The sequence below is a fragment of the Collinsella aerofaciens genome (assembly GCF_041537385.1).
In the GTDB taxonomy this organism is placed as follows: domain Bacteria; phylum Actinomycetota; class Coriobacteriia; order Coriobacteriales; family Coriobacteriaceae; genus Collinsella; species Collinsella aerofaciens_BV.
The window spans coordinates 288,357-403,699 of sequence record NZ_JBGORS010000002.1; the positions used below are offsets into that span (position 1 = coordinate 288,357).

Consider the following 115,343-nt stretch of genomic DNA (forward strand, 5'->3'; position numbering starts at 1 on the left):
CGATCCCCAAGGACACCTTCATCCGCGGCGATGCCGAGCAGTTTGGCTCCTTCCTCAAGGCGCGCATCAACAAAAAACTCCGCATCGAGACCAAACGCAAGAAGATGAAGGCCGAGAAGGCCGCCGCCGAGGCCAAGCAGGGCGACAAGCCCCAGGAGACCAAAGGCAAGCAGCGCAAGCAGAAGAAGAACAGGAAGAAGCGCTAAGGCCAAACCAGACAGGCAGCCTCGCATCCCGCCATCCTCCCCATGCACCCGAGCGTGCTACACTAGCAGCATCTATGCCACCGCGAACGGCTCGGCTCCGCGCCCGCCACTCGCAAACGAACTTTAAACGCACGAGGGTTGGCCATGCCGCTTTTCTCGCAACATACCGCCCGGTTCTCGCCGGACGTTCCTTTGGAGGGCACCAGCTCTCGAGAGCTGCTCAAGCGGTACCAGCCACTCGAGACACTTGCGACCGGCGGTTTTGGCTCCATCGAGATTTGCCGCGACACGCACCTGCGCCGCCGCGTCGCCATTAAGCGCATCCCCCTTATCAACGGCGCCGGCATGCCCGCCAGCGACATCATGGATGTCCTGCGCGAGGCGCACACTGCCGCCATGCTTCAACATCCCAATATCGTGCAGGTCATCGACTTTACGCATGACACCGCCTATGCCTACCTGGTCATGGAGTATGTCGACGGTATGTCGCTGGCCGAGTTTTTGCATCGCGTGGACGGCCACTCGCTCACCTTTGACGAGGCCGCGGCCATTGCCGATGCCCTGGGCCAGGCGCTCACCTTCGCCCATAGCAATGGCGTACTCCACCTGGACATTAAGCCCGCCAACGTGCTCATCGACCACTCGGGCAATGTAAAGCTCACCGACTTTGGCATGGCGCGACTGTCGTCCGCCGGTGGCTTTGGCGGCTCGCGCGGCGGCACCATCGGCTACATGCCGCCCGAGCAGCTCGATATCGAGACCGGCACGGTCGACGAACGCGCCGATGTCTTTGCCCTTGCCTGCGTTATCTATGAGGGCTTGTGCGGCAGCGCTCCCTTTATGGCGGCCACGCCCGCCGACTCGCTCGACCGCATCATCGGTGGCGCCACCTATCCCAGCGAGCTGATACCACACTTTCCCCCGGGAGCCGAGGCCGCGCTCATGAGCGCGCTCTCCCCCATGCCGCAAGACCGCCCCAACAGCATCGAGGCATTTTGCGACCAGCTCCTTGCCGGTCTGGGCAGCGTGCGCGAGGGCCGTCGCAGCCTGGAGCAAATGGTTGGCGAGCTTTCGGATGACGAGCAGGAGCTCGACGATATCGAGCCGTCGCACTACGAGGACGATGCCATCGAGGTCGACCCCACACTCGGCTGGGCGGGCACGCGCTGGAGCCATGCGCGCGACTACACCATGCGCGCTATCTCGGCGCTAACGTGCGGCACCTTTAGCTTTTTGCTGATGCAAACGGCCGGGGTCGCGGCGCTTCCCGGGTTGGTCGTCGCGGCTATCGCTATTGGCGCGGCAGCCGGCTTGGCACCGCAGATTGGCTCGGCCATCTCGGCCGTGGGCTTTTTGGTGCTCATGGCAAACGCCACCATGCAGGCGCAGGGCATCCTGTCGATGTTGCCCGTCGCGGTGATCTTTGCCGCTGCCATGTCCGGTTGGTGGATCGCCTGGGGTCGCACCGAGGCTGCCGCGAGCGCCGCGCTCACCTGTGCACTCGCGCTTGGCTGTCTGACTGGCAATACCTTCCTGGCAGCTGGGGTCGCCGCCGGCGTCGCGTCATTTTGGCTCGGCCCGGCAAGCGCCGCCGCGGCAACGGGCATGGGCGTGCTTTTTGCCCGTCTGGCCACGGTCGCGCTTTCAGCCGGAGGCGTGCTGGGGCTCGGTAACGTTGCCGCAGCGCTGGAAGACCCGCTCCTTTGGGCTGCCTTTGTGCTGGTCGCGACAACTGCCGCGGCGTCATCTGCGCTGCTCAATGCCCATGCCAAGCGTGCTGACCAGGGCTCAAACCTTGCCGCAATCGCCGCCATCGCCGTCACCGGCATCGGCTGCGCAGCGGCATCCTGTCTTGCACACCATATGGAAATTGCCAGCCTTGCAGCCGCGGTCGCCGCCAAGGCGGCAGTTGCGGGAACCCTATCCTCTATAATTGTTGGGATATGCCTATATTTGCTCGGATACCAAAGAACCTATACGGAGAGTGATCTTTCGTGAACTTCCTGAACATCTTCGAGGACCACGTGGCCGGCATCTTCGGTGCCACCCGTGCCCCGTTCTCCTTTAAGAAGCTTGCCAAGCAGGCCGCTCGCGACATGGAGGATCAGACTCTGGTGATTAACGGCGTCAACACGGCGCCGGCACTCTATACCATCCTGATCGCCGCCGACGACGATCCCATGCTCGCCCCGTTCTACCCCGAGCTTTCGCGCGAGGTCCGCGAGTTTGTGAAAGCGCAGGCCGAAAAGCGCCGCTATGTCTTTGTCGGCGAGCCCCTCGTGCGCTTTATGATCGATCCGCAGCTGCGCGCCGGCAAGTTCTCGGTCTTTGCCGAGAACGTCGATGCCCCCACGCTCGGCCGCCTGTACGAAGAAGAGCGCGCCTATCAAAACGGCCTGGGCCAGAACAACTCCGCGGCAAGCCGTGCCGCCAGCGCCCCGCGCGCCGGCCAGCAGCAGTTTGCTGCCCCGCAGCAGCAGCGCCCCGCCGCCATGCCCCAGCAGCAGCCGACGCCTCGCGCCGCCGCTCCCGACCCGCTTGCCGTGGCAGACCCCTTCGCGCCTAGCGTCCCCGACCCCGCCGCCGCACCCATCCCGGTGCCGCAGACCGTCTCGCGCGACGCGCTTGCCGGCATGGGCGGAGCCGCCGCGACCGGTGCCGCCGTGGGCCTAGGTGCCGCAGCCGGCATCGCCTCCAACATGGCGAGCACTCGCGCCCCGCAGCGCCCGCTCGCCCAGCTCGTCGACGTCGTGAGCGGCGAGAGCCATAGCATCACCTCCGCACAGGTGACCATCGGTCGCGAGCGCTCAGTTTCCGACATTGCCCTGCGCGACCCCAACGTGTCGCGCCGCCACGCCCAGCTCACCTTTACGGGCTCGGATTGGTCGATCGAGGACCTCAATTCCACCAACGGCACACTCGTCAACAACCGCCGCATTACGCGCTGCCCGCTGCGCAACGGCGATCTGCTGACGTTTGGCCTGAGCACCTTTGAATTTAGGGGATAGTCGCTTATGAACATCGATATCGTCCTTTTTGCAGGCCGCATCGTCCTGGTCGCCCTGCTCTATATCTTCCTGTTCGCCGTCATGAAGACCGGCGTGGGACTTGTGCGTGGACAGCGCCGCGACTCGGCTATCTGGACGATCGATGTGGACAAGGGCCCGCGCGGTATCCGCGGCATCCACGTAGACATGCTCGGCCCCGTCATCGTCGGTCGCTCGCCATCTTCGGACATCTGCATCAACGAACCATTCGTCTCGGCCTCGCATGCGCGCTTTTCGCTGCAGGGCCCGGCGCTCATCATCGAGGACCTCAACTCGCTTAACGGCACGCTCGTCAACGGCCGCCAGCTTGTGGAGCCCGCAACGCTGCGCGAGGGCGACGAAGTCCAGATCGGCGATGTGGTCATGAAGGTGAACCGTCGATGATCGACGAGGAGAACAAGTCCGCGACTATGACCGAGGCACCGGCTGCCGCCACAGCTGCGCCGGCCCACGCCGCTCCGGCGGGCTCCGCACCCGTGGAACCCGAGGACACCGTGTTCTCCCTGCCTCTTTCGCATGTAACGCATGATATTTCGGATCTCGCCGATAACGAGGACGAAGAGGATGCCGTAGCGGCGCCCATCGGCGCACATGCTGCGGAACAGCCCACAGCGCCCGAAGCAACCTCGGCGCCAGCTCACTTTGCAGAGCCCGTCGCCGCGGCAATCAACGAGAGCGCTGCGGTGTTTGCGGCACCCGAGCCCGCCGCGCCGGCGTTTCCCATAGCCCCGGCATCCGAGGTTGCGCCCGTGTCTACGCCGGCGCCCGAAGCGGGGCCATCCCCCGAGGACGGCCCCGCACCCAAGGCCCCGCAGCCTGCGCCCGCAAGCGAGTCCGATACCGTGGCCGAGCCCGCCGCCCAGTCGCAAAGCACGCCCGCGCCGTCGCACTTTGCGACACCCGAGCCTATAGACGTCAGCCCGCAAGACGACGAGTCGACCGCCCGCGCGTCCGAGGAGCCCGGCTCCCCGGACACCGGCGATTCCGAATCAAACGCCGAGACCGACACCGTCTCTCCCGGTGACACAGCCGAGATCGACGTTGCCGCCGTTGAAGCCAAGCTCAAAGACCCCGGCTCGACCATGAGCTTTGAGCCCCTGACCGAGGAGCGCATCGAGACCGACTCGACCTATGATGCCGGCACCACCACGCAACTCATGTGGGGCGCCCGCTCTGACGTTGGCTGCGTACGCCCGCACAATGAGGATTCCTACCTGGTGCAGTCGCCGCTCTTTTGCGTATGCGACGGCATGGGCGGTCACGCCGCCGGCGAGGTAGCCTCTTCCATCGCCGTCGAGACTATTGCCAAGACGGCCCCGCAGTCCGCCGACGCAGCACGCCTGGCCGCAGCCGTCGAGGCAGCCAACGCCGCCGTAATCGAGGCGGCCCTGAACGGCCTGGGCAAGCCCGGCATGGGCTGCACAGCCACCTGCGCCTATATCGAAAACGACACGCTCGCCATCGCCCACGTGGGTGACTCTCGCGCCTACCTGCTCCACGAGGGCACGCTCATCCGCGTGACCCGCGACCACTCCTACGTGGAGGAGCTCGTGGACGCCGGCGAGATTACGGCAGACGAGGCTCGCGTCCACCCCAACCGTTCGGTCATCACCCGTGCGCTGGGCTCGGACCCTGCCATGTATGCCGACCACTTCACCCTGCATATCGAGGAAGGCGACCGTCTGATCCTGTGCTCTGACGGCCTTTCGAGCATGATTCCCGATAGCGATATCGAGAACATCGCCACGCAGTCCTCAACCGCGCAAATCTGCGTCGACAACCTAGTGGACGCGGCGCTTGCCGCCGGCGGCCACGACAACGTGACCGTAGTAGTCGTTGACCTGGTTGACGATGGCGTTATGCGCGAGGCGCAGCGCGTGCGTCGCCGCAACATTACTATCGCCGCCATCCTGGCCCTCGTCTTTGTGCTGGCAGCTGGCATCTGGGCCTACACGGGTGTCACCGGCTCGTACTACCTGGGTACCTACCAGGGCAATGTCGCCGTCTGGCGCGGCATACCCGGCAAGCCGCTTGGACTCAAGCTCCACTGGCTCGAGAGCGAAACCAGCATTAAGCTGTCCGACCTGCCCGAAGACACGCAAAACCGCCTCAAGGCGGGCATTCCGCAAACAAGTGTCGACGATGCGCAGGACACGATATCCAAGTACCGCCACCAGATCGATGAAGAGCAGACCCGCCAGGTGATCGACGCGCAAACGATTCGCGACAACACCAATCAGGGATCGACCTCCGAATCAGATTCCGAGAAAACCGCCGAACAGTCCGCCGAGGCCGAAGCCTCCGATAAGAATTAGAAAGGGAGTGCCGCTTATGAGTCGCCGCAACACCGAGCTGCTCTTGCTCATCGCCTCGGCGTTCCCCGTCATCCTGCTGTATGCGATGTACGTGCTCACCGCGGGCGCTGCCATCTCCTTTGAGACGCTCGCCGTACCGATCGGCCTCTTTGCCGCCTTTGCTGCGGCCCACATTGCCGTGCGCATCTTGGCGCCCGGTGCCGACCCCGCCATCCTGCCCATTGTCTTTGTGCTTTCGGGCATCGGTATCACGTTCGTGACGCGTCTCGCACCCGCTCTCGCGATCTCACAGCTCATCATCCTGTTTGTCTCGGTGGCCCTGATGGTGGGAACGCTCGCGTTGGTTAAGAACCTCGACGTAGTCATGCGCTACAAGTACACCTTTGGCATTATCGGCATCATTCTGCTGATGCTGCCTATCTTTATCGGCACCACGATCTCGGGCTCCAAGCTGTGGATTCGCATCGCGGGCTTTACCATCCAGCCCGGCGAGTTCGCCAAAGTCTTTATCGTGCTGTTCCTGGCCGGGTACCTGGCCGAGAACCGCGAGCTGCTCTCCATCTCCAACCGCAAGATCCTAGGCTTTAAGATCCCTCGCCTGCGACTGCTGCTGCCGCTGTTTGCCGTGTGGGGCGTGTGCCTACTCGTTGTCGTCTTCGAACGCGACCTGGGTTCGGCCGTTCTGTTCTACACCATCTTCTTGCTGATGCTCTACGTTGCCACGGGGCGCTTTTCGTATGTCGTTATCGGCCTTGCGCTCTTAGCCGTCGGAGCCGTGGGCGCCTACAAGTTCCTATCGCACGTTCAGGTGCGTTTCCAGGTTTGGGTCGATCCGTTTAAGGACGCCCAGGGCCAGGGCTACCAGATCGTCCAGTCGCTCTTCTCGCTTGCCGATGGCGGCCTGGTCGGTGTTGGCATCGGCAACGGCATGGCCAACAACATCCCTGTCGTCGAGTCCGACTTTATCTTCTCGGCTATCGGCGAGGAGATGGGCCTTTTGGGCGGCGGCGCCGTGCTCATCCTGTTTATGCTCTTTGCCGTGCGTGGCCTCACCACGGCTGCCCGCGCTAAATCCGACCTCGCTGCCTTTAGCGCCACGGGCCTTACGGCCGCCATCAGCTTCCAGGCCTTTTTGATCGTTGGCGGCGTAACCCGCCTGATCCCGCTGACCGGCGTCACCCTGCCCTTTATGAGCCAGGGCGGCTCCTCGCTGCTGGCGAGCTTTATCATCGTCGCTCTCCTGCTGCGCGCCGGTGACGAGGCGACCGGACGCGAGGCCGAGCTCACCGGCACCGGCACCATGACCGCCATCACCGATGATCAGGTCGCATCTGCCGCCGCCCCGACGGGCACGCGCTTTGCCGCCTCGTCTTCCTACGGCAGCGGCAGCCATTCCGTCGGCTCGCGCATGCGCCGTCGCCTGCTCGACACGCCTGAATCCGGCGTGCTCGGCCGCGTTGCGCTCGCCAACCGTCTAACCCGTGCGGTGCTCGCCTTTACGGCGCTGTTCGCCATCCTTATCGGCAACCTCACCTATGTCCAGGTCATTAAGGCCAAGGACTATCAGGACATGCCGACCAACAACCACACCATCGCCCGCTCCAAGTACATCCAGCGCGGCTCCATCATCACGTCCGACGGCGTGACGCTGGCCGAGTCGCTGCAGCAGGAGGACGGCACCTACGTACGCTCCTACCCCAACGGTAACCTGGCAGCGCACGTGGTTGGCTACGTGAGCCAGCAGTATGGCACCACCGCCATCGAGAGCGTCATGAACGACACGCTCACCGGCTCTAAGGATTACTCCAGCTGGAACAACGCCATCGCGTCGCTCGCGGGCCAGACCCAGCCGGGCAACACCGCCAAGCTCACCATTGACTCGCGTATCCAGACGGCGGCCGAGCAGGCGCTCAAGGGCTTTAAGGGCGCTGTAGTGGTCATCGACCCGCGTACCGGCGCGGTTCTCGCATGTGCCAGCTCGCCCACCTACGACAACACCAACATCGATGCCCTGCTGCAGACGGGCGGCGGCGAGGACGGCTCCATGTACAATCGCGCCATGGACGCGCTGTACACGCCGGGCTCAACGTTTAAGGTCGTTACGCTTTCCGCGGCACTCGAGACCGGTACCGCCAGCCTTACCAGCACCTACCAGGCGCCCGGCTCCATGGACATCGGCAACGCACCGGTCACCAACTATGCCAACGAGAGCTACGGCACCATCAGCCTGCAGCAGGCCTTTGCCGTGTCCTCCAACGTCGTCTTTGGCCAGGTGGCAAACGAAGTTGGCGCAAACACGCTCGTGCAGTTTGCCAACGCCTTTGGCTACGGCCAAAAGCTCGGCCAGGACCTGACCTCCGCGGCTTCCATCATGGCCGACCCGTCGCTCATGACCGAGTGGGAGACCGCCTGGGCCGGCGCCGGCCAGCCTGTCGGCATGGACCACACGCCCGGCCCGCAGACCACCGTCATGCAAAACGCCGTGATTGCCGCCGCCATCGCTAACAGCGGCGTGGTCATGGACCCGTACTTTGTAGCCCAGGTACTCGCCCCGGACGGAACCGTGGTCAAGACCACGCAGTCCCGCTCGCTGGGTCAGGCCGTCAGCTCCGCCACGGCCGACCAGGTCAAGCAGGCCATGCTCGCCGTCGTCCAGTCCGGTACCGGCACCGATGCCCAGGTCCCCGGCGTCAAGGTCGCCGGCAAGACCGGCTCGGCCGAGACCGGCGGCACCAACGTCAACTCGATGTTCGTTGGCTTTGCACCTTACGATTCACCCACGGTCGCCATCTCGGTGGCCTTGGAGGATTACGACAAGCATGACGTCAAGGCCGCCAAGATCGCCGGTATCGTCCTGACCGCGGCGCTTGCCGCACAGGGAGCGTGATGCCCATGATCGAATCGGACACCCGAGGCGCGCCGCGGCCGAAGAGTTAGCGGCAACGCGCCACACGGCCCCAGCGGCCACATCGTAGGTACTACACACATCGTTGAGCGAATAGTTATGTTAGGAGCAGGAATGGAACAGAGGGTCCTCGGGGGAAGATACCTCCTCAAGGATAAGGTGGGAACAGGCGGCATGGCGACCGTCTACCGTGCACAGGACCAGGTCCTCGACCGCACGGTAGCCGTCAAGATCATGCTGCCACAGTATGCTGGCGACGCAACCTTCGCCGCACGCTTTAAGCAGGAGGCCCAGGCAGCAGCCGGTCTCTCCTCCCCCTATATCGTGGGCGTCTACGATTGGGGCAAGGACGGCGACACCTATTACATCGTCATGGAGTACCTGCGCGGCACCGACCTTAAGAGCGGCATCAAGAGCCACGGCGCCCTCGACCCCAAGAAGGTCGCCCAGATCGGCTCGCAGATCAGCTCTGCGCTTTCGGTCGCCCACAAGCACGAGATCATCCACCGCGACATTAAGCCGCAGAACATCATGGTGCTGCCCGACGGCAACATCAAGGTGATGGACTTTGGCATCGCGCGTGCCAAGAACAGCCACCTCACGCAAGACAACAACGTGCTGGGAACTGCCCACTACGTCAGCCCCGAGCAGACCCGCGGTCAGGACCTCGGCCCCACCTCGGATATCTACTCGCTGGGCGTCGTGATGTACGAGTGCGCCACCGGCCGCGTTCCCTTTGACGGTGACGACGCCATCTCGGTCGCACTCAAGCAGGTCAACGAGCTGCCTATTCCGCCGAGCCAGATCAACTCCGGTGTCGACGCCGACCTTGAGCGCATCATCCTCAAGTGCATGGAGAAGGACCCGGCAAACCGCTTCCAGACCGCCGACGAGCTGCGTCAGGTGCTCAACAGCTACCTGTCCGGTCGTGCCGTCAACATTTCGGAGCCCACGCGCATCATCGGTGCCCCCGGCGAGCTGGGCGCCACCAAGACCCGCGAGCTTTCCGACCAGACGCGCGCCATGGTGCGTCCCGTCTCGGGCGTGAGCGGCCAGAACACCGCCCGTAGCTCGGTTTCGGGCTCCACCGGCTCCTACGAGGTCGAAAAGCCCAAATCCAACAAGAACAAGATCATCGCCGCCGTGGTGGCAGCCGTTGCCGTCATCGGCATCGTGGTGGCCTTTGCCACAGGACTCTTTGGCGGCGAGCAGGTCACCGTGCCCGATGTGCTGGGCAAGGACCAGCAGACTGCCGTCGAGCTGATCAAGGAAGCCGGCCTCGAAGTCGGCACCATCGACCAAAGCTACAACGACGATGTCGACGAGGGCAAGGTCGCCGAGCAGACGCCCAACGGCAACACCAAGAAGGCCAAGGGCACCAAGGTGAACCTGGTAATCTCCAAGGGCCCCAAGCCCTCCGAGAAGGTTGAGGTTCCCCGGCTTGTCGGCCTGACCAAGGACCAGGCAGAAGCAGCGCTGGCAAGCGTTGGCCTGAAGGGCAACGCCTCCGAGGAGGCCAACGAGGCCGATGAGGGCCAGGTCTTTGAGCAGGGCACCGAAGCCGGTAAGGAAGTCGAGAAAGGCACGACCATCTCGTACAAGGTCTCGGGCGGCCCGGATACCACGTCCGTCCCCGACCTGACCGACATGACCGAGGCCCAGGCGCGCAACGCCCTCGATATGGCAGGCTTTGGCGTCGACGTGAGCTACCAGGAGAACGACTCAGTTACCGAGGGAACCGTGATCAGCTGGAACCCCAGCGGCAAGCAGAAGCCCGGCGCCACGATTACCGTCGTCATCGCCAAGAAGTCCGGCAAGGCCAGCGTTCCGGGCAACCTGTACGGCAAAAGCATTTCCGCTGCCGTTACCGCACTCAACAACGCCGGTTTCTATAACATCGGCTTCTGTGACCAGAATGGCAATCCCGTGAGCGGCAACGAGGATGCCACCGTTACGGGCGTCTCCCCCACCGGCAAGCAGTCCACCGACAGCACGATTACGCTGACGGTCGCACTTTCGGGCTCGGGCTCGGGCTCGGGCACGGGCGACGATTCTGGTACGACCAACTAGTCGCCACCCCACCGCTCATTACGGCTCTCGCCGCAAACATATTCGCTCACAGGCGCCCGCTTGCTCCCCCAGCAAGTGGGCGCTTCGTTTTTGACATGGCATGAACCAGAAGAACCCGGCACCGTGGTGGTACCGGGCTCGGCAAATCTCTGGTGCCCCCGGGCGGATTCGAAAACTCCCCCCGCGGGAAAAATGGTAACGCAGGTGTCGACGGCCCGAATCCGGCCCTTAGACCAGAAGAGCCCGGCACCGTGGTGGTACCGGGCTCGGCAAATCTCTGGTGCCCCCGGGCGGATTCGAACCGTCGACACCCGCTTTAGGAGAGCGGTGCTCTATCCCCTGAGCTACGGAGGCATGTTGTATTAGTGTAGCAGATTTGCGCCACTACCATGCAGCGCATAGCCGCTCTTCGAGATAGTCGTCTGCGACGTTCTTTAATGACTGGTCGTTTAAGAGCGTCGCAGACGACTACCCAACGACTAGTTGCCTTTGTGGAAGAGGTTTTTGATAACGGAGGGGATGCTCTTGGCGCCCTTGGCCGTCACATCGATAAAGTCAGGCGAACGCACGAGCTTATCCTCGTCAACGTACTTGCGGACCGCACGAAGCGTCTCTTTGTCGTCGCGCGTCGAAAACGTAAAGTGACCATTGTCCTTGGTGAAGATGGCAAAACGCGTAATCTTCTTGGTGCCGCGCAAAACCTCAGCGGCAATATAGTCGACCTCATCCCACGGGATCTGAATAAAATCCTCGGGATTGCGCTCGTTATAGTACTCAAACGCCTTATTGCCCACCATTACGTTACCGTGACTGGTAAGCCCCATCAGGCAGGTTGCCGGCGTTGCCAGATCGACCGTGCTGTTCTGAGATTGCGCCATGCGCGCCTCGCCCTCCAAATAAAACAATCGGACCGCATCCAGTGTACCCACCGGGTGCGGTCCGTTTCAATGGCTCAAAAGCCCTTGCCTAGCAATTCTCGGTCTTAAGCCGAAATGTGCTTACATGAAGCCGCAGACGCGACCGATGATGCCGATGGCGAAGAGGGCCAAGATGATGACGATCGGGCTGACCTTCTTCTTGAGGAGCTTGCAGACCAGCAGGGTCAGGCACACGGCGGCAAGGCCGGGGATGAGCTGATCGAGGTTAGCCTGAAGCGTGGTGACCTTCACCTGATCAAGGGCGTTAGCACCGATGGAGTTATACATCGTCAGTGCTTCCTTGACACCCTCAGAACCGGAGGGCAGATTAGCCCAGTCGATAAAGGCGCCAGCAGACTGCGTGACCTTGGAGACGACCGGGGTGAAGGAGATGGACACCCAGCGCTCGACCAGGGCGCCGATGATGAACATACCCAGGATAGAAGCGCCCTCGGTGACCTTGCCCATCAGACCGCCGGAGAGGTCCTTGGCGATGGAGGAGCCGACCTTGTAGCCAAACTCCTGCGTGTACCACAGGAAGGCGTAACGGATGATGTTCCACGCGAAGAAGAACAGCAGCGGACCGGCGATGCTGCCGGACAGGGCCAGGGAAGCGCCCAGAGCGCCCAGAATCGGGCGAAGGGTGAACCAGAAAGCGGGGTCGCCGACGCCGGCGAGCGGGCCCATCATACCGACCTTGACGCCCTGAATGGCGACGTCGTCAATCGGAGCACCGTTGGCACGCTCCTCCTCGAGAGCGAGGGTAACGCCAATGACGGGGGCGGAAACATAAGGGTGGGTGTTATAGAACTCCAGGTGGCGCTTAAGAGCGGCAATCTGGTCATCCTTGCTGGTGTAGAGCTTCTTGATCGCAGGGATCATTGCGAAGCACCAGCCGCCGTTCTGCATACGCTCGTAGTTCCACGAGCCCTGAAGGAACTGATGACGGAAGCAAACCTTCTTGCGGTCAGCCTTGGTGAGCTGAATCTTGTTCTCTGCCATATGTATCACTCCCCTCCTACTCGTAATCGTTCAGAATGTCGCCGAGCGGGTCGCCGGAGCCACCGCCCATGCCGCCACCCTGCTTGGCCAGATCCTTAAGGCCAAGGTAGATGAGGGCAAGGGAGATGCCGATGAGGCCAAGGGCGATCAGCGTGAGCTGAGGGATGGCAGCAAGGACAAAGCCGAGGACGAAGAACGGCCAGGTCTCCTTGGTGGCCATCATGTTGATGACCATGGCGTAACCGACGGAAGCGACCATGCCGCCGCCGACAGCCATGCCGCCGGACAGCCAGTCGGGCATAGCGTTAAGCGCGTTGGTAACAGCCTCGGCCGGGATGATGCACAGAAGTACTGCCGGGATGGCGATACGAAGGCCCTGCATGAGGATGGCAGCGTACTGCCAGCGCTCGATGCCGGCGAAGTCGCCCTTCTCGGCGCAACCGTCCATGGCGTGAGCGATAGCGGTTGCCAGGGTACGGCAGATCATGGTCAGGAACAGGCCAGCGACCGACAGCGGAACGGCGACGGCGATGGCGGCGGTAACGGCCTTGGCCGAATCGGTGGCGCCGCCGTTGAGGGCGAGCACCATGATGATCGAAGAAGCGACCGAGGCCAGAGCGGCGTCAGGCGCGACGGCGGCGCCGACGTTAGCCCAGCCAAGGGCCATCATCTGGAGCGAACCGCCCAGGAGGATGCCCTCCTGAAGGTGACCGGTTACGAGACCGATAAGCGTGCATGCCACGAGCGGCTGATGGAACTGGAACTCATCCAGAATGCCTTCCATACCGGCAAGCAACGCGACAATCGCAACAAGCAGAATAGTGATTGCAGACATGTATCGGACCCTCCTTTACTATGCTTGAGCGGCCAGTTCGGCCTTAGCTTTCTTCAACATGGCGTCGAGATCCTCGGAGGAATCCGAAGGAACCTTGCGGACCTCGAACTTGACGCCCTTGGCCTTGAGGGCCTCGAGAGTCTTAACGTCGTCATCGCCCATAGCGACGGCGTTGGTGACGACGACCTTACCCTTGGAGTGAGCCATAGAACCGATGTTGACTTCCTTGATGTCGACGCCGGCCTCGATGGCCCTGAGCAGATCCTGCGGGTTCTCGAAGAGCAGCATGGCCTTGGTGTCACCAAAGCGCGTGTCCTTGACGACCTCGGCCATCTTCTTGATGGGCACGACGTTGGCATGGACTCCCGGAGGGGCAGCCTGCTCGATCATGGTCTTGCGGAGCTCGTCGTGAGCAACGCCGTCGGAAACCACGATGATGCGGTTGGGGTTGATCTGCTTGGTCCACGTGGTGGCCACCTGACCATGAAGCAGACGGGTGTCGATACGGACGTGGGCGATCTTGATGTGCCCGTCGCCGATGACCGTTCCCGGAGGGATGGCGCCTGCAGGAGCAGCGGCGGCCGCAGCCGGCTTCTTCTCCTCGGGCTCCAGAGACTCGGGCTTGACGCGCACGCCAGCCTTAGCCTCAGTCACGAGATGTTTTGCGATCGCATGTGCAGTGTTCTTTGCGTCAAAGCGCTGCGAATATGCCTCGATGAGCATAGGCAGGTTGACACCGGTGACGATAGCCCAGGAATCGTGGCCCTCGATGAGCCCGCTGATCTGGTTGAACGGCGTACCGCCCCACAGATCAACGAGGAAGAGCACCTGCTCCTGGTCCTCGAAGGAAGCGACTGCTTCCTCGACCTTGGCACGGAAGTCGTCGGGGCCCATGCTCGGCTCGAGCGAGGCCACGGCTACAGACGGCTGATCGCCAAAGACCATCGAGCCCGTCTGCTTGATTCCAGCCGCCAAGTCACCATGGCTAGCAAGAACAATACTTACCATCACATAACCTCCTTTTTGTCTACGTATTTCCTACACGACATGAACGAAGTATACCTGTTTGGATTGTGGAATTATAGCTGAATCCGCAAAAGGTTAGATTATTTGTTTAAACGTCTAGGTTTGTTACAAGTTGATTACGTTGCTATTTTTCGACTCATTTCCCACTAAAGCGTCGCTCATCAAGTCATGTATTTTACAGATACAAGCATGCTGTTCATTGATACCGATTTTAAGCAAGTGCGAATGCGCTTGTACTGCCGCTATTTTGTTTAAACAGACATACCTTGACTATTAGCGTGACTTATGCTCTAGCGCAAGTAGTCATTGGGGACATCCCCAACGACTAGGGGCTAGGCGATGTGGAGGGGGTTGGCGGCGTCGACGGCATCGGGGGCGTCGGAGAGGCCGTCGGGGGCAGCGCCTGCCGGGTTCTCGTCGGGGGTCTCGATCTGCTTGATCATGACCTCCTGGCCCTGCAGCAGGTATGTCTCGCCGCTGCCGCAATAAGGGCAGGTCTTGCCGTGCTCGACCGTCGCGTAGTCGCGGCCGCACGCCTCGCAATGCGTCACGGCCTTGACAGGCTCCACAATAAGCTCCGCACCCTCGGTGATGGACTTTTTATCTGCCGCCCAGCGCCAAGCGTCGAGCAGCAAGTCGGGAACGACGCCCGAGACCTCGCCCAACAGCAACGTCACGCTCGAAACGCGACGCACGCCATTGGCGCGCGCCACGTTCTCAACATCGCGAATGATGTGATACACGATTCCGAGCTCGTGCACTTTTGATTCCTTCCGCCGTTCTAACGAACGGCGGTCGGCTTGACGCTGCGCGAGCCCCAGACGGACGATCTGCCTTTCAATCGTCGGGCATGGGCAAAAGCCCTATGCCCTCCTCTTTCAAGGCACCTCGCCACGCCTGGAACTCGCTCGCTGTCCAACCGCTCTCTGCGCCGTTCTCCTACTTGTTGCGTTTCTTACTTCCTACCAAATTTGATCTTGATGGCACGCTTGAGTGCGTACTTGCCCAGGCTGGGGAGCTTTTGCTCGTATTTGACCATCGTTGAGCACTCGGGGCGGTCGCGATCCAGATGGATGGCGTCGAACGCGCACTTGGTGGTGCACAGGCCGCAGCCGATGCACTTGTTGGGGTCGACGATCGAGGCACCGCAACCCAGGCAACGGGCGGTCTCGGCGCGCACCTGCTCTTCGGTAAAGGTCTCGACGTACTCGCTAAACGGCGCGGCCTTCTCGCGCTCGCGGTCCACGTGGGCAACCTCACGGCTCGCGTTGTCGTAGCTCTCAATCACGACATCGTCGCGGTCGAGCGCGGTGTAGCGGCGCTGGTTGCGGCCGATGGTGAGCGTGGACCCCGGCTGCACATAGCGATGGATGGACACGGCGGCCTCGTGGCCGGCGGCGATGGCATCGATGGCAAAACTCGGACCGGTGTAGACGTCGCCGCCCACAAAGATGTCTGGCTCGGCGGTCTGGTAGGTCTGAGGGTCGGCAAGGGCACCCTGACCGCGGCCAAGCTCCACCTTGGAGCCAGCCAGTAGGTCGCCCCACACAATGGACTGGCCAATCGACATGACGACACGGTCGGCATCGACACGACGCAGATCGTTCTCATCGTACTCGGGCGCAAAACGACCCTCGTCGTCATAAACACGCGTGCAGCGCTTAAAGGTGATGCCGCACACACGGCCGGCCTCGTCCAGGTGAACCTCCTTGGGGCCCCAACCGCAGCTGATGTGCGCACCGTCCTCGATGGCCTCGCGACGCTCCTCCTCGCTGGCGGGCATCTGGGCCTCGCTCTCCAGGCAGAACATCTCAACGTGCTCAGAGCCCAGACGGCAGGCGTTGCGGGCAACGTCGATGGCCACGTTGCCGCCGCCCACCACAATGGTGCGGCCGAACAGGGTATCGATCTTGCCGCTGTTAACCTCGCGAAGGAAGTCGACGGCCACGGTCACGTCCTCGGCATCCTCGCCCGAAATGCCGGCAAGGCGGCCGCCCTGGCAGCCAATGGCAACGTAGAAGGCCTTAAAGCCCTGCGCGCGCAGCTCGTCGAGCGTCACGTCGCGACCGACTTCCACGCCATAGCGGAACTCGGCACCCATCAGGCGAATAACCTCGACCTCGGCCTCGATAACATCCTTCTGCAGCTTAAAGCTGGGAATGCCGTAGGTGAGCATGCCGCCCGGACGCTCGTTCTTCTCGAACACGACGGGCTTGTAGCCCTTCTCGGCCAGATAGAAGGCACAAGACAGGCCGGCCGGACCGGCACCGATGATAGCGATCTTCTGATCGAAGCCGCCGGCACGCGTCGGAGTCACCACGGGCGGGACATAGCGGGTCGCTGCGTCCAGATCGCGCTGGGCGATAAACTTCTTGACTTCGTCGATTGCCACGGCGGCGTCCACACGGCCGCGGGTGCAGGCATCCTCACAGCGGCGGTTGCACACGCGGCCGCAGATAGCGGGCAGCGGGTTCTCGCGCTTGATGAGCGCCAGCGCCTCGTCATAGCGGCCCTGCGCCGCAAGCTTTAAGTAGCCCTGAACGGCAACATGCGCAGGGCAGGCCGTCTTGCAGGGAGCGGTGCCGGACTCATGCGTCTCGATGCGGTTGTCGTTGCGGTAGTTGGGCGCCCACTTGGTGTGGTCCCACTTGGTGGCATCGGGCAACTCCTGGCGCGGATACTCGGGCACCTGTCCGCCGGCCTTTTTGCTGCAGAGCTTCTGGCCCAGCTTAGCGGCGCCGGCCGGACACACCTCAACGCAGCGACCGCAGGCCACGCACTTGTCCTTCTCGACCTTGGCGACATAGGCCGAGCGCGACAGATTGGGCGTGTTGAACAGCTGCGAGGTGCGCAGGGCGTAGCACACGTTGACGTTGCAGTTGCAGATGGCGAAGATCTTGTTCTCGCCGTCAATGTTGGTGATCTGGTGCACAAAGCCGTTGTCCTCGGCCTGGCGCAAGATGTCGTAAACCTCGTCGCGCGTCACATAGTGGCCACGATCGGTCTCGACCACGTAGTCGGCCATATCGCCCACGGCGATGCACCAATCGGCCGGGTCGTCGGCGCAGCCCTCACCCATCACGCGACGGCTCGCGCGGCAGCTGCAGGTGCTGGCGGCATACTTACCCTCGTATTTGTCGAGCCAATGTTCGATATGCTCGATCGGCACCGAGGTGCTTGCGGCGTCGATGGCCTTCTCGACCGGAATGACGTGCATGCCGATACCGGCGCCTCCGGGCGGCACCATCGGCGTAGCCTTGGACAGCGGCCCCTTGGACGCCTGCTCAAAGAACTTGGCATAGACCGGATGCTCCTCGAGCTGGCTCACGCGCATGTTGAGGAACTCGGCGGAACCCGGCACCAGCATGGGCAGCACCCACTGCTTGGCGCGCTCGGGGTTTTCCCAGTTGTACTCGAGCAGACCCGTGTAGCTCATGTCGTCGAGCATCTTCTCGATATCGGCCTCGGGCATGCCGGTGAGCTTGACCATCTCGGGCAGCGTATAGGGACGACGCATCTTCATCTTGCAGAGCACTTCGGCCTGCTCGTCGGTTGCGGCCTCGGCAAACGACCAGTACTCGTAGCCCAGCAGCTCGTCGCGATGCAGCAGACGGTTGGTGCAGTGCTCGCACAGCTTGACGATTGCCTCGCGCGGATGCTCCGGCAGCGGCGGCACAAACTCCGCGCCGATATCGGGCTCGGTGTAACTAATCCCCGGTCCGTTGAGAATCATGGTTGTCCCTTCTCTTGCCGCAGCCCGACGAGGCCGCAGCGCCCCTCTTTTTTTGCAGGCCGGGCATGCCCCCATGCCGTTCACCCGCCATTGTTGACATTGTGTCAAAAATAGTATTGACGAACCGTCAACAATATTCAAGACTGTTAGGCGAACGGTCAGGCAAAAGAGGATGAAAGGCGGCAAAACATGGGCGACACGTACGCAGACATCCCTGTGGCCGACGCCACTCTTGCGTCCGATAGCGCGGCAAAGCGCCTGACGGGCGACGAACGCCGTCGCGAGATCCTCGATGCCGTGCGCACCGTAAGCTCCGAGCTGGGCGTGTCCCACCTATCGGTATCGGCCGTGACCAAACGAGCCGGCTGCACGCGTTCATTGTTCTACCACTACTTCGCCGACATGGACGCCGCCGTCACCGCCGTCATGGACGAGGCAATCGACGGTTTTATCTCCGAGCTCGAGCAGTGGAACGCCGGCCGCACCGTCGGCGATATCGAGGGCGCGCTCGACACCGTCGCCCCGCTCTTTAAGCGTCTGGTCGCCAGCGGCCACGAACTGCCGAGTACGCTCACCTCAAGCAGTGGCGCGCTCTACGGCGGCTTTTTGCACAACGTGGTCCAGCGTGTGGCGCAGTATATCTGCGACACCACCGTGGTGGATTTTGTCGCCCATCATGAGCTACGCATCGACCATGTCTACGAGACGTTCTACACCCTCATCATGGGTCTTTTGATGTATATCCGCACGCACCCCGATGTGCCCGACGAGACGGTCAAGGAAATCATCGCCTCGACACTCCACATCGAGGGCTATACCGCCAAGTATCCGGAGCGCAAGCCCCAGAACTGACGACATTTGGCCAAACTGCCCGCGATCAGAAGAGGGGCCGCGGGCGTGTGAAAGGAGAGCAGCATGCTGTTCGATGTTTGGGGTAGCGATACCCTTATCCACTGGGCCGGCTGGGCCATGGTCTTTATCGGCCTGATCGTGCTCAACGAGGTCGGCCGCCGCACCAAGCTCGGCGCGGCCATCATCTTTGGCGTGGCTCCGCTGGCCATGACCATCTACTGCGTCGCCATCGCCGTCGGCGTTTCGCAGGGTGCCGAGTGGGCGCTCACCAACCCCACCCATGTGTACCAGAACAGCTGGTTCCACTACGCCAAGGTCTACGCGGCGTTGGCCGGTTGCTGGGGCTTCATCGCCATTAAGTATCAGTGGGGCAAGATCGGCAAGGCGCACTGGTTCCGCGCGTGGCCGTTTGTGATCGTCGCCATCAACATCATGATCGCCGTCGTGTCCGACTTCGAGAGCGCCTATCATTTCTTTGTCCTGGGCGAGTCCACCTGGGTCACCTCCGAAGGTGCTACGCAGTTGGCCGGCTGGAACAACGTGTTCAACGGCATCGCCGGTATCATCAACATCTTCTGCATGACCGGTTGGTGGAGCGTCTACGCCTCCGAGGACAAGACCGACATGCTGTGGCCCGACATGACCTGGGTCTACATCATCGCCTACGACATCTGGAACTTCTGCTACACCTACAACTGCCTGCCCACCCACTCCTGGTTCTGCGGCTTTGCGCTGCTTCTGGCGCCCACTGTCGCCGCCTTTATCTGGAACAAGGGCGGCTGGATCCAGAACCGCGCCTTTACGCTGGCCATTTGGTGCATGTTTGCCCAGGTGTTCCCGTACTTCCAGGAGGAGTCCATCTTTGTGACCCACTCCACGCTCGACCCCGCCGCCGCCACCGCGGTCTCCATCGCCGCGCTGGTCGCCAACATCGCCGCGATCATCTATGTCGCCTACCGCGCCAAGAAGCTCGGCCGCAACCCCTACAAGCAGGATGTCTTTGAGGGCACCAGCGACTGGGAGAAGGCTACCGCCCGCCGCGCCAAGGTGGATTACGCTCACGCCGAGTAACATGCCCAGCACGAACGCCGCTTGAATGTGAAGCCGCCTGGCCGACTCCGCGCAATGCAACGTATTGCATGCCCCCGGAAAGCGATTTGTCCGCTTTCCGGGGGCTTTTTGTTGTTGCGCGCATCCACACACATTCAAAACCTCTCGCACAGATAAAATCAGATTTCCGATCGCCTGACAGCTCTATATGACCCTGTTTTTGGGTACATTGTTGTCCCGATATTGAGCTTGGGGGATGTATGAATGATGAGACGATGGGCCAAGAGGATGCGGCCCAAGATGCAGAAGCTTGCGCTGAGGCCTTAGAGAGCTTAGACCGGATTTCACTCGATGAGATTGCGTTTGACGATTCGGGCGTTGATGTGCAGGATGAGCCGGAAGCCGAGGCGCAGTCCGATGATCAGGATGCAGACGACGTTGAGCCTGCCGAAGATGAAGCAGGTCGCGAAGACACCGAAAGCGAGGCCGGCAATCAGCCCGAATCCGACACGGGCGAGGAAACCGTCTTGCTCGACAGCTTGCCGGCCGAGGATTCGCTGACCCGCGAGCTCCCCGGCCTAGGTTCTGCTCCTGTCGTCGATGAGACCATCGCCATGGGCGATATTCCCCTGCCGTCCGTTCCCTCGGCACGCGAAGCCGAGGTCCGCCATCGCAAGATGTCGCCCAAGCGCCGCAATCTAATGGTCGCCGGCGCTGTGGCCGTTGCGCTTGTCGCCGGCGGCGCAGGCTACGCAGCCTGGAACGGATACCGGCAAGAGCAGGCTGCCGCTGTCGCCGCCAATGCCCACACGATGATGTCGGTGCAGATTGGCGTGCATGCCGCGGGGCTCGACTGTTCCGCCGGCTCCAAGATTCCCGTACAGGTAAGTGGCCAGGATTCTGACGGATCCTCCGTGAGCGAAACACTCTATGTTGACGAGCACGGCCGCGGCATCAAACTGCTACCCGGTAACTACACGCTCTCCATTGCCGCCTCCCCCATCGCGTCCGACGGCACCGTCTATACCGTGCCGACCACCAAGGCGCAGGTCACGATCAAAAGCGACGGACAGGACCTAAGCAGCCAGGCCGCCTTTAGGCTCAAGGTGCCTTCGGCCGACACGGTGACTGACGACCAGATCGATGCCGCCGCCAAGTATGCCGAGGAGGGAGGCACGAGCTCCGCCGCGGCTGCCAAAGTGCTCCAGCAGGCGGCAACCGCGCGGCGCGACGCCGCCGTCAATGCCGTGAGCGCGCAAAAGGCACAGGCAGCCCGCGATGCCGACGCCCGCCACAAGGCAACCGACCTCTACCAACTCGATATCCCCGTCGAGTGGTACGGCAAGGTCGAGACTTGGCAAAATGGCAGCACGCTATGCATCTATCTTGCCGGCGACAGCGATACGCCGATTGTGACGCTCGTCGCGGTGCGCGAGGGCGAGAGCTTTACGCCCGATGAGGGCGATACGGTTTTGGGTGCGGCCAATCTAGGCAACGGTTATACCGTCTACGCCAGCGGCCCCGTCTATCCGTACGTGGTGCTCCAGACCATCAACGGACGGACGCAGAATCCCGTGTCAACCTACCCCATGGACACGGCCATTGAGCTTGTCGAGCTCACGACCGGTAACCGCTACACCTATAGCCAGATCAAGAACGTACTGGTCGGCAAAGACGGCAAGGCAGACGCCGCGACCAAACTTGAGACCGACTACCTCGCCCAGATTCTCCTGCCGAGCATCAAGGCCCAGGACTAGCCGACCCAAAGACAGCCGCCCAACACCCACATCCCTAACGCAGTTGCGGTGAAATAGGGACTGTTTTTGCTGGTCAAACCGCAAAACAGTCCCTATTTCACCGCAACTTATTAGTGGCCTTTTGGGTGGCACTCAGCGCCAGGGGTCGGCTTCGAACATCGGTTCGCGCTCGGGGCGTCGGTCGCTGTAGGGGTCGTAGCCGTCATCGTCCTCGTTCTCGGCACGGATGTAGGGGTCGCGCGGCTTGGGTGCCGGCTTAGGCGCAGGCTTGGGTGCGGCGGGTGCGGCATCGGTCGCCGGCGCGCTTGTCTTGTTCTCGTCTTTCATCTGCATAGCTCCTTGCATCGCATCCGTTCAACATCATCGATTGTCGCACGAAAAAGGGCGGCGGACCCGATTGGATCCGCCGCCCTTGGCGTTTTGCGATGAAAGGCGGTTTTAAAGCTGGCCCAAAATCTACTCGGCGTCGGGGACTTCGTAGGTGGCCGCCGGCGTGTTGTCGCACACGACGGTAAAGCCGCCGTCCTTGTCGACATCGACCGTCACCTGATCGCCCTCGCGCACCGTGCCGTCGATGATAGCGGCCGCGATGGCATCCACGACCTCGCGCTGGACCAGACGCTTGAGCGGACGAGCGCCAAAGACCGGGTCCAGGCCGCCCACGGCGAGCATCTGCTTGGCCGCCGGGGTGATGGCAAGCGTCATGCGCTCCTTGGCCAGGCGTGCGCGGACATCGGCGAGCTGGATGTCGACGATCTTCTCGATCTGCGCCATGCCGAGCGGATGGAACACCACGATATCGTCGATACGGTTGAGGAACTCGGGGCGGAAGGTCTGAGCCATGGCCGCATCGACCTGATGGCGCATCTCTTCCTCGTCCTTGCCCGAAAGCTCGGCAATAGCCTTGGAGCCCACGTTAGACGTCATGATGATGATCGTGTTCTTGAAGGACACCTGACGACCCTGGCCGTCGGTCAGGCGGCCGTCGTCGAGCACCTGCAGCAGCACGTTAAAGACATCCGGATGGGCCTTCTCCATCTCGTCGAGCAAGATCACGGAGTACGGACGACGGCGCACGGCCTCGGTGAACTGTCCGCCCTCGTCGTAACCCACGTATCCCGGGGGCGCACCGATCAGACGCTGGACGCTGAACTTCTCCATGTACTCGGACATGTCGATACGCACGAGCGCACGCTCGTCGTCGAACAGGCACTCGGCAAGCGCCTTGGCGAGCTCGGTCTTGCCTACACCGGTGGGGCCCAGGAAGAAGAAGCTGCCGATGGGCTTGTCCGGATCGGAGAGGCCCGCGCGGCTGCGGCGCACGGCCGCGGCCACAGCGGAGACCGCCTCATCCTGACCGATAACGCGCTTATGCAGCTCGCCCTCCAGGCCCTTGAGCTTGTCGAGCTCGCCCTGCATCATCTTGGACACGGGCACGCCGGTCCAGGCGCTCACGACCTCGGCGATCTCATCGGAGGTCACCTGCTCGTTGAGGCCCTCGCCGTCGGCCTCCTTTTGCGCCTCGAGCGCGGCCTCGGAATCCTGAATCTGCTGCTGCAAACCCGGAATCACGGAGTAGCGCAGCTCGGACGCACGGCCCAAATCTCCGTTGCGCGTCGCGCGCTCCTCTTCGCTTCTGGCCTCGTCGAGCTGGCCTTTGAGCTCCTGCACGTGGTCGATGGCGTTCTTTTGGTTGAGCCAGCCGGCCTTTTGCACGTTGAGCTTTTCCTGGACCTCGGCGATCTCCTGGCGCAGGGCCTCCAGACGCTCCTTGGAGGCGTCGTCGGTCTCCTTCATGAGCGCCTGTTCCTCGATCTGCAGCTGGGTGAGCTGACGCGTGGTGGCGTCAATCTCGACCGGCATGCTGTCGAGCTCCATGCGCAAGCGACTTGCCGCCTCATCGACCAGGTCGATGGCCTTGTCGGGCAGGAAGCGGTCGGCGATATAGCGATCGGAGAGGTCGGCAGCTGCCACGAGCGCACTATCGGTGATATGCACGCCGTGGAAGATCTCGTACTTCTCCTTGAGGCCACGCAGGATGGAGATGGTGTCCTCGACGGTGGGCTCGCTCACCATCACCGTCTGGAAACGACGGGCGAGCGCCGCGTCCTTCTCGATGTACTTGCGGTACTCGTCGAGCGTGGTCGCGCCAATCGCGTGCAGGTCGCCGCGAGCAAGCGCCGGCTTGAGGATGTTACCGGCGTCCATGGAGCCCTCGGTAGCGCCCGCGCCCACGATGGTGTGGAGCTCATCGATGAACAGGATGACCTTACCCTCGGATTTTTGTACTTCCTTGAGCACGGCCTTTAAGCGATCCTCGAACTCACCGCGATACTTGGCGCCGGCGACCAGCGCGCTCATGTCGAGCTCGATGAGGTCGCGATCGCGCAGGGTGCTCGGCACGTCGCCGGCCACGATACGCTGGGCGATACCCTCGACGATGGCCGTCTTGCCGACGCCCGGCTCGCCAATGAGCACGGGGTTGTTCTTGGTGCGGCGGGACAGGACCTGAATAGTACGACGGATCTCGTCGGTACGGCCGATGACCGGGTCGAGCTTGCCGGCGCGGGCCAGATCGCAGATGTTGCGACCGTACTGCTCCAACGCCTCAAACTGAGTCTTGTCCTCGGCAGACGTCACGCGGTCATCGCCACGCAGCTCCTCGTAGACCTGCTCGATGCGCTCCTTGGTGACGCCGGCGTCGCGCAGCACGCGACCCGCCTCGCCCTTGTCCTCGGCAAGCGCCATCAGCAGATGCTCAGTCACCACAAAGCTGTCGCCCATCTTAGTGGCCTTCTTCTCGGCCTTCTCGATGACGCGGACGAGCTCGTTGGACAGGCCCATCTGCTGGCCCTCGCCCGAAACCTTGGGCGCGCGGTCGATGGCATCCTGTGTGGAGCGCGCAAGCTGAGCCGGGTCGGCACCGATGCGCTCGATGATCACGGAGATATTGCGCTCGCCGGCGCCGAGCAGGGCGGACAGCAGGTGAATCGGTTCCACCGCGCCGGCCTGAGCGTCAGCGGCCGTGCTCATGGCGGTCTGCAACGCCTCGCGCGACGTCATTGCTAGCTTATCGATTCTCATGGAATCACCTCTCTTGGGGCGGCCGCCCTACGGGGCGGCTTCACGTTGTTCGAGAAGTATTGTTGCCAGCTTTGCGCGATCTTATACACAAATCTAAGTCTCTATATATAAGATTTTCTGAGTGATTGATGGATAGGGTACTGAGATGTCAGCCCGCCGCTGCCCAGGCGCACTACCGTCTCGATCTGTAACATCTAGCAGCCATTTTTGATCCTAGATGTTACAGATCGAGATGAAATGACCAGCAGCAACCGTTTGTCTCAATCTGTAACATCTACTCGGCAAATTAGGGTCTAACTGTTACAGATCGAGACAAACCGAAGACACCCGAATCGAAAATCTAAATCTGTAACACCAGGCCCACTTTTAGCGGCCAAGATGTTACAGATCGAGACAAACCAAGAACCACCACAAAGGTGCCCGTCCCCTTTGTGGTGGTCCAGAGAAGAATCAACCCCGATTAAAAGAGGCGACATCAAGCCCAGTCTACGTTTGGCGATCCCAAGACCCAGCGAGAACGCGGCGATGGAATCGAGAACCGACAATAGCCCGTTCGCACAGATAGAGGCGGAGGTTCAAGGTCAGAGTCCGGCTTAAACAGCTTGGCTATCGTACGCCACAACTTTCTCGTCATCGTCCCTGTCGTTTTTATAGTGCTTATAGTGAAAATAGCAAGTTTAGTGAGAATAGTATTGCGCAAAACTCGTGAACTCAATTTTTGACCCCTCGCCCAGAATGAGGGGAGGCAAATATTCCTATTAGAGATCAAATCGAAGCCCAATAGGGCCTTTTAGCCCTCTCATTCCGGGCGGTCGCTTTCTTTTGAATATTGTCGTAAGCTGGTATCATTTATCTTAATGATTGCATATTGCATGAGAGGTGCCCCACCGTGAAACGCTCCACCTATATCGGCCTGCTCGTCTTAGCGTTTGCAATTACCGCAGTCGGCGTAGGCATTATCTATCTCGCATTTCTCCCTGCCTCGGCAACACAGGCGGCGGTTGAAACTGTAAGCTACCCCATCGAAATCCTCACCGATATCGTCAAACCCGATTCAATCAACGTCGATTTCGACGGTACGCCCGCAGCGCTTGGGGTCAGTAACTATCCCCGAATCGAACTTGGAGCCACGCGCTATACCCAAGATGAGCAGCTTATCGGCAAGGCAACCAGTTTGCTCAAAGGCAAGACGTTTAAGCGATGGTACGGCGCCGCAATATATCGAGCCAAGAAAGGCCAAATGAATGGCGGGTATTATTCGACCCTTGAACTCGATGCGGCAAACGGGAGCAGACTGTGCAACGTTTCATACGACCCCGGCTACGTGGACAACGAAGGGCCGGGAGTCTATATCTCGGATGGCAACGTGATCTACGTCATGGAAGGCGACCAGACGGCAGTCGTCGATTTTATGGATCGGTGTACCGAGGATGCCTACGAACAAACTTGCGAGCCCGATCCACAGACAGCGCGCGACAGTGGCTCAGCACGCACTTGGCTATTTGACGATGAAATAACCTGGACCCCATCGAAATAAGAACCCGCCGGACAGGCACCTTTGTGGTGGTCCAAAAAGAAGCCGCCCCAATAAAAAGAAGTGGCATCAAGCAAGTCTATTTATTAGCGTCCCTCAAGACCCAACGAGAACGCAGAAATGTAGTCCGGGGCTTACCCTTTCCCGAACGCGACCCTCGCGAAGCGCGTGAGCGGGCGGGAAAGGGTAAGCCCCGGGCGGACAATTAAGTGCGTTACTCGGCAGCGGCCTTGAACTTGTTGTAGTTGATCAGGCAGCCGGCCTTGACGATGGCACGCTCCTCGGCCGTCATATCGGCGATGTAGAGCTCAATCTGCTCGACCGTACCGTCGGCGCGCACCACGTAGGCGGCGATGTCCTTTAGGTCACCATCGAGCGCGGCGCGAATACCCGGCACAAAGACGTAGTCGCCCACCTCAAAGTTGGGCTCCGCCTCCATCTGGAAGGGCACCATGCCCCAGTTCATCACGTTGGAGCGATAGCGCTTGGTGGCGTACTCGTGGACGATGTTGGCCAGGCCGCCAATTACGCGCTGGCAGCTCGCGGCCTGCTCGCGGGCAGAACCGTCACCGGGCTTCTTGGCATAGAGCATAGAGCCATACTCGGCCGCCTTGGCATCGGCCGCGACACCCGCGCCGGCCAGCGCCTCAAACACGCCGGCAAGCTCGGCATCGAGCGCCGCCAGGTCGCCTGCGGCCTCGCCGGCAACGCGGCGCTTCTCCACGGCATCGACTTCCTTGGAGCGGCCCACGTATGCCGGGTCGCGGCGGCTCAGCGTAAACTCGGCCAGGCCCAGCGGGTTGGAGCGGAAGGAGCTCGTCTCGCCCGAGGGAATGAGCTCGTCGGTCGTGGTGACCGGGTCCATGATCTTGGAGCATACCTTGAGCAGGATGTCGTCGCCGAGGGGCTCCATCGCGGGCCACGGCTTAATGTTGGGGCCTTCGACCAGCTCGTCGGCAGGCTCCGCCTTGCCAAAGCCCCAGTACACGCGCTTTTTGTACGGCGCATCGTCAAAGGTGTACTCGCAGGCCTCGTCCCAGGTGTCCTCGGGCAGGTCGGTCGCCGGCGTCAGGACGCCGCCGTTGGCAGCCGTCGCCGCAATGGAGCGGGCGTCCATCAGGGCCACGGCGCTCAGCTGACCGTTGCCCGGCTTAGAGCCCTCGCGGTTGGGGAAGTTGCGCGTAGTGTGGCGGATCGAAAGGCCGTTGTTGGCAGGCGTGTCGCCGGCGCCAAAGCACGGACCACAGAACGCCGTGCGCACGATCGCGCCGGCCTCCATAAGGTCGTAGATATAGCCGCGGCGTGTAAGCTCGAGTGCCACGGGCTGGCTCGTGGGATAGACCGACAGCGAGAACTCGCCGCAGCCGGTGTTGGCGCCCTTGAGCACGCGGGCGGCCTGGACCACGGAGTCGTAGTTGCCGCCCGAGCAGCCGGCGATAACGCCCTGCTGCACGTGCAGCTTGCCGTCGACGATCTTGTCGAGCAGACTAAAGTGCGTCTTGCCCTCGCCGATCTTGGCGGCCTCAAGCTCCACCTCATGCAGGATGTCCTCGAGGTTCTCGTTGAGCTCGTCAATCTCAAAGCCGTTGGAAGGATGGAACGGCAGCGCGATCATGGGCTTGATGCTCGACAGATCGACCTCGACGCAGCCGTCGTAGTAGGCAACATCGGCGGGCTTGAGCTCGCGGTAGTCGTCGCCGCGGCCGTGCATGACCAAAAACGCGCGCGTGTCCTCGTCGGTGGCCCAGATGCTCGACAGGCAGGTGGTCTCGGTGGTCATGACGTCGACGCCGTTGCGGTAGTCGGTCGTCATGCTCGCGATGCCGGGGCCCACGAACTCCATGACCTTGTTCTTGACGTAGCCCTTGGCAAAGACGGCGCGGATGATGGCGAGCGCCACGTCGTGCGGGCCGACGCCGGGGCGCGGGGCGCCCGTGAGGTAGATGGCGACGACGCCGGGATAGGCGACATCGTAGGTGTCGCGCAGCAGCTGCTTGGCCAGCTCGCCGCCGCCCTCGCCCACGGCCATGGTGCCCAGGGCGCCGTAGCGGGTGTGCGAGTCGGAGCCCAGAATCATCTTGCCGCAGCCGGCGAAGTTCTCACGCATAAAGGAGTGGATGACGGCGATGTGCGGCGGGACGAAGATGCCGCCGTACTTCTTGGCAGCCGAGAGGCCAAAGACGTGGTCGTCCTCGTTGATGGTGCCGCCCACGGCGCACAGGGAGTTATGGCAGTTGGTGAGCACGTAGGGCAGCGGGAACTGCTCCATGCCCGAGGCGCGCGCCGTCTGGATGATGCCGACAAAGGTGATGTCGTGGCTCGCCATGGCGTCGAAGCGAATCTTGAGTGCCTCGGGGTCGCCGGACGTATTGTGTGCCTGGAGGATCGAATACGCGATGGTGCCGCGCTTGGCATCCTCGGGCGTCTGCGTAATGCCGCGTTCGGCAGCCTCGGCCGCAGGCACAACCTCGGTGCCACCGCGCAGGTAGATGCCGTCCTCGTACAGCTTGACCATACTGTCTCCCACTCTGCCCAAAAGATTTGGGCGCATAGCATACATTCGTTTAATATCGTGCCATAGAACGGTTGCGAGTGGGTTACGAATCTGCACGTTCACTTTATCTAGGTAAAGTACAGGACGAACCCCTTGCATCGCTCTCTTGACAAGGCGTGTCCCAAAGTGCCGGCACAAAAGGAACGTCCCCAAGTGCCAACCAAAGCAACGCCGCAGGTAGAGGACGGACAGCGAGCGGGCCGCATTTGAGACAAGGTGACGTGAAACGAAAGGGCGCTGACCTTCTGGTCGCGCCCTTGAAGTTGAACGTCAGATTGTCCAAATGCGGCCCGCGCAGCGTCGAGCCGTTACGCGGTTTGGAAAAACCGCGTAACTATAGGTCTCCGCCGGCGCCCAGCAGCTTGCGCATGACTTGCTCGGGGTTAACCGAGCCGTCACGCGGAGCAAGGGCGGTGATCTTCTTCTGCATCTTGTACTCGTGCAGCTCATCCTCGAGTTGGCGTACGCGGGCGCGGAGCTTCTCGTTCTCGCGCTCGCGTTCCTCGGCGCGCTCCTTCATATCGAGGATACGCACCACACCGGCAAGGTTGATGCCCTCGTCGGTCAGTTGATTGATGAGTTCCAGACGCTCGATATCGGCACGCGAATACAGGCGCGTGTTACCGCCCGAGCGCTGAGGATTCACCAGGCCCTTGGACTCGTAGACGCGCAGAGTCTGCGGATGCATGCCGGTCAGCTCGGCCGCCACGCTGATCATGTACAGCGGTTTGTTCCTATTGTCCTCGGCCATGCTACCTGACCCCTTTCCGTCTCGTTATCGTCCATCATAAGCCCGCGGGCGCGGGCGTGCGCCACGACCGCCCTAGTACGTCGCCTTGTAACGGTTAACCTTCTCGCGATAGTCGCGCGTGTCGGCCTCGCGCAGCTTGGTCATGGCATCGCGCTCGTCATCGGATAGGTTCGTGGGGACCTGCACCTTGATCTCGACGAGCAGCGCGCCCGTACGGCCACGGTGCTTAACGTCGGGCGCTCCCATCTCCTTAAAGCGGAACTTCTTGCCCGTCTGGGTACCCGCGGGCACTTTCAAACGGACCGTCGCACCGCCGGGCGTGGGCACGTCCACCGTGCAGCCGAGCGCCGCCTCGTAGACCGAGACCGGTACCTCCATGGTCACGTCGGCGCCTTTGCGCTTAAACAGCGGGTGCTCCTCCACATGCGTGGTCACGACCAGGTCGCCGCGCTCACCACCCGCAACGCCATACTCGCCGCGACGCTTGTAGCGCAGCTTGCCGCCGTCGACCGCGCCCGCGGGCACCGAGACCGTAATGGTCTGCTGCTCGCCTGTCGAGGGAATGCGATAGGTGACCTTGTGCGTAACGCCGCGAAACGCATCCTCGGCAGTTACGTCGACAGTCAGCGACAGGTCGCCGCCCTTGCGCGCGCGGTTGCGGCCCGCGCCCGTACCGGCAGCGCCCGCAGCCCCGGCAAAGCCCGAGCCCCAATCGCTGCCCCAAGCGCCGTTGCCGCTAAAGATGCTGTCGAAGATATCGCCCCAGCCGCTGGCGCCCGCGCCGGCACCGTAGCCGCCGCCATACGCGCCGCCCGCGCCCGGCATGCCGCCAAACATGAGCATCTGGTCGTACTCTTTGCGCTTCTTCTCGTCCGAAAGCGTCTCGTAGGCCTCGCTGATCTCCTTGAACTTGGCCTCGTCGCCGCCGGCATCGGGGTGATATTTTTGCGCGAGCTTACGAAACGCGCTCTTGATCTCTTTGTCGGAGGCGCTCTTGGATACGCCCAGGATGTCATAGAAGGTTTTGCCTGCAGCCATCGTAGCTCCTCTCCTGTTACGTCCGCCGCCCATGCAGACGACGGCTCATGCTTTCATATGGCACTAGGCCAGAAAGGGCCCCGGGTGTTGCCCCGGGGCCCTTCTCAATTACTCCTCGGTGCTCTCGGCCGTATCGGCCGAAGCATCCTCGGGCGCCGCTTCGGGCTCCGGTGCGGGGCGCTTCTCGCCACCGTAGGTCACCGTCACCATCGCGGAACGCAGGATGCGATCCGCCATGCGGTAGCCCTTCTGGTACACATCGTTGACGGTCTCGTCGTACTGCGATGCGTCCTCGACGCGACCCACAGCCTGATGCTCGAGCGGATCGAACGCCTCGCCCTTGGGGTCGATGGGCTCAACGCCCTCATGCGCAAACACGTCGAGCAGCTTGGCATGCACCGCATCGACGCCATCGACGAACTGCTTAAAGTCGTCGGAAAGCTCTTGACTGCGGGCATGGTCGATCGCGCGCTCGATATCGTCAATCACCGGCAACAGCGCGGTGACAAGCTTCTCGGTCGCGCGCTCGCGCTCGGCGATACGCTCATTGGCGGTGCGGCGACGGAAGTTCTCCCAGTCGGCCTGCAGACGGGCGGTACGCTCGGTGGCGTCCTTTGCCTTGTCCTCGGCGGCCTTCTGAGCCTCTGCCGCAGCATCGAGCTCATTGCGCACGTCGGCGAGCTCTTTCTGAGCCTGCTCGAACTTGAGCTTAAAGTCGTTGTCGGCGGCTTCTTCACCGGCGCGGATAGCGGCTTCCACCATCTCGTCCTCGGTCATCGTCGCCTCCTTGTTGGAATCCTCTACCTGGTTCTCGGCAGCCTCGGCGGCCGGGGCCTCGTTGGCCTCGGTATCGTCAACGGCCTCTACGGGAATCTTCACGTCCTTCTCCTCAGAGTCAACGGGGGCGGCGCCAGCGGCGGCCGCCTCCGTGCGAGCTTTACGGGCGGACATGATTACTTGTCCTCGTCGTCCACAACCTCGTAGTCGGCGTCGACGACGTCATCGTCGGCAGGCTGGGCACCGGCGGCACCGTCGGTCTGCTGCTGAGCGTCGGCGTAGACAACCTGGGCCAGCTCGTAGGCCACAGACTGCAGGGACTCGCCGGCGGCCTTGATGGCCTCGACGTCAGAGCCCTCGAGCGCCTTCTTGGCGTCGGCAATAGCGGCCTCGGCCTTGGACTTCACGTCGGCGGAAACCTTGTCGCCCAGCTCGTTGAGGGTCTGCTCGGTGGAGTAGCACAGGCTGTCGGTCTGGTTGCGGACCTCGACCTCTTCCTTCTGCTTCTTGTCCTCCTCGGCATGAGCCTCGGCGTCCTTGACCATGCGATCGACTTCGTCGTCGGACAGAGCGGTGGAGCCGGAAATGGTGATCTGCTGCTCCTTGCCGGTGCCCTTGTCCTTAGCGGAGACCTTGACGATGCCGTTGGCGTCGATGTCGAAGGTAACCTCGATCTGCGGCACGCCGCGGCGGGCAGCCGGGATACCGGTCAGCTGGAACTTACCGAGCGACTTGTTGTCGCGGGCAAGCTCGCGCTCGCCCTGGAGCACGTTGATCTCGACGCTGGTCTGGTTGTCGGCAGCGGTGGAGTAAACCTCGGTCTTGGAGGTCGGGATCGTGGTGTTGCGGTCGATCATCTTGGTCATGATGCCGCCCATGGTCTCGACGCCCAGCGACAGCGGGGTAACGTCGAGCAGCAGGATGCCTTCGACGTCGCCGGTGAGCACGCCGCCCTGGACGGCAGCGCCGTCGGCAACGACCTCGTCGGGGTTCACGGACATGTTGGGCTGCTTGCCGGTCATGGTCTTGACGAGCTCCTGGACGGCGGGCATACGAGTGGAGCCGCCGACGAGGATGACCTCGGTCAGATCAGAGAGCTTAAGCTTGGCGTCGCGCAGGGCGTTGGTGACAGGCTGCTTGCAGCGCTCGAGCAGGTCGCGGGTGATCTTCTCGAACTCGGCGCGGGTCAGCGTGTAGTTGAGGTGCAGCGGGCCGGACTGGTTCATGGTAATGAACGGCAGGTTGATGGTGGTCTGCTGGGCGGCGGAGAGCTCCTTCTTGGCGTTCTCGGCGGCCTCCTTCAGACGCTGCAGGGCCATGGGGTCCTGGCGCAGGTCGACACCGTTCTCCTGTTGGAACTTATCGGCCATCCAGTCGATGACGCGCTGATCCCAGTCGTCGCCGCCCAGGTGGTTGTCGCCCGAGGTGGACAGAACCTCAAACACGCCGTCGGCGAGGTCGAGGATGGAGACGTCGAAGGTGCCGCCGCCCAGGTCGAAGACCAGAATGCGCTGGTCGGTGCCCTGCTTGTCCAGGCCATAGGCCAAAGCGGCAGCGGTCGGCTCGTTGACGATACGCTTGACGTTGAGGCCGGCGATCTTACCGGCATCCTTGGTGGCCTGACGCTGGGCGTCGTTGAAGTAGGCCGGGACGGTGATGACGGCGTCGGTGACGGTCTCGCCCAGATACTTCTCGGCGTCAGCCTTCATCTTGGCGAGCGTCATGGCGCTCACCTGCTCGGCGGTGTAATCCTTGCCCTCGATATCGACGACGGCACGACCACCCTGGCCCTCCTTGACCTCATACGGCACGGTCTTGATCTCGGAGGTGCACTCGGAGTACTTGCGGCCCATAAAGCGCTTGATGGAGAACACGGTGTTCTTGGGGTTGGTGACAGCCTGGTTCTTAGCGGCCTTACCCACGACGCGGTCGCCGTCAGCACGGAAGCCAACAACGGACGGGGTGGTGCGGTCGCCCTCGGCGTTCACGATAATGGTCGGAGAACCGCCCTCGAGGACGGCCATAGCGGAGTTAGTAGTACCAAGGTCGATACCAAGAATCTTGCCCATTAGAAATTCCCTCTCTCTTGTGCGTTTGCACCGACCCGGCGGTCTGCCGCGCGGCGCTTCGGCTTGTCTTTCAGGATGTAGTGTATCCCCTTATGGGCCGGAATATACAAAATCTAAGTCAATTCATATAAGATTTCTTATCTCTAAGAGTTTAGGTTCTCAAATGCGCAGGTAGATGCACTGTTTGAGTTCTCGGCAGATCTATTGAGATCTATGTAGAGATGGCTGAGGTTTGGGTCCGGAGGTGCCTGGGGCTGCCTTACGGAAAGCTCGTCCCGGTTTGAGCGTGGATTCCGGGTCGCAGTTTCCATCTGAAGGCTCAACCGGAAACTGCGACCCGGTTTTCGGCTAAATAACGGGATGCCCTTTTCGCAGGCGCGCGCAATAGCTCAATATTATGAGTCACCTTTAGCTAACATTTGTGCAGCTCAACGGCCCCACCTGCGCGTTTTTTAGTAAACCTTGGCATACTCGGCGAACGGTATGAAGATGCCGGCCAGAGGGTATTGCAAACGGTCGCTCCCGTGGTATGTTTTTGCCCGAATCAAACCGGCGCGCATCGTCTGTAGCGTCGGTCAACAGAGAGGAAACTACCATGGCTCATCCCGTAATTGATGCCGACGAGTGCATCGCTTGTGGCGTTTGCGTCGACTCCTGCCCCGCTGGCGTTCTGGAGCTCCAGGACGTCGCCACCGTCGCTGACGAGGACTCCTGCGTCGCCTGTGGCGCTTGCCAGGACGCTTGCCCCGCTGGCGCGATCACCGAGATCGTCGAGGAGTAACAACTCCCCACTTGCACACTCAAAAGTACACCGTGCACAAAAAGGAGGCCTCCGCATCGCCGCGGAGGCCTCCTTTTGCATTCGTCGTTACTAGGACAAATCGTCTTCGTAGGGCATCAGGTCTGCCAAGTAGCCTTTCTCTTTGAGCATGGTCTCGATCTCGTCGAGGGTCTGCTCGTCCTCCGCCGCGATGCGATGGAAGTGGTAACCACTCGTCACCGTCAGTAGCGGAAAGCTCTTGCCGCTCTCGATATCGTGCAGGTAGCGCTCAACATCGCGACGATTGCGAATGTCCAGGTCGGCCGTGATCTTACCGTACACGCGGTGATTGACGATCACGTTGAGCACGGCGCCTCCGGCGTCGACGATACTCGTGAGCTCATCCCCTGCCTGCTCCACGCTGTGGCGAACCTTGACCAAGCGCGTGGGCACGGCGGGGCTGCTGGGGGCCTCCTGCAGCACATAACCACGGTTGGTCGCCACGACATCATGCCCATCGGCACGTAACAGGGCAATATCCTGAACCACGACCTGACGGCTCACGCCAACTTCGCGGGCAAGTGCGCTGCCCGAAACGGGCTCCTTGGCTCCCTCGAGCACGCCCATGATGGCACGGCGACGCTCGCGGGCGTCCATTATTTACCGTCCAGCAGACGCAGGTGCTTGAGCGAAAGGTCGAGAATCGGCGCAGAGTGCGTCAATGCCCCCGAGCTAATAAAGTCAACGCCCAGGTCGGCGAGCGCGCGGATATTGTTAGCGTCCACGTTGCCCGAGCACTCGGTCTTGGCGCGGCCGGCGATAAGCTCAATCGCGGCAGCCATGTCGTCGTGGGTCATGTTGTCGAACATGATGATGTCGGCGCCGGCTTCCACGGCCTCGCGCACCATGTCCAGGTTCTCGCACTCGATCTCGACCGTCGTGGTAAACGATGCATGGGCGCGCGCCATCTCGATCGCACGCGCCACACCACCGGCGGCGTCGATATGGTTGTCCTTGAGCATGACGGCCGTCGACAGATTGTAGCGGTGGTTGCTGCCGCCACCGATCTCGACTGCGGCCTTCTCAAAGACGCGCATGCCCGGCGTGGTCTTGCGCGTGTCGACGAGCACGGTCTTGGTGCCCTCGAGCACCGCAGCCATTCTGTGCGTATAGGTAGCGATACCGCTCATGCGCTGCAGGTAGTTGAGCGCCACGCGCTCGCCCGAAAGCAGCACGCGTGCATCGCCGCGCACCTGGCCCACGTGGTCGCCGGCGTGCACCTCGTCACCGTCGGCAACATCAAACAGCACCGAACTCTGCGGATCCAGCAGCTCAAAGGTGCGGGCAAACACGTCCAAGCCGGCGATGATGCCATCGGCCTTGGCGATAAGCTCCACCGTGGCGGGGCGCGCCGCGGGGCACACGCTCGCCGTGCTCACGTCCTCAAATGTAATGTCCTCGCGCAGAGCCTGCAGAATCAGATCATCGACGACGAGTTTCATGGTAATGGGATTCATGGTCTACTCCTCCACGGCCTGCGTGCCGGCGGCACGGGCCAAATCATCGATTGCCAGGGTGTCGACGCTCAGGGCGCGATGACGGCCATCGAGCGCGGGATCGCCCGCCTGCTCCACGGCCAGCGACTCGCCGGTACGCATGTACCACGCGGCGCGACGACCCCAGACCAGCGCCTCGAGCAGGCTGTTTGATGCAAGGCGGTTCTTGCCGTGAACGCCGTTGCAAGCCGTCTCGCCCGCGGCGTAGAGCTCGGGCATCGAGGTGCGGCCGTCCTTGTCGACCCACACGCCGCCCATAAAGTAGTGCTGTGTGGGCGTAACGGGGATGGGCTCGTCCAAGATATCGCGGCCGTCCTCCAGGCAGCGTGCGCGAATGTTGGCAAAGTGCCCGGTCACCACATCGCGCTCGACGGGGGCAAAGCTCAGCCACTCGTGCTCGGTGCCGTCCTGCTTCATCTGCTCGCGAATAGCGGCGGCGACCACATCGCGCGGCTGAAGCTCGTCGGTAAAGCGCTCGCCGGCGGCGTTGAGCAAAATCGCGCCCTCGCCGCGGCAGCTCTCGCTGATCAGGAAGGTGCGGCCCGGCTGCGGCGAGAACAGTCCCGTGGGGTGGATCTGCACGTAGTCCAAGTGCTCCATCTTAATGCCATGCTCCTGAGCGATGTAGCAGGCGTCACCCGTGAGCTGCGGGTAGTTGGTCGAGTGGTCGTATACGCCGCCGATGCCGCCCGTCGCCCATAGCGTGTGACGGGCATGGATCTTAAACGGCTCGCCGGCATGCACGCCCTCGGCGGCATTTGCCAGCTCGTCGGCGGGACGAACCGAGTTGTCCTCGTCCACGGAAACGGCGACGATACCGGCACACACCGTGGCGCCGTCACGCTCGCCCGTCAGGATGTCGGTCATGGCCACGTGCTCCAAAATCTGCACGTTATCCAGCTTGCGAACGGCCTGGAGCAGCTTGGTCGTAATCTCCTTGCCGGTGATATCGGCATGGAAGGCAATGCGCGGACGGCTGTGTGCGCCCTCGCGGGTAAAGTCGAGGCTGCCATCCGCCTTGCGCTCAAAATCCACGCCCATCGCTAGCAGGTCGTTGATGACCGAACGGCTCGAACGGATCATGATGTCGACGCTCTCACGGCGGTTCTCATAATGACCGGCGTGCATGGTGTCCTCAAAGAAGGCATCGTAGTCCGAGCCTTCGGGCAGCACGCAGATGCCGCCCTGCGCGAGCATCGAATCGCACTCGTCGACAGCGCCCTTGGAGAGCATGATCACGCGCGTGCTCGTCGGCAGATTGAGAGCCGCGTACAGGCCCGCTACGCCGCAGCCGGCAATGACGACGTCGCACTCCATGTCGGGGTATTGCTTGGTTTCCACAGGAATCCTCTCCCTTGAATGTGACATAAGGGACCACCCCTCATGCCACATTGTTCTAGCGTGCTGCGTACTCGAGCATACGATCGAGCGTGAGCTTGGCCTGGTCGGCAGCCTCGTCCGACACGCCGATCTGCACTTCGCCCTCGCCCGTCTCCAGGCAGCGCACGAGCTTTTCGAGCGTGATGAGGTCCATGTTGACGCAGGTGGGCTGCACCGCGGGGAAGTAGAACCTCTTGCCGGTGCCCTGGCAGCGGCGCTCGAGCTCGTAGAGCACGCCGCGGACCGTCACGATAATGAACTCGCTCGCGTCGGACTCCTCGGCATACTTGATGATGCCGGCGGTGGAGCCGATGTAGTCGGCCTCGGCCAAGACGTCGGCCTTGCACTCAGGATGCGCCAGCACGAGCGCGTCGGGGTGGGCCTCCGTCGCGTCGACGATCTGCTCGACGGTGATGATGTGATGGCGCGGGCAGTAGCCGTTGTTGAGGATGACGTGCTTTTGCGGCACCTGCTCGGCTACAAAGCGGCCGAGATTTTGGTCGGGAATGAACAGGACATGCTGCTGCGGCAGCTCGGACACGATCTTGACGGCGTTAGAGCTGGTAACGCACACGTCGCTCCAGCTCTTGATCTCGACCGTGGAATTGACGTAGCAGACCACGGCAAGGTCGTCACCGTACTCGGCGCGGGCGGCGTCGACCGTCTCGCGCTTGACCATGTGAGCCATGGGGCAGTCCGCGCCCGGCTCGGGCAGCAGCACGGTCTTAGTGGGATTGAGCAGCTTGGCGCTCTCGCCCATAAACTCCACGCCGCACAGCACGATGGTCTGCTGCGGCAGGCTCTTGGCGAGCTTTGCCAGGTAGAAGCTGTCGCCGACGTAATCGGCTACGGCTTGGACCTCGGGCGCCACATAGTAGTGCGCCAAGATCACCGCATCACGTTGGGTTTTTAGTTGCTGAATGGCCTCGACGAGCTCTGCGGGCACCAATGCCGCGCGCTCCGTTGCCGTCGTTGCCGATGCTAGGCCGGCCGCGATATCGCGTGCAAGCTCCGATGCATCCATGTTCGCGCTCTGTGCCATCAAGGCCCCTCTCTTTTGGCGAATCTTGGGGCTTTAGTATGACACCTAGGTTTACAGCTGACAAGACAGCTGTAAACCTAGGTGTAAAGTTGAAATAAAGATTCAATCATGCGGCAGATCCATTTTCGAACTGGCAAGCTGAGGATAGCCGAGCTCTCGATAGCGCAGGAGGCATCTTTCGCCACCGCAATACCACTCGGCGCGAGTTGCGCACCATGAGGCACGAACGGGCGCTCCCCCGCGAGCGGCACGCGCCCAATGTGGCAAAATCGAACTACTAAGGGGGCCCGAATGCTCAAGATTATTGCCTGCGACGATGACGTCGCTTTTCTAGATAGACTGCACCGGATGATCGACCGTTGGTCGACTGAGACGGGCACGGCGGTCGATGTTGCGCTCGTTACGTGCGGCGAGGACCTGCTGGCGCGCCATGCCGCGTCGCGCGCCGACATCATCCTGCTCGACATGATCATGCCGCTCGTCAACGGCATGGACACCGCACGCGAATTGCGCCAGGCCGACACCGCCGTGCGCCTGGTGTTCCTTACCTCGTCGCCCGAGTTTGCACTGGAGTCCTACGAGGTCCGCGCCTTCGACTATCTGCTCAAGCCCGTGACTTACGAACGCCTGGCGCAGTTACTCGACGAACTTTCGAGCATGCGCCCGGCGGCAACCGACGAGCTCGTGATCAAAACGTCCTTTGGCTACCACGCCCTGCGCCTGTCCGACATCGAATATGCCGAGGCGCGCAATAAGCACGTGGTCTTCCATCTGCGCGACGGACGCGATATCGAGGCACTCGAGTCGTTCCGCAGCGTCGAGGACCGTTTGGCGCAAAATGCCACCTTCTTTAAATGCCACCGTAGCTACCAGGTCAACTTGCGCAACATCGACCACTTCGATCGCACGGACATCGTCATGCGCTCCGGCGTGTGCATTCCGCTGTCGCGCAGCAGCAAGCAGGGGTTCCAAGACGCCTACTTTGCGGTGCGCTTTGAGGGCGGGAGGCGCTGATGATCTCCTCGGTCGAAATGGCCCTTTGGGCAATCCACCACGCCACAACGCTACTCTTTGGCGTCTTTGCTTCGGCGGCGCTGTGCGGTATCGAAATCAATCGACGCCATGCACTCGAGTTGGTGGGGGTCGGAGCCGCAACCGGCGCTGCCTTTTCGATCGCCAATGTCGTTGGCGGAGAGCTTTTTGCCCGTCAGGTCTATCCGCTCGTCGTGCACCTGCCGCTTACCGTCTACCTGTGTGCGCGCTACCGCCTGAGCCCGCTGCTCGCGGCATTGGGCGTCACCAGCGCCTATCTGAGCTGTCAGTTCAGCAACTGGATGGGCATCGCCGCATTTGCCGCAACCGATTCGCAGATCGCGTACTATCTGGCACGCATCGCGACCACGCTCGGCGTCTTTGCCGTCCTGCTGCATTGGGCCGGCGACATTGGACCCCGCCTGGCAATTAAAAGCACCACCGAGTTGGGCATCCTTTTAATCCTGCCGCTCGTCTATTACGTCTTTGACTATGCCACCAACGTCTACACCACGCTGTTCCACTCGGGCTCGGTGGTGACGGTTGAGTTTTTGGCATTTGCGCTCTGTGCCTTCTATCTTATGTTTCTTGCCGTTTACCTGCGCGAATACGAAGAAAAGGAAACCGCCGAGCGAGAGCGCTGGATGCTCGAAACCCGCGACAGCGCCGCCATCAAAGAGCTCGAGGCTTGGCGTCAATCTGGGCGCGAGCTGTCGATTCTTCGCCACGATATGCGCCACTTCCTACGCGGCCTGGCCGCTTTAATTGAGGAGGGCCACACCGACGAGGCGCTCAAACGCATCGACGAACTCTGCGAAGCCGGCGACCGCACCGCCGTACGCCGCTTCTGCGCCAACGAGACCGTAAACATTGCGCTTTCGTCATTCAACTCGGATATCAATAGAAACGGCATTACCGCCAACCTGCGCGCCGCCGTACCCGAAACCATCCACGTAGGTGACGCCGACCTGTTTAGCGTGCTCTCAAATGCCTTGGAAAACGCTATCACCGCCGCAAGCGCCGCACCCCAAGGAAAGCGATTCGTCGACCTTGACCTGCGACTTGAGGACGGCCAGCTGTTGCTGTTAGTCTCCAACACGTTTGACCGCGCGCCGCGCATGGTCGACGGCATGCCCGTGACCCAGCATGCAGGCCACGGCTTTGGCACCAAGAGCATCAAACTTGCCGTCGAGCGCATGAACGGCAATTGCCAGTTCCGCATTAACGACGATCGGTTTGAGCTGCGCGCTGTGATGTAAGGGCGCGGGCGCGACGGATTTGCGTTCCGCGGGCGCGGCTCGCCCGCTCGGGGTCGTTTGTCGACGCGGGCTCGCTACAGCGGCGCGGCCGCCGGAGTCAGCTGCTTGATGTAGGCCCACATGCGCTGCTTAGCGGCCTTGTCGGTCAGCGCCGCCTCAAAGCCGTCGAGCGCGAGCACGCGGCGGCCCTGCACATGGGCGACCAGGCCGGGCTTGAGCATGGCGGTGTCGAAGTCATCGATCGCCACGAGCATATCGGCGTAGGTCTCGCGCATGACATCGGCCGCGCTGTTATCGAGCAACAGCACCGCCTCGGGGTCCAGAGCCTCAAGCGCCTCGCGGAACAGCTCGCACGGCAGAGTCTCGCCCACCGTGACCGCTCCGTCACCTGTGCCGGCGACGCTTGCCAGCACGCAAAAATCCTCGGGCGCGTAGCCGATGGCCCCAAGCGCCTTGCGCAACGCCGCGCCATCCGGGCCGGCGGCAAGCTCGCCACCCGAACGCTCGGCCTCGTCCAAATCGCCTTTGACCAGCACGATCGGCGAGCACGCGTTGCCCACGATGCGCACGCCACGGACCGCAAGCGATGTGAGCTCCTGCTCGGCCGCCTGGGCGATGGCTTCTTTTTTCTGGCTTTGTGACGTGGACATGCGCTCTCCAATCGTTTGCGTGCCCACCATTATATAAAAGAGCTGCCCGCGAGTGGTTGCTTTACGGGCGGCTGGGTATAAGCACGGTCGTACTGAGTTTTACGCGGCCGAGCCGCGTCGCATTATGGAGGTCACCATGGCTGACATTAATCAGATTACCCCCGAGAACTTCGATTCCATCGTTAACGACAGCCTGCCCGTGCTGGTCGATTTTTGGGCACCGTGGTGCGGGCCCTGTCGATCCCTCTCGCCCATCGTTGACGAGGTTGCCGATGAGCTGGCGGGCAAGCTTGCCGTTGCCAAATGCAACGTCGACGACAACCAGGACCTGGCCATGAAGTATGGCGTCATGAGCATCCCCACGCTGATTGTGTTTAAGAACGGCGAGGAGATTGACCGCTCAGTTGGCGCTCTGCCCAAGGCGAGGCTGCAGGCGCTGCTGGAGAAGCATCTGTAATACGCTTGTTACTTACCCGCCGTCCATGAGCGCTTTTGCACCGCTCGCCGGACTGCCGGGCGCGGCGCGTGCGACCACGGATAGTATGGTAGTTACAAACAGCCCCCAGTGAACGGGTGCGAGTCACACAGACTCGTACCCGTTTTCTTATGCAGCTGCGCATAGAGCGAGCGTAGTAAAATCTGAACCACTGAACTGCCCCATACAAAAGGAGATTTCCCATGCATGACGTTGGAATGAACATGAGCCAGCTTGCCATGAGCGTCAAGCAGGTCGACGACACCATCGAGCTCGCTCACGAGTGGAGCCATCAGCTGCTGCATGCGACCGAGAATTTTGACATGGAGCGCATCGGCGCCAAGCTCGAGGCAGCCATGGCTGCGCTGCACGAGGCCCACGACGCACTCGAGGGCTACGAAGAGGCCATCGAGGCCGACCACAACTCCGTCGGCTCCGTGAAGCTGGTGTAACGTGGCCGAACACGAGCACGGCTGCGGGTACGAGCACGAGCATCCGCACGGGGCGGACGGTGACGCGGGCTGCCACTGTAGTGGCTCCGGCTCCGAGCTGGTCCGTTTTTCGGTTACCGCACCGGACGACCTGCTGCGCCGTTTTGACGAACAGATCGCGCGCCGCGGCGACGTGGCCAACCGCTCCGAGGCCGTGCGCGACCTGATTCGCGCCTCGATCGCCAAGGAGCAGATGCGCACGCCCGACGAGCATGTTATCGGGTCGCTCACCATGATCTACGACCACCATACCGGCGACCTGACGCGCCGTCTGGACGAAGTGCAGCACGACTACACCGACGAGATCGTATCGACCATGCACGTGCATCTGGATCACCACAACTGCTTGGAGATTCTGGCGCTCAAGGGTCGCGGCGAGCGCGTCTACGAACTAGCCGACCGCCTGCTGGGCCTGCGCGGCGTTAAGCACGGCGAGCTCACGTGCGCCGCCACCAAGCAGAGCCTGGGGCTGTAGCGCACCTGTCCCTATTTGGTCGGTTTTGATGAGGGGGGTCGCATGCGACATGTGCATATTCATGTAACGGGCATTGTGCAGGGCGTTGGTATGCGGCCGTTTGTGTATCGCGAGGCCATGGCGCATGGCATTTGCGGATGGGTGCTCAACGCGGGCGACGGCGTGCATATCGAGGCGCATGCTCTGGCCGGTGCGCTCGATGCTTTTGTTGCCGCGCTTTCTGAGCATGCGCCTGCGGCAGCCCGCGTAGAGCATGTCGAGGTTGTGGACCTGGCAGCCAACGGTTGGGATGCCGCCAATGAAGAGGGTTTTCGCATCGTAGCATCGCAGGACCAGACCGCGCACACGACGCTCGTCTCGCCCGATATCGCCACCTGCGACGATTGCCTGCGCGAGCTGTTCGATCCCGCCGACCGACGCTATCACTACCCCTTTATCAACTGCACTAACTGCGGCCCACGCTTTACCATCATCCGATCGCTGCCTTATGACCGAGCGGCTACCTCGATGGACCGTTTTCCCATGTGCCCTGAGTGTGCCGCGGAGTATGCCAATCCGCTCGATCGTCGCTTTCACGCGCAGCCCGATGCCTGCTTTGATTGCGGGCCGCACATTACGTGGCGCGAAGCGAGCGTGGGCGATGAGCCGGGCGAAGCCGCCGCGCCGCTGGCCGTCGGCACCACGCGCGAGACCAGCGACGCCATTATCGACCGCTGCGTTGAGCTGCTGGCCGTTGGTGGCATCGTCGCCATCAAGGGCCTGGGCGGATTCCATCTATCCTGTGACGCCTCCAACGAGCAGGCGGTAGCCGAGCTTCGCCGCCGTAAACGCCGCAGCAACAAGCCACTTGCCGTTATGGTGCGCAGCCTTGCCGACGTTGAACGCCTGTGCCATATCAGCGACGTTGAGCGCGGCTTGCTGGCCGGCAGCATTCGCCCCATTGTGCTGCTGCGCCGACGTGCTGTTTGCGAGAGCGGCGATTCCCCCAACGCCCTCGCGCTCGCGCCGTCCGTCGCGCACGACCTTCCCGAGCTCGGTGTTATGCTCCCCTACACCCCGCTTCAACATCTGTTGCTTGCCGCGGCAGAAGCCTGCGGTATGCACGCGCTCGTCATGACCAGCGGAAACCTGAGCGAAGAGCCCATCGAGACCGACGACGACCTTGCCTGGGAACACCTCGTTGCCGCCGGCATCGCCGATGCGTTGCTCGGCAACGACCGCTCAATCCTCTCGCGCTACGACGACTCTGTAGTGCGCGTGGTCGACGGCGCCGTTATGCCCGTGCGCCGCGCTCGCGGATATGCACCCCAGCCGCTGCCGTTGCCGGCGCTCGACGGCGCTCCGTCCTGCGTGCTCGCCTGCGGGCCGCAACAAAAGGCCACGATTGCGCTCACGCGTGAAGGGGCGAACGGCGAGGCAACCTGTTTTGTGTCGCAGCATATCGGCGATGTCGAAAACGGTGGGACCTTCGATGCCTGGAACGCCGCGCGCACGCGCCTGGAAGATCTCTTTGACTTGGCGCCCGCCGCCTTGGCCTGCGATGTACACCCCAGCTATCTATCGAGCCAGTGGGCGCGCGAGCAGGCGCGAAAATGCAATCTGCCGCTCGTCGAGGTGCAGCACCATCATGCGCATATCGCGAGCGTAATGGCCGAGGCTATCGCCGCGGGCCAGCATACAACCGACGCGCGTGTCCTTGGCATCGCCTTTGACGGCACCGGCGCCGGCACCGATGGGACCATTTGGGGCGGCGAGTTTCTTGTTGCCAGCCTTGGCAGCTTTGAGCGCGCCGCGCATTTGCGCACCTGGGCGCTCCCCGGCGGGGCGGCCTCCGTGCGCGACGCCCGCCGCAACGCCTTTGCCCTGCTCAGTGAGCTCGGCCTGCTCGAGCACCCGGGGGCTGAGCGGCTCTTGGGCGGCCTAGACGAGCAAACGCGTAGCGTGACGGCAACGATGATCGAGCGCGGCATCAACAGCCCGCGCACCAGCAGCATGGGTCGCTTGTTTGATGCCGCAGCCGCGATCCTGGGCATTTGCGGCCAGGCAACCTACGAGGGCGAACCCGCCATCGAGCTCGAAGCCGCCGCCTGGCGCGCGCTCGGCAGCGAAAGCACCTGCCCCACCGGCAATATGGCCAGCTTTTCCGTAACCGAATCATCCCGTCCGGACAACTGCCATGTTCTGAACTCCAGATCGCTTTTTGAGGCGCTTTTGGAGGGAATCAGGGCCGGCGTGCCCGCCGGCAAGCTCGCGCTCGACTTCCATGTCGCCGTCGCACGCGCGTCGGCCCGCATCGCAAACGAGATCTGCGCCCGTGAAGGCCTCGACACCGTCGCGCTCTCGGGCGGCGTGTTCATGAACCGACTTTTGCTCCAGCTCCTCACCCGCGAGCTCAAAAGCATGGGTCTCACCGTCTTGGTTCCCCACTCCGTGCCCGTCAACGACGGCTGCATCGCCTACGGTCAGGCGGCGATCGCACGCGCCCACCTCGCGCAGATCGCATCGCGATAGGCTGTTTTGCCAGCCTGCGCGCCGCCGTCTCACAGGTGTAACGCGTTTGCTCGTGACTCCCACGAGCGCTACCATCAACTGATGGATAATTAGGCGCCTATCCAGCGCAAAACGTATAAAAGGGGAACATTATGTGCCTTGCCGTTCCCGGTAAAGTGGTCAAACGCGACGACGACCTCAAGGCCACCGTCGACATGATGGGCATCGAGCGCCCGGTGTCGCTGCGACTCGTGCCGACGGCACAAGTAGGCGACTATATTCTGGTGCACGCTGGATTTGGCATCCAGATCGTCGACGAGCAGGAGGCGCAGGATACGCTCGACCTGGTCAACACCATGACCGAACTGGTCGAAGAAGACCAACTGGCCAGCAACCCGGCCGAGGCGTACTAGTGGTGGCCGGACAGCCGGCTCGCTCCGGTATCGACTTTTCGGCATTTCGCGATTCCAAGCTGGCCCGCGAGCTCATCGAACGCATCCGTGAACTTGTCGGCGACCGCACCATCAACCTTATGGAAGTCTGCGGCACGCACACCGTGAGCATCGGTCGCTATGGCTTTCGCTCCATTATGCCAGCGGGACTCAAGCTGCTGAGCGGCCCAGGTTGCCCCGTCTGCGTTACCGCCAACCGCGATATCGACCATGCAATCGCGCTCGCCAACATAGACGGCGCCATCATCACCACCTTTGGCGACATGATGCGCGTGCCCGGATCGTCCACCTCGCTCGCCGCGCAAAAGGCAGCCGGACGAGACATCCGCATTGTGTATTCCCCACTCGACGCACTCGACATCGCTGAGCAAAACCCCGACCGCCCGGTCATCTTTATGGGCGTGGGCTTTGAGACCACCACTCCCACCATCGCCGCCGCCATCCTGGAGGCAGATGCACGCGGGCTGCAGAACTTCTCGGTCTACTGCGCCCATAAAACCACGCCGCCGGCGCTGCGCGCCATCGCCAACGATCCCGAGACCACTATCGACGGCTTTATCCTGCCGGGCCACGTCGCCACTATCACGGGTTTGGCGCCCTTTAACTTTTTGGTCGACGAGTTCAATACCCCGGGCGTGGTTACGGGATTTGAACCGGTCGACATCTTGCAGGGCATCTACATGCTGGTCCAGATGGTTGTTGAGGGGCGGCCCGCAATTGACAACGCCTACCGTCGTGGCGTCAATACCGACGGCAATCCCGTAGCGCGCCAGCTGGTCGAGCAGGTATTTGAGCCATGCGACGCCACGTGGCGCGGGCTGGGACCGATTGCCAATTCGGGTCTTTCCATCCGACCCGAATTCGCGCGCTTTGATGCCGGCGCCCGCTTTGACGTGCCCGTTGAGGCGACGGTCGAGCCGCGCGGGTGCCGCTGCGGCGACGTGCTGCGCGGCGCCATCACGCCGAGCGACTGCCCGCTGTTCGGCCACGCATGTACGCCCGAACACCCCGTCGGCCCCTGCATGGTGAGCTCCGAAGGTAGCTGCGCGGCGTACTACCGCTACCGCGACTATTAGGTTCCACCGTTCTAACGAATGGCGGACCGGTCGACGCTGCGCCTCACCCATATAATTCCACTCACGATTGGAGTTTTCGATATGTCCCATAGCGTTACCGATAGCACCGTCCTGCTGGGTCACGGCTCTGGCGGCCAGATGATGAAACGCATCATCGACGAGGTCTTTTTGGATGCCTTTGGGTCGCCCGAGCTGCTCGAGGGCAACGATGCCGGCGTCGCCGCGCTGCCCACGAGCGGGCGTATTGCCATGTCGACCGACAGCTTTGTGGTGACGCCGCAGTTCTTCCCCGGCGGCAATATCGGCCGACTCGCCGTGTGCGGAACCGTCAACGATGTCGCGACCTCGGGTGCCAACGTGCGCTACCTGTCGTGCGGCTTTATCCTCGAAGAGGGTTATCCCATGGACAAGCTGCGTCAGATCGTGCAAACCATGGCCGAGACGGCGCGCGAGGCGGGCGTGGCGATCATCACCGGCGACACCAAAGTGGTTGAGCGCGGCGGGGCCGACGGCGTCTACATCAATACCGCCGGCGTGGGCGAAGTGCCCGCGGGTGTGGCGCTCAGTGGCGCAAACTGCCAGCCTGGCGATGTCATCCTGGTGTCGGGCACACTCGGCGACCACGGCATCGCCATCATGAGCCAACGCGAGGGCTTGGCGTTTTCGAGCAACATCGAAAGCGATGCCGCGCCGCTCAACCACCTGATAGCCGACGTTCTGGCCGCCGCCCCCGACACGCGCTGTTTCCGCGACCCCACGCGCGGCGGCCTTGCATCCACACTCAATGAGTTTGCGCAGGCCAGCGACGTTGCGATGGAGGTCGATGAGGACGCCGTGCCCGTACGCCCCGACGTGCAGGCGGCGTGCGAGATGCTCGGATACGATGTGCTGCAGGTGGCAAACGAGGGCAAGATGGTCGCCGTGGTGCCGGCCGAGCAGGCCGATGCGGCTCTAGCCGCCATGCGTTCCGCACGCTACGGCGAGAATGCCGCGATCATCGGCCGCGTACTGCCGCTTGGATCGGACGCTCGGCCCGCCGTGCGCGTACGCACCGGCTGGGGCTCGACCCGCATCCTCGACATGCTCGTGGGAGAGCAGCTGCCCAGGATTTGCTAACGGCAACGGCTCGCGGCTGGCGCAACGCGGTTCAAGGCCGGCAAAGATATTCAGATTCCAAACGTGTCCGATACGCAGGCCCAGTATCATGGAGTGCGTTTTGTTACTCAAACGACAGGAGCACCCATGGCGGCAGCGTTTTCCCATGTGATTTTTGACCTCGACGGCACTCTCCTCAACACGCTCGAGGACCTGGCAGCCGCCGGTAACCATACCTGTGAGACGCACGGCTGGCCCACGTTTGCCGTTGACGAGTACCGCTATAAGGTGGGAAACGGCATGCTCAAGCTGGTCGAGCGCTTTATGCCCGCCGAGTATGCGGGCGACGGGCGCGCCTTTGAGCAGACGCTTGCCGAGTTTAGGGCCTATTACGGCGAGCATAAGGAGGATCACACCGCCCCCTACACCGGCACGATCGAGATGCTCGACCGCCTGCGCGCCGCGGGCATCCAGCTTGCCGTGCTCACCAACAAGGACCATGTCTCGGCCGCTCCGCTTATCGAGAAGTATTTTGGTTCCGAGCGCTTTGCGCTGGTGCAGGGCCGCGTCGATGCGTTTCCTCCCAAGCCCGAGGCGCCTGTTACGCTGCATGTGATGGAAGAGCTAGGCGCCGACCCGGCAACCACACTCTATGTGGGCGATTCCAATGTCGATGTTTTGACCGGCCACAACGCTGGCCTTAAGAGTGCGGGCGTCAGCTGGGGCTTCCGCGGCCGCGCGGAGCTGGAAGCCGCCGGCGCCGACTACGTGGTGGACACGCAGGAAGAGCTCACGGCGCTGATTCTGGGCGAGTAACGCTGGTGCTGCTCAACCCAACCGCCGCAATACCGTTGCGCGGAAAGTAGTCGTTGGGGACGTTCTTAAACGACTAGTCAAACAAGAACGTCCCCAACGACTAGTCATTTAAGAACGTCCCCAATGACTGCCATGGCAACGCCGATGTTTCGGCAATGACAGCGAGCGGGCACCAGAGCGAACAAATTGGCATGAAAAGAGGACGGCATAGACCTTCTGGTCATGCCGTCCTCTTTGAATGACAAGTTGTCGCTCTGGTGCCCGCGCAGCGTCGAGCAGTTACGGCGTTTGGTAAAACGCCGTAACAAACTACCGCGTAACTCCCCTAGCTCAGCATTGCATCCATCATCTCGGAGTTGACGGAGTCGTCGGCAGACCACTCGCCGTCGTCGTTGCAGGTGTACTTGAAGATAACCGTGGTCTTCCTGGGCTCGGTGGCCTTGGTCACATCGACCATAACCTGACCGGCCATCTTGTACAGCTCGTCATCGGAAGGAACCGTATCAAGCGCGGCGACCTTCTCCTGATACTGGGTGGAGAAGTCCTCGACGATCTTGTTCATGGACTTGCAGGTGATGGAGACCTCGGCGGTCGCGACACCCTTGTCCTCGTCGACCGTCACGTCGCCGATCTCGTAGTCAAAGCCTTCGAGATAGGTCTTGGCATACTCCTTGGGATCGATACCCAGCTGCTCGAACTCGTCGCCCGAAGCCTCCTCCAGACCAGAAAGGAACTCGTCGCCACCGTTCTTGACCTCGTCAAACTGAGTCGTGAGATCCTCGGTGATGAGTTCCTCGATCGAAGGGCCTCCACAACCGGAAAGCACGACCACGCATGCAACCAAGACGGCCATGAGGGGCGCAAGCAGCAGCTTCTTTTTCATGTTGTTCCTCCCAATGAGCGGCACTGCGCTTCCCAGACGCAGCGCACGTTGTAATAAGTAAGCCCATACTATCCACTTATTAACACCCTCGACGGCACGAAGGCGCGGTCGGTTCGTTTTAGCGTCCGAACGGTTTGCAAGCCCGCCCAACGTGCAATAAAACGCTTCCCCGCGGTGCAATAAAAAAGGTGGCCGGAAAACCCGACCACCTTTGCACATCCTTTGGATGTCGCAGTTTACTTGCGAACGACCTTAACGATGGCGTCACCGGCGGCGACAGCGGAGTCGGCCTCGACGGCGAGCTCGACATCGGCAAACTCGGCGGTGTTGGACACGGCCACGACGACACAGTCCTTGTAACCGGCGGCAGCGATCTTGGCACGGTCGATCTTGAGCATGGGCTGGCCGGCCTTCACGACGTCGTCGGCCTTGACGAAGCCCTCGAAGCCGTCGCCGTTCATGTTGACGGTATCGACGCCAACGTGCACCAGAACCTCGATGCCGCTATCGGACTGCAGGCCCACGGCGTGACCCATGGTGACGGTCACCTTGCCGTCGCAGGGAGCGTAGACCAGATCGTCCTCGGGCCACACGGCGCAGCCCTTGCCCAGGACCTCGCCGCCAAAGACGGGATCGGGCACGTCGGCCATCTTGATGACCTTGCCCTTGACGGGTGAGCACAGCACGTCGGCGCCGGCAGAAGCAGAGATGGAGGACGGAGCAGCGGCAGCCGCGGGCTCAGCCTTCTTCTTGAACATGTCAAACAGACCCATACGTTTTCTCCTCTTGATTAAGCGCAACGTTATGCGCATACCTATGGTGATTATAGTGCCAAATGGTTCAAATGCTAAGGTGGGGACTCGAATCGCGAGCCCATCCCAACGCTTTTCCCCGGTGGCACTCATATTGTCGATTAATCCTCGATAAGCCCCAGATGCACAAAGGCGTTCCAGATGCCGTCATCATCGACGTCGGTGGTCACGTAATCGGCCGCCGCCTTGCACTCGTCGCCGCCCGATCCCATGGCCACGCTCGTCGCGCACGCTTCCAACATGGGAATATCGATCTTGGCGTCACCGAAGGCCACGGTATCGGCACGGTCGGCGCCCAGGTGCTCGAGCAGCGTGTTGACGGCGTGCGCCTTGGTGATGCCGCGCACACCCATGTCACCAAAGAGCGCCGTCTCGCCCGCACCGCCCCAGGTGTGACACTCAAGATCGGGGAACTCCTCGATGCTATCCAGATGGTCCTGATAGCTCGACAGGATAAAGCTCACCTTATTGAGGTCATCGCGGTAGAGCGGCGCGCCGTAGACCATCCCGTGCATGACGTCGTCGGTCTCGAGCTCGTCGGCGCCCTCCACGCCCTTGCGACCGGCATAGGTCCTAAGCACCGGACGCGCGGCCTCGCGGAAGTTCTCACTTGCAAACAGGCCGTTGTTGCTCTCGAGATAAAACTCGAGGCCACGACCGTGCAGCCAGTCGACGATATGGCGGCACTGGTCAGCCGTGATGAGCTGGTGCATCACCACCTCGCCCGCCGACTCGACATAGGAGCCGTTGCCGCCGAGCATGCCGTCGAAGCCAATGGCCTCAAGCTCGGGCGGTACCTCGGCTTTGCTGCGACCCGTGCACATATAGGCCAGATGCCCGTTAGCGCGGGCGGTCTGGATGGCCGCCACGCAAGACGCGGGGATATTGCCCTCATAGTCGGTGATCGTGCCATCGACATCAAGGAACAAGATCTTACGAGAAGACATGGTGGGAACCCCTTATTCCAGGCCCTCGGCACCGTTGGACTTGATGATCTTCTGGTAGGCGTAGAAGCTGTCCTTGCGGCGTCGCTCGTAGGTACCGGTGCCGTCGTCGTACTTATCGACGTGAATGAAGCCGTAGCGCTTGCGCATCTCGCCCGTGCCGGCGGAAACCAGGTCGATGGGGCCCCACCAGGTGTAGGCGATCAGGTCGACGCCGTCGGCAATGGCCTCGCCCATGGCCTTGACGTGGCTGCGCAAGTAAGCGATACGATACGGGTCGTGGATGGAGCCGTCCTCCTCGACCTCATCGTAGGCGCCCATGCCATTCTCGACCACCATCAGCGGAATCTCGTAGCGGGCGTAAATCTCGTTGAGGGCGATGCGCAGACCCAGCGGATCGATCTGCCAGCCCCAGTCGGTGGACTCCAGATAGGGATTCTTGCCGCCAAAGGTCATGTTGCCCTCGGTCATCTCGTGATCCTTGTGGGTGCCCACGGTGCCGGACATGTAGTAGCTAAAGGTGTAGAAATCGACCTTGCCGTCGGCGATATCCTGCAGGTCACCGTCCTCCATCACAAGCTCGACATCGTTCTCGGCCCAGAAGCGCTTGGCATAGAACGGATACTTGCCGCGCACCTGCACGTCGGAGCAGTACCAGTTCATGGTATTCATCTCCTGCTGCGCGGCGAACACGTCGGCCGGATCGCACGTGGCGGCATAGGAGAGGATGAAGCAGTCCATGTTGCCCATCTTAAACTGCGGGTAATGCTCGTGGGCATAACGCACGACGCGGCCGCTGGCGACAAACTGGTGATGCAGCGCCTGCATACGAGCCTGCGGCGTAGTATGGACCGCCGAAGCCGGGCCCTCAAAGCCCTGAATCATGCTGGTCTCAAAGAGGTTGCCCATGTCCTGAGTGCCGCAGTTGATCTCGTTGAAGGTGAGCCAGAACTTGACCTTGTCCTGATAGCGGTCGAAGACGGTCTGGCAGTACTTCTCAAAGAAGCCGATGAGCTCGCGGCTCGCCCAGCCGTTGTATTTCTCGACCAGGTGATAGGGCATCTCGTAGTGCGACAGGGTCACGAGCGGCTCGATATTGTGAGCGCGCAGGCAGTCGAAGACGCGGTCGTAGAAGGCGAGGCCGGCCTCGTTGGGCTCGGCGTCGTCACCGTTGGGGAAGATGCGGCTCCAAGAGATGGACATGCGGAACATGGTAAAGCCCATCTCGGCGAACAGCGCGATGTCCTCCTCGTAGTGATGGTAAAAGTCGATACCGTCATGGTTGGGGTAGAAGCGGTTGGGGTCGATGTCGATCGTAATCTGGCGCGGCTCCTTGTAGCTGCCACCCAAGAAATGGTCGTCGACGGAAGGACCGCGGCCGTCCACGTTCCAAGCGCCCTCAAACTGATTGGCGGCCGTGGCGCCGCCCCAATAGAAACCCTCGGGGAATCCCATAAGTGCCTCCTCGCTCATGCGTGTTGCTGATGAAACGAGTATGCCGCCGAGTCGCTCCAGGCCAGGGCGAAGGCGCCGATTTGGACACTTCTTTTCGCAGACGCGCGCTGCAACAGCGCTGCAGCTGAAACTTTTTGACACCGAAGGAGCGAAGACGATCCGCCCCGCGCTTACCGGCGGTATGCCGCGGGGGTGCAGCCATACTTGTCGTGAAACTTACGGTAGAAGAAGCTCATGTTTTCATAGCCCACCGCATGCGCAGCCGCCCCGGCCGTGGCGCCACCGCGCAGAAGCTCGGCCGCACGTACCAGACGTCGCTCCTGCACAAGCTGCCTAAAGGTCTTGCCCACATGCCGCTTGAGGAGCGCCGTCGCATAATTAGGGCTCAAGCCAAACTCCGCCGCCATCCCCTCGAGGGAGCACGCGGCGAATTCGCGATCGATATAGCCAAGCATTCCCGTCACCAGGGCAGTGGGCCCCGCCGCGCCGTCCGCCGCGCCGCGCACCAGCTCGCGCTCGTAGCAATCCATGAGCTCGGCCAAAAACAGCTGAAACAGACGCAAGACGATCTCGGGACCGTTGGGGCTCGGGTCGTACAGCTCGCAGAGCATCTCCTGCATGTAGCGCCGAATCCGACGGCTCTCGCCGCAGTAAAAACGGACATGGCCCCGATGGTCCGTCTCACTGTTGAGCGCGTTGAACAAAAACCGCGAGAGCGCGCTCTCGCGCGAGAGGCTCGACTCGAGGCTCCGGCGCAAAAAAGAGCGTGAAACGGTCATGCTTAGCATGATGTCATCCTCACCAAGCGCCGCCACGGCATGCGGGCAGAGGGCGTCGAGCAAAAGCACCTCGTTGCGGCGCAACTCGAGCCTCTCCCCCGCCACCGTCTGCGGGCAGCGCCCGCGATACACATAGCTCATCTCCACGTAATCATGCACGTGCTCGGGAACTGCATTAAAGCGCGAGTTTTTCCTTATCGTCAGGCCACGCGGCATGCCGGGCTGGGCATAGGCAAACCCTGGCTGCCCAATTTTGCGCACTGGGCATCCGTCGATTTCGACATGCTCGGTCATAATCGACCAATCAAATGCCATGCCGTCTTTATAAGCGATCTCACTGGCGCTCAGTTCGCTGAGCCTACGCTCGAGCTCGTCGATCTCCATGGCTTGCCAATCGTTGATTTGGTCATAGTTCGTCGTGATTCAGATATTAGCAGAACGCGCCGACGCGTCCATAATCTGTGCTATGCAGCAGATCGATCGAGCCAAGGAGGATCCATGACCGCGTACTATCAGCAGGTGCTCGAGGGCACATACGACAACCACGTGCTTCCGTTTTTGTGGATGAAGGGCGAGAGCCATAAGACCATTGCCGAGTATCTGGAAAAGATCGCCGGCGCCGACATCCACGAGGTCTGTCTCGAAAGCCGCCCACACCCCGATTTTTGCGGCGAGGGCTGGTGGCGCGAATTGCGCTTTGTCATTGACGAGTGCAAGCAACTAGGCCTTAAGCTCTGGATCTTGGACGACGCGCACTTCCCCACGGGCTTTGCCAACGGCGCCGTCAAGGAGGCCGTGCCCGAGCTCCGCAAGATCGTGCTCACGCACCGCACGTTCGACATCGTGGGCCCCACGTCCGCCGCGAGCATCGCGCTCGCCAACATGCTCGACAAAACGGAGCGCTTCTACAGCGTGACATTTATGCAGGACGGCAGCCCCGTCGACGTCGCTTACCGAGTAATCGACGATGCAGACGGCAACCCCAGCCGCCTGGTCTTCGATGCGCCTGCGGGCCTCACGCAGGCATGCGTGATGTTCACGAGCGGCAAGACCTCCTACAACGAGGACTACATCAATATGGTCGACCGCGCCTCGGTGGCGCAGCTCATCGATGCTGTCTACGAGCCGCATTTTGAGCATCTGGGCGATGAGTTTGGCAAGACGATCCTGGGCTTTTTCTCCGATGAGCCCGGATTTGCCAACGAGAAGGGCACCACGGGCCCCGATGGCATCTCGGACACGCTCATCGGCAAGGCCACCGCGCCCCTACCCTGGTCGGCCGAGCTTGAGCGTCGCCTACGCGCGGCACTGGGCGAGTGCTACCTGGCCGAGCTCCCGCACCTGTGGGACCGCGAGCCGGCCGGCGCGCACGTACGCCACGTCTATATGGACATCGCGAGCACCCTCTATAAGGAGTGCTTCTGCGACCAGCTCGGCGACTGGTGCCGCGCGCACGGTGTGCAATACATCGGCCACGTTATCGAGGATAAGGACTGCCACGCGCGCCTGGGCGTGGGCGCCGGGCACTACTTCCGCGCCGTAGACGGTCAGGACATGGCGGGCGTCGACATCGTGATCAACCAGCTGGTACCCGGCATGGACCGCGGCCTTCACAGCTACGGACGCGGCGTGTGGGACCTCGAGTTCTATAACTACGTGCTGCCCAAGCTGGGCTCCTCGGCAGCACACCTCGACCCCAAAAAGCAGGGGCGCTGCATGGCCGAGGTCTTTGGCGCATTTGGATGGCACGAAGGCCTACGCGAGATGAAGTGGATCGCCGATCATTTTTTGGTGCGCGGCGTCAATTGGTTCGTGCCGCATGCCTTTAGCATGGCCGCCTTCCCCGACTGGGACTGCCCGCCGCATTTCTATGCGCATGGCCAAAACCCCCAGTTTGCACACTTTGGGCAGCTCATGAGCTACATGAACCGTACGGCAAGCCTGCTGAGCGGCGGGTGCGCAACGACCCCGGTGGCGCTTCTCTACCATGCGGACGCCGAGTGGGCAGGCGAGGCGAACTTTATGCAGCATGCCGCCTCCGAGCTTATGCGCGCGCAGGTCGACTTTGACATTGTGCCGGCAGAGGCATTTGAAGACGCAGGGCGCTATGCCGTTGAAATTGCCGCAGACGGTAGCGGCTTTAGCGTGAACGGCCAGGCATACCGCTGCCTGGTGATGCCCGGAGCCGAGTTTGTCGGCGGAGCCGTGCTCGACTTTGCCGCGCGCGCCGCAGCCGCAGGTGTTGCCGTGTACGCGCTGGATGAGTTGCCGAACAAGCGCTACGACGGTGACACTGCAGGCCGCGAGGGCTTTGCCTCCCTGGATGCAACCGCGCTCGCCGGCATCAAACTCCTGGCGACCACCGAGCTCGCAGGAACACTTGCCAATACCGGCATGCAGACCGTGGTTTGCGCCGAGCCCCAGCCCTGGCTGCGCGCACTGCGCTACGAGCGGGCGGGCGAGAGCTATCTGATGCTCGTCAACGAGCATCCCAAGCAGGGCATCTCCACTCAGGTTGCGCTTGCCGACGGCACGCCCGTCGCAGGCGCGCGCCTCGATCTGCTCAACGGCACCGAGCCCGCCGCCTTTGACGGCACGCTCGAGCTGGCTCCCTACGAGAGCTGCATCGTGGTCCTTGGGGCTACAGGTTCCGTTGCTGTGGCAACCGCCGAAGACGAAGCCACATGCGTCGACGGGCCCTGGGCGGTTGCCTTCTCTGCCCCTGGCACCGATGCCTTTGGCGAGCCTGTTGAGCTTGCAGACCTGCACGACCTTTCCTCGGCCGAGTTCCCCGGCAAGGCCGGCACATTCCGCTACCGGGCCTCCTTTGTCCTGGGCGAAGCGGCCACCCGCACCGTCATCGACCTTGGCGAGGTCTTTGAGACCGCAACCGTCACCCTCGACGGCAAATCCCTCGGCACGCGCATCTGTCCGCCTTACCGCTTTGAGGCCGGCGCGCTTTTGGCCGGTGAGCACGCGCTTGCGATCGATATCATCAACACCCTCGACCATGCCGTCCCCGACGTGTTCGGCATGACCGAGCCCTCCGAGCCCAGTGGCCTCTTGGGCCCCGTACGCGTGCTCGGGTAACGCCCCGGGCGCAAACGGTCCAACAAGGACAGCGCCCCTATGTTGAGCCCGCACAGCGTCGAGCGGTCCGTCGTTCATAGACCGGCGGACCAAAACTCCCAGCCAAGCCGAACGTTTTATTTATCGCTATGATTGGTTTATCGCGGCGCAAACGCATAGGAGCCATATGGATATCAGGCGAAAGATCACGCAGGGCAAAAGCCTCACCCCCACCGAGCAACAACTTGGGCGAACGGCCCTCGCCATGGGCGAGGATGTGCGCGGGCTTTCCATTAAGGAATTTGCCGCGTGCGCCAACGTTTCGGTCGCGAGCGTGCACCGCTTTTGCAAAAAGCTCGGCCTCGAGGGATTCAAAGACCTCAAGGTCGAGCTCATCCGCCAGGCGACCGAGGCGGGCAACCGGCGCGACGTGGACATCAACTTTCCCTTCGATGCCACCTCCACCCCTGCGCAGGTGATGGAGCGCATGGAGGGGCTCTACCAGACCACCTTGGCCGAAACGCAGGAGCTGCTCGACCCTGCACAGCTCGACCACGCCGCCAAGCTCATCATGCGCGCCGGCACCGTGGACATCTACACGGGCTCGCATAACCTGTATCCAGCGGGAATGTTCCGCGATCGCCTGCTTTCCGCCGGCAAAAGCGCGACGTGCCACGACAGCGTCGAGGCGCAGGTGCGCACGGCGCTCGCCTCGGGTCCCGACCATGTGGCAATCGTCATCTCCTACAGCGGCCTTGCCCCCAACCTCAAGGAGATCTTGCCGATCCTTAGCAGTCGACATGTCCCGGTCATCGTCATCGGCACGCCGTACTGTGCCCGCATTCACCCCGGCTTTGCCGCCTATCTCACGGTAAGCGACCACGAGAGCATGACGCACCGCATCACGCAGTTCGCCAGCCATATCGCCGTGCAATACGTACTCGATTCGCTCTATAGCAGCTACTTTGCCAAAGATTACGCCCGCTGCTCCGAGTTCCTAGAGCGCTCGTTCCCCTACACCCGCCTGCCCGGACTCAAGTAGCGACGAGCGTGGATTTTTGGACACTCAGATAACGAGCGTGGATAATCTCCCACTTTGAGCCCGCACACAGGCCAAAACCGGGAGATTATCCACGCTCATTTTGGGTCCCCTGGGAACGCATGAGGAGGGCGGATAGACAGCCGTTATTTGCGAGGCGTCAGCGACGTAAAGAGTCCGTGTTGGTTGCAGTAAAGATATATCCTGCCGCGCCCGGTAATATGGAAGCGCGGCTGCACCGATTGCTCTGGATAGAGCTTCTTAAAGCAGATGCCGTCCATAGTCGCATATGCCACAAAGCTAATGTAGTGATCCTTGGTCATGGGATGATCGAGCGTGACGTACCAATCGTCCTCGATGCGCTCGATGGAAAAGGCGTGGTCCGTGTCCGGCTCTTCGGCCTCCTGGGGAAACATCGTGGAGCCACAGCAGCTAAAGCTGCCTTCTCCGAGCGCGTGCACAACGTTTCCGCAGATAGGGCAAACGTAAAAGACGCCTTTGAGCATATTGCCTGCACGGTTGGCGTTGGCCCGAATGTCACCAGCCAAAAGCTCGGCCACGCTTATGCCGAGTCTCTGGGCCAAAGGCTCAACGAGGGAAATGTCGGGAAGGCCGCGGCCGGATTCCCACTTGCTGACGGCTTTATCGGTCACGCCAAGGCTTTCCGCCAGGGTGCGCTGGGTGAGGCCGCGCTCTTCGCGCAGCTGCTTGATGGCATGCGCTGCCAAAAAAGTATGGGAGGCATTGGTTTGCCGTGTCTGGTTCATGGGCTGTCCAATCAAATTGAAGAAATGGAGTGAACCGGTTCGACAGTCAGTATCCATTTGAAGGCCAGGCTCGACAACCTACGCTGCGTAGACATGCGCCAATCGAACGAGCGCGGATTTTTGGACGCTCATCCTGAGTAGTCATTTAAGAACGTCCCCAATGACTACTCATTTATGTCTGTCCCCAATGACTACCAAGGCAACGCCGATGTTTTGGCAACGACAGCGAAAACCCGCCAGAGCGAGCAAGGTGCCTTGAAACGAGGCGGCATTGATCTTTCGATCATGCCGCCGAAGTTGAAAGGCAGATTGCCGCTCTGGCGGGTTTGCAGCGTCGAGCCGTTACGCGGGTTGGTAAACCCGCGTAACTACTCCCGAGCTCCGTACTGCTCGTAGTAGGCGTCGATAGCGGCCTTGAGCTCGTCATCGATGACGACCTTGCCGTCGATCTCGTGGTTGTAGAGGGTCTCGACGACCTCGGCCATGGAGACGATGCTCGCGACGGGGAAACCGTACTTGGCCTCGATCTCCTTCTGAGCGGTGGTCACGCCACCCTTGCCGACCTCCATGCGGTTGAGAGACACGATGAGGCCCTTGATCTCGACACCGGCAGCCGCCTTGACTTTGGGATAGGTCTCGTCGATGGACTTACCGCTGGTGGTGACGTCCTCGACCATGACCACGCGGTCGCCGTCCTGGGGCTCGTAGCCCAGCAGGTTGCCCTTGTCGGCGCCGTGGTCCTTGGCCTCCTTGCGATCGCAGCAGTACTTGACCTCCTTGCCGTACAGCTCGTGGTAGGCAATGGCGGTCACGACGGCCAGCGGAATACCCTTGTAGGCCGGTCCAAACAGCACGTCAAAGTCGTCGCCAAAGTTATCGTGGATTGCCTGGGCGTAATACTCGCCCAGCTTCTTGAGCTGGTAGCCCGTCACGTAAGCGCCGGCGTTCATAAAGAACGGGGACTGACGGCCGCTCTTGAGCGTAAAGCTGCCGAACTTAAGGACGTCGGACTCGACCATGAACTTGATGAACTCTTGCTTGTAAGCCTCCATGCGGGCTCCTCTCGTAATCGCGTACGTGCCTTCCAGTTTAGCGCAGGCAGGGCGCGTTGCGGGCGCGCTTTGAAGCCACGGCATTCTGTAAAGGCTTTGTCAGGGGCGATGGTTTTCCGAACAATGGGGTTGACACGACAAACCCCCTCATCAAGAATACGGGCGGATTGAAACGGGTACGAGATACCCAAAGCGCGCAGCGCCCGGCCTTAAGGAGGTGTGCCATGGAAGGCAGTCATAGTCGAAAAACCTGCATGTCGCCCTCGGCACGCCGCGAGGATTCCGCACACGCATAAGCGCCAACAGCCGGCCGTCAAAACCACCACAAAGGTGCCCGTCCCCTTTGTGGCGGTTCGCAAGCTTGACGTGAGCGACATCTAGGTTTTTTGAAGCAAATACGACACGTACGCTAACTCCCTTCAACAAGGAGGACCCTATGCTGATGCTCAAAACCGCTACGGTACTCGAAGCCATCTCCAAGCGCCGCCGCACGGCGCGCCCCGCCGCTCACACCGGCATGTCCAAGAACACCGTCTTCGCCGCCACCCATAGCGCCGAGGACGCCCTCGTGCTGCTCGATGCCACGGCAGACGGCCTCACCGCCGAGCACGCCGCCGAGCGCCTGAGCGCGGTCGGCCCCAACACCATCGAGGCGCCGACCAAGACGCTCGCCCGCCGCATCGCCGACGCATTCATCGATCCCTTCGCCGGCATCCTCGCCGCGCTCGCACTGGTCTCGCTCTACATCGACGTGCTCGCCGTGCCCGAGCCGCAGCGCGACCCCTCCACGGTCATCGTCATCGGCATCATGCTGCTGGTATCGGGCGGCATGAAGTTTATCCAGGAAGCCCGCAGCGGCAATGCGGCCGAGGCCCTCAAGGACCTGGTCTCCAACACCTGCTGTGCCCTGCGTGACGGCGAGCGCATCGAGATTCCCTTCGACGAGCTCGTCCCCGGCGATGTAATCCGCCTCTCTGCCGGCGACATGGTGCCGGCCGATGCCCGCATCATCACCGCGCGCGACCTGTTTGTGATCGAGTCCGCACTCACCGGCGAGAGCGAGGCCGTCGAGAAGACCGCTGCCGCCGCGGTCGTCGAGGGTGCCGACGGCTCCGCGCTGCCGCTCTCTGCCTGCAAGAACATCGTCTTTACCGGCACCTCCGTGCAAAACGGCACCGCCATGGCGCTTGTCGTCGCCACCGGCTCGGACACCTACCTGGGCGGCATCGCCAAGATGCTCAACGGGCGCGGCGAGAAGAGCGCGTTTGACCGCGGCGTCTCGAGCGTCTCCATGCTGCTCGTACGCCTCATGCTCGTTATGGCGCCGGCCGTCTTTGCCATCAACGCTGCCACCAAGGGCAACGTCATCGACGCGCTGCTGTTCGCCACGAGCGTGGCCGTGGGCATCACGCCGCAGATGCTCCCCGTCATCGTGACCACGAGCCTGTCGCAGGGCGCCAAGGACCTCGCCCGTTGCCAGGTTATCGTCAAGGAGCTGCCGGCGATCCAAAACCTCGGCGCGATGGACGTCCTGTGCTGCGACAAGACCGGCACCCTCACCGAAGACCGCATCGTGCTCGAGCGCTACCTCAACACCGACGGCAACGAGGATGCGCGCGTGCTGCGCCATGCGTTTTTGAACAGCTTCTTCCAGACCGGCCTCAAAAACCTTATCGACCTGGCCGTCATCGACCGTGCCGATGTGACGCCCTCGGCCGCAGCACCCGATTCCATGCTGGGCCAGAGCCTGCGCGACCGCTATACCAAGGTCGACGAGGTGCCCTTCGATTTCTCGCGCCGTCGCCTGAGCGTAGTTGTCGCCGACGCCCAAGGTAAAACCCAGATGGTGACCAAGGGAGCTGCCGAGGAAATGCTCGAGATCTGCTCCTTTGTCGAGGTCGATGGTGCCGCCCAGCCGCTCACCGAAGATAAGCTCGCCCAGATTCGCAAGCAGGTCGCCGGGCTCAATGCCGAGGGCCTGCGCGTGATTGCCGTGGCGCAGAAGACCAATCCGCGCTGCGTGGGCGAGTTTGGCATCGCCGACGAGTGCGACATGGTGCTGATGGGCTTTTTGGCCTTCCTCGATCCACCCAAAGCAAGTGCCGCGGGCGCCGTCGCCACCCTCGAGGCCAAGGGCGTAGCCGTTAAGGTCCTGACCGGCGACAACGACCGTGTCGCCGCCACCGTCTGCGAGCAGATCGGCATCGACGCGAGCAACGTCTTGCTCGGCTCCGAGATCGATGCGCTCGACGACGCCGAGCTTGCCGAGCGCGCCGAGAACACCTACCTCTTCGCCAAGCTCTCGCCGCTGCAGAAGGCGCGCCTGGTGCGCGTCATGCGCGAGCTGCTCGACCACACTGTGGGCTTTATGGGCGACGGCATCAACGACGCCGCCGCCATGCGTGCGAGCGACTGCGGCATCTCGGTCGATTCGGCCGTCGACATCGCCAAGGAATCCGCCGACATCATCTTGCTCCAGAAGGACCTGGGCGTGCTCGAGCGCGGCATCATCGAAGGCCGCCGCACCTACGGCAACCTGCTCAAGTACCTCAAGACCACGGTGAGCTCCAACTTTGGCAACGTGCTATCCGTGACCGTCGCGAGCCTGTTCTTGCCATTCTTGCCCATGAGCGCTCTGCAGTTAGTGCTGCTGTCGCTGGTCTACGAGATCGTGTGCATCGCGCTGCCGTGGGACACCGTCGATGACGCCTGGACTGCCCGTCCGCGCGCCTGGGATGCCGCGTCCATTCAGGGCTTTATGCTCGAGTTGGGTCCCGTGAGCTCACTGTTTGATATCGTGACCTTCGCCGCGCTCTTCTTTGTGGTGTGCCCCGCCGCCGTGGGCGCAAGCTGGGCAGAGCTTGCCGCTGTAGGCGACGTCGCAGGCATGGCGGCCTTTACGGCGCTCTTCCAGAGCGGTTGGTTTGTCGAGTCCATGTGGTCGCAGACGCTCGTGGTCCACATGCTGCGCTCCCCGCGCCTGCCACGCCCGCGCGACCACGCCGCGCCCGCGCTGTGCCTCCTCACCGTGCTGGGCCTGGTGCTCGTCACCTGGCTGCCGGCAAGCCCCATCGCCGATGCGCTGGGTCTCATGCCGCTGCCGCCAATCTTCTTCGCGCTGCTCATCGGCATTGTCGCCGCCTACATCGCGCTCACCCAACTGGCCAAGCGCCGCTACATCGCCCGCCACGGCGAGCTGCTTTAGCACGGTGAGCCGCCACAGTAGACAGCCCAAGGGCAAAACCACCACAAAGGTGCCTGTCCACTTTATGGTGGTTTTGGTGCGCTACGAGGCATTGGTCAGGCGGCTCCAGAGTTCGTCAATATCGATTTGGTCGCCGCCGCTCAGATAACCGGTGTGAATAAAAGACTCACTATAGATATAGATGTCATGCGCGCTGTCGCCATCATCTTCGGTGTCGTAGGCCGAAATCACGTAACGGCTGCCGTCGAGCGCCTTGACCAGCCAATACACGGAATCGTCGATTGTGCACTTCTCCTGCACTATCGCCGCATCGCCGATTGCGCCGGTGAGCGCACGATCGCCCGTCGTATAGCCGCCCACCGAGAGCAAAATCGCCACGCTATCGTCTCCGCCGCCCGGCTCAAGTTCCTCGTACTCGGACTCCGAAAGCGGTATCGCGCTGTTCGCAAGTTCGTCCACGTCATCCGAAATCTTAGAAAAGGTAAAAGCGAAAAGTCCCGCGTCATCGGCGGCACCGTAGCCCACGCTCTCGCCTTGCCACTCATAGTTTTGATGCTTGAGCAGGCGCACCAGGTCGGCGCCGTCCAAGTTGATCGCAGCATAGACCGTCACGTTGGCGTTGTCGTCTACACAGGCGGCGTCCGCCGTGGTCGCCTTCTTGGCACCGCCCGCGCCGCCCAATCCGCCCGAGCAGCCAGCCAGCGCACAAGCCAGCGCACCCGCGCCTGCCACAAAGGCCGCACGGTTCATCGTCACTTCGTTCATCATGTTCGTTCCTCGCTATGGTATTGGTCACGTCGCACCTAGCCGAGTGCGCGTCCAGTCTTTTCCTGCCAAAATTCGTCTATCGTCGGAGCACCGCCGCCCTGGGTAAACCTACCGGTCTTGATAGCCTCCTCGGTAATAAGATCCAAACGGTAGTCACCGTTTTCCATCGGGCTCACCATGGCAACGTGCCGCGCCATGTTGGAACCGTATACGCATGCGATCCATGAGCCCGAAGTAATCTGCGCCCGGTCCTCGACCGGCACGGAAAAGCCCGCGATAACATCCTCGCAGCTCGAATAGCCCGAAAGTTGCAGCGTGAACATCACGGTGCTTCCGGTGCCGCCCTTGTCGAGCTTTCCGATTTCGTCCTCGCCGAGCCATTCGGTCGCGCCGTCCTTGCTGATATTGCAGACGCTGAGCACGTGTCCCGCCTCGTCCTCGTACATCTCGAGCGCGTCTTGCCAGGTATAGCCCTGCTGCGAGGCAAACTCCTGCAACTGCCAGCCCTTAAGCTCGAGGAGCGCCGCGATGCTGATGTTGCAGTGCGCATCCCAGCAATCATCCGACCACGTATCGAACGCATCCGCCGAGCCGCTGTCCGCGTCGCCGGAATCGCCCGACGTCGCGCCCGCGTCCATCTTGTCCTTTACCGGGCGGTCGTCGTTAAAACCCGTCGCATCCTGCGTCCGCTGTCCGCCGCACCCCACAAGCGTCAGCAGCGCCGTTCCCGCCGCCGCGACAAATGCCGTGCGCGAAAGTACCGTCTCCCTCATCATTGTTCCTTTCCCGTTCTTTAGCACAATGCCGAGAAACACACCCGGCATCGATTCACACATAAGCCACCCCACGCTATTGACGAGGCAGTTCCGTCCAGCAAAACCGGGTTCAAAACCATCGCGTGTACCGATCACATCGCCCGAACCGTTGACCCAGGCCTGGTCGGCCATCACCGAGACCTCGACATCGGTGCCGTCGGGTCTGGTGTAATGGTTGACCCCGCGAATGGCATCGGAATACGAGGCGGCGCCCGTCCCCACGCCCGCGCTGGAAAAATTGGCGGCGCTGGCAGCCATATCCGCGGCGTGCTGACGGTCGCTGCGATCGAACCACGCCTGCTGGTAGCTGTCGAACGCCGCCTGTTGCGAGGCATGCATCTGTTGCCAGGCTGCAAACTGCTGTTGCTGCTGGGCAATGTTCATCTGCGTGCGTTGGCGCTGCTCAAGCACCATCTGTTGCTTTTGAGCTGACGCTTCGCGTGCAATCGCCGGATTGAGCCGCAGAGTCGACGCCATTGATGCAAGCGCCGTGGAAGCCGCCTCGTCCAGGCAATCTTCTGGCGCAACCAAACAGAAGCTGTCCCTGATACGCCACTGCAGCAGGTCGGCCGCGCCCAACTCGAACGACGCTCCGTCCGGGCAACCGCCTCGACCCGTAGGCTGTTCTTGCGCGACGCCCTGTCCCGCCGCTGCCGCCGCCTGGCGCTCGCGCAGGCGCTTGCCCAAAACACCGCCGATCAGTCCACTCGAAAGGCCCGCGCCCAGCAGCGCCTCGGCCCCAGCGGCAACACCTTTGCCCATAGAACCCGCGACACCGCCGATTGAAAACATATAGCCCTCGACTTTGGCCGCCACCGCGAGCTCGGTGGGCACCGGAGCGCCCGTGAGCCGATATCGACGCATGCGGCACTCATAGACCACATCACTCGGCTCCATCGAAAAGCCCTGGATCGCAAAGTCGTTTGCCGCCTCGCGCTTTACGCGGGCACGCTCGCGCTCGATATCGACCGCCGCGCTCGATGGGTACGGTTGCTCGGCAACAACCTCTGCCCGCGCGCCCAGCCGTGCCGCACAGGCCTGAGCCAGCTCGTCGCAAGCTGCCTCCACGTGCACAAACACCTTGCGTTCGGTTTGCGTGGGGATACGCTTGGCAACGGCGCCCGCATCCACGTAGCAGAGCTCGGAGCGGTACACAATCCGCTCACCCATCGGACCCGCCGCCGTCACGCCAACCGAAATCGGGCAGTCGAAACTGCCGCTGCGCTCAAGATGCGCCTCTTCGATATGCCAGCCCCGCGGCAGCGCCACCTGCGCGAGTGCCTGGCCGCCGGAGGTATCGCATGCGGCATGAAGCTCAAGGTCACCGATGTGAGGCATATCCGTCGTGGCCGCGTCACGAGACGACGACGCGGCGCCGGCAGTCTCCACCGACGCATCGGCCGGCGCGTCCACACTCGGGTCGCCGCCTTCGTCCGCATCGTCATCGGCAGTCGCCCCATCTGTAGCCCCCACGGCGCCCGAGCAGCCCACAACGCCCTCAAGTCGGACGCCGCACCCCGGGCAAAATCGCACCGTCACGCCGGCGACCCGAGGCAGCTGCGCCCCACACGCTGGGCAGAATCTCAAGTCACTCATCCCGTACACCCCTAATTTCGTTAGCTGTTTTTGATCGCGGCAAGCTGCCGCCATAACTCATCGGCACCGTTAAGTCGGTACGCCGTCTTATCGAGCACGATGTTTTTGCCCTCAAGTTCCACCGATTGCTCCGAGCCATCCGTATAGACAAAGACGAGCGTTCGGCCGGCATCGCTCGTCCGCTCATCCACCGCATCCCCCACGGTGCAGCCATCGAGCACAGCAAAAGTCGATGCGACCAGTTCGGCATCGTCGGTCTCATAGACCGTCCGCGCCTCCCCGTCCTCGATAAGCTTGACCGCCACCGGAACGGCAGCGCAATCGTTGAGCGACACTTGCGCGGCAGTCTTTCCCTGAGCGCCATGGTCGCCGGCAACGTAAACTCGCAAGAGTGTCACCGCCGCGGCAAAGACCACCACGGCGATAAGCGCGCCCGCAATTTTATTAGACGCGCAATCCCGAGACGCCATAGGTGCACCCCCCTCCGTTCTGCTCTGCTCAGCATCACATTCATATGCCTTTGAGCACCAAAACGGCAGGTGACAAATGTCTCATATTCATATTTTTGCAGGTAAAAAACCACCACAAAGGTGCCTGTCACCTTTGTGGTGGTTAGCTAGTCTTGGGGTGTCCAGGACCAGAAGAAGTTGATGAGGGCTACGCGCGAGGAGGCACCGGTCTTTTTGTTGATCGAAGCGATGTGGCGATAGAGTGTGAAGCGCGAAAGGAAGAGTGCCGCCGCCACGTCCTGCACGCTGTCGTCCGAAACGACCAGCGCCTCCAGAACATCGCGCTCGCGCTTGGTGAGCCCAAAGGCGGCAACGAAGCCATCGAGCCGATCGTCAAACGAAAGCTCCGGCGCCTCCAGGGGCACCGTGTCGGCCTGGCCGGGCTCACAGCTCACGCCAAGATCGTCGGTGGCAAGCGCCAGCCCGCCGTGCGTCGCCTCGCCCTCACCGTCTTGTCCAAACTGTCCCAACAGCGAAATCGCGATGCCGACAAACAGCACGAGCACGACGCTCACTGCCGCCAGCACGTTTTGACTCGAGATAATCGCCACCGCCGGAGCCGTCACGAGCATCGAGCAAACGTTGTTGATAACACGGCCCATGCACGGCCACAGATACGCCCAGCGGGCATACATCGAAATCGCGGCGAACTTCGTGGTGAAGAACACCACGAAAAAGCCCGTGCCAAGGTAAAAGATAATCGTGGCGGCAAGCGTGTTGCCACCGTTGCCATCGGTGATAAGCACAAAGAACGAGAGCGTGGACAGCATGGCGGCGCACGTCATGATGATATTCATATACGAACGCCCACGCAGGTCATACAGGACGCCGGCGGCAAGGGCGCTCACAACCAGCAGCAAGCGCGGCCAGTCGCCCAGGTCGATAGCGCCAGCGGCATGCGAGGTCGTAAGGCCGGCATTGAGGGCCGCGAACACGCCGGTGAGGCAAGCGGTCGCCACCGTCAGACGCACCACGGCACCCTGAAAGGCCGCCTTTGCCTCGGGGTCATCGTGCCACCTGGCGCCACGCTCCGACGCATCGACCGATAGCTCGGCAATCTCGACCTCGAACTCGGGCGCAGGCTCATCACGCAATTTAGCGCGGCGGACACCGTGAAGCAGCCCCACCAGCGCAATCGCACAGGCAATGAGAACAGACTGCTGGGGAATGCCCGCAGGCATCACCATATGGTTGAGCACCTGCACCAAAATGCCCACAGCATAGGAAACCGCCACGGCGCGCGCCAGGCAGGGCGTCTGCGCAAAACGCCGCGCAAGATTGGCATGGGCGGTCGATCCGCAATAGCCCAGGGCGCAGCACGCCACCAGGCCGCCGGCAATTACTACCTAAAACCGCACTGCCATAATCATCAGCAGCAACGCCGATACCAACAGCACGCCCGTAATATCGCTCGTCGCATCGATCGTCTGGGGACAGCGATAGTACAGAAATGGGCGCACGAAAAAGCCAATCACGCTCGCGCCGACAACGATGCTCTCGTAGATGACGACCTCACTCGATGGCACGAACTCGACCATGCGCGCATCAAAGAGATACTCGCACGCCAAAAACGTGAAGAAGAACAGCGCTAGGCACAGAATCTCCCGCATGCCCCGGCGCAAATATGCGGTTGTGTCTCCCAGGTCCCTCATGGTAACCCCCACCCGCTTTGTTGTCCGGAACACCATTTTAATAAAGAACCAATCTCAATATCGAAGCCGAGCTCGAAATACTGTAAATTCGACCCCAGCCGTCCGCATGACGCCGCGATTTTGAGCCGCATGACCCAGAAGGGGCGCGCGGTCTCTAGCTCGGCAAGGAGTGTCCCCAACTGTCACTCATTTAAGTACGTCCCCAATGAGTGCAAGTGCCGCAAGTGCCAATCAAATGACGAGAGTGGATAATCTCCCACTTTGAGCCCGCATGCAGGCCAAAAACGGGAGATTATCCACTCTCATTCTGTGGGTAGTCATTGGGGACGTTCTTAAACGACTAGTCAAACAAGAACGTCCCCAATGATTATGTCCAATGCGCTACACCAGGCGTATGGCCTCCTGGACGGCACCGTAAAGGTTGGCGTCGTTGCCGAGCTCGGCCGCCTTTATCTGCGGCACAGGAATGCCGGCAAGGGTCCCTTCATAACTCGCGAGGGCCAGCGGCATCTGCGCACGCAGGGCATCAACGAGCTCGGGATGGCACGAGATGCCGCCTGCGATCACAAAGACCTCGGGGTCGAGCACGGCCTGCAGGTTGATGAGCTGTCCGTCAAAGGCGCGAGCGTAGCGGTCGAGTGCGCGCTGCGCCGCCATGTCACCACTCGCGATCCACTCAAAGACGCGGCGGCCGTCCACCGGAGAACCCGCAGGCAGGCCCTTCTCGGCAACGGCAGCATCGCGGAGCGCACGCCAACCGCCCGAATCGGCAAAGGAGTTTCCCATGTTCGCCGCAGTCGTGACATCGTTGCGCAAGAAGCTGAACTCGCCTGCAAAGCAGTGCGCGCCGCGCAGGACCTTGCCGTCGATGACGATACCGCCGCCGATGCCCGTGCCGATAGCGAGCACCACGCCAAAACGCGTCCCGCGCAGAGCGCCAGCCGCATACTCACCGAGTGCACAGCACTTACCGTCGTTATTGACGGCAATCGGCACCCCCAGTGCCTCGCGCATGAGCTTTCCGAGCGGACAGCCATCCATAAACGTGAGCGCACCACCGCGATGGATCGTTCCTGTGACATCTCCCTCGTAGATGCCGCCGGGCGCACTCACGCCCACGGCGCTCACGCGCTCGCGATACGGCTCGACGAGCGAGATCAGCGCCGCGACCGTCTCCTCAGCCGTGGTAAAGCCCGTCGGCAGGCTTCCGCGCTCGCGGATGGAAAAATCCTCGCCCAGCACAGCCCATTTAACGGCCGTACCGCCCACATCGATTCCAAAAAACTCCTGCATGTTCACTCCTTACAAGCGTAGCCCCGGACGCGCATCGCCGCGACCATCACAGGGGCTACCCCCCTGCGATGGTCGTGCAGCAAGTCACGCCCGGAGCCGATTATCTCTGTTTTACACCTCTAATTTGGTCAGGCGAAGCATCATATACTGCTTACTTGGGAGATCGATGCGGAACTTGCCCTCAAAGGTTCCGGGAAGCTCCTCCTCCGTCATGCCCCATGTGTCCACGACACTCACCTTGTATCGAGCGCCCGACTCGCCCTCAAACTCACGAGACCACTCATTTAAGTACGTCCCCAATGAGCGTGGCGGAATGGCTCCCCTTGGCAGCTTAAAGCCGTCATGCAGGAAGCATTCCGTCGCAGCCTAATGAAAGGGACTGGGTTGTAAATGTTGGAGAAGAGCCGTTAGCGCCCGGGGGCCAGGATCACCAGCGCGTCGTGCTCAAAGGGATGCTGAGCCACGCGCACGGTGCCGTCACCGTTATCGCGGACGGGCAGCTTGGCGATGCGCTTGTCCTCCATGTCGAGGACCGTCGCCGTCCAGCCGCGCGCGCCGTCGAGCTTAAACTTGAGCGCCGTGGTGCGCGGCAGGTACGTGACGACGCGATCGCCAACGCGCGCCACACGAATGGCCTCGCGCGCGTCATCGAGGAGCTCCTGCGCCGGAACCACGGCAAGCGCGTCGTCGGCAGCCGTGGCACCCAGGCCGGCAAGCACATGCTCAATCGCGCCAAAGTCCCACACGCCCGCAAACTGCAGGCACTCTTGCCAGCGGAACGGCATGTCGAAGCCCTCGCCCAGCACCGAGCCTTGGCTGCGCGATGTCTGCCAGTTCCAAACGCCGTGTGCGCCGTAAGTTACGCCGGCACTGGCGCCGGCAAGAATCGACGACCATACGCTCGCGCGGCAGTCCTGCGCGGTGAAGCGCCAGTACACGTTGCGCGAGGCACCCATCTGCTCGTAACAGGGCTCGGAGTTGACCATCGGCTTTTTGGGATAGTTGGCGATAAAGTCCTGCGGCAGGCGCCAGGCCTCGGGCTGGCCCTCGTAGTTGTGGCCGGGTTGGAACATGTAAAAGTCCAGGCGGTCCAGGTACTGTGCCGGAATGGTGCGGTTGCCGCGGTTGATATGCATAGTGCGCAACGCCTCGGGCGCGCGCTTGACGACTTCGTCGAGGGCATCCTCGTAATAGGCGATCGCCTCGTCACCGGCAAAGTCGGTATCGCCCGTCACCACGTAAACGGGGTCGAACTCGCCCAGGTTCTCGACGACGCGGGCAACGTGGGCACGGACCTCCTCGCGCGGCATAGCCTCGGCGCCGCAACGCTCGGCAATCTTGGCGCCCCAGGTGCCGGGCACGTAGTTGCACCACATAAGCACGAGTGCCGGACGAATGCCGTGCTCGACGGCAGCGCGGCACATGGCGGCGGCGCGATCCCAGTACGCCTGGTTGGGGCGGGACCAATCAAAATGCACGCCGTCCTCGCTGGCATAGGGCCAAATGCCCAGATCGGGGCAGCAGCGATCCCACTGCGGCAGTGTGTTGATCTGCAGCACGTTCATGCCCTGCTCGGCGCGACGGGTCAGATAGTAGTCCCAATCGGCCTCGGTAATGCTCGTAAACGCGCTCCAGCACGTATCGGCAAACCAAAAGAACGGTTTGCCCTCGCACAAAAAGCCGTCCTGGCGACCGTTAACGGTCAGCTTTCCCAAACTCATCTGCATGTCCTTTCGTCTGATAAAGGAGTTGCGAACCGGCAGATTCTTTCGCGGTAACCCCGCGCGAAAGCACCTGGCGCTTAGCAAGCCCCGGCGAGTAGGCGCCACGCGCCCTAATCAGTCTACCTTGTAAGAAGGGCCCCGTCGGGCTTGCGCCTGACGAGGCCCTGTCGTGTAGGTAAGGTCGTATGCGTCCGAATGGTTTGCCCTTAGGCCTCCATCTCGGCGAGCTCCTCCTTGGAGAAGCCAGTGGCAAAGACGACGGCAGCGGCGATGACAAAGGAGATTGCCATACCGACGATAGCCCAGACGGTGTTCATCTGGCCACCCTGCAGGTAGTTGGTGAAGACCAGGAAGTTGGAGGCGCCGCCGGCCAGGTAGTAGGTAACACCCATGAGGCCGGAGAACACAGCGCCGATGGCACCGCCGATGAACATGCCAAGCATGGTGCGACGGAAGCGCATGAGGATACCGAAGAGCGCGGGCTCGGTGACGCCGCCGGCGATGGCGGAGATGACGTAACCGATGGCGAGAGACTTCTCGTCGGGGTTCTTCATCTTGAGGAAGGCACCGAAGGCGCAGCCCCAGACGGCGGCCATAGCGCAGTTGGTGGAAACGAAGACGAAGGGATCGTAGCCGGCAGCGATGATCTGAACCTGAGCGAGCAGGATGACGGGCATGTGCATGCCGCAGACCACGAAGAGCTGCCAGAAGGCGCCGAGGATGGCCATGACGATCAGGATACCGATACCGCCAAGGTCAGCAAGGCCAAAGAGGGCGTTGGCGATGAGGCTGCCGATCTCGTTGCCGATCGGTGCAAGGACGATGAAGGCGATGGGGATGGTGACGATCATGGTGCAGAACGGCGTGAAGACCGTGGACAGCACGTCGGGCATGACCTTCTTAAAGAACTTCTCGATGAAGTAGAGGACGGGCACCGAGAGGATGATCGGCAGGACGGACTGCTGGTAGTTGGCAGCGGCGATCTGGATGCCGTAGACGGAGATGATTCCGCCACCCTCCTGAGTCGCGACACTCACGACGGACGGGGCCATGAGAGCGCCGCCGAGGAGCATGCCCAGAACCGGAGAGGCGCCGAGCTTCTTAGCGGCGGCATAGCCCAGGTAGATGGGGATAAAGGTAAACGTGGCCTCGTACAGGGTGGTGTAGAGGAACGTGTAGGTCGGATCGGTATCGGAGAGAACGCCGAGCATGGTGGGACCGAGGACCGCGGCGATGGTGCGGAACAGACCGCCGGCCATGAGCAGCGGGATCAGCTGGGTCATGGAGCCCGACAGGTAGTCGAGGATGATATTGGGCAGGTTCTTGAGCTCGAATTTCTCCTTGGGAGCATCGAGGTTCTCGTCAACGGCGACACCCTGCTTGACGCCGGACATGGCGACGAACTCGGCAAGCACCTTGGGCACGTTCTGGCCGATGATGACCTGGAGCTGGCTGCCGGCGAACTGGCAACCCAGAACACCCTTGACCTTCTTGATCTTCTCCACATCGGCCTTGCCGTTATCCTTGAGCGTCAGACGCAGGCGCGTCATGCAGTTGGTGGCGACGGTAACATTCTCCGCACCGCCCACGAGCTCGAGGACATCGGTGGCAATCTGTTTGTTATCTACTGCCATGGGACCCCTCCCCATATCATCGTGTGCCAGCCCCCTTGGGCTTAGGCACGCCTTTGGCCCGGCGACTATAACCCCTTACGGTTGCCGGACCCTTGGATACGCTTTTGTAAACAAGGTGTTTACTGAACGTTTACGGGCTTTAGTTTACACGGAGCGCCATATTTGTGGCAATTTTGCCGTCTACAGTCCGGTGAACGGTAGGAAATCGGGGGTGAACGTATTTGAATGGCGGGAAATGGTCTCTTTGACCCTCTATTGATATATAGCCATTTACGTGGGATTTTATTTTGATGAACACCTCACTGATCTGTTAACTCATCAACAGAATCCCTGCTAGAAGCTAGTAAACATATGGTTAGTAGCTCACGACGTGTTCAATTTTGCCGTTTACCGAGTTCATCTGGCTATTCTTCAATTCTAGATTACACTAAACATGTTTAGTTTGTATTGCCGCAGATGCCAGGCATTCGCGGCGTAAGGGAGGCAGCTCATGGAGCTCAAATTGTGTACCTACGCAACCGTCACCACCTTGGGCGACTTTGGCCCCTGGATCAGCAAGGTCGTACTCGACCTGCCCTGCACCGTGCGCGCCAACGACATCGACGCGAACAGCTTCCATATATATGTAGAGCGTCACGAACGCTCGGGCGAAGTTCTGATGCGCAAGGAGCGCGGCGCCGACCATGCCGCGCCCTCCGTGGGTTACATCGACATTCTGGCCGCATATCCGTGCGACGAGAACGGACGTAAGCTCGCCGTGGGCACCCATGTGGCGCTCGAGGTCGCCGAGCAGCGCCTGACCAAAAAGATCGAAGGCGGCGTCATGGGCTCTCGCATGCTCGATGACCAGCTGCGCATCACGCAGCTCACGGCTCTTCCCGGCAACGACGGCGACGATCCCACCTGCGGTCTGATCTTCGACACCTGCCGTGGCGATATCTGCCCCGCGCTCAAAGGCTGGAGCAATGCCGTACAAAAGACCGCCGTCAATGGCATCGCACTCGAGTACGGCTTCTTTGAGCCCAGCTTTAAGGCAGAGGACTCGGCATGCTTCAACCCCTTTGCGCCCGAGGCAACGGTCGTGCCCCAAAAGGCACCGCTCGTGGTGTATCTGCACGGCGCCGGCGAGGGCAAGGGCGCCACGCAAGGCGAAGGCGCCACGCGCGCCTATATCGGCAACCGCGTGACGGCCATTAGCCAGGCGCAGATCCAGCGCTACTTTGGCGGCTTTGCCTGGGTGCTCGTGCCGCAGTCGCCCACGTTTTGGATGGACAACGGCGTCGAGCAACTCGGTCGCTCCAACCAGAGCATCTACTCCTCCGTGCTCAAGGCGCTTATCGACGAGTTTGTCGCCGAGCATGCCGGCCGCATCGACACCGACCGCATCGTGGTCGCCGGTCTTTCCAACGGCGGCTTTATGACCCTGCGCCTGTGCGCCGACTACCCCGATTTCTTCGCCGCGGGCCTTCCCTGCTGCGCCCCGTGGTACAACGCCACGGACGAGGACGTGGCCGCGCTCGCCAAGACGCCGCTGTGGTTTACGCACTCCAAGGGCGACGAGCTTGTGTCACCGCAACAGACCGTGCTGCCGCTCACGGCGCGCCTGCGCGATACCGGCGCCAACGTGCACCTCACCTACTTTAGCCATGTCGAGGACCTGACCGGCGTGTATCGCGAAGCCGACGGCTCGGCCAAGAAGACGTTCAACCACGGCGTGTGGATCCACCAATTCAATGACCTGTGTTATCAAGACTTCGACGGGGGCAACGTACTCATCGACGGCGAGCCGGTGGGCTGCTGGGAGTGGTCGGCCAGGGTTTCGAGGTAACCATCCCATCGGGGGCTCTGACCTTTAGTTTTGTAAACGTCCTCGCGCATGAGCCCCGCTTATCCTGCTCCTTCGGAGCATCGGATAAGCGGGGCTCGCGCTGCGGAATGTTTACAAAACTAAAGGTCAGAGCCCCCTAAGTTAACGTTGTTCGAAACGCTGGTCGGCCGCTTCCGGCGGGCCGCCGGGTCGCGGGCGATGGGGGCGTGGGTCCCGTCTTGCCTTGCGCGTAACTGGCTGAATTGATTTTGATTGGAGCTGTTCCTATGTCCCAGAAGTTGACTCGAGTGATTGTTACCACTGATATGGAAGTCGATGATATGAACTCGCTTGTTCATTTGGCTCTGTATCTCAACTTGCTTGATGTTCAGGCTGTGGTGTATACGGCTTCGCAGTATCACTTTCTTGGGGATGGGGTTCATACGCTCGGCGAGGTGAATTCGCATTGGCGGACCAAAGGGCGGCGCTCTTATGAGTGGGCTGTTGTGCCTCATGAACCCGATCCACTAGCCGGCGAGCTTCGTGAGTATCGGCCGTTTCCCGAGCATTGGATTGAGAGCCTCTGGAGCAATGAATATGCCCAGGCTTGGCCGCAGTTGCAGGCAAATGCGGCCGCTGCCGGTGAGCCGCCGTTTCCCACGCCCGCCCAGATGATCGAGCGCACCTTTGTGGGAAATGTTGCCTTTGAGGGTGATGTGACTGAGGAAACTGAGGGGTCTCGCGTAATTGCGCAGGCGATTTTGGATGATGATCCGTGTACGTTATGGCTGCTCAGCTGGGGTGGCATGAACACCATCGTTCGCGCCCTCATGAGTATTGCCGAGCGCTATCGCGCCACGCCCGAGTGGCCCACTGTGCAGCAGCGGGTCTATCAGAAAGTGCGCGTGATGGGCGTTGCCGATGGCGTGGGGCAGGATAACTCGTGGCTCGACCATGGGCGCGAGCTCTTTCCCGAGCTCATCTTTTGGCGTACGCCCTATATGTATGGCAACTATTTCGACGCCAAAACAGCTCAGCCCGATACGCTGCCGTTGTTTAAGGCTCCTTGGCCTGAACGGAATCTCACGCAGGGCAACGGACCCCTCATGGCACGCTATATGCTCTATGGCGATGGTAAGGTCTACGAAAACGAGCCCGAGCGCTTTCAGTTTGGCAAGCATGCCCGTCTGGATTGGGGCCTAGAAGGCATGCCCGCGGTGCAGTTTGAGCGCGGCGATTTTATGGCCGAAGGCGACAGCATGACCTATATTCCGCTGCTTCCGTTTGGCCTGCGCGGTATTGACGACCGCGACTTCGATACGCTGCTGGGACGCATGTTTTTTGATGGGCATCCCGATGCGAACGCGCCCGTCGGTTTTGCCTCCATCGGCACGCCCGCAGACGACAGTCTCAATCCCTACCTGCGTGCCTATCAGGAAGACTTTGCCGCCCGCGCGCAATGGTGTGCCCATGATCCGGCCATCTGCTCGCATCCGGCGCATGTTGTCGAGGTCACTGCCGACCGCAGCGCCACAGCCGGCGAGCGCGTCAACCTTACAGCGACCATCGTCGACCCCGACGGCAAGGGCTTCGATGCACATTGGGATGTGGCCGTAGACCCATCGAGCTATGCAGGCGTCCAGGATCTGTCGATGTGGCAAGAATGCACGGAGGATGCCACTTTCATCGTGCCCGCCGACACACGACCCGGCGACCGCTTTGTGCTCACCCTCACCGTGCAGACGCGCGCCGAGCGCCCCTGCAGCCGCTACGCCCAGGTCGCCGTAACCGTGGCGTAGCAAGGGCAACGCCCACATTCGACAAAGAGTGTCCCCAGGCGCCAAACGAGCGGGGATTTTTGGACGCCCAAATGACGAGAGTGGATAATCTCCCACTTTGAGCCTGCACACAGGCCAAAAACGGGAGATTATCCACTCTCATTCTGCGGGTACTCATTGGGGACGTACTTAAATGACTAGTCAGACAAGAACGTCCAAGTGCCAAAAAGGGGCACCGTCGGAATATCCCGGCGGTGCCCCTTGCGCTGAACTGTCCCCCAGAGGAGAAAAATACCTGTAGGAAGCGTTACTCCTCGTCAAGCTCGGCCTGGTCGGCCTCGGTGATGCCAAAGAAGAAGGCGAGCACGGCGGAGACGATAAAGGCCACGGCAAAGCAGATGCCAAAGTTGATGAGGTTGCCCATGCCCGGGGTGAGGTAGCCCAGGAACACCAGGAAGTTGGAGTTAGCACCAGGCATGCCCAGCGTCACGCCCAGAATGCCGGCGAGCAGACCAGAGATGGCGCCGCCGATAACCATGCAGGGAATCATACGCTTGAAGCGCATGATGCAGCCAAACAACGCGGGCTCGGTCACGCCACCGAGGATAGCCGAGATGACATAACCAAAGGTCAGGGCCTTCTCCTCCTTGTTGCGAATGCGCAACGCGGCTCCAAACACAGCACCCCACACGGCTATCATGGCAAAGTTGGACGCAACAAAGATGAACTTGTCCTCGCCCAACGCCATAAAGGTGGCGAGAGCCGGCATGATCACGGCGATGTGCATACCGGTCAGGACAAACAGCTGCCACAGGCCGCCGACGATGGCCATGGCGATGTAGAAGCCGATACCGGTGCCCGCCATACCAAAGAGGACGGCGGAGAGCAGGTTACCGAGCTCGTTGCCGATAGGACCAAGCACGATAAGCTCGATGGGCACCATAACGACCATCGTAAAGAACGGCGTAAAGACGGTAGACAGAACGTCCGGCACAATCTTCTTAAAAAACTTCTCGACCCAGTAGAGTGCGGCGACCGAAAGCAAGATCGGCAGGACGGTCTGCTGGTAGTTCTGCAGCGGAGCGCTGATGCCATAGACCGTGAGCGAGGTCTCGCCGCTCTGGGCGAGCGCCACGATGTCGGGGCAGATGAGGATACCGCCGCAGAACATGCCGAGCTCCGGACTCGCGCCGATCTTCTTGGCCGCGCTGTAGCCCAGATAGACCGGCAGCAGGTACATGGCCGCGTCAAACAGGTAGGTGTAGAACAGCAGGTAGGTGGGATCGGTCTCGGGCACCAGGTTAAAGACCTGCGGACCGATGAGCGTGCCGATACACTTGAACAGGCCACCGGCCATCAAGATGGGGATCAGCGCCACCATGGAGCCGGACAGGTAGTTGAGGATGTTATTGCCAATAACCTTGGGCGTGAGCTTTTGCTTGGGCGCGTCGAGGTTCTCGTCGATCGCGGCGCTCTTGGCAAAGCCGCCCATCGCACACACCTCGTCATACACCTTGGGCACGTTCTGGCCAATGATGACCTGGTACTGACCGCCCGACTCCTGGGCGCCGATGACACCCTTAATCTTTTTGACCTTGTTGGTATCGGGAATACCGTTGTCCTTGAGCGTGAAGCGCAGACGCGTCATACAATGCGTCACACCCGAGACGTTCTCCTTGCCGCCGACGGCTGCAAGCACGTCCTCGGCAATCTTCTTGTTGTCGGCCATAATGACCTCCTTTTCTCGCGGGACCCGCCCGCCGGCACCTCTACGGCGCCCTCAACAACCCGTCGCCCGGCTGCCGCGATTTGTAAGGGGTATGGGGAGCTTCGCGGCGGCCTCAGGCCGGTTTACCTGCAGCGATAACCGACGCTGCTGCGGTATATCTACACCCGGGGGTGCGAGATACGATGAATGTGCATGAGCACGTATAGCTTCTCGGAGTCGCTGATCTGGCATCCAAAATGTTCCTCGATAAGGACACAGGCGTAGTCGAGAACCTCAGCCGAACGGCCCATCTCGCCGCGCACGGTTCCGTAAAGCTCCGCGCCGTCGGTGTTCATGGGCTCACCGGTACGAATGCGCCCAAACAAATAGTGGATATGGGTAGCGAAGCGTGCAAACTCAAAGCCGTGGCGGTCGACCTCGATTCCGTAGGTCTTCTCGATCCTTGCGATGATGGAGCCAATGAGACGTTCATCGTCGCGGGCCTCGGCGTCGGTTTCGGCCTCGTTCTCGGGCGCCAGACGCGCGTTGAGCAGGCACATGGCGATCCCCACGCCCTCGCTCTCTGCAAGCTCCACATTGAGGGCATCGAAGATACGCCTGAGGGCAAAAACGCCCACCTTGTACTCGATGGGATACATCTGCGCCACGTCATAGGCGAGCGGCATCTGCACGGTAATGCCGCGCTTGGCGCGCTGCAGGGCAAAAGTAATGTGGTCTGCAAGGGCGAGCACGGCGTTGTGACTGAGTTCGTAGGGGAGCTCCAGGTCGGCGGCCTGAATGATTTCGGCAGAGACCGCGAGCACGCGGGGCGATAGCTCTTCGAGAAGCGCCAGGTAATGTTCGTCCACGTTGTAGAAGGTGCGCTCGATAGCGGCGAGCGGCAGGTCGCCCGTCTCCTTGTCGATAGCGAAGGCGATGCCCTTGCCAAACGCAACGACGCTTCGACCCTTTGAGTCGGTGCACATAACTGCGTTGTTGTTGATTCGCTTGACGACCTTCACGGTTCTTCCCTTCGGCAACGGCGTTCTACGGCGGCGCATGGCGTACATGCGCGGGCGCAAATCGACGAGCCGCCCGATCATGCCTCGAAGGGAGTCGCACTCAAGCTGAGCTCTTTATAGTATTTAAGCGTCATTGAATCGCTTTAATAGCGGAATTGTAGCCGCGCCTGGCGAACGGTCGGCATTAATCGGTGAACGGTCGATCCCCTGCGCGGCCGACACCGCCTCCCGTTTAGAGGTAGCCCCAGGCAAGGAGTGTCCCCAGGTGCCGGCACAAAAGGAACGTCCCCAAGTGCCAAACGAGCAAGGATTTTTGGACGTCCAAATGACGAGAGTGGATAATCTCTCACTTTGAGCCCACAAGCAGGCCAAAAATGGGAGATTATCCACTCTCGTTCTGCGAGCACTCATTTAAGTACGTCCCCAATGAGTGCTTTCGCTTCTTTTAACAAAACGCCCGGCGGGCACAAACTGCTCGCCGGGTGTTTTGGTTAGGAGGCTATGGTTGTTGGGAAGCCTTAGGCCAGGTCCTCGCCGTTCGTCTCGATGACGTGTTTGTACCAGTCGAAGCTCTTCTTCTTGGAACGCTTGAGGGTGCCGTTGCCTGCATCGTCGCGGTCGACGTAGATGAAGCCGTAGCGCTTGGACATCTCGCCCGTGCCGGCCGAGACCAGGTCGATCGGACCCCAGGTGGTGTAGCCTAGCAGGTCAACGCCGTCCTCGGTCACCGCATCGCGCATCGCGGCGATATGCTGGCGCAGGTAGTCGATACGGTAGTCGTCGTTGATGGAGCCATCCTCCTCGACAACATCCTTAGCGCCCAGACCGTTCTCGACCACAAACAGCGGCTTCTGATAACGGTCGTACAGGTCGTTAAGGGTGATGCGGAAGCCCAGCGGATCGATGGCCCAGCCCCACTGGCTCTCCTGCAGGTAGGGATTCTTGGCGCCGGCGAAGGCATTGCCCTGGGTGCGCTCGACATCGGGGTTATCGGCACCGGCGGAGCAACGGGTGCTGTAATAGCTAAAGCTGATGAAGTCGACGGTGTTGGCGGCCAGGATCTCGCGGTCCTCATCCGTCATGCCCACATCGATGCCCAGACGCTCGAGCTTCTTGACGGCATAGGCCGGGTAGTAGCCGCGGCTCTGAACGTCGACGAAGAAATAGTTGCTCTGGTTGTCAATCTGAGCCTGGCGCACATCGCCCGGACGGCAGCTGTAGGGGTAGTAGCTACCTGCGGCAAGCATGCAACCGATCTTGACCTCAGGGTCGATCTCGTGAGCGATCTTGGTTGCCCAAGCGCTGGCGACGAGCTCGTTGTGGGCGGCCAGGTACTCGACGGCCTCCTTGTTCTCGCCCTCCTCAAAGACCAGACCGGCGCCCATAAACGGCAGGTGCAGAATCATATTGATCTCGTTGAAGGTGAGCCAATACTTGACCAGGCCCTTGTAGCGGGTGAAGAGCACCGTCGCGAGGTTCTTGTAGAAGTCGATGAGCTTGCGGTTGCGCCAGCCGCCGTACTCCTTGATGAGGTGGATCGGGCAGTCGAAGTGCGTGATGGTCACGAGCGGCTCGATGCCATACTTCTTGCACTCGCGGAACACGTCCTCGTAGAAGGCCAGACCGGCCTCGTTGGGCTCGGCCTCGTCACCGTTGGGGAAAATACGGGTCCAGGCCAGGCTCATGCGGAAGGTCTTAAAGCCCATCTCGGCAAAGAGGGCGATGTCCTCCTTGTAGTGGTGATAGAAGTCGATGGCTCCGTGCGCCGGATAATAATGGTCGGCATCGCATTCGAGCATCTTGAGGTCACCGAGGCAGACCGGGAAGCGGTCCTTGCCGTGCGGGACCACGTCCACGTTGGCCAGGCCGCGGCCATCCACGTCGTAAGCGCCCTCGCACTGGTTGGCAGCCGTCGCGCCGCCCCACAGGAAGTCATTACGGAAAGCCATGCATCAATCCTTTCACACGCTGTCTGTCGTAGTTTCAGTATCCCCGCAAACGGGGCCTCTCTCAACGACAGCGGCGCAGGCCGACACTTCTTTTCGCACGCAGGCGCCCCGCAGCCGCACCCATCTGACACTTTTTGATACCTGCCCGCCCAAACCGCCACAAAGGGGACAGACACCTTTATTGTGGCTTGGGCCCGGTTTGTCTTGATCTGTAACAGGTAGACCGCCAAAACCGGGCCTGGTGTTACAGATCGAGATCTTTCGGGCACACTCTGCAGTTTGTCTCGATCTGTAACAGGTAGAGACGATTTAGCCCGCTAGATGTTACAGATCGAGACAAACAGGAAGCCCCTAGTCGCAGGTGATGTCGAGGTTTTTGCCGACGAGGCCCACGTAGCCGCCTTCGGCTGCCTTGGGGCTGTCGGCGTGGCAGAGGACCCACTTGTCGGCCTTCCAGTAGCAGTAGCTGTCACCGGCGGCAGGCATGTCGGCTGCAGCCTCGGGGCGCGGGCCATTGGTGCCCGCCGGCAGCGCCACCATCACCTGGAAGCCGCCGTCGTCGACCATGCAGGGCGTGTAGTGGAGCGTGGTGTTGAAGACTTCGACGACCGTACCCGCCGGCACGCGGAACGCCTTAACGCACGCGGTGTCGAGCTTGGCGTCCTCGATCTCCCAGCGATGCGCCACGAGCAGGATAAAGTCGCGCGCGCCCAGGTTGAACTCACTCGCGCGGTGATACTCCAGGCAGTTGAGACGCGTATTGTGGCCGTTGCACCAGCCCAGCTGGAAGGGACGACCGCCAAACATGAGAAAGCCCAGTTTATCGGCATCCTTGACACCCTCGAGCTCCGGCGCACTTGCTACGTACTTGCTGCCCTCGGGAATGGGCGTGGCAGAAAGCGCCTCGAGCACGGGCGACGTGAGCTCGGACGAAACATTATCCCAAACGTTGCCATAGGACTTGAACTCGGGATCGGAAACAGAGTAGATATGCATGTTCACTCCTGTTCGTAAATGTGACTATACGAACATTCTAGAACAAACATGAGCGATTTTGAACGCTCATCCCGACCACTCAACAAAAAGGCGCCCCCGCACAAGCGAAGGCGCCCAATGCGCGCGTTTTGGACGATAAAGTCCTTACGCCTGCCGATAGTGCAGGTGCTTCTCGTCGATATCGGCCAGGTCGCGGTCGAGATAGCGACGCGCAAGCCAGTTTGCCATGGGGAGGTTCTGGTCCAGATAGTTACCGCACTCCTCGGGAGCGGCACCGGGGACATCGCCCTCAAAGCCGGCGACAAACTCGAACAGCTCACGCACGAGCGGCAGGATCTCCTCGCTCGTCACCTCGCCAAACACGACGAGGTAAAAGCCCGTGCGGCAGCCCATGGGACCAAAGTAGACAATGCGGCTCGACCACTCGGCATGGTTACGAAGGAACGTCGCGCCCAAATGCTCAATCGTGTGGCACTCGGCCGTGTTCATGACCGGCTCCTTACTAGGCGTGGTCAAGCGCAGGTCAAAGGTGGTGACGGCGGCGCCGGTCGCCGGATCGCGGTCGATGCGGCTCACGTACACGCCGGGCTCAAGCAGCAGATGGTCAACGGAAAAACTCGCGATACGCTCCATGGCAGTTCCTCTCGGTAGTTAAATTGGGACGGGGCTCTTTTAGCTGGTTCGAATGATCGCACCAATCATACCAGTCAAAAAAGCCCCGTCCCAAATGAGCTGCCTAGGACGGGGATCAATGAGTTTTTTATCCCCGTCCCAGAAAAATCCTTGGGCGCCGCACAGCCGCCTAGGCAGTGTAGGCGATAGTCGCGTCGACAGCATGGCGCCAGCCGGTGATCTTTTTGGCGCGCTCGTCGGCGGGCATGGCAGGCTCCACGATGCCGCGGGCCCCATAGACGTCGACGACATCGCGCGTATACATGCCCAGCGCAATGCCGCAGGCCCAGGCCGCACCCAGGCCGCTCATCTCGTCGTTGCTCGCGATACGGATAGGCGAGCCGACCAGGTCGCTCTCAAACTGCATCAGGTACGCATCGCGCGTGGGACCGCCGTCAACGCGAAGCTCGGCAAGCGCCGCGCCCGAATCCTCGACCATTGCGTCAATTACGTCAAAGATTTGATAGGCGATCGACTCGTCGGCGGCCTTCACGAACTCCGCGCGACCCGTGGTGCGCGTCATGCCAAAGACGCAGCCCTCGGCGTCACTCGCCCAGTGCGGCGCGCCCAAGCCGGTAAACGCCGGCACAAAGTAGACACGGCTCGCCGGATTGGCGGCGTAGCACAGGTCGGTAACTTCCTCGGGGTTATTGATGAGCTCCAGATCGTCGCGCAGCCACGTCTTGACGGCGCCGGCGTAGCTCACGTTGCCCTCGAGCACGTACTCGGTCACGCCGTCCATGCGCCATGCGAGCGAGCTCGAAAGCCCGTGCGAGCTGGCAACGAACTCGTCGCCGACATTCATCATGACCGAGCTGCCGGTGCCATAGGTCGCCTTGGCCATGCCGCGGCTATGGCAGCCCTGGGCAAACAAGGCGGCATGGCTGTCGCCGAGTACGCCGTGAATGGGCACGGGCGCCGGCAAAAAGCCGCCCAGGTCCGTCATGCCGAACAGGTCATCGGAATCGGTCACCTGTGGCAGGCAGGCTGCATCGACGCCAAAGGCCTGGCACACCGGCTCGCTCCAGCAGCCACGGCGCAGGTCGAAGAGCTGCGTGCGGCTGGCATTGGACCAGTCGCAGCGAAACTCCGCGCCGCCCGTGAGCGTCCAGACCACCCAGGCATCGATGGTACCCAGGCACAGCTCGCCCGCCGCGGCAGCCTCGGCAGCAGCGGGAACGTTCGCGAGGATCCAGGCCATCTTGCCCGCCGGGTAGTAGGGCGAGAGCACCAGACCCGTCGTGTCACGCACCAGCTCGGCCACACCCTCGCGCGCGGCCAGCTTGTCGCACAGCTCGCGGGCGCGGGCGCACTGCCACACCACGGCGTCGCACAGCGGCTCGCCCGTCGCGCGGTTCCAGGCAACGGTGGTCTCGCGCTGGTTGGAGATGCCGATGCCGGCGACGTCGGCCGGATCGACCCCGGTCTCCTCCACCACGGCACGCGCCACGGCCAGAACATTGGCGGCAATCTCGGCCGGATCATGGCTCACCCAGCCGGCCTCGTTGACAATCTGGCGATGCGAGCGATCGGCACGATGAATCAAATGGCCGCCCTCGTCCACCAGCAGCGCCTTGGTGCCCTGCGTGGATTGATCGATTCCGATGATGTATTTGCTCATGTACTCTCCCATTCCTTCCGCCAAATCGAAGACGACCCGACGGACAAGGAGCGAGCGGCCGTCAAGTGCCGCAGATTGCCGTAAAAGAGGAGCGCCGCGTACTCTGCGTACGCAAGCGACGGTTTGAACGGCAAGGTGCGGTGCTTGGCGGCCGCGCAGCGTCTGTTTCTACTAGTTGCCGAGGAACTCGGCGACCGTCTTGGCAATGCCTTCGCCGGTGAGGCCGTAGTGCGCAAAGACCTCGGGGCTCGTGCCGGTGATGACCGGCGCGTCGGGCAGGGAGAGGCACTTGACCGGACACGGGCAATGCTCGCCCACCACCTGCGCGACCATAGAACCCAGGCCGCCGAAGGGGCTGTGCTCCTCGACCGTCACGACGGCGCGCGTGGCACCGGCGGCCTCAATCACGGCCTCGGCGTCAAGCGGCTTGACGCAATACATATCGAGCACCGTTGCCGAGATGCCCTGCTCGGCCAGCAGGTCGGCAGCGTCCACGGCATGGCGGACCATCTCGCCGGTGGCGACGAGCGTCACATCGGTGCCGCGGCGAACCCAGGTGGCACGGTCCATCTGGAACGGACACTCGTCCTCGGTATACACGTCCTCGACCGGGTTGCGCCCCACGCGGATGTAGGCCGGCTTGTTATCGTTGACCAGGGCGCGCACGAGCTCGGCGGTCTGGAAGCGGTCGCTCGGCAGATACACGCGCATGTTGGGAATCGCGCTCATGGCGGCGATATCCTGCGCGGAGTGATGGCTCATGCCCAAGGCGCCGTAAGACACGCCGCCCGAGATGCCGATGAGCTTGACGTTGGTGTTGGAGTACGAGACGTCGACCTTGCACTGCTCATACGAGCGCGTGGTCACAAAGGACGCCGGCGAGGCGGCCCAGGCCTTCTTGCCGCACGAAGCCATGCCGGCGGCGATGCTCACCAGGTCCTGTTCGGCAATGCCGACCTCGACGGACTGCTGGGGATACTGATCGAAGAACGGCGTGAGCGACGCGGAGCCGCGGGAGTCGGAGCACAGGACGACGATGTCTTTATCGGTTGCGGCGGCCTCGAGCAGCGTGTCGCAGATAACCTTGCGGTTGGCGATCTTGTTAGCCATTGATAGCCTCCTTATGGGCAGCGAAATCGGCGATGATCTGGGCATATTCCTCATCGTTGGGCAGGCGATGATGCCAGGCGGCCTTGTCCTCCATAACCGGCGAGCCGTAGCCCTTCACCGTGTTGAGGATGATGACCGTGGGCTTACCCTTGGTCTCGGCCGCAAGCGTCAGCGCGGCGTCGATGGCCTGAATGTCGTTGCCCGGAATGGAGAGCACGTTCCAACCGAAGGCGGCCCAGCGCTCCTCCTGCGAATCCTGCTTCATGACGTCCTCGGTGCTGCCGCTGATCTGCAGGCGGTTGCGGTCCACGAGCGCGCACAGGTTATCGAGCTGGTAGTTGCCGCCGCTCATGGCGCCCTCCCAGACCGAGCCCTCGGCAAGCTCGCCGTCGCCCATGATGGTGTAGACGCGGTAGTCGCGGCCATCCATCTTGCCGGCAAGCGCCATCCCGACGGCCACGGGCAGGCCGTGACCCAGCGAGCCCGAGTTCATCTCGATGCCCTTGAGCTTGTTGTTGGGGTGGCCGATGTAGGGGCTGCCGAACTTGGAGAAGCGGGCCTTGACGTCATCGAGGTCAAGATAGCCCTCGTGGCAGAGCACCGCGTAGTAGGCCTCCATGGCGTGGCCCTTGGAGAGCACGAAGCGATCGCGGTTGGGATCGTCGACGGTCTCGGGAGAAATGTTGAGGTGGTTGGCGTAGAGGGTCATGAGGGCATCGATGACCGACATGTCGCCGCCGATGTGCCCGCCGGCGCCAGCCATGATGATATCGACGCAATCGCGGCGAAGGTCCCAACGCAGGGATTCAAGCTCTTCGATAGTTGCCATTTCTACTCTCCTCGCAGGTAAGCTTTGACGTCTTCTTCGATGGGATCGTACAGGTCGGGGACAATGCCGATGTACTTGCACGCCTCGTAGAGCACCGGCACCACGTTGGCGTGGATGGCGACACAGTGGTGGATGTAGGGACCCTCGACGATCTTGGCCTCGAGGCGCTTGAGGTTTTCGACCTCGACCCACAGGTAGGTGCCCATGCCGGCCGGGCCGTCGATGCCGCGGGCGTTGCCCAGCAGCAGCGAGTACTCGCCGTTGTCGCCGTCAAAGCGGGCAAGGGTGAGGTCGCCGTGCTTGGCCTCGGCCGTCAGCGCGCCGGGGTGATCGAAAGCCAGCGGGTAAGTGAGCTTGGGCTTGACGGCCGCGCAGCTGCAGGGCCAGGGGCCGCAGTGCTGCAGCAGCTCGCCGTTCTCGTTGTCGGGATGACGCACGGTCCAGTCGGCAAACATGCCGCGGTGACGGCCCAGGTCGGCGGCCTCGACCATCAGCGCGGTGATGGCGCCGTGGATATCGGTCTCGCATACGATAGGAATGCCCATCTCGTTGAGGATGGCGTTGGCGGCGCAGGGCATAATGCCCAGCTCGTCCTGCAGGGCGTTCCAGCACTGGATGGCACCGGCGTTGCAGCCGTACTTCTCGACCAAGCGCTTCATGGCAATGGCAAGACCGGCCACAGCGGGGACCTTATCCTCGGGGATGCAGATCTCAAAACTGTCGGCAATGTGGGCGAGCATGGCTGCCATGGCCTGCTCGTCGGCCTGGGCGTCGCGCACGGCCTGGACAAGCTCGGTCATGGGGATGGGCGAAAGCTGGATGTTGAACTTCTCGAGCAGCTCGCCCTCGTTGCACATGGTGGACCAGAAGTCGAACGGGCGAGTGGCCATCTGCAGGATGCGGGTGTGCTTGAAAGTCTTGACCACGTTGCACACGGCCAAAAAGTCCCAGACGCCGCGCTCGAACTCGGGGTCGGTCAGGCGGCAGTTGGTCATGTAGGTAAAGGGCACCTGGAAGCGGCGCAGGACCTTGCCGGTCGCGAACAGGCCGCACTGGCTGTCGCGCAGACGGGTGCCGTCGGGCTCGGGGCGCTCGTCGCGCGGACCCCACAGCAGCACGGGCAGGCCGAGCTCGCGGGCAAGGCGAGCGCAGACGTACTCGGTACCAAAGTTGGCGTGGCACAGCATAATGCCGTCGACGCCCTCGGCGCGGAACTTCTCGACGATAGGCGCGATATGGCTGTCGTCGAATAGCAGGCCCTCGTCGTTGATGTCGTCGATATCCACGATGTCGACGCCGATCTCGCGCAGGCGATCAGCCGTCAGGCCGCGATACTTGATCGCGTCCGGCGCGCTAAAGATACTGCGGCGCGTGGGCACAAAGCCGAGCTTGATCTTATCCATGTACGTCCTCCCCTAATCACATGTTCAGTAAACAGACGCATGTTTCGTTTTGTTCTGTTTACTAAATGTTTTACTCTTTTGTTTAGTAGTTTAGCGCGAAAGTCCCGTAAACGGTAGAGAAATCAGCCTAAACGGTATGTAAACAATCTGAACATACAAGGGCAACAAAAAGAGGGCCCCGAAGGACCCTCTCTATCCGCATATGTATGTACGCGAAATCAATACCGCCCTATTCCCGCGAGCACACCGCCCGCGGGGGTAATCTGGCTGCAAGGCCCGTGGTTACGCGCCCATCTTGCGATAGACGTCCACGAACTCCTTGGCAAGGATGCCAAAGCCCTCGGCACTCATAAGCTGATCCTCGGCATGGACAAGCAAAAGATCGATGCTCAGGTTCTCGCCAGCTGCAGTCTGCTGGACAAGGCCACCGTGAGCCGCGTGACCCTCGGCATAGTGCTGCTGGCCCTCGGCGATCTTCGCCTCGGCCTCTTCGAACTTGCCGTCACGAGCTAGGTGAATCGCATCGATGTAGCAGCTGCGCGCGCAACCGACGCCTGCAATGATCTGAAAGCTCTGAAGCTGAATCTCTTCTGCCGTCATACCTACAGTCCCATCAGTTCCTTGGCCTGGGCCAGAGCCTTGGCGCCGTCCATCATGCCGTAGATGGCCATGGGGATCACGCCGACCGGTACCTCGGGGCACGCGGCAGAGACCTCGTCCTTGGCATAGCCAACCTGCGGCCCAAGCAGGATGCAGTCGGCATTGCGGCCGATGGTGGCAGCCTCGCTGACGGCGTGGGCGGAGACCTCGCACTCCAAGCCCTCGGCGTCGGCAGCCTTCTTGATGTTCTTCATGATGATGCTCGTGGACATGCCACCGGCGCACATAAGAACGATGTTTTTCATTGCAGTTCCTTTCCTGTAACCCCTCACAGGGACTTATATGTTTCGGCAATCAACGCGATCGGCCGAACCTACGAACTTACGGACAATGACCTACTCGGCAGAAGCCTTTGCGGCGGCCTCCTCCTCGAGGGCCTCTTTGTCGGCCATCTTGACAAACGGGATGAACAGCAGGGCAACGGCAAGAATCGCAGCGCAGACAATGACAACCAGACCAGGACCGCCGATGAAGAAGTCGGTGATGGGCAGCGGCACGACGAACGGCATGTTGACCGTCGGGTTATACGCGTTGCCAAGACCCAGCAGCAGACCAATAGCGGCAACGGCGCATGCGACCGGCTTGAGCAGGATGTAGGGGATGAACATATAGGGGTTCATGGCGACGGGCGTACCAAAGATGATGGGCTCGGAGATGTTGAAGATGGCAGGCACCAGAGCGACCTTGGAAAGCGTCTTGTAGCGCTCGGACTTGGCCGTGAGCAGTGCAAGCTCCATGCCCAGGGCGTCAACAGAACCCACGGAGAACATAACGATGAACGGCAAATACGGAAGCGGCTGGCCGGCAAGGTATGCCTCGACGTTGGCCAGAGCGCACGTCGAAACGACCGGCATGTACACGCTCATCAGGACGCTGGGATGTACACCAAAGAAGAACAGCAGGTTGCACAGGATAAAGTAGACGACGACGGCCCACGGGCTGGAGCCCAGGAACATAACGGGCACCGCAATGGTGGAGTTGATGAGGTTAAAGACATCGCCGTAGCTCGTCAGGCCCATGCCCCACTTAAGCAGCGCGGCCGAGGTAAAGATGACGATGGCGCAGAACATCGGGGACAGCGAGTCGTTGACGAACTGCGGAACGGAATCGGGCATGGGAATGGCGATATGCTTCATAAGGAAGTTGAGCGCCTTCGGCACGATCAGCGCCACGAGCAGGGCCACGAACAGACCCGAGCTGCCCAGGTAACGGGTGGTGATGAAGGTCGAGCCGTCCTCGGCATGGCCCAGCGGGATCAGCAGGAGCAGAACGCCAATAGACGCAACCGTCGTCGTAAGGCCCTTGTTCTCAAGCACCTTGCCGTAGGAGTACGAAACCGAAGCGCACATGTAGATGGCACCGAGGTTCATGGTGACGACCAACACATCGGCAATCGTCGCCGACATGCCAGTGCCGGTAAGGAACGCCTGCAGCGGCGGGATCGGCAGTCCGTTGATGATGGAGAGCAGCGCCACGCCCAGCGTAACGGGCATGGTCGCCATCATGCCGGACATAAGGCCCTTTACGACCTTAAAGCTGCTCACTTTGTGGGCAATGGGGCCCACGTGCTTCTCGAGGAAGCCCTGCATCGAATCGAGAACGCTCATTTCGTGTTCACTGATCCTCTCTAAACGATTCATCTAGCTGTCAAGCGGGAAATTGCGGCCGACTCTTTCCCGCCTATGACCAAGGGAAATATGGTTATGCCTTGAGCTCGAGGACGAGGAGCCAATCCCCAACCTCGGGTTTGTCAGGCAGTGTGATGCTGTCCGTGACGACAGAGACGTTCTCGCCGTCACGGTATGCGCCCGTGCGGGGGTTAAACCATCGGCTTGCATAGGCAGCGCCCGTCGGCACGCCCTCGATAGCAAGCTTTCGGCGCACGGTATCGCCAAAGTACGCGACGATGCGCGAAAGGTCTCGGTTGGCGGTTGCCAGCGGAGCCTTGTTGGTAAACAGGTTGCCCGCATCGGTCGTTTCGTAGGGAGCGAGCTCCCAGAAGTGATTTTCTTCGTAGAAGGAGCGCATATAGCCCATCTGGACTGCACCCTCTCCGTCTACCGCCTGGGCCCACGTAATGCCAAAGCGGTTGAAGATCGCCATAAAGGGATCGAGCTCCTCGGGACTTTCCCACACGTTGTCCCAGATGCCCTGGGCTCCGTAGGTATAGCCAGCGCCGCCCGCCTGCATGCAGATATACGCCACGCGACGCAACATGTCTGCGGTGCACAGGCGCGTACCCATTTCCTCGAGCGTCGAGCAAAACTCGTAGAGCGCCTCGCCCTCGACGAAGGGCTTGTCGTCATGAGCTGCCAGATAGTCAAAGTAGTCGCTCGCCTTGATCAGGTAATCGCCATGACCGGCCTGGTTGAGCGTAAAGTCCATCCAAGCCTCGTCCTGGTAGTAATCGGCAAAGGGGCGCTCGTTGGTATAGTGCGCCGTAGCCAGGTGGCCATAGCCGTCGCGGGCCTCGATCTCCAAGGCGACCTCACGCCATCCGTCGATCAAAGCGGCTCGATCTTCTTTGCCATACCCGGCAACCTCGCCGGCAAGCGTCCAAACCATCGGATATGCGCCATAGCGCGCCACCAGATAGCGGGCAAGGTGCTTTTGATGCTCCACGCCATGATCGCCGCGAATAGAAAACGCCCATGCCTGGCCAAGCGCGTTGACCAAACCGGCATCGGCGACATAGGCCATGCGGCGATCAAGCTCCTGCCGGTAGAAAGCAACATTGGGCAGATCCTCTGCGCCCTTGGGCATACCGCCGTCAATCCAGTAGCGACCATCTGCGCCCATGTCAGAGCGCAAGTTGGTCTGGTAGACGGTAAATCCCTGCTTGGCACGCAGGTCGACCATGCCGCGGAACTGACTCGTCATGCCAGGGTGGTTCGACTTGTCCCAGCTCTCGCGGTAGGCAAACTCCCAGTGGGTGTCGCCGAGCCAAAAAAACGGCGTGCCATCCGAATAGGCAAATAAGTGCGGGTTGTCCGCGACGCGGATAAAGCCGTGGCGATACAGGTCGAGGTCGCCCGTGTACGGTACAGCCTCGACGCTGCCCACACGGCCATTAAGACCGGTCTGCTCGGGAGCCTCGATACCATAGTTCCAAGCGCCGAGCTCGGTCGGGGCAAACGAGACGCGGTAGGTGCGGTCGCCGTCCCAGTAGGCCTCGCGGCGGATCACCCTGCCGCTCGGACCGACAAACTCCGCCCAAATCTCAACATCCAAAAACGGGTTGTCGAACGAACAGGCGCTCTCAAACGTCAGAACGACCGGACGCCAGATCTCGGCGACAGCGTCTTGGTTCAACGACGTATCCATTACAGACCCCTCTCCGGTCTTAATACCCACTAGTTCAGTCCCCGCTCGCTCGCAGACCTTACGGCAAAGTCAACGATCGCTTGGGCGTCTTCGGCACAGACAAAGCCTTGCGACACCTCAATCGCCGTATCGCGCTCGCACAGGGCGCGGTAATTTTCGAGCGATCCGTACAGCTCCTTGAGCATCGATGCCGAGAACGACTCCATGTGGCCAAACAGCCCATCCTTGTCGCTCGTCTTATCGACCGTGCCCTGACCCGGCTCGACCAGGCTCGTGTTGGAGTAACGGGCAAACGGATGCTCGAGCAGGCAGGTGCGAAGACCGCCCTTGGTGTTGCCCAGGGCATCCTTTACGTTCTCGCCGTTTGCATCCAGCTCAATGCGCGGGCACGTTGCCGGCGCGGCGCCGGTGCGGACCCAACGGAACAGGTTGCGGAAGGCAGCGTGGAAGAGATACTGCGACGGATAGGCGTTTGCCTCGGCATGCTTGCCGACATACACCGGCAGGTGGTCGATACGCTTAAGATCCTCGTCGTCCTGGTAATAGTCGACATAGCTCCACTGCGTATCGTGGGAGGCGCCCGTCACCTCGTACAGTCGGTAATTAAAATCGGGGGCATCGCTATCGGGCATAAGCGTGCGCCAACTCTCAAAGCGACCGTTCTCGCTTTCGGTCTGAAGGGCGATGAACGGCTCCTCGACGTGCTCCACGCGCATCAGGTGATGCGCATAGTCCCGGCAGCACTCATACTGGTTGACGGGAGTGCACAGCGAATGGATGCCGCCGCCGGACAGATAGCCGTCAAACACGCGGCCGTCGCGGCGCACCTCCTCGCGATAGGCAAAGCTATTGAGGTAGCGGAACAGATAGGCGCCTGACTGGGACCATCCCGTAAGGCAGATCGCCTGGTGCGGATAATCGCGGATCGGGTTGAGGTCGGAGTCCTCGCGCAGGAGCCACGCAAGATCGGTCAGCATATCCCAAAACAGACCCGTCTCGTAGGAGATGTCCATGTCGGGAAGTGCGCCGCCGCGCTCGAGCTCGGCCGGATCATAGTCGAAGGGTCGCTCGGGAGTCGGGTTCGCCCAATTCATAAAGGCATAGCGATCGGGATTGAATTCCTTGAGCTTGGCGATGGTATTGGGCTTGCTGGTGATGCCTACATAGATGTCACCAGAGCGCACAAACTCGCCGTAGCCCAGAATCCACATGCGCTCGATTTCCATGAACGATGTGGGGTTGATAATCTCGACCACCACGTTGCCACTCGCCTGCGCCGGATCTTTGGGCGCGCGGACGACAATGCGATTGGAATAGGGGGCATCGGCGGTCATGACCTCTACGCCGCCATCTTCGTCGGCAGTGCGATACACGTTGGCGGTGCCGTCAACGCGATATTCGCGTTCGACGTAGCCATTCGCGCTCAGATGACAGTAGTGCTCGGCGCTCGAAAACGGATAGCTCTCATCCGTAACGGGCATTTCGGAAATAACGCTGATCATCTCGTCCCCCTTGCTGTTGCGTTTGTTGAGACAAACTCTACTGGGGACGCAACTTAACTTCTATCGATTCTTAAGTTGACTTACTAAATATTTAGCTTAATGAACAGCCGAGTGTTAAGCTCGTTTTAAGTTAACAACCGTTAGGAACCACCATGGCCGTTACTGCAAAACAAATTGCTGATCAGCTAGGAATCTCGGCAGCGGCCGTCTCCCTTGCACTTAACAATCGACGCGGCGTAAGCGAAAAAACACGGCAGCTGGTGCTCAGCACCGCTGAAGCCCTAGGTTACGACTTTAGCAAGATTAAGTTCGAGCGACAAAGAAGCGGAACCGTTGCCTTGGTTGCCTTTAACCGGCGCCGCATCTTTGCGAGCCCCTTTTTCGCCGACATGCTCGCCGGAGTCGAGGGCGCCCTTAGGCATGCGGGATTCTCGTTTTCGCTGGTGAACTACTCGCCATTCGAAAACATTCACCAACAGATCGCCGACATCGCCGAGGCACGATATGACGGCGTCATCATCCTCGCAACCGAGATGTACGAGTCGGATTTTTTGCCGTTTGCATCGCTGGACTGCCCTCTGCTGCTGCTGGACTCATGCATGAGCGTTGGGGTCGACACGGTCAAGATCGACAACGCTGCCAGTATGACACTTGCCGTACAGTACCTGTATTCGAAGTATGGATCGGTCCCCGGCCTGTTAACGACGCCCATTACCTTGGGCAACTTCACCGAACGACGCTTCGCCTACGAGCACGCCATCGGTCAGCTAGCCGGGTCGGAAAAATGCGGCATCATCCACGAGCTCGCCGTCGATCTAGACGAGGCCTACTCGGGCATGCTCGACATTATTGATTCGGGCGAGTCCCTTGCCCAAAGCTACGTCGCCGTCTTTGACGATGTGGCTATTGGAGCCATGAAAGCCTTCATCGGGCGCGGCTATCGCGTGCCCGATGACGTACGCATCGTCGGCTTCGACAACAACATCGGCGGCACCTACGTGCAGCCGCAGCTGACCACGCTCAACGTTCCTTCGCAGTATATGGGCGCCATCGCCGCACGACGCCTCGTCGAGATCATCGACGAGGCCGAGCATCACCCGCTCAAGATCGAGCTGGGGGCATCGCTCATCAAGCGCCGTTCTGCCTAGATTTCGCGCACGCTTTGGCGCTCGACAAAATAGGTCGATACGGCCGTCTTGCAGGTATAGCTCTTGGGATTGCGGATGTTGCCCACCAGACGGCGCACCGCGATCTCGCCCACCTCGTGTTTGGGAACATGCACCGTGGTGAGCGGCGGGTTGGAGAAGGCGCCCAGAGATAGGTCGTCAAAGCCGATGATCGAGACATCCTCGGGCACGCGAATGCCATGCTCGTTGAACGCGCGCATGGCACCCACGGCGAGCACGTCGTTTTCGGCAAAGAAAGCCGTTGGCAGATCTTCGCGCGAGGAATTGTCGAGCCACGCGCCCATGTCGCGATAAGCGCCCTCGAGCGTGGTGCCCAGCGTGACGCGCCATGTCGGGTTGGCCTCAAGGCCCGCGTCCTCGAGCGCTTGGCGATAGCCGCGCTCGCGATCCTTAAAGTTGCGGATACGAAGGTCGCCTGCCAGATAGCCGATTTGCTTGTGACCTTTCTCGATGAGGTAATCCACGGCACGCAGCACCGAATCGGTATTGGCAATGACCACGGCGTCGAAGTACTGACGATCGCTCCAGCCGTCGAGCACGATCAGATGGGCGGCAGCGTTGGCAAACAAAGCGTAGTCTTCCTCACCCAGCTCGGTGCCCATCAGCACGATAGCAGCGGACGGATCGGCGATCAGGCCCTCGACCTGCGGACGCACGGCATCCAAGTCGCTAAAGTCAAGCGAAACAAAGCTCGTGCTCATACCGTGACGACGCGCCTGGCGCTCCACGCCCTCGATGACCGCGGGATGGAAGGTGCTCTCATCCAGAATGGCGCCCGTCTTGCGCGCGAGCACAAACTGAATGCTCTCGAGCTGCGTCGACTGCTGATAGCCCAGCGACTGTGCGCACTCCAGGATGACCTTGGCGGTCTCCTCGCTTACGCTGCGCTTGCGGTTGAGCGCGTTGGACACGGTCGCAGGCGAAAAACCGGTGATGCGGCTGATCTCGCGAACACTTGCTTTGGCCATTGTTCCCCCTAGCAACGGCCGTGGCGGAACATCGGGACTCGATGGCTCGGCAAATAAACGGCCGCAAATTCAATCTAAACAGAGTAGTAAACGTTTATGAGCTAGTTTAGCCTGTTGTCAAGCGAAGTGGCGTGACTATTCCCCCAACGGGCATATTTACTCGGTAGCTAATCTGGAACGGGGCACAGAGACCGTTTAGCCCAGGACGCGGGCCATGCGCGCCTTAAACTCCACGAGGAAACGTGGGGCGTCCACGGTGAGCGCCACGAGCGCGCTCTTATCCGGATCGGACAGACGGTGCTCGTCGCAGATGGTGCGGCCGCGATACTCGCCCAGCAAGTCAACGCGCAGGTTACAGCCGAGCGCGCCCACGAGCGTGGGATCAATCGCCACGGCAACCGCCAGCGGATCGTGCAGCGCGCAGCCGCCCAGGTAGGGCGCGTTCATTTCGTACGAACCGATATAGTGCTCGACCATGCTCGCAAACGCGCAACCGGCCATAGTGCCCGAGCCCGTCCAGCCGGCAATGTCGCGACGCGTGAGCACCACGCGGTGCGTCACATCCAAGCCCACCATGGTGAGCTTGCGACCTGAACGCAGCACGGCATCGGCCGCCTCGGGATCACTTGCCATATTGGCCTCGGCGCCCGCGCTCACGTTGCCGGGCACGGTAAGCGCACCGCCCATCACGACCACGCGGCCGATGGACATCATCGCCGCCGCATCGCGCTCCAGGGCAAGCGCCAGATTGGTGAGCGGGCCGGTCGCAACGTAGACCAGATCGGGCCCATAGGTACGCGCGGCATCAATCAGGTAATCGACCGCCGCATTGCCATCGGCCGACGTCGCGCCCACCGGCTCGTACGGCGAGGCGGGCACGCTTGCGCCGCCGATGCCGTTCTTGCCGTGGATAAGCGTGGTGGACGCCGGCGGCGTGTAGGGTTCGGTTGCCTTCATGGGACGATCGGCGCCCAGGTACACCGGCACCTCGGGACGACCCAACAGGTCGAGCACCGCCAAGCAGTTGTGCGCCGACTGCTCGACGCGCACGTTGCCAAAGCACGTGGTGATGCCGACGAGCTCCACCTCGGGGCTCGCGATGGCATAGGCGAGCGCCATCGCATCATCCACGCCCATATCCAGATCAAGGATCAGCTTCTTGGTTGCCATTGTTCTACTCCGCTTCTCCGTCTACATCCAAACCGTCTAAACCAAACTTGTGCTCGACTTCCGCACGCATGGGAATTGATTGCTGAGCGCCCAGGCGCGACACCGTCACCGCCGAGGCGCGAGCACCCGCCGCCATGCACTCAAAGAGCGGCAGGCCCTCCAGACGAGCCGCCGCCAACGCGCCGATAAACGTATCGCCGCGGCCGTCGTATCGACCACCGCGCTCGAAAGCGCCGGCATGCGCAGCGGCTCACCGCCATCGCCGAGCGTAACCGAGCCGGCGCCGCCCAACGTGATGACCGCAGCCCCGGCGCCCTTGTCGAGCAGCGCATTGAGCGCGGCGACGCAACTCGCATCATCCGTGGGCAGAATGCCCGTCAGCACCTGGCACTCGGTCTCGTTGGGGCAGACCAGGTCGACCGCAGGCCACGCTCCTGCCGGCAGGTCGCAGGCGGGCGCCGGGTTAAAGATCGTATAGAACCCCAGCTCGTGAGCGCAAGAGAGCGCCGCGGCCGTTGCCATCAGATCACATTCGCCCTGGGCGATAAAGACGCTTCCGGCAGCCGGGGCAAACTCACAAACATCGCCATCGAGCTCATCGGTTACCAGACCTCGCAGCGCGTGGGCAACGTCCTCGCCCGCAAGCGCATGGTTGGCGCCCGGCGACAGCACGATGCGGTTGTCGCTCTCGCAGCGAATGATAGTCGCGGTACCGGTCTCCACGTCATCGCGACGCGCCACAAACTCAACGCCCACGCCGGCATCCTGGAGCCCTGCCACGAGCGCATCGCCAAAGGTATCGCGCCCAACAGCGCCGATCATGCACGTGCGCGCACCCATGCGCGCAGCGGCAACGGCCTGATTGGCTCCCTTACCGCCGGCGTTAGTGATAAAACCGCTGCCATCGACCGTCTCGCCCGCACGCGGCATGCGCTCGCACGCCACCGAAAGGTCCATGTTCATGCTGCCGAACACCGCAACGATGCTGTGATCCGCCATGGAAACCTCCTCGTCTTCAGGCTTTGCGCCCACCGTCGACCAACGATTGTGCACTCTCGCACCCCCTATAACTTTAGTCCACTTTGATGTGGACGCGCGCTTGAGCTTGCGCCGGCAGCAAGCATTCACAGGGGCAGGCAGCTACAATGAATACGTGCTGATTATTCTCGTCATTGGATGATGTTTTATGGAACAATTCTCGCAATCGGGCTCGCGCGGTCGACGCCGCACGGGCAACGAGCCGGCGCCGCACGAACGCGTGAAGGGCGAGCGCCGTGCCAACGAGCCGCGACGCACCGCGAACCCCCATCGCGCTTCTGCCAACAACGCGGGCCGCGCCAACACTCCCGCCGCGGAGCAGACGCCTGCTCGCCCCAAGTCCCGCTACATCCCTGCGCTCGACGGCCTGCGCACGCTTGCCGTCGTCGCGGTGGTGCTCTATCACCTCAACCTCACGTGGGCTCAGGGCGGCCTGCTTGGCGTCACGATCTTCTTTGTGCTTTCGGGCTATCTGATCACGCGCTTGCTGCTCAACGAAGTCGCTAAGACCGGCCGCATCGACCTTAAGAGCTTCTGGATTCGCCGCATCCGTCGCCTGGTCCCCGCCGTGGTAACGGTAGTGTTCGTGACCTGCGCGCTGTGCACCATCTTTAACCACGTGATGCTCACCAAGATGCGCCCCGACATCCTGCCGTCGCTGCTGTTCTTCAACAACTGGTGGCAGATTGCCCAAAACGTCTCGTACTTCAATGCTCTGGGCGATCCCTCGCCGCTTACGCACTTTTGGTCGCTCGCCATCGAGGAACAGTTCTACCTGGTTTGGCCCCCGCTGCTGCTCGCTATGGTATCCATGCACATGAGCAAGCCCAACACACGCCGCGTGGTTCTGGGCCTGGCTGCTGTCTCCGCCATCGCCATGATGGTGCTCTATAACCCCGCCGCCGATCCCAGCCGCGTGTACTACGGCACCGACACCCGCGTGTTCTCGCTGCTGCTGGGCGCTTGGATGGCCTTTATCCCCGATCGCGACCTGGCGCCGGTGCGTCTCGCTCGTCGTTTGGGGCTCAATCGCCTGGCTGGCGCCGCCAAGCACGGCAAGAACGCCGAGGGCAAGCATGACGCTACGACCGACGGCGCAGCCGAAACCGTCTCGGCACAGCCGAGCGCCCTCGTGCGCTTTTGGTCCTCGCCCGCATCCATCGATGTGTTGGGCGTCGTGGGTCTGGTTGGCCTTGCCGCCATGGTCGCGCTCACCAACGGCTACACCGCGTTCCAGTATCGCGGCGGCACGCTGTTATGCTCCATCCTCACGCTCATGGTCATCGCGGCCTGCGTGCAGCCCCAGGGAATGGTTGCCCGCGCACTGTCCGCCGAGCCGCTCGTGTGGGTTGGCAAACGCTCGTACAGCATCTACTTGTGGCACTATCCGCTACTGTTGCTCATGAACCCGGTCGCCAACATCAACGATACGCCGTGGTGGCAGTACGTTTTGCAGGTGTTGTTGGTGGTCGCCGTAGCCGAATGCTCATATCGCTTTATCGAGACGCCGTTTAGAAAGGGCGCCTTTGGGCGCACCGTATCCGAGTTCCGCGACGGCACCACCACGCCCGCCAACTGGGTGCGCGCGCATATTCCCGTGTGCGCCACTTGCGGCATCGTGCTTGTTATCGCGCTGGGCGGCCTGATCTTTGTGCCGGAGACCTCCGCACTGAGCGGTGAGGGCGCCGAAGTCCTCAACAAGGAAGTCAAAAACACCGCGCCCACCGACCAGCAGGCGGCCGACGACACCGACAAGGACAACGACGGCTTCCCCGATGGCTCCTACGACCTGTTGATGATCGGTGACTCCGTGTCGCTGCGCGCCGTTGATTCCTTTGACGGCGTGTTCCCGCACAGCCATATCGATGCCGAAAAGGGCCGCCAGTTTGATGCGGGCCGCGCGACATTTGAGGGCTATCTCCAACAGAACCTTGCCGGCAAGATCGTGGTCTTTGCACTGGGCACCAACGGCTTGGTAACCGACGACCAGATCGACGCCATCATGGCCGATGCAGGAGATAAGCGTATTGTGGTGTTTGTGAACACGCGCAGCCCGCAGCCGTGGGTTGGCTCTACCAACCAGGCCATCGCCAACGCCGCTACGCGCTACAAAAACGTGCGCGTTATCGACTGGTACGGATACAGTGCCAATCGCAACGACCTGTTCGATGGCGACGGCACGCACCTGTCGACCACTGGCGTGACTGAGTACCTCAACTTGATCCACGATGCAGTCAAGAAGGACCTGCCTGTGCATCCCGAGGACCACGTCAACGATCCGCAGCCGGCGGCCGTCAAGTCTGCCACCGACGCACTCGTCAATGCGCTCGCTCTCAAGCCGCACAAGCTGGGCACCGACAAGTAACCTGCAGCGCAAACTTCCCACATCCGGAGGGGGTGCCTGCCACGGCAGGCACCCCCTCCGGCAGTTAGGGACGTTCCTTATGTGCCGGCACCTAGGGACACTCCTGGCACAGCCGAGGAACGCCCTCCTTGCGACCAAATTCTGGGCGCCTCGCCACCCCGAACGTTGTTTCCAAGCCCACACCCGCAGCAAACAACCCAAAATCACTCTTTTCGAGCCGGCTCCAAGAGGTCGTGGACAAAAAGGGGCAAATATGAGTACTGTTACCATTTTAGTAGCAGGCAAAACCACCCAAAATGACGTCCGAGCGGCCCCTACAACCCCCTAAAGCAGCCAACCTGACTGGTTTAAGGCATATTGGAGCCGATTTTAATGAACATACTATAGGTTATGTTCATTATCTTCTTGGATGTAAATGCTATTCACTTAACAACAGTACTCATATTTGGCATTTTTTGTCCACTGCCATATAACTAACGCCCTATAGCAGGCAAAATGCAGGCCGCAGCCCATGGCCGCGGCCCGCTCGAAACCCAAAAGAGGCGCTACGCGCTGTAGCCCATCGCTTGCAGCACAAACATGACGACCGTCAGCACCGTAATCACGGCGATAGTCGCCCACGTGAGCACGTTCCACACGCGACCGTTGCGGTTTGCACCCATAATGTGACGGTCGGCGGCGATAACCACCTGGAACACCAGAACCACGGGCAGTAGCACGCCATTGATGACCTGCGAGGTCATCATAATCTGGAACAAATCGACGCCGGGCATAAGCACCAGCACGGCAGAAATACCGATGATGGCAGTAATGATGCCGCGATAGACCGGGGCCTCGTCCCAGCTGCGGTCGGCACCGCGCTCCCAGCCAAATGCCTCGCAGATAGCGCTCGACGTAACGCCCGGCAGCACGCAGGCAGCCAAAAAGCTCGCTGCGACCAGGCCCGAGGCAAACAACACCGTGGACCACTGGCCCGCGATGGGCTCCAGCGCGCGGGCGGCATCGGCGGCATCGCTAATCTGAATACCCGCCGGGAACAGCACCGTACCGGTCGTGATGATAATGAAGCCCGCAATGATATCAGCAGCGATCGAGCCGCTCACGGTATCAATACGCTGCAGCACGATGTCGTCCTCGCCCGCGTTCTTATCGACCACGTTGTTCTGCGCCAAGAAAATCATCCACGGCGCGATGGTGGTACCGATCGTTGCGACCACGAGCGACACGTAGCTGGGGTCATTTTGAATGTTGGGCACGACCAGGTCGACCGCGACCTCACCCCAGTTGGGGCCAGCCATAAACGCGGCGACGATATAGGTCACGAATACGCAGCTCACCAGCAGCAGAATCTTCTCGATGCGCTGGAAACTACCTGACATGGTAAGCATCCACACCAGCAGCGCCACCAACGGTACCGAGATGCTCGCCGGCACGCCAAAGAGAGCAAGGCCGCTGGCGATGCCCGCAAACTCCGAAATGGTCACAGCCGTGTTGGCGATCAGCAGCGCTGCCATGGCCAACACACTCTTGCGCACGCCAAAGCGCTCGCGAATGAGCGATGCCAGGCCCTTACCCGTGACGCAGCCGCAGCGCGCCGCGGTCTCCTGCGTCACGATGAGCAGCACGGTCATGATGGGAAGCATCCAGAGCATCTTGTAGCCATAGCTGGCGCCCGCACTGGAATACGTTGCAATGCCGCCGGCGTCATTGCCCGAAAGCGCCGCCAGCAGACCGGGGCCCATAGCGCCAAAGATGGCCGCGATGGTCAGCTTTTGCTTGGTACCCGACTTTTGCTTGGTATTTTGCACGCGACCACCTAACCCATGACTGACATGGCGAGCAGCACCGCGGCGATGCAATACGCCACACACGAGATCATGACGGCAATGACGTTCATGGCGGTGCCCGACGTGTTGAGGTCATGCTCGTCACGCCAGAACAGCACAATCAGGTAAATCACGGCGCTCATGTTGCCAACCAGGCAAATGATGGCAGCGATATTAAAGCACCCGGTAAAGAGTTGCTCCTCAAACATGGGCGCATCGAGGAACGCAGCGGTGCGCACCAGCTGGGCGCACAGGTAGGTCACGAGTGACAGAATCAGGCCCATGCCCGTGCTCTGGAAGAAAAACCCCAGATACGGCTTGGGCTCGTCGTCGTGACCGTCATACTCCAGGAAGTAGTTCTTGACGAACGACACCATGCGCGAGGCCGCCAGCAACACGAGTGGCATGGCGCACATGGGAAACACCACCAGATGCGCGGAGCCCAGCGCCGTCCCCAGCACTGTTGCCATGATGCACGAGGCAATGCCCCACACGACAACCCAGTACTGGCGATGCACGAACCAGCTGAGCACATTCGTCGAGTCATCGGACGCGCTGTCGCCCGAGCCGACGCCGGCGATCTGCAGGTCCTCCTGATGCTCCTCGGCGATAACGTCCATGGCGTCGTCGAAGGTCACGATACCCAGGATGTGGCGGTTCTCGTCGCAGACGGGGATGGCGACCAGGTCATACTTGGTCATCTCGTCCGTCACGTCTTCCTGGTCCTCGTCGGGCGACACATAGACCAGGTCGCGATAGGCCAGCTGGCCCAGCGTAGCGTCGTGATCGGCTACGATCAGCGTGCGCAGCGAAAGCACGCCGGTCAGCATGCCGCTCGGATCCTCGGTATAGACGTAGTAGACGCTCTCGAAGTCCTCGTCGAGCTCGCGAATCGCCTCGATGGCGTCACCGACCGTTGCCGTGGCGGGCAGGGAGACAAACTCCGAGGTCATGATGCGGCCGGCGGTGTTGTCCTCATACCCCAGCAGATTACGAATCGCCTTCTCCTCCTTGACGCCCATCAGGCGCAGGAGCTTCTCGGCCTTCTCATAATCGAGCTCATCGATCAGGTCGGCAGCGTCGTCCGGGTCCATCATGGCCAGCATCGACGATGCGTCCGTGTCGGACAGGCCCTCGAGCATCTCGGTCATAAGCTCGTCGTCATCGAACTCCGAGATGGCCTCGGCGGCCTGGGCGGTATCGAGCTGCGCAAACACCTGCGCACGTAGGCGCGGGTCGAGCTGCTCGATAATGTCGGCGATGTCGGCAGGGTGCAGCTCGCCGAGCGTCTTGTGCGACACCGAGAGTTGGATGTTTTTAGTCGAGCGGTCGAGCAGGTCCATGTAGGACCAAGCGATGATGTCCTCGCTGAGCGGCTTGCCCAGGTGCTTCATAAAGCCCTCGACGACGTGCTCGAGTGCGGGGCTGATGGCGCGTAGCAGACCGCGGGCACCGACCTCGGCACCCAGCAGGCGCAGCTGGTTTTCGCCCGACATGGAAAACTTGATGTCGTTGACGCGCACGACCTTCATGCCCTGCGTGTCGACGATCTGCTTATTGAGAACATCGCGCGCCAGCAACAGCTCGGTCGGTTGCAGGTACGAGAAGCGAATATTGGTGGCAGACGTGTTGAGATACACGCCCGTCTCGTCGATACGGTCGACCCATTTGCGCCAGCTGATCATAAACGGCGTCTTGCCGGGGCCGCGGAACGCGAGCGACGTCACGTGCGGAAAAACTTCGCCGGTAGCAATGCCAAAATCATTCACCACGCCGAGCTTTTCGCCGTCGACGTCCAAGACTGGCAATTTGAGCATCTCACTCAGATAATTCAATGGTGCTCCCCATCATTATTCCTCCGGACGCGGCCGCGCGTGCGGCGTCCGGGGGCTTCTGGATATGTATACGCATGCGCGGGCGGCACGCCGCTCGACGCTTACACCCCGTGCATGCGCAAAAAGCACCTGCATGGGGTCATCGACTGTATGGTCGAGGTTTGGATTTCACCTGTAACCTTTCTCTTGACCCTCATTAACCGCAGTAACTATAGCATCAGCACCGCCCTGCGGCATCGAATTTATGCGCTGCACATTGCAGGCATACCAAACGCTGACGCATCCGTGACATAGCCATTGGGGACGTTCTTAAACGACTACCCAATGACTACTCTGTAGTGTCATCGTCCTCGGCAAGTTGGGGGTACACGGCGTCCTTGGGCATGGTGACCTTCGTCAGCGAGATGAGCTTTTTGCTCAGCGACGTGTCCGTCTTGACCAGGTCGCTGAGCGTCACGATCTTGTAGCCGTCGGCGACAAGACCGTCGATAATCTGCGGCAGCGCCTCGAGCGTCTGCTCGGCGCATTCGTCTCTATCGGTGAGCAGCACGATATTGCCCGGCGTCATCGAATCGAGCACCGTTGAGACCTGCTCGTCGGCACCGTTGAGCAGCCAGTCGCCCGAGTCAATATTCCACGAGACCACGGCGGAGACCAGGTCCATCGCATCAATCCAGTCTTGCTCGTCAAAGGCAGCGTAGGGAGCACGCAGTAGCATCGTCTTCACCCCGGTCGCCGACTTAATCGCATCGGCGCCTTTCGTGATCTGCTCGCGTACCGTCTCACGGTCCTGACCCTTGAGCGAATCGTCGCTGTAGCTGTTGGATCCGATTTCGCACCCGGCATCGACAATCGCCTTGGCCGTGGCAGGCGAGGCCTCGGCCGCATCGCCCGAAAGGAAGAACGTCGCGGTGACGCCCTTCTCCTTGAGCACCTGCAAAATCTGCTTGGTCGCACCGCTCGGACCCTCGTCAAACGTCAGCGCCACGTACTTTTCGTTGCCCTTGGGCGCCACGCTGGCGCACGCAACGACGCAATCGGTGGCGGGCACAACCTCGCCGCGGTCCTGCGTCTTGCCCGACTGCTCACCAACCCACACCTCGGAGCGGCCCTGAACGCCCCACGTCTGCACATACTCGATAGCGCCCGTGCCCTCGACCTTGAGCTTGGGCTCGATAACCGTAGCCTGAACCTCATGCTTCTCGTAGGTGTTACGGCCATCCTTGACCGTCACCTTCTCGCCACCCTCAAGTTCGCGGCTATCCCATTTGCCCTGCTTCACGCGCTTGCCGTCCACCTTAACCGACAGCTTTTCGCCGCCACGGCGCTTGAGCACACTGTCATCGACGGCCAGCAGGTCCCCTGCGTCGTAGGTGTCAGTCAACTCCTGGTCGTCGATGAGATTCTGCAGCGTAGAGCCCACGCGCACCGCGGTCTTCTGGCCGTTGAGCTCCACGTCCACGCTGCGGTTGACATAGCCCACGACGGCAGCGATAAACAGCACGAGCGCGCAACCCACAGCGATGAGCGCATAGGGCAGACGGGACGGTCGGCGCGGCGAGCGCCCGTTGCCGATGCGCGCGCTGCGGTCGCTAAACCCGCGGCTATGGTTGAGGTACATCGCGCCGGGCTTACGGCGACGGCGGCGCTGACCGCTGGGCAGCTGCCCCAGGTCGCGGCGCGCCGTCGGACGCGCACCCGAACGCCCGTTTAAGTTGGATCCGTTTTGGCGCATGTGCCCTCCCCCATAAACACAGCAAGCCGGAGCAACAGGTCTCCGGCTTGCCTCCCATCATTTGGTACGTCGCTATTTTGTAGCTTTTGACGAGCCTCCGCTCGCCTTTTGGTATTCGTCCTTAAAGGCCTTGAACATGCCGCGCGTCTTGCCGAGCTGCTTGCCCAGCGCGCGACTGCCCTTGTCCACGGCAACCGATCCCTTGTCATCGAGCACCTTGGCGCCCTTCTTGACCTTATCGCCCACCACGACACTGGCCTCGGCAGCCTTGGCGGCCGCGCCGCCCGAATACCCGAGCGCCTTGACCTCGTCCGAGACAATCATCGCGCCGTTCTCGTAGCCGCGCAGCATCGTCGGCGGCACCTGCGTGTCACCAACCAAAACACTCGAAGCAGCACCGGCGGTCACATAGAATGCCTGCACGATGCCCGAGCGTGGCTTGAACTCAACGTCCGAGCAATAGCCCACGACGTCGCCCGATTCCGTACGCACGTCCATACCGACCCAGATGATGCAATCGTCCAGGTTGATGTCGAGGCGCTTGGCGGCGGCGGCATCGTACGTGTCCTTGACGTCATCGACCGCAATGGCGCCCTCGTAGACACCAATGGCGTCGAGCGCTACGAATCGGTCGGGACGCTCGATCATGCCCGCGATATCGGACTGGCGGACCATAAAGCCGACCACGCGCGTACCGCCCGGGGTAAAGACCGGAAAGTGAATCTTTCCGAGCTTTTTAGGGCTGCGCGGTGTGCCGTCCTTTTTGGTGCGCTTGTCCTCGGTAGGCTTGCGATAGATCTTGGCGCCGACAAAATCCCCTGCGCGCATTATGCCTCGGTCGAGGGCTCCGCGGCCTCGGTATCAGCCTCGACGGCGTTCTCGACCACGACGTCGGCGGCAGGCGTCACGTTGCCGCCCGAAATGGCGTCATTGAGCTGCTCGCGCAGCTGGTCCATGCGCTCGCGGGCCAGGTCGACCTTGGCGCGCAGGTCGTCGGTCTTGGCGTCGACCATCGGGCCAAAGTCATTCACCGCAGCACGGGCCTCCTCGGCGCTGTGCTCGTAGGTGTCGCGCATATTGTCCCAGGCGTCGTTGGCGATATCGGCAGCCATGGCGCGGGTCTCGGCGCCCGAGCGCGGGGCCAGAGCAACACCGATAATAGCGCCGGCAGCAGCACCAAAAAGTGCGCCGGAGACAAAGCTGAAAGTCTTACCCATGATCATTCCTCTCCTGCGGGCACGTCGGTGCCCACCGTTTGAATGCTGTCCATTATACCCGCAGCGCATCACTTGCCGCTCCGCTCATCTGCGTACGGCAAAGGCGCAGGTACGTGATGGTGATAAACGCGTAGGCCTACTCCTGAGGCATAGCCGGCATGGCCACCGTGGCACCCGGGTCCTCGCCGGCGCCGTCCACGAGCGGCAAGCCGCCCTCATGCGCAGGTCCTGCCGGAACCGTCGCCGCACCGCCAAAGACGGCAGCGGAGGCCTCGTGGTTCTCGGCAACCGCGCCCTCGGTATCAATCGCCACCTTGGGCTCGTCGTCAAAGTTGGGGACGCCCTGGGGCTCGGTAGGAACGGGCTCGGCGGTCGCATCGGCAACGGGCTCGGCGTCAACCGGCACATCGCCCTCGTCAGCGCCCTCGTCCTCGGCAGTATCTTCGCCGTTCGCAGCGGCGACGGCCTCGTGAGGATCCTTGCCCTCGGCCTCGGCGCGCATGCCCAGCACCAGGTTGCGCAGGCCCGCGACCGTACCTTCCACGTCGGGGGCAGGCTGGTCGGCGTGCAGGTACGCCCAGTCCATCATAAAGGTGGCCGACGACAGCGCACCGATGGCCAGTGCGTCGTCGGGGCACGAAAGCTCGACCTCAAAGACGCGCTCGTCATGCTCGCTTACGCGCGTTCGGCCGCACGAGATGCTACCGGCAAGACCGGTCTCGTTCATGAGCTCGACCGTCACGTGCTCCAGCAGGTGGCAGAGCTCGGTCTGACCCATGCAGTCCTGGAACTCGCGGCCGGAATCGCCCAGGCACAGGTGCTTGGCAATCGCCGGTACCAGGTAGTACACGCGCGCCGTGGCCTCGATGTCCTCCGAGGTCATGAGCGGCATGCCGGGGTTCACCAGCACATGCGCGCAAATCTTGTCCTCACTGACGGTGACCTTAAGGATGTTGAACAGGCCTGCCATAACTCTCCCCTACTCTTCCTTGCCCTACTCGTCGCCGTCGTGCGGATTCGCGGAACCCGCACCCGACGTCGTCGGCTCGTTTACCGAAGACTCGGAATCCTTCTTATCGGTTTCGGCCGGAGCGATCACGCGAATGAGCGAGATGCGCTGGCCACGCATCGACTGCACTTTAAACTTGTACCCCGCGACCTCAAACACCTCTCCGATGTCGGGCACCGAGTCACAAAGCTCCAAAATCCAGCCGGCGATGGTCTCATAATCATCGCTTTCCTCGAGCGGCCAACCAAGCTCAATCGCGTCATCGCACGAAAAACGCCCATCGACGAGCCACTCGCGGCGCGAAAGGCGCGTGAGGTACTTGTTGTCGGGGTCGAACTCGTCCTCGATCTCGCCCACGATCTCCTCGACGATGTCCTCGATGGTGATGATGCCGGCCGTGCCGCCGTACTCATCCACGACGACCACGATCTGGTCGTGCGAGGTCTGCATCTCGGACAGCAGCGGCAGGATGTCCTTGGTGTCGGGCACAAAGGTGGCGTCGCGCAAAAAACCGGCGATGGGCTGGTCGCCCTTGCCGTCGAGCGCGGGCTGAATCAGGTCCTTGATGTGCGCAATGCCGGCGACGTTGTCGGGATCCTCGTGATAGACGGGGATGCGGCTAAAGCCGGTCTGGCGCATGGTGGACAGCACGTCGGCCACCGTCTCGTCGTCCTCGCACATGGTGGTGTCCACGCGCGGCACCATGACCTCGCGGGCAACGGTGTCGCCTAGGTCGAAGATCTCGTGGATCATGCGCTTTTCCTCGTCGAGCAGGTCGTCCTGCTCCGAGACCATGTACTTGATCTCCTCCTCCGAGACGTTCTGGCGGTCGTCGGCGCTCTTGATGCGCAGGATGCGGGCCAGGCCATCGGAGCAAGCGCCAGTCAGCCACACAAGCGGACGGGCGATCTTCTGGAACACGGAAAGCGGGCCCACGACTTGCTTGGACACGCCCTCGGCATTGGCCAGGCCGATGCGCTTGGGGACGAGCTCGCCGATCACGATGGATACGAAGGCGACCGCGACGGTGATGATGACCGGCGCCAGGCCGCGTGCGATGGCGGAGAGCGGCGCGATGCCAAAGCTCATGAGCCACGTGGCGAGCGGGTCGGACAGACTCGTCGAGGCGACGGCGGACGAGGCGAAGCCCACGAGCGTAATGGCAACCTGGATGGTGGCGAGCAGCTGGTCGGAGTCGGCAGCCAGCTTAATGGCACGCTCGGCGCGCTTGTCGCCTTCCTCGGCCTCGTGCTCCAGCACGGCGCGCTTGGCCGTGGTGAGCGCCATCTCGGACATAGAGAAGTAGCCGTTGATGAGGGTCAAAACGAGGGTGGTGATAAGGGAGATGGTTATGTCCATCGGGAGTTTCTCGAACCTCCAAGATTCGGGACGTCGGATTAAAACGTTGACGGCGGATACGGCAATGGCGCCGGCGCCCAAACAAGGACGCGAGCGCGCAGGCGTGGTCGCTAGATTACGAAGAGGATCACCGCCATGAACTGGAAGATACTGCCGGCGAGCACCCACAAGTGAAACACACTATGCAGGTAGCGCACGTTTTTGGCGATGTAGAACGGCACGCCCACGGTGTAGCACACGCCGCCGACAGCGAGCAGAGCAAGTGCCACGGGGTTGAGCAGCGACACGAGCTCGGGCAGCTTAAAGACGACGAGCCAGCCCATCAGCAGATAGACCAGGCCGCTTACCCAATGCGGCTGGCGCTCGCGCAAAAAACACTCGAGGGCGATCCCGACGATGGCGATGGCCCATACGGCAAAAAACAGCACGGGACCACCGTCGTTTGCCAGCGTAATGAGGCAAAACGGCGTATAGCTGCCGGCAATGAGCAGATAGATACAGCTGTGGTCGATAATGCGGAACACGCGCTTGGCGCCCGCGGGCTGAATCGCATGGTAGAGCGTGGAGGCTAGGTATTCGAGGATAATGCTGACGCCATAGACAATCGCCGCGGCCATGTGGGCCGGGCCTCCGCCGCGCAGGGCAGCGAACACGATCAGGAGCACCAGGCCCGCGATACCCAGCAGACAGCCGACACCATGGGTGACGGAGTTCATGATCTCCTCACCCACCGTGTAGTGTGGAACGGCCGCGGTCTTGGGTCGCGGCTTAGAACTGTCGCTCGAATCGGACATGCCGGTTACATCCTCCAACGTAAAGAGTTCTCAACACTATATCAAAGCGTCTGGGTGCGTGCGAAATTTGCACCATACGTGACCCTTTGTTTACCCATTCTTTGCCTGTTGACGCATCAACGGTGAACGTCCATAATGCGCTTGCATTAAATGTTGATGTATTAACATCTTATAGGAAAGCTTCTTATGTCTCAAAACGCACGTTCCCATCGAAAGCTCAAGATAGCCGGCATCGTTGCGCTGGTGCTCGTTGTCGCGCTGCTGGGGTTTGCCGGCAACTTCTTGTTCGACTTTGCCCTGAATCCCCAAGCGCCCTACACCATGAAGATGATGCAGGACGGCAAGGACGCCGAAAAGGGCGAGCAGATGGACGTCGAGGAGACCGAGGCGCGGGCGTGGTTTAAGGAAAACCGCGAGAGCAGCAGCCTCACCGCGGACGACGGAACCGAGCTTGCCGCCTGGTATTTTGCTGCGTCGGAGAGCACGCACGACTACGCCGTCTGCCTGCATGGATATACCAACGAGCCCATCGGTATGGCCCGATACGTCAAGCGATTCCACGACCGCGGCATGAACGTGCTCGCACCTGCCGCCCGCGCCCACGAGCGTTCCGGCGGTGACTATATCGGCATGGGCTGGCCCGAGCGGCTCGATGTCGTTGCATGGATTGGGCGGATCGTTGCTACCGATCCCGAGGCGCGCATCCTGGTCTTTGGCGAGTCGATGGGTGCGGCGACCGCCATGAACGTCGCGGGGGAATCTCTGCCCGCAAACGTGAAATGCATTATCGAAGACTGTGGTTATACAAGTGTTTGGGACGAGTTTTCTCTGCAGCTCAAGGACGTGTTCGGCCTGCCCAGCTTTCCCTTGCTCGATGTAGCAAACTTGGTGTGCAACGTGCGCGCGGGCTACGACTTTCATAAGGCGAGCAGTGTGGAGCAACTCAAACACGCGACGGTTCCCATGCTGTTTATCCACGGCGACCAGGACACCTTTGTGCCGTACGACATGCTCGACCAAAACTACGACGCGTGCGCCAGCAAGGTCAAGCAAAAGCTCACCATCCATGGCGCCACCCACGCCAAGAGTGCGCAAGTCGACCCCGAGCTCTACTGGAATACGGTCGACGACTTCCTCGATAGGAATTTTTAGGCAAAAAGCAACGTCTGGGGTTTTGTTGCCAAAAATCGGTTTGCAGTCGGCGGTATTCGATTTTTCACCGCACTTCTGAAAAGCCGCCCGCAAGCGTTGTGCTCGTGGGCGGCTTTTGCTCAACTTACGCTACAAAGGCGCTTATTTTGTCCAATAGCTAGGCGCTACTTGACCTCGATGAGCTCATACTCGCTCGTGCCCAGGCCAATCTTCTCGGCGTGCGCGATGCACGCGCGCCAGTCGGTGTCGGGATGTGTGATGCAGAAGGGGTCCTTGGCCTGCTCGCCCTCCAGATGCTCGTGCTTATGCTCCATCTTGGCCGCGCTATCGGTGAGCTCGGTGTTGGGCAGCGGCTCGGATGCCATGACGGCATCGGCGCAGGCCTGGTCGATGGCGACCGGGTCGAAGCTCGCGAACATGCCGATATCGTTGACGATGGGCGTGTCGTTTTCGGGATGGCAATCGCAGTTGGGGCTGATGTCCATGGCGAGCGAGATGTGGAAGCTCGGGCGGCCGTCGACGACGGCCTTGGTGTACTCGGCGATCTTACAGTTGAGCACGTCGGCCGCGGCATCATAGCCGGGCTTGATGCAGTCCTGGTTGCACGCCGCAATGCAGCGTCCGCAGCCCACGCAGCGATCGTGGTCGATGGTGGCCACGTGCACCGTGCGAGTAGCGCCGCCGGCAAGCTCGCGCTCGCGGGTGCCGTCGAACGAGATAGCGTTGTGCGCGCAGATCTTTTCGCAGGCATGGCAGCCAACGCAGTGCTCGGTCGCGACGTTCGGCTTGCCGGCGGCATGCTGCTCCATCTTGCCGGCGCGGCTGCCGCCACCCATACCCAGGTTCTTCATGGCGCCGCCAAAGCCGGCCTGCTCATGACCCTTAAAGTGGGTGAGGCTGATCACGATATCGGCATCCATGAGCGCCTGACCGATCTTGGCCTCGTGCACGTACTCGCCGCCCTCGACCGGGACGAGCGCCTCGTCGGTGCCCTTGAGGCCGTCGGCGATGATGATCTGACAACCCGTGGCATACGGGGTAAAGCCGTTCTGATAGGCGGTATCGATGTGCTCGAGCGCGTTTTTGCGGCTACCCACATAGAGCGTATTGCAGTCGGTGAGGAAGGGCTTGCCGCCCAGCTCCTTCACGACATCCGCGACGGCGCGGGCGTAGTTGGGGCGCAAAAAGCTCAGGTTGCCCAGCTCGCCAAAGTGAATCTTGATGGCGACGAACTTGTTCTCGAAGTCGATCTGCTCAATGCCGGCGCGGCGAATGAGGCGCTTGAGTTTGTCGAGCTGGCTCTCGCGAGCATGCGTGCGCAGGTTGGTGAAGTACACCTTTGCCGGTGCTGCGGGTGCGGTTGCGGTCATAGATCTATCCCCTCGGTCTATATGGCGTTACAGACATAGAGGATGGTACCCGGTGAAGTGGGGTTGAAGTCAAGCGCAACACCGAGTCGTTAGGCACTCATTGGGGACAGACTTAAATGAGTGCCGTCAGGGACAGTCCCTGCCAGCCCGGCCGACGAGCCGGCAATCCGACAAAGACTGTCCCCAACGACTAGTCGTTTAAGAACGTCCCCAATTGCTACTCTTGCACCTTGAGGGCTTCGGCCAGGCCGACGCGCTTGATAGAGCGCGTGTGTAGCAGCGCCACGACCAGGTAGGTCGCAAAGCCAATGCCGACGCATGCAGCCATGGACCAAGCGGGCACGTAGATCTCGATATTGCCGTTGTAGGCGAGCAGCATCGAGCGGAAGATGGCCGTGAGCGAGCCAATAATGACCGGCTGGCTCAGCACGAGCGACGCCGCCACGCACAGCGTGATCGAGCGGATGTACAGATGCGAGATCTCGCCATCGCGATATCCAAAGACCTTCATGTAGCTGATCGACCGGGCACTATGGTCGATAACGGCCTTGGTCAGCAGGTACATAAACAGCAGGAAGATAAACACCGCGAGCCCGACCATCATTCCGATCATTTTGCTCATCATGCCAATGAACTGGTCGCCCACGGCGCGCATGTCGTCGGGCGTGGTGTCGCCGGCAAAGTAGCGCGCATCGAGGTCGAGCTCCTCATCGCTCACATAGCCGTTGAAGTAGGCGGCATCGTTGCCGAACAGCTCATTAAAGTCATCAATGCTCATATAGATATTCATGTCCGACTTTGAACCCCAGGCACAGTCCTTGCCCGCGTACTCAAGGGAATAATGCTCGCCCTCGTACTTGTCGCTGAGCGTGACCTTCTGCCCCTCGCTCCAGCCAAACTTATCGAGCAGGCCGCCGCCAAAGACGACGTGTCCGTCGCCGATGTTGAGGCCCTTCCAGTAGCGCGAGTTTGCCGAGATGCCGTAGACAGAAATCGTCTCCTCGCCATTACCATCGCCGCGGTCGTATTGCAGCTGGTAAACGGCATATTTCTCGGCCTGCGCGATTGCACCCGCGCCGTTGTCGGTCGTATTGACCGGGTGGATATCGTCGTTGTCAGTGTCGATCTTAGAGGCCTTGTCGATCAGGTCGATAGCCTCGTCGCGGTTGCAGCCGAGGGCATCGGCAAGGTCGTCGAGGCGCGCGTAGAGCGCATCCTTCTTGTCCTGGACCTTGGCAAGCGCATCCTGCGCTGCGGTCAGGCTCTCGGCAGACGGAGATGCGGTCGCGGCGTCAGCTGCTGCCTGCGCCGCATCGGCCGCGTCGTCAAGTTCGTCATCGGCATCCTGGGCGGCAGAAAGCAGCGCGCCGTCAACCGACTGCAAGCGCTCGAGTGCCGACCACTGCTCGCGCTCCTCGGCAGTGCCCTCGAGCTCCAGCGGCGCCTTGAGCGTGTACTGGTGCTCGGCGACCAGGCTCGTCTCGAGGTTGTCCGCGTAGTGCGTCATCGTGGGCAGAATCGCCAGGCCAAAGAGCAGCAGCAGCGAGGCAAACGCAATGCCCACGAAGAGCGTGGCGAAGTTGCCCAGGTTGCGCAGGAAAACGCGCAGGCGGAAGCGGGAAACAAAGCCCATGCGTTCCGGCAGCTGCAGACCGCGCTTGGTACCCGACTTACCGCTCGCCTCGTGGCGAAGGAACTGCAGCGGCGTCTTGCCCATTTTGCGGAGCAGGCCCACCAGCGTGATGAGGACGAGCGCGGCGGCGGGAACCACGGCGCACTTCACAAAGATCTCCCAGCTCCAGTACACCTGGAAGGGCGGCAGGCTGTACGAGCCGTAGTAGAGACCGCGCATGGGCTCGGTAAAGAACGCGACGCCGAGAGCGGTGCCCAAAAGTGCCGCGAGCACGCCCGCGATGGCGGGAAGTGCCAGGTAGTGCAGCACGATCTCGCGACGGCGATAGCCGCTGGCGAGCAGCGTGCCGATGATGGCACTCTCCTCCTCGATGGTGGCGTCGGTGAGCACCACAAAGACAAACGCCATGATCACGATGATGATGTCGAGCAACGTCATCCACATCATGGAGTCGCCGTCCACGTCGTCGCGCGCATAGCCAATGCCCTGGTTGGAATCGGCATCGATCAGGTCGTCCACGCGCGCATCGGCATCGGTCAGCGCCTCGACCATATCCTGCTCCGCATCGATGCGATCCGCAGTGGGGAGGTCGCGATCGGCAAAGGTAAAGGAGTAGGTGTAGGCGGGTGCGCCGCCGGCGTCCTCAAGCGCGGTAAAGCCGGCGTCGGTGACCTCGGCCACGCCGTACGTGATGGTGTTCACCGTAAAGTCCGAATTGTCGAGGAACAGCGCCTGGCTATCGGGCTGGGTCATGATGCCGCAGATGGTGTAGGTGCGACCCTCGAGCTCGACCCTATCGCCCACGGCGAGGTCGTTGTTGGTGGCGAAAACACGGTCGATGGCCACCTCGTCGTCCGCCTTGGGCTGCCTGCCCTCACAGTAGGACGCGATATCGACCTTGGTGCGGTGCGCATAGGTGCGCAGGGTGCGCTTGGTGCCGTCGTCGCCAGCCGCCTTTTTAATGATGGCGTCGATGGAGAAATTCTTGTAGAGCGTGACGCCACCGACGTCGCCGGCTGCATCCTCGGCGGCCTTGAGCTGGTCTTTGGTAGCCTCGAAGGAGGTGGTCACGCGGCCGTCCTCAATCGTGTACGCATCGCGCATATCGTCGATGAGGCAGCCGATGGAATGCGCCGCGAGCAAAAAGCCCGACGTGAGGGCGATGCTTCCGCACATGAGCAAAAAGATACCCAGGTACTTACCGATATTGCGGCGCAGCTCGCGCGGGAGTCGTTTTGCGAGAGGTGTCATGGCGCCGCCTACCAATCGAGCTCGACGGCCGTAACGGGCGACTCGTTGAGCTCGTCCTCGACGATGCGGCCGTCGCGCAGGCGCAGCACGCGGTTGGCCATGCGCGCGATGGCGGCGTTGTGGGTGACGATGATGATGGTGCAGCCGTAGGTGCGGTTGACGTCCTCCATGAGCTGCAGGATTTCCTTGGATGTCTTGTAGTCGAGCGCGCCCGTGGGCTCGTCGCACAGCAGCAGGCCCGGATTTTTGACGAGTGCACGGCCGATGGCGCAGCGCTGCTGCTGGCCGCCCGAGACCTGGCGCGGGAACTTGTTGCGGTGTTCGTAGAGGCCCAGCGAGCGCAGCAGGTCGTCAATGTTGAGCGGGTTTTTGGACAGGTGCGCCGTGACCTCGATGTTTTCCTTGATGGTGAGATCGGGCACCAGGTTGTAGAACTGGAAGACGAAGCCCAGCTCGCGGCGGCGGTACTCGCCCAGATCGGCAGGC

The 115,343-nt window shown here is 61.5% G+C and carries 91 protein-coding genes, 1 tRNA gene and 1 pseudogene (2 of these 93 cut by a window edge); 30 read left to right on the forward strand and 63 right to left on the reverse strand.

The features are described from left to right. The 7 genes from ACEG18_RS04700 to pknB form a co-directional block, all read left to right on the forward strand. Positions 1-206, forward strand: the end of a protein-coding gene (locus ACEG18_RS04700; RefSeq protein ID WP_372541471.1) for a hypothetical protein. Its footprint begins 511 nt before the window's first position; 206 of the gene's 717 nt are visible here — the last part of the coding sequence; its start codon lies beyond the left edge, outside the window; it ends in the stop codon at positions 204-206. Between the two features lie 144 nt (positions 207-350). Then, on the forward strand, positions 351-2,204 hold the full coding sequence (locus tag ACEG18_RS04705; RefSeq protein ID WP_372541473.1) for a serine/threonine-protein kinase: 1,854 nt from the start codon (positions 351-353) through the stop codon (positions 2,202-2,204). After that, positions 2,201-3,214, forward strand: coding sequence for an FhaA domain-containing protein (locus ACEG18_RS04710; RefSeq protein WP_035136732.1), 1,014 nt, complete (start codon positions 2,201-2,203; stop codon positions 3,212-3,214). Before ACEG18_RS04705 ends, ACEG18_RS04710 begins: the two co-directional genes overlap by 4 nt. A 6-nt stretch (positions 3,215-3,220) precedes the next feature. Beyond that, positions 3,221-3,637, forward strand: a complete 417-nt coding sequence (locus ACEG18_RS04715; RefSeq protein WP_006235180.1) for an FHA domain-containing protein — start codon at positions 3,221-3,223, stop codon at positions 3,635-3,637. Then, on the forward strand, positions 3,634-5,568 hold the full coding sequence (locus ACEG18_RS04720; RefSeq protein WP_372541476.1) for a Stp1/IreP family PP2C-type Ser/Thr phosphatase: 1,935 nt from the start codon (positions 3,634-3,636) through the stop codon (positions 5,566-5,568). The genes ACEG18_RS04715 and ACEG18_RS04720 overlap by 4 nt, the downstream gene beginning before the upstream one ends. Positions 5,569-5,584: 16 nt before the next feature. Further along, positions 5,585-8,455, forward strand: coding sequence for an FtsW/RodA/SpoVE family cell cycle protein (locus ACEG18_RS04725; RefSeq protein ID WP_372541478.1), 2,871 nt, complete (start codon positions 5,585-5,587; stop codon positions 8,453-8,455). A gap of 132 nt (positions 8,456-8,587) precedes the next feature. Further along, positions 8,588-10,543 carry a Stk1 family PASTA domain-containing Ser/Thr kinase gene (gene pknB, locus ACEG18_RS04730; protein ID WP_372541480.1) on the forward strand — a complete coding sequence of 652 codons (1,956 nt, stop codon included), beginning with the start codon at positions 8,588-8,590 and terminating at the stop codon, positions 10,541-10,543. Between the two features lie 278 nt (positions 10,544-10,821). Here the strand turns inward: pknB and ACEG18_RS04735 are convergent. The 7 genes from ACEG18_RS04735 to ACEG18_RS04765 form a co-directional block, all read right to left on the reverse strand. Next, positions 10,822-10,897, reverse strand: a tRNA-Arg gene (locus tag ACEG18_RS04735). 125 nt (positions 10,898-11,022) lie between these two features. Continuing rightward, the gene (locus ACEG18_RS04740) at positions 11,023-11,421 is read right to left on the reverse strand and encodes a DUF956 family protein (RefSeq protein WP_117646410.1); all 399 of its coding nucleotides are present in this window, start codon (positions 11,419-11,421) and stop codon (positions 11,023-11,025) included. A gap of 120 nt (positions 11,422-11,541) precedes the next feature. Then, the gene (locus ACEG18_RS04745) at positions 11,542-12,462 is read right to left on the reverse strand and encodes a PTS system mannose/fructose/sorbose family transporter subunit IID (RefSeq protein WP_022094170.1); all 921 of its coding nucleotides are present in this window, start codon (positions 12,460-12,462) and stop codon (positions 11,542-11,544) included. 16 nt (positions 12,463-12,478) lie between these two features. After that, complete coding sequence (locus tag ACEG18_RS04750; RefSeq protein WP_099432539.1) at positions 12,479-13,297, reverse strand: PTS mannose/fructose/sorbose transporter subunit IIC; 819 nt, start codon at positions 13,295-13,297, stop codon at positions 12,479-12,481. Positions 13,298-13,315: 18 nt separating this feature from the next. Continuing rightward, positions 13,316-14,305, reverse strand: a complete 990-nt coding sequence (locus ACEG18_RS04755; protein ID WP_372541482.1) for a PTS sugar transporter subunit IIB — start codon at positions 14,303-14,305, stop codon at positions 13,316-13,318. 350 nt (positions 14,306-14,655) lie between these two features. After that, positions 14,656-15,084 carry a hydrogenase maturation nickel metallochaperone HypA/HybF gene (locus tag ACEG18_RS04760; RefSeq protein ID WP_372541483.1) on the reverse strand — a complete coding sequence of 143 codons (429 nt, stop codon included), beginning with the start codon at positions 15,082-15,084 and terminating at the stop codon, positions 14,656-14,658. A gap of 194 nt (positions 15,085-15,278) precedes the next feature. Beyond that, positions 15,279-18,056, reverse strand: a complete 2,778-nt coding sequence (locus ACEG18_RS04765; RefSeq protein ID WP_372541485.1) for an FAD-dependent oxidoreductase — start codon at positions 18,054-18,056, stop codon at positions 15,279-15,281. 189 nt (positions 18,057-18,245) lie between these two features. Here ACEG18_RS04765 and ACEG18_RS04770 point away from each other — a divergent pair, with 189 nt between their 5' ends. From ACEG18_RS04770 to ACEG18_RS04780, 3 genes are all read left to right on the forward strand, one after another. Further along, positions 18,246-18,908, forward strand: a complete 663-nt coding sequence (locus ACEG18_RS04770; protein WP_372541486.1) for a TetR/AcrR family transcriptional regulator — start codon at positions 18,246-18,248, stop codon at positions 18,906-18,908. Positions 18,909-18,971: 63 nt separating this feature from the next. Next, positions 18,972-19,979 (forward strand): DUF5692 family protein, encoded by a 1,008-nt coding sequence (locus tag ACEG18_RS04775; protein ID WP_372541488.1) that lies wholly within the window; start codon positions 18,972-18,974, stop codon positions 19,977-19,979. A 239-nt stretch (positions 19,980-20,218) separates the two neighbouring features. Next, on the forward strand, positions 20,219-21,715 hold the full coding sequence (locus tag ACEG18_RS04780) for a hypothetical protein (RefSeq protein WP_372541490.1): 1,497 nt from the start codon (positions 20,219-20,221) through the stop codon (positions 21,713-21,715). Positions 21,716-21,847: 132 nt separating this feature from the next. Here the strand turns inward: ACEG18_RS04780 and ACEG18_RS04785 are convergent, their stop codons facing one another. Next, positions 21,848-22,042: a hypothetical protein gene (locus tag ACEG18_RS04785; RefSeq protein ID WP_372541492.1), complete on the reverse strand. Its 195-nt coding sequence runs from the start codon at positions 22,040-22,042 to the stop codon at positions 21,848-21,850. A gap of 129 nt (positions 22,043-22,171) precedes the next feature. Then, positions 22,172-24,799, reverse strand: coding sequence for an ATP-dependent chaperone ClpB (gene clpB / locus ACEG18_RS04790; protein WP_372541493.1), 2,628 nt, complete (start codon positions 24,797-24,799; stop codon positions 22,172-22,174). 889 nt (positions 24,800-25,688) lie between these two features. Here clpB and ACEG18_RS04795 point away from each other — a divergent pair. After that, positions 25,689-26,336 carry a hypothetical protein gene (locus tag ACEG18_RS04795; RefSeq protein WP_372541494.1) on the forward strand — a complete coding sequence of 216 codons (648 nt, stop codon included), beginning with the start codon at positions 25,689-25,691 and terminating at the stop codon, positions 26,334-26,336. A 211-nt stretch (positions 26,337-26,547) separates the two neighbouring features. Here the strand turns inward: ACEG18_RS04795 and ACEG18_RS04800 are convergent, their stop codons facing one another. The 5 genes from ACEG18_RS04800 to dnaK form a co-directional block, all read right to left on the reverse strand. After that, a complete protein-coding gene (locus ACEG18_RS04800) occupies positions 26,548-28,848 on the reverse strand; it encodes a hydratase (RefSeq protein WP_372541495.1) in 2,301 nt (766 codons plus the stop codon). A gap of 373 nt (positions 28,849-29,221) precedes the next feature. Then, positions 29,222-29,638, reverse strand: a complete 417-nt coding sequence (locus ACEG18_RS04805) for a heat shock protein transcriptional repressor HspR (RefSeq protein ID WP_006235210.1) — start codon at positions 29,636-29,638, stop codon at positions 29,222-29,224. Positions 29,639-29,710: 72 nt separating this feature from the next. After that, a complete protein-coding gene (locus tag ACEG18_RS04810) occupies positions 29,711-30,676 on the reverse strand; it encodes a DnaJ C-terminal domain-containing protein (protein ID WP_372541497.1) in 966 nt (321 codons plus the stop codon). A gap of 108 nt (positions 30,677-30,784) precedes the next feature. Further along, positions 30,785-31,627: a nucleotide exchange factor GrpE gene (locus tag ACEG18_RS04815; protein WP_372541499.1), complete on the reverse strand. Its 843-nt coding sequence runs from the start codon at positions 31,625-31,627 to the stop codon at positions 30,785-30,787. 2 nt (positions 31,628-31,629) lie between these two features. Continuing rightward, the gene (gene dnaK / locus ACEG18_RS04820; protein ID WP_006235214.1) at positions 31,630-33,522 is read right to left on the reverse strand and encodes a molecular chaperone DnaK; all 1,893 of its coding nucleotides are present in this window, start codon (positions 33,520-33,522) and stop codon (positions 31,630-31,632) included. 595 nt (positions 33,523-34,117) lie between these two features. Here dnaK and ACEG18_RS04825 point away from each other — a divergent pair. Further along, positions 34,118-34,303 carry a DUF362 domain-containing protein gene (locus ACEG18_RS04825; RefSeq protein ID WP_006235216.1) on the forward strand — a complete coding sequence of 62 codons (186 nt, stop codon included), beginning with the start codon at positions 34,118-34,120 and terminating at the stop codon, positions 34,301-34,303. 90 nt (positions 34,304-34,393) lie between these two features. Here the strand turns inward: ACEG18_RS04825 and ACEG18_RS04830 are convergent, their stop codons facing one another. From ACEG18_RS04830 to nadA, 4 genes are read right to left on the reverse strand one after another with little or no spacing between them, the layout of a single operon-like run. Beyond that, positions 34,394-34,939 (reverse strand): transcription repressor NadR, encoded by a 546-nt coding sequence (locus tag ACEG18_RS04830; RefSeq protein ID WP_372541501.1) that lies wholly within the window; start codon positions 34,937-34,939, stop codon positions 34,394-34,396. Then, on the reverse strand, positions 34,939-35,799 hold the full coding sequence (gene nadC / locus ACEG18_RS04835) for a carboxylating nicotinate-nucleotide diphosphorylase (protein ID WP_372541502.1): 861 nt from the start codon (positions 35,797-35,799) through the stop codon (positions 34,939-34,941). Before nadC ends, ACEG18_RS04830 begins: the two co-directional genes overlap by 1 nt. A 3-nt stretch (positions 35,800-35,802) precedes the next feature. Further along, complete coding sequence (locus ACEG18_RS04840) at positions 35,803-37,179, reverse strand: L-aspartate oxidase (RefSeq protein ID WP_372541504.1); 1,377 nt, start codon at positions 37,177-37,179, stop codon at positions 35,803-35,805. A gap of 55 nt (positions 37,180-37,234) precedes the next feature. Further along, positions 37,235-38,260, reverse strand: a complete 1,026-nt coding sequence (gene nadA, locus ACEG18_RS04845; protein ID WP_372541506.1) for a quinolinate synthase NadA — start codon at positions 38,258-38,260, stop codon at positions 37,235-37,237. Positions 38,261-38,551: 291 nt separating this feature from the next. On the opposite strand from nadA, the gene ACEG18_RS04850 reads away from it, so the two are divergent. Together ACEG18_RS04850 and ACEG18_RS04855 are read left to right on the forward strand one after the other, a co-directional pair. After that, the gene (locus ACEG18_RS04850; protein ID WP_372541508.1) at positions 38,552-39,274 is read left to right on the forward strand and encodes a LytR/AlgR family response regulator transcription factor; all 723 of its coding nucleotides are present in this window, start codon (positions 38,552-38,554) and stop codon (positions 39,272-39,274) included. Then, positions 39,274-40,551, forward strand: coding sequence for a sensor histidine kinase (locus tag ACEG18_RS04855; protein WP_372541510.1), 1,278 nt, complete (start codon positions 39,274-39,276; stop codon positions 40,549-40,551). The genes ACEG18_RS04850 and ACEG18_RS04855 overlap by 1 nt, the downstream gene beginning before the upstream one ends. Before the next feature lie 74 nt (positions 40,552-40,625). On the opposite strand, the gene ACEG18_RS04860 is transcribed toward ACEG18_RS04855, so the two are convergent. Next, positions 40,626-41,201: a hypothetical protein gene (locus ACEG18_RS04860; RefSeq protein ID WP_372541511.1), complete on the reverse strand. Its 576-nt coding sequence runs from the start codon at positions 41,199-41,201 to the stop codon at positions 40,626-40,628. 136 nt (positions 41,202-41,337) lie between these two features. Here ACEG18_RS04860 and trxA point away from each other — a divergent pair, with 136 nt between their 5' ends. From trxA to ACEG18_RS04900, 8 genes are all read left to right on the forward strand, one after another. Further along, positions 41,338-41,658, forward strand: coding sequence for a thioredoxin (gene trxA, locus ACEG18_RS04865; protein WP_022093990.1), 321 nt, complete (start codon positions 41,338-41,340; stop codon positions 41,656-41,658). Between the two features lie 221 nt (positions 41,659-41,879). Continuing rightward, positions 41,880-42,128: a hypothetical protein gene (locus ACEG18_RS04870; RefSeq protein ID WP_006235225.1), complete on the forward strand. Its 249-nt coding sequence runs from the start codon at positions 41,880-41,882 to the stop codon at positions 42,126-42,128. Position 42,129: 1 nt separating this feature from the next. Then, a complete protein-coding gene (gene nikR, locus ACEG18_RS04875) occupies positions 42,130-42,642 on the forward strand; it encodes a nickel-responsive transcriptional regulator NikR (RefSeq protein ID WP_118205863.1) in 513 nt (170 codons plus the stop codon). Positions 42,643-42,684: 42 nt separating this feature from the next. Next, positions 42,685-45,153 (forward strand): carbamoyltransferase HypF, encoded by a 2,469-nt coding sequence (gene hypF / locus ACEG18_RS04880; RefSeq protein WP_372541514.1) that lies wholly within the window; start codon positions 42,685-42,687, stop codon positions 45,151-45,153. Positions 45,154-45,284: 131 nt separating this feature from the next. Then, positions 45,285-45,545, forward strand: coding sequence for a HypC/HybG/HupF family hydrogenase formation chaperone (locus ACEG18_RS04885; protein WP_117806545.1), 261 nt, complete (start codon positions 45,285-45,287; stop codon positions 45,543-45,545). Between the two features lie 2 nt (positions 45,546-45,547). Further along, positions 45,548-46,660 (forward strand): hydrogenase formation protein HypD, encoded by a 1,113-nt coding sequence (hypD, locus tag ACEG18_RS04890; protein ID WP_372541516.1) that lies wholly within the window; start codon positions 45,548-45,550, stop codon positions 46,658-46,660. Between the two features lie 81 nt (positions 46,661-46,741). Continuing rightward, positions 46,742-47,776 (forward strand): hydrogenase expression/formation protein HypE, encoded by a 1,035-nt coding sequence (hypE, locus tag ACEG18_RS04895; RefSeq protein ID WP_372541518.1) that lies wholly within the window; start codon positions 46,742-46,744, stop codon positions 47,774-47,776. A 126-nt stretch (positions 47,777-47,902) separates the two neighbouring features. Next, a complete protein-coding gene (locus tag ACEG18_RS04900) occupies positions 47,903-48,571 on the forward strand; it encodes an HAD family hydrolase (RefSeq protein ID WP_372541520.1) in 669 nt (222 codons plus the stop codon). Between the two features lie 325 nt (positions 48,572-48,896). Here ACEG18_RS04900 and ACEG18_RS04905 read toward each other — a convergent pair whose 3' ends face one another. The 5 genes from ACEG18_RS04905 to ACEG18_RS04925 form a co-directional block, all read right to left on the reverse strand. Continuing rightward, complete coding sequence (locus ACEG18_RS04905) at positions 48,897-49,454, reverse strand: hypothetical protein (protein WP_099432515.1); 558 nt, start codon at positions 49,452-49,454, stop codon at positions 48,897-48,899. Between the two features lie 236 nt (positions 49,455-49,690). Beyond that, the gene (locus ACEG18_RS04910) at positions 49,691-50,227 is read right to left on the reverse strand and encodes a PTS sugar transporter subunit IIA (protein ID WP_117634515.1); all 537 of its coding nucleotides are present in this window, start codon (positions 50,225-50,227) and stop codon (positions 49,691-49,693) included. 140 nt (positions 50,228-50,367) lie between these two features. Then, positions 50,368-51,213 carry a Cof-type HAD-IIB family hydrolase gene (locus ACEG18_RS04915; protein WP_372541522.1) on the reverse strand — a complete coding sequence of 282 codons (846 nt, stop codon included), beginning with the start codon at positions 51,211-51,213 and terminating at the stop codon, positions 50,368-50,370. Between the two features lie 12 nt (positions 51,214-51,225). Further along, complete coding sequence (locus ACEG18_RS04920) at positions 51,226-52,665, reverse strand: glycoside hydrolase family 1 protein (protein ID WP_372541524.1); 1,440 nt, start codon at positions 52,663-52,665, stop codon at positions 51,226-51,228. A 170-nt stretch (positions 52,666-52,835) separates the two neighbouring features. After that, positions 52,836-53,828: a helix-turn-helix domain-containing protein gene (locus ACEG18_RS04925; protein WP_372541526.1), complete on the reverse strand. Its 993-nt coding sequence runs from the start codon at positions 53,826-53,828 to the stop codon at positions 52,836-52,838. Between the two features lie 114 nt (positions 53,829-53,942). Between ACEG18_RS04925 and ACEG18_RS04930 the strand changes: the two genes are divergently transcribed. Together ACEG18_RS04930 and ACEG18_RS04935 are read left to right on the forward strand one after the other, a co-directional pair. Next, positions 53,943-56,534, forward strand: a complete 2,592-nt coding sequence (locus tag ACEG18_RS04930; protein WP_372541528.1) for a hypothetical protein — start codon at positions 53,943-53,945, stop codon at positions 56,532-56,534. Between the two features lie 166 nt (positions 56,535-56,700). Next, positions 56,701-57,555, forward strand: coding sequence for a MurR/RpiR family transcriptional regulator (locus ACEG18_RS04935; protein WP_372541530.1), 855 nt, complete (start codon positions 56,701-56,703; stop codon positions 57,553-57,555). A gap of 143 nt (positions 57,556-57,698) precedes the next feature. On the opposite strand, the gene ACEG18_RS04940 is transcribed toward ACEG18_RS04935, so the two are convergent. Together ACEG18_RS04940 and pyrE are read right to left on the reverse strand one after the other, a co-directional pair. Beyond that, positions 57,699-58,319: a helix-turn-helix domain-containing protein gene (locus ACEG18_RS04940; RefSeq protein WP_372541531.1), complete on the reverse strand. Its 621-nt coding sequence runs from the start codon at positions 58,317-58,319 to the stop codon at positions 57,699-57,701. Positions 58,320-58,687: 368 nt separating this feature from the next. After that, complete coding sequence (gene pyrE / locus ACEG18_RS04945; protein WP_372541533.1) at positions 58,688-59,371, reverse strand: orotate phosphoribosyltransferase; 684 nt, start codon at positions 59,369-59,371, stop codon at positions 58,688-58,690. 436 nt (positions 59,372-59,807) lie between these two features. Between pyrE and mgtA the strand changes: the two genes are divergently transcribed. Further along, the gene (gene mgtA, locus ACEG18_RS04950; protein ID WP_372541534.1) at positions 59,808-62,576 is read left to right on the forward strand and encodes a magnesium-translocating P-type ATPase; all 2,769 of its coding nucleotides are present in this window, start codon (positions 59,808-59,810) and stop codon (positions 62,574-62,576) included. Between the two features lie 81 nt (positions 62,577-62,657). Here the strand turns inward: mgtA and ACEG18_RS04955 are convergent, their stop codons facing one another. The 9 genes from ACEG18_RS04955 to ACEG18_RS04995 form a co-directional block, all read right to left on the reverse strand. Then, positions 62,658-63,344: a hypothetical protein gene (locus ACEG18_RS04955; protein ID WP_099432508.1), complete on the reverse strand. Its 687-nt coding sequence runs from the start codon at positions 63,342-63,344 to the stop codon at positions 62,658-62,660. 35 nt (positions 63,345-63,379) lie between these two features. Then, positions 63,380-65,755, reverse strand: coding sequence for a hypothetical protein (locus ACEG18_RS04960; protein WP_372541536.1), 2,376 nt, complete (start codon positions 65,753-65,755; stop codon positions 63,380-63,382). 20 nt (positions 65,756-65,775) lie between these two features. Continuing rightward, on the reverse strand, positions 65,776-66,225 hold the full coding sequence (locus tag ACEG18_RS04965; RefSeq protein ID WP_372541538.1) for a hypothetical protein: 450 nt from the start codon (positions 66,223-66,225) through the stop codon (positions 65,776-65,778). A 146-nt stretch (positions 66,226-66,371) separates the two neighbouring features. Beyond that, complete coding sequence (locus tag ACEG18_RS04970) at positions 66,372-67,589, reverse strand: helix-turn-helix transcriptional regulator (RefSeq protein ID WP_372541540.1); 1,218 nt, start codon at positions 67,587-67,589, stop codon at positions 66,372-66,374. Between the two features lie 21 nt (positions 67,590-67,610). Beyond that, positions 67,611-67,916: a hypothetical protein gene (locus ACEG18_RS04975; protein ID WP_372541542.1), complete on the reverse strand. Its 306-nt coding sequence runs from the start codon at positions 67,914-67,916 to the stop codon at positions 67,611-67,613. Between the two features lie 381 nt (positions 67,917-68,297). Further along, positions 68,298-69,209 (reverse strand): ROK family protein, encoded by a 912-nt coding sequence (locus tag ACEG18_RS04980; protein WP_099432503.1) that lies wholly within the window; start codon positions 69,207-69,209, stop codon positions 68,298-68,300. A 111-nt stretch (positions 69,210-69,320) separates the two neighbouring features. Beyond that, positions 69,321-69,509, reverse strand: a complete 189-nt coding sequence (locus ACEG18_RS04985; protein ID WP_118205848.1) for a DUF5605 domain-containing protein — start codon at positions 69,507-69,509, stop codon at positions 69,321-69,323. Between the two features lie 107 nt (positions 69,510-69,616). Further along, complete coding sequence (locus ACEG18_RS04990) at positions 69,617-70,930, reverse strand: glycoside hydrolase family 140 protein (RefSeq protein WP_372541544.1); 1,314 nt, start codon at positions 70,928-70,930, stop codon at positions 69,617-69,619. Between the two features lie 209 nt (positions 70,931-71,139). Further along, positions 71,140-72,567, reverse strand: coding sequence for a PTS transporter subunit EIIC (locus ACEG18_RS04995; protein WP_372541546.1), 1,428 nt, complete (start codon positions 72,565-72,567; stop codon positions 71,140-71,142). A 490-nt stretch (positions 72,568-73,057) separates the two neighbouring features. On the opposite strand from ACEG18_RS04995, the gene ACEG18_RS05000 reads away from it, so the two are divergent. Continuing rightward, a complete protein-coding gene (locus ACEG18_RS05000; RefSeq protein WP_372541548.1) occupies positions 73,058-74,395 on the forward strand; it encodes a prolyl oligopeptidase family serine peptidase in 1,338 nt (445 codons plus the stop codon). A 266-nt stretch (positions 74,396-74,661) separates the two neighbouring features. Beyond that, positions 74,662-76,173 (forward strand): nucleoside hydrolase-like domain-containing protein, encoded by a 1,512-nt coding sequence (locus ACEG18_RS05005; RefSeq protein ID WP_372541550.1) that lies wholly within the window; start codon positions 74,662-74,664, stop codon positions 76,171-76,173. A 286-nt stretch (positions 76,174-76,459) separates the two neighbouring features. On the opposite strand, the gene ACEG18_RS05010 is transcribed toward ACEG18_RS05005, so the two are convergent. The 14 genes from ACEG18_RS05010 to ACEG18_RS05075 all read right to left on the reverse strand — a co-directional run bounded on the left by ACEG18_RS05010 (position 76,460) and on the right by ACEG18_RS05075 (position 92,948). After that, the gene (locus ACEG18_RS05010) at positions 76,460-77,881 is read right to left on the reverse strand and encodes a PTS transporter subunit EIIC (protein WP_372541551.1); all 1,422 of its coding nucleotides are present in this window, start codon (positions 77,879-77,881) and stop codon (positions 76,460-76,462) included. A 158-nt stretch (positions 77,882-78,039) separates the two neighbouring features. Then, a complete protein-coding gene (locus ACEG18_RS05015) occupies positions 78,040-78,882 on the reverse strand; it encodes a PRD domain-containing protein (RefSeq protein ID WP_372541553.1) in 843 nt (280 codons plus the stop codon). A gap of 518 nt (positions 78,883-79,400) precedes the next feature. Further along, on the reverse strand, positions 79,401-80,831 hold the full coding sequence (locus tag ACEG18_RS05020) for a 6-phospho-beta-glucosidase (RefSeq protein ID WP_372541554.1): 1,431 nt from the start codon (positions 80,829-80,831) through the stop codon (positions 79,401-79,403). A 351-nt stretch (positions 80,832-81,182) separates the two neighbouring features. Continuing rightward, positions 81,183-81,827 carry a DUF4867 family protein gene (locus tag ACEG18_RS05025; RefSeq protein ID WP_372541556.1) on the reverse strand — a complete coding sequence of 215 codons (645 nt, stop codon included), beginning with the start codon at positions 81,825-81,827 and terminating at the stop codon, positions 81,183-81,185. A 144-nt stretch (positions 81,828-81,971) separates the two neighbouring features. Further along, positions 81,972-82,460 (reverse strand): S-ribosylhomocysteine lyase, encoded by a 489-nt coding sequence (locus tag ACEG18_RS05030; RefSeq protein ID WP_372541558.1) that lies wholly within the window; start codon positions 82,458-82,460, stop codon positions 81,972-81,974. Positions 82,461-82,629: 169 nt separating this feature from the next. After that, complete coding sequence (locus ACEG18_RS05035; RefSeq protein WP_372541559.1) at positions 82,630-84,120, reverse strand: FGGY family carbohydrate kinase; 1,491 nt, start codon at positions 84,118-84,120, stop codon at positions 82,630-82,632. A 171-nt stretch (positions 84,121-84,291) separates the two neighbouring features. After that, entirely contained in the window at positions 84,292-85,230 is a 939-nt protein-coding gene (locus tag ACEG18_RS05040) for a transketolase family protein (protein WP_372541561.1), read from the reverse strand. Continuing rightward, positions 85,223-86,059 (reverse strand): transketolase, encoded by an 837-nt coding sequence (locus ACEG18_RS05045; RefSeq protein WP_372541563.1) that lies wholly within the window; start codon positions 86,057-86,059, stop codon positions 85,223-85,225. Before ACEG18_RS05045 ends, ACEG18_RS05040 begins: the two co-directional genes overlap by 8 nt. Before the next feature lie 2 nt (positions 86,060-86,061). Continuing rightward, positions 86,062-87,462 (reverse strand): L-fucose/L-arabinose isomerase family protein, encoded by a 1,401-nt coding sequence (locus ACEG18_RS05050; RefSeq protein ID WP_372541565.1) that lies wholly within the window; start codon positions 87,460-87,462, stop codon positions 86,062-86,064. Positions 87,463-87,744: 282 nt separating this feature from the next. Continuing rightward, complete coding sequence (locus ACEG18_RS05055) at positions 87,745-88,062, reverse strand: PTS sugar transporter subunit IIA (protein ID WP_118205836.1); 318 nt, start codon at positions 88,060-88,062, stop codon at positions 87,745-87,747. 2 nt (positions 88,063-88,064) lie between these two features. Continuing rightward, positions 88,065-88,367, reverse strand: coding sequence for a PTS sugar transporter subunit IIB (locus ACEG18_RS05060; RefSeq protein WP_117821150.1), 303 nt, complete (start codon positions 88,365-88,367; stop codon positions 88,065-88,067). A 90-nt stretch (positions 88,368-88,457) separates the two neighbouring features. Further along, a complete protein-coding gene (locus ACEG18_RS05065; protein WP_158558708.1) occupies positions 88,458-89,729 on the reverse strand; it encodes a PTS sugar transporter subunit IIC in 1,272 nt (423 codons plus the stop codon). A 94-nt stretch (positions 89,730-89,823) separates the two neighbouring features. Then, positions 89,824-91,446 carry a glycoside hydrolase family 140 protein gene (locus tag ACEG18_RS05070; RefSeq protein WP_372541568.1) on the reverse strand — a complete coding sequence of 541 codons (1,623 nt, stop codon included), beginning with the start codon at positions 91,444-91,446 and terminating at the stop codon, positions 89,824-89,826. A gap of 29 nt (positions 91,447-91,475) precedes the next feature. After that, positions 91,476-92,948, reverse strand: coding sequence for an alpha/beta hydrolase domain-containing protein (locus ACEG18_RS05075; RefSeq protein WP_372541569.1), 1,473 nt, complete (start codon positions 92,946-92,948; stop codon positions 91,476-91,478). 152 nt (positions 92,949-93,100) lie between these two features. On the opposite strand from ACEG18_RS05075, the gene ACEG18_RS05080 reads away from it, so the two are divergent. Then, the gene (locus tag ACEG18_RS05080) at positions 93,101-94,096 is read left to right on the forward strand and encodes a LacI family DNA-binding transcriptional regulator (RefSeq protein WP_372541571.1); all 996 of its coding nucleotides are present in this window, start codon (positions 93,101-93,103) and stop codon (positions 94,094-94,096) included. On the opposite strand, the gene ACEG18_RS05085 is transcribed toward ACEG18_RS05080, so the two are convergent. From ACEG18_RS05085 to ACEG18_RS05095, 3 genes and pseudogenes are all read right to left on the reverse strand, one after another. Next, on the reverse strand, positions 94,093-95,103 hold the full coding sequence (locus ACEG18_RS05085; protein ID WP_372541572.1) for a LacI family DNA-binding transcriptional regulator: 1,011 nt from the start codon (positions 95,101-95,103) through the stop codon (positions 94,093-94,095). The genes ACEG18_RS05080 and ACEG18_RS05085 overlap by 4 nt on opposite strands. 195 nt (positions 95,104-95,298) lie before the next feature. After that, on the reverse strand, positions 95,299-96,273 hold the full coding sequence (locus ACEG18_RS05090; protein WP_117821154.1) for a nucleoside hydrolase: 975 nt from the start codon (positions 96,271-96,273) through the stop codon (positions 95,299-95,301). A 4-nt stretch (positions 96,274-96,277) separates the two neighbouring features. Then, positions 96,278-97,272: pseudogene (locus tag ACEG18_RS05095) on the reverse strand (ribokinase). 187 nt (positions 97,273-97,459) lie between these two features. Between ACEG18_RS05095 and ACEG18_RS05100 the strand changes: the two are divergent. Beyond that, positions 97,460-99,676 (forward strand): acyltransferase family protein, encoded by a 2,217-nt coding sequence (locus ACEG18_RS05100; protein WP_372541574.1) that lies wholly within the window; start codon positions 97,460-97,462, stop codon positions 99,674-99,676. 545 nt (positions 99,677-100,221) lie between these two features. On the opposite strand, the gene ACEG18_RS05105 is transcribed toward ACEG18_RS05100, so the two are convergent. The 8 genes from ACEG18_RS05105 to trhA form a co-directional block, all read right to left on the reverse strand. Further along, the gene (locus ACEG18_RS05105) at positions 100,222-101,418 is read right to left on the reverse strand and encodes an Nramp family divalent metal transporter (RefSeq protein ID WP_372541601.1); all 1,197 of its coding nucleotides are present in this window, start codon (positions 101,416-101,418) and stop codon (positions 100,222-100,224) included. 74 nt (positions 101,419-101,492) lie between these two features. After that, a complete protein-coding gene (locus tag ACEG18_RS05110) occupies positions 101,493-103,337 on the reverse strand; it encodes a magnesium transporter (protein WP_372541576.1) in 1,845 nt (614 codons plus the stop codon). Positions 103,338-103,665: 328 nt separating this feature from the next. Then, positions 103,666-105,072 carry a polysaccharide deacetylase family protein gene (locus tag ACEG18_RS05115; RefSeq protein ID WP_372541577.1) on the reverse strand — a complete coding sequence of 469 codons (1,407 nt, stop codon included), beginning with the start codon at positions 105,070-105,072 and terminating at the stop codon, positions 103,666-103,668. A gap of 72 nt (positions 105,073-105,144) precedes the next feature. Next, complete coding sequence (locus ACEG18_RS05120; RefSeq protein ID WP_117634575.1) at positions 105,145-105,900, reverse strand: PRC-barrel domain-containing protein; 756 nt, start codon at positions 105,898-105,900, stop codon at positions 105,145-105,147. Then, complete coding sequence (locus ACEG18_RS05125; RefSeq protein ID WP_099432470.1) at positions 105,900-106,289, reverse strand: YtxH domain-containing protein; 390 nt, start codon at positions 106,287-106,289, stop codon at positions 105,900-105,902. The genes ACEG18_RS05120 and ACEG18_RS05125 overlap by 1 nt, the downstream gene beginning before the upstream one ends. Before the next feature lie 136 nt (positions 106,290-106,425). After that, the gene (locus ACEG18_RS05130) at positions 106,426-107,259 is read right to left on the reverse strand and encodes a cyanophycin synthetase family protein (protein ID WP_372541578.1); all 834 of its coding nucleotides are present in this window, start codon (positions 107,257-107,259) and stop codon (positions 106,426-106,428) included. A 24-nt stretch (positions 107,260-107,283) separates the two neighbouring features. Further along, positions 107,284-108,657, reverse strand: a complete 1,374-nt coding sequence (locus ACEG18_RS05135) for a hemolysin family protein (RefSeq protein WP_372541579.1) — start codon at positions 108,655-108,657, stop codon at positions 107,284-107,286. A gap of 110 nt (positions 108,658-108,767) precedes the next feature. Further along, positions 108,768-109,451, reverse strand: a complete 684-nt coding sequence (gene trhA / locus ACEG18_RS05140) for a PAQR family membrane homeostasis protein TrhA (RefSeq protein WP_372541580.1) — start codon at positions 109,449-109,451, stop codon at positions 108,768-108,770. 186 nt (positions 109,452-109,637) lie between these two features. On the opposite strand from trhA, the gene ACEG18_RS05145 reads away from it, so the two are divergent. Continuing rightward, entirely contained in the window at positions 109,638-110,603 is a 966-nt protein-coding gene (locus tag ACEG18_RS05145; RefSeq protein ID WP_372541581.1) for an alpha/beta hydrolase, read from the forward strand. A gap of 164 nt (positions 110,604-110,767) precedes the next feature. Here the strand turns inward: ACEG18_RS05145 and ACEG18_RS05150 are convergent, their stop codons facing one another. The 3 genes from ACEG18_RS05150 to ACEG18_RS05160 form a co-directional block, all read right to left on the reverse strand. Further along, a complete protein-coding gene (locus ACEG18_RS05150) occupies positions 110,768-111,973 on the reverse strand; it encodes a DUF362 domain-containing protein (protein ID WP_372541582.1) in 1,206 nt (401 codons plus the stop codon). 217 nt (positions 111,974-112,190) lie between these two features. Continuing rightward, positions 112,191-114,857, reverse strand: coding sequence for an ABC transporter permease (locus ACEG18_RS05155; protein ID WP_372541584.1), 2,667 nt, complete (start codon positions 114,855-114,857; stop codon positions 112,191-112,193). An 8-nt stretch (positions 114,858-114,865) separates the two neighbouring features. After that, positions 114,866-115,343, reverse strand: partial view of an ABC transporter ATP-binding protein gene (locus tag ACEG18_RS05160; RefSeq protein ID WP_372541586.1) — the 3' portion only. The gene runs 236 nt beyond the window's last position; 478 of the gene's 714 nt are visible here — the last part of the coding sequence; its start codon lies off the right edge, out of view; its stop codon occupies positions 114,866-114,868.

Excerpts from the sequence above, each read along its gene's own strand:
- ACEG18_RS04755 (WP_372541482.1), bottom strand. The coding sequence starts at position 14,305 with ATGGTAAGTATTGTTCTTGCTAGCCATGGTGACTTGGCGGCTGGAATC.
- hypF (WP_372541514.1), top strand. The coding sequence starts at position 42,685 with ATGCGACATGTGCATATTCATGTAACGGGCATTGTGCAGGGCGTTGGT.
- ACEG18_RS04905 (WP_099432515.1), bottom strand. The coding sequence starts at position 49,454 with ATGAAAAAGAAGCTGCTGCTTGCGCCCCTCATGGCCGTCTTGGTTGCA.
- ACEG18_RS05025 (WP_372541556.1), bottom strand. The coding sequence starts at position 81,827 with ATGCATATCTACTCTGTTTCCGATCCCGAGTTCAAGTCCTATGGCAAC.
- ACEG18_RS05120 (WP_117634575.1), bottom strand. The coding sequence starts at position 105,900 with ATGCGCGCAGGGGATTTTGTCGGCGCCAAGATCTATCGCAAGCCTACC.
- ACEG18_RS04980 (WP_099432503.1), bottom strand. The coding sequence starts at position 69,209 with ATGCAGGAGTTTTTTGGAATCGATGTGGGCGGTACGGCCGTTAAATGG.
- clpB (WP_372541493.1), bottom strand. The coding sequence starts at position 24,799 with ATGAGAATCGATAAGCTAGCAATGACGTCGCGCGAGGCGTTGCAGACC.
- ACEG18_RS05115 (WP_372541577.1), bottom strand. The coding sequence starts at position 105,072 with ATGCGCCAAAACGGATCCAACTTAAACGGGCGTTCGGGTGCGCGTCCG.
- ACEG18_RS04825 (WP_006235216.1), top strand. The coding sequence starts at position 34,118 with ATGGCTCATCCCGTAATTGATGCCGACGAGTGCATCGCTTGTGGCGTT.
- ACEG18_RS05020 (WP_372541554.1), bottom strand. The coding sequence starts at position 80,831 with ATGGCTTTCCGTAATGACTTCCTGTGGGGCGGCGCGACGGCTGCCAAC.
- ACEG18_RS04910 (WP_117634515.1), bottom strand. The coding sequence starts at position 50,227 with ATGGGTCTGTTTGACATGTTCAAGAAGAAGGCTGAGCCCGCGGCTGCC.
- ACEG18_RS04705 (WP_372541473.1), top strand. The coding sequence starts at position 351 with ATGCCGCTTTTCTCGCAACATACCGCCCGGTTCTCGCCGGACGTTCCT.
- ACEG18_RS04860 (WP_372541511.1), bottom strand. The coding sequence starts at position 41,201 with ATGTCCACGTCACAAAGCCAGAAAAAAGAAGCCATCGCCCAGGCGGCC.
- ACEG18_RS04915 (WP_372541522.1), bottom strand. The coding sequence starts at position 51,213 with ATGTCTTCTCGTAAGATCTTGTTCCTTGATGTCGATGGCACGATCACC.
- ACEG18_RS04715 (WP_006235180.1), top strand. The coding sequence starts at position 3,221 with ATGAACATCGATATCGTCCTTTTTGCAGGCCGCATCGTCCTGGTCGCC.
- ACEG18_RS04935 (WP_372541530.1), top strand. The coding sequence starts at position 56,701 with ATGGATATCAGGCGAAAGATCACGCAGGGCAAAAGCCTCACCCCCACC.
- ACEG18_RS05105 (WP_372541601.1), bottom strand. The coding sequence starts at position 101,418 with ATGGGCCCCGGTCTGCTGGCGGCGCTTTCGGGCAATGACGCCGGCGGC.
- ACEG18_RS04995 (WP_372541546.1), bottom strand. The coding sequence starts at position 72,567 with ATGGCAGTAGATAACAAACAGATTGCCACCGATGTCCTCGAGCTCGTG.
- ACEG18_RS04800 (WP_372541495.1), bottom strand. The coding sequence starts at position 28,848 with ATGGTCAAGCTGTACGAGGACGGCATCTACCTGCGCGGTGGCACCGAG.
- ACEG18_RS04885 (WP_117806545.1), top strand. The coding sequence starts at position 45,285 with ATGTGCCTTGCCGTTCCCGGTAAAGTGGTCAAACGCGACGACGACCTC.
- ACEG18_RS05080 (WP_372541571.1), top strand. The coding sequence starts at position 93,101 with ATGGCCGTTACTGCAAAACAAATTGCTGATCAGCTAGGAATCTCGGCA.
- ACEG18_RS04960 (WP_372541536.1), bottom strand. The coding sequence starts at position 65,755 with ATGAGTGACTTGAGATTCTGCCCAGCGTGTGGGGCGCAGCTGCCTCGG.
- ACEG18_RS05035 (WP_372541559.1), bottom strand. The coding sequence starts at position 84,120 with ATGAGCAAATACATCATCGGAATCGATCAATCCACGCAGGGCACCAAG.
- trxA (WP_022093990.1), top strand. The coding sequence starts at position 41,338 with ATGGCTGACATTAATCAGATTACCCCCGAGAACTTCGATTCCATCGTT.
- ACEG18_RS05075 (WP_372541569.1), bottom strand. The coding sequence starts at position 92,948 with ATGATCAGCGTTATTTCCGAAATGCCCGTTACGGATGAGAGCTATCCG.
- ACEG18_RS04850 (WP_372541508.1), top strand. The coding sequence starts at position 38,552 with ATGCTCAAGATTATTGCCTGCGACGATGACGTCGCTTTTCTAGATAGA.
- ACEG18_RS05090 (WP_117821154.1), bottom strand. The coding sequence starts at position 96,273 with ATGGCAACCAAGAAGCTGATCCTTGATCTGGATATGGGCGTGGATGAT.
- nadC (WP_372541502.1), bottom strand. The coding sequence starts at position 35,799 with ATGAATCCCATTACCATGAAACTCGTCGTCGATGATCTGATTCTGCAG.
- ACEG18_RS04830 (WP_372541501.1), bottom strand. The coding sequence starts at position 34,939 with ATGGACGCCCGCGAGCGTCGCCGTGCCATCATGGGCGTGCTCGAGGGA.
- ACEG18_RS05000 (WP_372541548.1), top strand. The coding sequence starts at position 73,058 with ATGGAGCTCAAATTGTGTACCTACGCAACCGTCACCACCTTGGGCGAC.
- ACEG18_RS04720 (WP_372541476.1), top strand. The coding sequence starts at position 3,634 with ATGATCGACGAGGAGAACAAGTCCGCGACTATGACCGAGGCACCGGCT.
- ACEG18_RS05155 (WP_372541584.1), bottom strand. The coding sequence starts at position 114,857 with ATGACACCTCTCGCAAAACGACTCCCGCGCGAGCTGCGCCGCAATATC.
- ACEG18_RS04930 (WP_372541528.1), top strand. The coding sequence starts at position 53,943 with ATGACCGCGTACTATCAGCAGGTGCTCGAGGGCACATACGACAACCAC.
- ACEG18_RS04810 (WP_372541497.1), bottom strand. The coding sequence starts at position 30,676 with ATGGCTGCAGGCAAAACCTTCTATGACATCCTGGGCGTATCCAAGAGC.
- ACEG18_RS04940 (WP_372541531.1), bottom strand. The coding sequence starts at position 58,319 with ATGAACCAGACACGGCAAACCAATGCCTCCCATACTTTTTTGGCAGCG.
- ACEG18_RS05070 (WP_372541568.1), bottom strand. The coding sequence starts at position 91,446 with ATGGATACGTCGTTGAACCAAGACGCTGTCGCCGAGATCTGGCGTCCG.
- ACEG18_RS05145 (WP_372541581.1), top strand. The coding sequence starts at position 109,638 with ATGTCTCAAAACGCACGTTCCCATCGAAAGCTCAAGATAGCCGGCATC.
- ACEG18_RS05040 (WP_372541561.1), bottom strand. The coding sequence starts at position 85,230 with ATGGCTAACAAGATCGCCAACCGCAAGGTTATCTGCGACACGCTGCTC.
- ACEG18_RS05050 (WP_372541565.1), bottom strand. The coding sequence starts at position 87,462 with ATGGATAAGATCAAGCTCGGCTTTGTGCCCACGCGCCGCAGTATCTTT.
- pyrE (WP_372541533.1), bottom strand. The coding sequence starts at position 59,371 with ATGGAGGCTTACAAGCAAGAGTTCATCAAGTTCATGGTCGAGTCCGAC.
- ACEG18_RS04750 (WP_099432539.1), bottom strand. The coding sequence starts at position 13,297 with ATGTCTGCAATCACTATTCTGCTTGTTGCGATTGTCGCGTTGCTTGCC.
- ACEG18_RS04955 (WP_099432508.1), bottom strand. The coding sequence starts at position 63,344 with ATGATGAACGAAGTGACGATGAACCGTGCGGCCTTTGTGGCAGGCGCG.
- pknB (WP_372541480.1), top strand. The coding sequence starts at position 8,588 with ATGGAACAGAGGGTCCTCGGGGGAAGATACCTCCTCAAGGATAAGGTG.
- ACEG18_RS04770 (WP_372541486.1), top strand. The coding sequence starts at position 18,246 with ATGGGCGACACGTACGCAGACATCCCTGTGGCCGACGCCACTCTTGCG.
- ACEG18_RS04725 (WP_372541478.1), top strand. The coding sequence starts at position 5,585 with ATGAGTCGCCGCAACACCGAGCTGCTCTTGCTCATCGCCTCGGCGTTC.
- ACEG18_RS05085 (WP_372541572.1), bottom strand. The coding sequence starts at position 95,103 with ATGGCCAAAGCAAGTGTTCGCGAGATCAGCCGCATCACCGGTTTTTCG.
- nadA (WP_372541506.1), bottom strand. The coding sequence starts at position 38,260 with ATGGCACAGAGCGCGAACATGGATGCATCGGAGCTTGCACGCGATATC.
- mgtA (WP_372541534.1), top strand. The coding sequence starts at position 59,808 with ATGCTGATGCTCAAAACCGCTACGGTACTCGAAGCCATCTCCAAGCGC.
- dnaK (WP_006235214.1), bottom strand. The coding sequence starts at position 33,522 with ATGGGCAAGATTCTTGGTATCGACCTTGGTACTACTAACTCCGCTATG.
- ACEG18_RS05125 (WP_099432470.1), bottom strand. The coding sequence starts at position 106,289 with ATGGGTAAGACTTTCAGCTTTGTCTCCGGCGCACTTTTTGGTGCTGCT.
- ACEG18_RS05005 (WP_372541550.1), top strand. The coding sequence starts at position 74,662 with ATGTCCCAGAAGTTGACTCGAGTGATTGTTACCACTGATATGGAAGTC.
- ACEG18_RS04775 (WP_372541488.1), top strand. The coding sequence starts at position 18,972 with ATGCTGTTCGATGTTTGGGGTAGCGATACCCTTATCCACTGGGCCGGC.
- ACEG18_RS05030 (WP_372541558.1), bottom strand. The coding sequence starts at position 82,460 with ATGGAGCGTATCGCGAGTTTTTCCGTTGACCATCTGCTGCTTGAGCCC.
- trhA (WP_372541580.1), bottom strand. The coding sequence starts at position 109,451 with ATGTCCGATTCGAGCGACAGTTCTAAGCCGCGACCCAAGACCGCGGCC.
- ACEG18_RS04805 (WP_006235210.1), bottom strand. The coding sequence starts at position 29,638 with ATGGCCGAGGACAATAGGAACAAACCGCTGTACATGATCAGCGTGGCG.
- ACEG18_RS04745 (WP_022094170.1), bottom strand. The coding sequence starts at position 12,462 with ATGGCAGAGAACAAGATTCAGCTCACCAAGGCTGACCGCAAGAAGGTT.
- ACEG18_RS04925 (WP_372541526.1), bottom strand. The coding sequence starts at position 53,828 with ATGGAGATCGACGAGCTCGAGCGTAGGCTCAGCGAACTGAGCGCCAGT.
- ACEG18_RS05060 (WP_117821150.1), bottom strand. The coding sequence starts at position 88,367 with ATGAAAAACATCGTTCTTATGTGCGCCGGTGGCATGTCCACGAGCATC.
- ACEG18_RS04965 (WP_372541538.1), bottom strand. The coding sequence starts at position 66,225 with ATGGCGTCTCGGGATTGCGCGTCTAATAAAATTGCGGGCGCGCTTATC.
- ACEG18_RS04920 (WP_372541524.1), bottom strand. The coding sequence starts at position 52,665 with ATGGGATTCCCCGAGGGTTTCTATTGGGGCGGCGCCACGGCCGCCAAT.
- ACEG18_RS05010 (WP_372541551.1), bottom strand. The coding sequence starts at position 77,881 with ATGGCCGACAACAAGAAGATTGCCGAGGACGTGCTTGCAGCCGTCGGC.
- ACEG18_RS04785 (WP_372541492.1), bottom strand. The coding sequence starts at position 22,042 with ATGAAAGACGAGAACAAGACAAGCGCGCCGGCGACCGATGCCGCACCC.
- ACEG18_RS05150 (WP_372541582.1), bottom strand. The coding sequence starts at position 111,973 with ATGACCGCAACCGCACCCGCAGCACCGGCAAAGGTGTACTTCACCAAC.
- ACEG18_RS05065 (WP_158558708.1), bottom strand. The coding sequence starts at position 89,729 with ATGAGCGTTCTCGATTCGATGCAGGGCTTCCTCGAGAAGCACGTGGGC.
- ACEG18_RS05130 (WP_372541578.1), bottom strand. The coding sequence starts at position 107,259 with ATGGCAGGCCTGTTCAACATCCTTAAGGTCACCGTCAGTGAGGACAAG.
- ACEG18_RS05055 (WP_118205836.1), bottom strand. The coding sequence starts at position 88,062 with ATGACGGCAGAAGAGATTCAGCTTCAGAGCTTTCAGATCATTGCAGGC.
- ACEG18_RS05135 (WP_372541579.1), bottom strand. The coding sequence starts at position 108,657 with ATGGACATAACCATCTCCCTTATCACCACCCTCGTTTTGACCCTCATC.
- ACEG18_RS04975 (WP_372541542.1), bottom strand. The coding sequence starts at position 67,916 with ATGAGGGACCTGGGAGACACAACCGCATATTTGCGCCGGGGCATGCGG.
- ACEG18_RS04870 (WP_006235225.1), top strand. The coding sequence starts at position 41,880 with ATGCATGACGTTGGAATGAACATGAGCCAGCTTGCCATGAGCGTCAAG.
- hypE (WP_372541518.1), top strand. The coding sequence starts at position 46,742 with ATGTCCCATAGCGTTACCGATAGCACCGTCCTGCTGGGTCACGGCTCT.
- ACEG18_RS04855 (WP_372541510.1), top strand. The coding sequence starts at position 39,274 with ATGATCTCCTCGGTCGAAATGGCCCTTTGGGCAATCCACCACGCCACA.
- ACEG18_RS05045 (WP_372541563.1), bottom strand. The coding sequence starts at position 86,059 with ATGGCAACTATCGAAGAGCTTGAATCCCTGCGTTGGGACCTTCGCCGC.
- ACEG18_RS04990 (WP_372541544.1), bottom strand. The coding sequence starts at position 70,930 with ATGAGTTTGGGAAAGCTGACCGTTAACGGTCGCCAGGACGGCTTTTTG.
- ACEG18_RS04900 (WP_372541520.1), top strand. The coding sequence starts at position 47,903 with ATGGCGGCAGCGTTTTCCCATGTGATTTTTGACCTCGACGGCACTCTC.
- ACEG18_RS04740 (WP_117646410.1), bottom strand. The coding sequence starts at position 11,421 with ATGGCGCAATCTCAGAACAGCACGGTCGATCTGGCAACGCCGGCAACC.
- ACEG18_RS04815 (WP_372541499.1), bottom strand. The coding sequence starts at position 31,627 with ATGTCCGCCCGTAAAGCTCGCACGGAGGCGGCCGCCGCTGGCGCCGCC.
- ACEG18_RS04780 (WP_372541490.1), top strand. The coding sequence starts at position 20,219 with ATGAATGATGAGACGATGGGCCAAGAGGATGCGGCCCAAGATGCAGAA.
- ACEG18_RS05100 (WP_372541574.1), top strand. The coding sequence starts at position 97,460 with ATGGAACAATTCTCGCAATCGGGCTCGCGCGGTCGACGCCGCACGGGC.
- ACEG18_RS04765 (WP_372541485.1), bottom strand. The coding sequence starts at position 18,056 with ATGATTCTCAACGGACCGGGGATTAGTTACACCGAGCCCGATATCGGC.